General features: G+C 65.4%; 106 protein-coding genes (1 of these 106 running past the window's edge). 41 read left to right on the forward strand and 65 right to left on the reverse strand.

From position 1 onward, the window contains the following. The 3 genes from STE01S_RS05870 to STE01S_RS05880 form a co-directional block, all read left to right on the forward strand. Positions 1 to 4,585, forward strand: a 4,585-nt coding sequence (locus STE01S_RS05870) for an alpha-2-macroglobulin family protein (RefSeq protein WP_062765883.1), incomplete at its 5' end; no start/stop codon positions are given. Positions 4,586 to 4,756: 171 nt separating this feature from the next. Beyond that, a complete protein-coding gene (gene pbpC / locus STE01S_RS05875; protein ID WP_062765886.1) occupies positions 4,757 to 6,886 on the forward strand; it encodes a penicillin-binding protein 1C in 2,130 nt (709 codons plus the stop codon). Between the two features lie 104 nt (positions 6,887 to 6,990). After that, on the forward strand, positions 6,991 to 8,547 hold the full coding sequence (locus STE01S_RS05880) for an amino acid permease (protein ID WP_003041071.1): 1,557 nt from the start codon (positions 6,991 to 6,993) through the stop codon (positions 8,545 to 8,547). Between the two features lie 57 nt (positions 8,548 to 8,604). Here the strand turns inward: STE01S_RS05880 and STE01S_RS05885 are convergent, their stop codons facing one another. The 4 genes from STE01S_RS05885 to STE01S_RS05900 all read right to left on the reverse strand — a co-directional run bounded on the left by STE01S_RS05885 (position 8,605) and on the right by STE01S_RS05900 (position 15,482). Next, entirely contained in the window at positions 8,605 to 9,816 is a 1,212-nt protein-coding gene (locus STE01S_RS05885; protein ID WP_231292860.1) for a multidrug effflux MFS transporter, read from the reverse strand. Between the two features lie 204 nt (positions 9,817 to 10,020). After that, positions 10,021 to 10,323 carry a hypothetical protein gene (locus STE01S_RS05890; RefSeq protein WP_003041076.1) on the reverse strand — a complete coding sequence of 101 codons (303 nt, stop codon included), beginning with the start codon at positions 10,321 to 10,323 and terminating at the stop codon, positions 10,021 to 10,023. Positions 10,324 to 10,348: 25 nt separating this feature from the next. Next, positions 10,349 to 13,234, reverse strand: a complete 2,886-nt coding sequence (locus STE01S_RS05895) for a M16 family metallopeptidase (protein WP_062765889.1) — start codon at positions 13,232 to 13,234, stop codon at positions 10,349 to 10,351. A gap of 94 nt (positions 13,235 to 13,328) precedes the next feature. Continuing rightward, positions 13,329 to 15,482 (reverse strand): acylase, encoded by a 2,154-nt coding sequence (locus STE01S_RS05900; protein ID WP_062765891.1) that lies wholly within the window; start codon positions 15,480 to 15,482, stop codon positions 13,329 to 13,331. A gap of 130 nt (positions 15,483 to 15,612) precedes the next feature. Between STE01S_RS05900 and clpB the strand changes: the two genes are divergently transcribed. Further along, complete coding sequence (clpB, locus tag STE01S_RS05905; protein WP_062765894.1) at positions 15,613 to 18,192, forward strand: ATP-dependent chaperone ClpB; 2,580 nt, start codon at positions 15,613 to 15,615, stop codon at positions 18,190 to 18,192. A gap of 43 nt (positions 18,193 to 18,235) precedes the next feature. Here clpB and STE01S_RS20300 read toward each other — a convergent pair whose 3' ends face one another. The 5 genes from STE01S_RS20300 to STE01S_RS05930 all read right to left on the reverse strand — a co-directional run bounded on the left by STE01S_RS20300 (position 18,236) and on the right by STE01S_RS05930 (position 26,506). After that, the gene (locus STE01S_RS20300; RefSeq protein ID WP_218016975.1) at positions 18,236 to 18,502 is read right to left on the reverse strand and encodes a hypothetical protein; all 267 of its coding nucleotides are present in this window, start codon (positions 18,500 to 18,502) and stop codon (positions 18,236 to 18,238) included. 76 nt (positions 18,503 to 18,578) lie between these two features. Next, a complete protein-coding gene (locus tag STE01S_RS05915) occupies positions 18,579 to 19,994 on the reverse strand; it encodes a putative 2OG-Fe(II) oxygenase (protein ID WP_255265903.1) in 1,416 nt (471 codons plus the stop codon). A 101-nt stretch (positions 19,995 to 20,095) separates the two neighbouring features. After that, on the reverse strand, positions 20,096 to 21,253 hold the full coding sequence (locus STE01S_RS05920; RefSeq protein ID WP_409371970.1) for an aspartyl/asparaginyl beta-hydroxylase domain-containing protein: 1,158 nt from the start codon (positions 21,251 to 21,253) through the stop codon (positions 20,096 to 20,098). Further along, a complete protein-coding gene (locus tag STE01S_RS05925; RefSeq protein ID WP_062765904.1) occupies positions 21,250 to 23,250 on the reverse strand; it encodes a tetratricopeptide repeat-containing sulfotransferase family protein in 2,001 nt (666 codons plus the stop codon). Before STE01S_RS05925 ends, STE01S_RS05920 begins: the two co-directional genes overlap by 4 nt. Positions 23,251 to 23,338: 88 nt before the next feature. Beyond that, positions 23,339 to 26,506, reverse strand: a complete 3,168-nt coding sequence (locus STE01S_RS05930) for a TonB-dependent receptor domain-containing protein (RefSeq protein WP_062765908.1) — start codon at positions 26,504 to 26,506, stop codon at positions 23,339 to 23,341. Positions 26,507 to 27,168: 662 nt separating this feature from the next. Here STE01S_RS05930 and STE01S_RS20305 point away from each other — a divergent pair. Further along, positions 27,169 to 27,696 carry a hypothetical protein gene (locus STE01S_RS20305; protein WP_162928216.1) on the forward strand — a complete coding sequence of 176 codons (528 nt, stop codon included), beginning with the start codon at positions 27,169 to 27,171 and terminating at the stop codon, positions 27,694 to 27,696. Between the two features lie 83 nt (positions 27,697 to 27,779). Here STE01S_RS20305 and STE01S_RS20310 read toward each other — a convergent pair whose 3' ends face one another. The 6 genes from STE01S_RS20310 to xseA all read right to left on the reverse strand — a co-directional run bounded on the left by STE01S_RS20310 (position 27,780) and on the right by xseA (position 34,033). Beyond that, a complete protein-coding gene (locus STE01S_RS20310) occupies positions 27,780 to 28,025 on the reverse strand; it encodes a hypothetical protein (protein WP_162928217.1) in 246 nt (81 codons plus the stop codon). Between the two features lie 72 nt (positions 28,026 to 28,097). Then, positions 28,098 to 30,089: a TonB-dependent receptor domain-containing protein gene (locus STE01S_RS20685; RefSeq protein ID WP_062765913.1), complete on the reverse strand. Its 1,992-nt coding sequence runs from the start codon at positions 30,087 to 30,089 to the stop codon at positions 28,098 to 28,100. A 19-nt stretch (positions 30,090 to 30,108) separates the two neighbouring features. Continuing rightward, on the reverse strand, positions 30,109 to 31,236 hold the full coding sequence (locus STE01S_RS20690) for a TonB-dependent receptor plug domain-containing protein (RefSeq protein ID WP_218016976.1): 1,128 nt from the start codon (positions 31,234 to 31,236) through the stop codon (positions 30,109 to 30,111). A 151-nt stretch (positions 31,237 to 31,387) separates the two neighbouring features. After that, a complete protein-coding gene (locus tag STE01S_RS05950) occupies positions 31,388 to 32,329 on the reverse strand; it encodes a M23 family metallopeptidase (RefSeq protein WP_062765918.1) in 942 nt (313 codons plus the stop codon). Continuing rightward, positions 32,326 to 32,538, reverse strand: a complete 213-nt coding sequence (locus tag STE01S_RS05955) for a DUF2093 domain-containing protein (protein WP_003041102.1) — start codon at positions 32,536 to 32,538, stop codon at positions 32,326 to 32,328. The genes STE01S_RS05950 and STE01S_RS05955 overlap by 4 nt, the downstream gene beginning before the upstream one ends. Positions 32,539 to 32,614: 76 nt before the next feature. Next, a complete protein-coding gene (xseA, locus tag STE01S_RS05960) occupies positions 32,615 to 34,033 on the reverse strand; it encodes an exodeoxyribonuclease VII large subunit (RefSeq protein ID WP_062765921.1) in 1,419 nt (472 codons plus the stop codon). Between xseA and purD the strand changes: the two genes are divergently transcribed. Together purD and STE01S_RS05970 are read left to right on the forward strand one after the other, a co-directional pair. After that, positions 34,032 to 35,309, forward strand: a complete 1,278-nt coding sequence (gene purD / locus STE01S_RS05965; RefSeq protein WP_062765924.1) for a phosphoribosylamine--glycine ligase — start codon at positions 34,032 to 34,034, stop codon at positions 35,307 to 35,309. The two genes, xseA and purD, sit on opposite strands and share 2 nt — an antisense overlap. 59 nt (positions 35,310 to 35,368) lie before the next feature. Next, complete coding sequence (locus tag STE01S_RS05970) at positions 35,369 to 35,998, forward strand: hypothetical protein (protein WP_062765927.1); 630 nt, start codon at positions 35,369 to 35,371, stop codon at positions 35,996 to 35,998. Between the two features lie 21 nt (positions 35,999 to 36,019). Here STE01S_RS05970 and STE01S_RS05975 read toward each other — a convergent pair whose 3' ends face one another. The 9 genes from STE01S_RS05975 to mdh all read right to left on the reverse strand — a co-directional run bounded on the left by STE01S_RS05975 (position 36,020) and on the right by mdh (position 46,033). Next, positions 36,020 to 36,919, reverse strand: a complete 900-nt coding sequence (locus tag STE01S_RS05975) for an alpha/beta fold hydrolase (RefSeq protein ID WP_062765929.1) — start codon at positions 36,917 to 36,919, stop codon at positions 36,020 to 36,022. 55 nt (positions 36,920 to 36,974) lie between these two features. Then, entirely contained in the window at positions 36,975 to 37,223 is a 249-nt protein-coding gene (locus STE01S_RS20315) for a hypothetical protein (protein ID WP_003041116.1), read from the reverse strand. A 96-nt stretch (positions 37,224 to 37,319) separates the two neighbouring features. Next, complete coding sequence (locus STE01S_RS05985; protein WP_003041119.1) at positions 37,320 to 37,943, reverse strand: trimeric intracellular cation channel family protein; 624 nt, start codon at positions 37,941 to 37,943, stop codon at positions 37,320 to 37,322. 139 nt (positions 37,944 to 38,082) lie between these two features. After that, the gene (lpdA, locus tag STE01S_RS05990) at positions 38,083 to 39,495 is read right to left on the reverse strand and encodes a dihydrolipoyl dehydrogenase (protein WP_062765935.1); all 1,413 of its coding nucleotides are present in this window, start codon (positions 39,493 to 39,495) and stop codon (positions 38,083 to 38,085) included. A gap of 40 nt (positions 39,496 to 39,535) precedes the next feature. Further along, on the reverse strand, positions 39,536 to 40,762 hold the full coding sequence (odhB, locus tag STE01S_RS05995) for a 2-oxoglutarate dehydrogenase complex dihydrolipoyllysine-residue succinyltransferase (protein WP_062765938.1): 1,227 nt from the start codon (positions 40,760 to 40,762) through the stop codon (positions 39,536 to 39,538). Positions 40,763 to 40,793: 31 nt separating this feature from the next. Next, complete coding sequence (locus STE01S_RS06000) at positions 40,794 to 43,616, reverse strand: 2-oxoglutarate dehydrogenase E1 component (RefSeq protein ID WP_003041128.1); 2,823 nt, start codon at positions 43,614 to 43,616, stop codon at positions 40,794 to 40,796. Between the two features lie 79 nt (positions 43,617 to 43,695). Continuing rightward, on the reverse strand, positions 43,696 to 43,989 hold the full coding sequence (locus tag STE01S_RS06005; RefSeq protein WP_062765941.1) for a GIY-YIG nuclease family protein: 294 nt from the start codon (positions 43,987 to 43,989) through the stop codon (positions 43,696 to 43,698). 67 nt (positions 43,990 to 44,056) lie between these two features. Next, entirely contained in the window at positions 44,057 to 44,947 is an 891-nt protein-coding gene (sucD, locus tag STE01S_RS06010; RefSeq protein WP_058813024.1) for a succinate--CoA ligase subunit alpha, read from the reverse strand. Between the two features lie 123 nt (positions 44,948 to 45,070). Then, the gene (gene mdh, locus STE01S_RS06015; RefSeq protein ID WP_062765944.1) at positions 45,071 to 46,033 is read right to left on the reverse strand and encodes a malate dehydrogenase; all 963 of its coding nucleotides are present in this window, start codon (positions 46,031 to 46,033) and stop codon (positions 45,071 to 45,073) included. A gap of 355 nt (positions 46,034 to 46,388) precedes the next feature. Between mdh and STE01S_RS06020 the strand changes: the two genes are divergently transcribed. Together STE01S_RS06020 and STE01S_RS06025 are read left to right on the forward strand one after the other, a co-directional pair. Then, positions 46,389 to 46,940 (forward strand): phosphatase PAP2 family protein, encoded by a 552-nt coding sequence (locus tag STE01S_RS06020; protein ID WP_062765946.1) that lies wholly within the window; start codon positions 46,389 to 46,391, stop codon positions 46,938 to 46,940. A 95-nt stretch (positions 46,941 to 47,035) separates the two neighbouring features. Then, the gene (locus STE01S_RS06025) at positions 47,036 to 48,079 is read left to right on the forward strand and encodes a polysaccharide deacetylase family protein (RefSeq protein WP_062765948.1); all 1,044 of its coding nucleotides are present in this window, start codon (positions 47,036 to 47,038) and stop codon (positions 48,077 to 48,079) included. Here the strand turns inward: STE01S_RS06025 and zapE are convergent. The 3 genes from zapE to STE01S_RS06040 are packed head-to-tail and all read right to left on the reverse strand — an operon-like array spanning position 48,050 to position 50,438. Beyond that, positions 48,050 to 49,171, reverse strand: coding sequence for a cell division protein ZapE (gene zapE / locus STE01S_RS06030; RefSeq protein WP_062765951.1), 1,122 nt, complete (start codon positions 49,169 to 49,171; stop codon positions 48,050 to 48,052). The two genes, STE01S_RS06025 and zapE, sit on opposite strands and share 30 nt — an antisense overlap. Beyond that, positions 49,168 to 49,659: a PaaI family thioesterase gene (locus STE01S_RS06035; RefSeq protein WP_058813034.1), complete on the reverse strand. Its 492-nt coding sequence runs from the start codon at positions 49,657 to 49,659 to the stop codon at positions 49,168 to 49,170. Before STE01S_RS06035 ends, zapE begins: the two co-directional genes overlap by 4 nt. Further along, positions 49,656 to 50,438 carry a succinate dehydrogenase iron-sulfur subunit gene (locus STE01S_RS06040; protein WP_062765954.1) on the reverse strand — a complete coding sequence of 261 codons (783 nt, stop codon included), beginning with the start codon at positions 50,436 to 50,438 and terminating at the stop codon, positions 49,656 to 49,658. Before STE01S_RS06040 ends, STE01S_RS06035 begins: the two co-directional genes overlap by 4 nt. Positions 50,439 to 50,564: 126 nt before the next feature. Here STE01S_RS06040 and STE01S_RS06045 point away from each other — a divergent pair, with 126 nt between their 5' ends. After that, positions 50,565 to 51,257, forward strand: a complete 693-nt coding sequence (locus tag STE01S_RS06045) for an HAD-IB family hydrolase (protein ID WP_255265892.1) — start codon at positions 50,565 to 50,567, stop codon at positions 51,255 to 51,257. Here STE01S_RS06045 and STE01S_RS06050 read toward each other — a convergent pair. Both STE01S_RS06050 and STE01S_RS06055 read right to left on the reverse strand, forming a co-directional pair. Further along, positions 51,254 to 52,420, reverse strand: a complete 1,167-nt coding sequence (locus STE01S_RS06050; RefSeq protein WP_062765959.1) for a hypothetical protein — start codon at positions 52,418 to 52,420, stop codon at positions 51,254 to 51,256. The genes STE01S_RS06045 and STE01S_RS06050 overlap by 4 nt on opposite strands. After that, positions 52,417 to 53,826: a lipopolysaccharide biosynthesis protein gene (locus STE01S_RS06055; protein ID WP_062765962.1), complete on the reverse strand. Its 1,410-nt coding sequence runs from the start codon at positions 53,824 to 53,826 to the stop codon at positions 52,417 to 52,419. The genes STE01S_RS06050 and STE01S_RS06055 overlap by 4 nt, the downstream gene beginning before the upstream one ends. 123 nt (positions 53,827 to 53,949) lie before the next feature. Between STE01S_RS06055 and STE01S_RS06060 the strand changes: the two genes are divergently transcribed. Together STE01S_RS06060 and STE01S_RS06065 are read left to right on the forward strand one after the other, a co-directional pair. Continuing rightward, positions 53,950 to 55,035 (forward strand): glycosyltransferase family 2 protein, encoded by a 1,086-nt coding sequence (locus tag STE01S_RS06060; RefSeq protein ID WP_062765965.1) that lies wholly within the window; start codon positions 53,950 to 53,952, stop codon positions 55,033 to 55,035. After that, positions 55,032 to 56,051 carry a glycosyltransferase family 2 protein gene (locus STE01S_RS06065; RefSeq protein WP_062765968.1) on the forward strand — a complete coding sequence of 340 codons (1,020 nt, stop codon included), beginning with the start codon at positions 55,032 to 55,034 and terminating at the stop codon, positions 56,049 to 56,051. Before STE01S_RS06060 ends, STE01S_RS06065 begins: the two co-directional genes overlap by 4 nt. A 10-nt stretch (positions 56,052 to 56,061) precedes the next feature. Here STE01S_RS06065 and STE01S_RS06070 read toward each other — a convergent pair whose 3' ends face one another. Together STE01S_RS06070 and STE01S_RS06075 are read right to left on the reverse strand one after the other, a co-directional pair. Next, positions 56,062 to 56,844, reverse strand: a complete 783-nt coding sequence (locus STE01S_RS06070) for a nucleotidyltransferase family protein (RefSeq protein WP_062765971.1) — start codon at positions 56,842 to 56,844, stop codon at positions 56,062 to 56,064. Then, positions 56,841 to 57,764 carry an alpha/beta hydrolase gene (locus tag STE01S_RS06075; protein ID WP_082813236.1) on the reverse strand — a complete coding sequence of 308 codons (924 nt, stop codon included), beginning with the start codon at positions 57,762 to 57,764 and terminating at the stop codon, positions 56,841 to 56,843. The genes STE01S_RS06070 and STE01S_RS06075 overlap by 4 nt, the downstream gene beginning before the upstream one ends. 136 nt (positions 57,765 to 57,900) lie before the next feature. Here STE01S_RS06075 and STE01S_RS06080 point away from each other — a divergent pair, with 136 nt between their 5' ends. The 4 genes from STE01S_RS06080 to STE01S_RS06095 all read left to right on the forward strand — a co-directional run bounded on the left by STE01S_RS06080 (position 57,901) and on the right by STE01S_RS06095 (position 61,770). Beyond that, positions 57,901 to 58,731 (forward strand): diacylglycerol/lipid kinase family protein, encoded by an 831-nt coding sequence (locus STE01S_RS06080; RefSeq protein WP_062765977.1) that lies wholly within the window; start codon positions 57,901 to 57,903, stop codon positions 58,729 to 58,731. Continuing rightward, positions 58,731 to 59,576 carry a metallophosphoesterase family protein gene (locus STE01S_RS06085; RefSeq protein ID WP_003041171.1) on the forward strand — a complete coding sequence of 282 codons (846 nt, stop codon included), beginning with the start codon at positions 58,731 to 58,733 and terminating at the stop codon, positions 59,574 to 59,576. Before STE01S_RS06080 ends, STE01S_RS06085 begins: the two co-directional genes overlap by 1 nt. Positions 59,577 to 59,638: 62 nt before the next feature. Next, a complete protein-coding gene (locus tag STE01S_RS06090; protein ID WP_255265893.1) occupies positions 59,639 to 60,730 on the forward strand; it encodes a hypothetical protein in 1,092 nt (363 codons plus the stop codon). Then, entirely contained in the window at positions 60,727 to 61,770 is a 1,044-nt protein-coding gene (locus STE01S_RS06095; RefSeq protein ID WP_062765979.1) for a phosphotransferase family protein, read from the forward strand. The genes STE01S_RS06090 and STE01S_RS06095 overlap by 4 nt, the downstream gene beginning before the upstream one ends. Here the strand turns inward: STE01S_RS06095 and STE01S_RS06100 are convergent. From STE01S_RS06100 to STE01S_RS06130, 7 genes are all read right to left on the reverse strand, one after another. Beyond that, on the reverse strand, positions 61,767 to 62,327 hold the full coding sequence (locus tag STE01S_RS06100) for a type 1 glutamine amidotransferase domain-containing protein (protein WP_062765982.1): 561 nt from the start codon (positions 62,325 to 62,327) through the stop codon (positions 61,767 to 61,769). The genes STE01S_RS06095 and STE01S_RS06100 overlap by 4 nt on opposite strands. A 137-nt stretch (positions 62,328 to 62,464) precedes the next feature. After that, positions 62,465 to 63,820, reverse strand: coding sequence for an autotransporter outer membrane beta-barrel domain-containing protein (locus STE01S_RS20750; RefSeq protein ID WP_062765985.1), 1,356 nt, complete (start codon positions 63,818 to 63,820; stop codon positions 62,465 to 62,467). After that, positions 63,768 to 65,951 (reverse strand): serine protease family protein, encoded by a 2,184-nt coding sequence (locus STE01S_RS20755; protein ID WP_062765988.1) that lies wholly within the window; start codon positions 65,949 to 65,951, stop codon positions 63,768 to 63,770. The genes STE01S_RS20750 and STE01S_RS20755 overlap by 53 nt, the downstream gene beginning before the upstream one ends. Before the next feature lie 206 nt (positions 65,952 to 66,157). Continuing rightward, on the reverse strand, positions 66,158 to 66,655 hold the full coding sequence (gene rpsI / locus STE01S_RS06115) for a 30S ribosomal protein S9 (protein ID WP_003041184.1): 498 nt from the start codon (positions 66,653 to 66,655) through the stop codon (positions 66,158 to 66,160). Then, complete coding sequence (gene rplM / locus STE01S_RS06120; RefSeq protein ID WP_003041188.1) at positions 66,655 to 67,134, reverse strand: 50S ribosomal protein L13; 480 nt, start codon at positions 67,132 to 67,134, stop codon at positions 66,655 to 66,657. Before rplM ends, rpsI begins: the two co-directional genes overlap by 1 nt. 178 nt (positions 67,135 to 67,312) lie before the next feature. Next, positions 67,313 to 68,092, reverse strand: a complete 780-nt coding sequence (locus tag STE01S_RS06125; protein ID WP_062765991.1) for a hypothetical protein — start codon at positions 68,090 to 68,092, stop codon at positions 67,313 to 67,315. Beyond that, positions 68,089 to 69,132, reverse strand: coding sequence for a COX15/CtaA family protein (locus STE01S_RS06130; RefSeq protein ID WP_062765994.1), 1,044 nt, complete (start codon positions 69,130 to 69,132; stop codon positions 68,089 to 68,091). The genes STE01S_RS06125 and STE01S_RS06130 overlap by 4 nt, the downstream gene beginning before the upstream one ends. A 98-nt stretch (positions 69,133 to 69,230) precedes the next feature. Between STE01S_RS06130 and STE01S_RS06135 the strand changes: the two genes are divergently transcribed. The 6 genes from STE01S_RS06135 to galU all read left to right on the forward strand — a co-directional run bounded on the left by STE01S_RS06135 (position 69,231) and on the right by galU (position 74,141). Then, positions 69,231 to 70,202, forward strand: coding sequence for a M48 family metallopeptidase (locus STE01S_RS06135; RefSeq protein ID WP_062765997.1), 972 nt, complete (start codon positions 69,231 to 69,233; stop codon positions 70,200 to 70,202). 68 nt (positions 70,203 to 70,270) lie between these two features. After that, on the forward strand, positions 70,271 to 70,804 hold the full coding sequence (gene msrA, locus STE01S_RS06140; RefSeq protein ID WP_058812172.1) for a peptide-methionine (S)-S-oxide reductase MsrA: 534 nt from the start codon (positions 70,271 to 70,273) through the stop codon (positions 70,802 to 70,804). Positions 70,805 to 70,944: 140 nt separating this feature from the next. After that, positions 70,945 to 71,487, forward strand: coding sequence for a YfiR family protein (locus STE01S_RS06145; protein WP_255265894.1), 543 nt, complete (start codon positions 70,945 to 70,947; stop codon positions 71,485 to 71,487). Beyond that, positions 71,484 to 72,692 (forward strand): diguanylate cyclase domain-containing protein, encoded by a 1,209-nt coding sequence (locus tag STE01S_RS06150; protein WP_003041205.1) that lies wholly within the window; start codon positions 71,484 to 71,486, stop codon positions 72,690 to 72,692. Before STE01S_RS06145 ends, STE01S_RS06150 begins: the two co-directional genes overlap by 4 nt. A 20-nt stretch (positions 72,693 to 72,712) precedes the next feature. Continuing rightward, on the forward strand, positions 72,713 to 73,222 hold the full coding sequence (locus STE01S_RS06155; protein WP_062766003.1) for an OmpA family protein: 510 nt from the start codon (positions 72,713 to 72,715) through the stop codon (positions 73,220 to 73,222). Between the two features lie 55 nt (positions 73,223 to 73,277). Continuing rightward, positions 73,278 to 74,141, forward strand: a complete 864-nt coding sequence (gene galU, locus STE01S_RS06160) for a UTP--glucose-1-phosphate uridylyltransferase GalU (RefSeq protein ID WP_003041212.1) — start codon at positions 73,278 to 73,280, stop codon at positions 74,139 to 74,141. 48 nt (positions 74,142 to 74,189) lie between these two features. On the opposite strand, the gene aqpZ is transcribed toward galU, so the two are convergent. Together aqpZ and STE01S_RS06170 are read right to left on the reverse strand one after the other, a co-directional pair. Next, entirely contained in the window at positions 74,190 to 74,915 is a 726-nt protein-coding gene (gene aqpZ / locus STE01S_RS06165; protein ID WP_003041215.1) for an aquaporin Z, read from the reverse strand. A gap of 109 nt (positions 74,916 to 75,024) precedes the next feature. Then, on the reverse strand, positions 75,025 to 76,308 hold the full coding sequence (locus STE01S_RS06170) for a methyl-accepting chemotaxis protein (protein WP_062766006.1): 1,284 nt from the start codon (positions 76,306 to 76,308) through the stop codon (positions 75,025 to 75,027). A gap of 173 nt (positions 76,309 to 76,481) precedes the next feature. Between STE01S_RS06170 and STE01S_RS06175 the strand changes: the two genes are divergently transcribed. After that, positions 76,482 to 76,787, forward strand: a complete 306-nt coding sequence (locus STE01S_RS06175; protein ID WP_058812177.1) for a hypothetical protein — start codon at positions 76,482 to 76,484, stop codon at positions 76,785 to 76,787. 60 nt (positions 76,788 to 76,847) lie between these two features. Here STE01S_RS06175 and soxR read toward each other — a convergent pair whose 3' ends face one another. Next, positions 76,848 to 77,318 (reverse strand): redox-sensitive transcriptional activator SoxR, encoded by a 471-nt coding sequence (soxR, locus tag STE01S_RS06180; protein ID WP_062766008.1) that lies wholly within the window; start codon positions 77,316 to 77,318, stop codon positions 76,848 to 76,850. A gap of 89 nt (positions 77,319 to 77,407) precedes the next feature. Between soxR and STE01S_RS06185 the strand changes: the two genes are divergently transcribed. Continuing rightward, entirely contained in the window at positions 77,408 to 77,803 is a 396-nt protein-coding gene (locus STE01S_RS06185; RefSeq protein WP_062766336.1) for a VOC family protein, read from the forward strand. 62 nt (positions 77,804 to 77,865) lie between these two features. After that, positions 77,866 to 78,330, forward strand: coding sequence for a pyridoxamine 5'-phosphate oxidase family protein (locus tag STE01S_RS06190; RefSeq protein WP_003041229.1), 465 nt, complete (start codon positions 77,866 to 77,868; stop codon positions 78,328 to 78,330). Here STE01S_RS06190 and STE01S_RS06195 read toward each other — a convergent pair. Continuing rightward, the gene (locus STE01S_RS06195) at positions 78,327 to 78,809 is read right to left on the reverse strand and encodes a MarR family winged helix-turn-helix transcriptional regulator (protein ID WP_162928218.1); all 483 of its coding nucleotides are present in this window, start codon (positions 78,807 to 78,809) and stop codon (positions 78,327 to 78,329) included. The genes STE01S_RS06190 and STE01S_RS06195 overlap by 4 nt on opposite strands. Positions 78,810 to 78,859: 50 nt before the next feature. Continuing rightward, positions 78,860 to 79,846, reverse strand: a complete 987-nt coding sequence (locus STE01S_RS06200) for a dipeptide epimerase (protein WP_062766014.1) — start codon at positions 79,844 to 79,846, stop codon at positions 78,860 to 78,862. Between the two features lie 24 nt (positions 79,847 to 79,870). Between STE01S_RS06200 and STE01S_RS06205 the strand changes: the two genes are divergently transcribed. The 3 genes from STE01S_RS06205 to STE01S_RS06215 all read left to right on the forward strand — a co-directional run bounded on the left by STE01S_RS06205 (position 79,871) and on the right by STE01S_RS06215 (position 81,514). Further along, entirely contained in the window at positions 79,871 to 80,266 is a 396-nt protein-coding gene (locus STE01S_RS06205) for a YkvA family protein (RefSeq protein WP_255265895.1), read from the forward strand. A 108-nt stretch (positions 80,267 to 80,374) separates the two neighbouring features. Beyond that, positions 80,375 to 80,938 carry a hypothetical protein gene (locus STE01S_RS06210; protein WP_062766017.1) on the forward strand — a complete coding sequence of 188 codons (564 nt, stop codon included), beginning with the start codon at positions 80,375 to 80,377 and terminating at the stop codon, positions 80,936 to 80,938. Between the two features lie 123 nt (positions 80,939 to 81,061). Next, positions 81,062 to 81,514 carry a Dps family protein gene (locus STE01S_RS06215; RefSeq protein ID WP_003041243.1) on the forward strand — a complete coding sequence of 151 codons (453 nt, stop codon included), beginning with the start codon at positions 81,062 to 81,064 and terminating at the stop codon, positions 81,512 to 81,514. A gap of 78 nt (positions 81,515 to 81,592) precedes the next feature. Here the strand turns inward: STE01S_RS06215 and STE01S_RS20940 are convergent, their stop codons facing one another. Further along, positions 81,593 to 82,390, reverse strand: coding sequence for a cold-shock protein (locus STE01S_RS20940; RefSeq protein WP_062766020.1), 798 nt, complete (start codon positions 82,388 to 82,390; stop codon positions 81,593 to 81,595). Positions 82,391 to 82,650: 260 nt separating this feature from the next. Here STE01S_RS20940 and STE01S_RS06225 point away from each other — a divergent pair, with 260 nt between their 5' ends. From STE01S_RS06225 to STE01S_RS20320, 4 genes are all read left to right on the forward strand, one after another. Further along, positions 82,651 to 83,268, forward strand: a complete 618-nt coding sequence (locus STE01S_RS06225; RefSeq protein ID WP_003041249.1) for a ribonuclease D — start codon at positions 82,651 to 82,653, stop codon at positions 83,266 to 83,268. Between the two features lie 16 nt (positions 83,269 to 83,284). Beyond that, positions 83,285 to 83,923, forward strand: a complete 639-nt coding sequence (locus STE01S_RS06230) for a hypothetical protein (protein WP_003041252.1) — start codon at positions 83,285 to 83,287, stop codon at positions 83,921 to 83,923. Further along, positions 83,920 to 84,498, forward strand: coding sequence for an LptA/OstA family protein (locus STE01S_RS06235; RefSeq protein WP_062766023.1), 579 nt, complete (start codon positions 83,920 to 83,922; stop codon positions 84,496 to 84,498). The genes STE01S_RS06230 and STE01S_RS06235 overlap by 4 nt, the downstream gene beginning before the upstream one ends. A 103-nt stretch (positions 84,499 to 84,601) precedes the next feature. After that, a complete protein-coding gene (locus STE01S_RS20320) occupies positions 84,602 to 84,751 on the forward strand; it encodes a hypothetical protein (RefSeq protein ID WP_156000971.1) in 150 nt (49 codons plus the stop codon). A gap of 48 nt (positions 84,752 to 84,799) precedes the next feature. Here the strand turns inward: STE01S_RS20320 and STE01S_RS06240 are convergent, their stop codons facing one another. Continuing rightward, positions 84,800 to 86,125: a hemolysin family protein gene (locus tag STE01S_RS06240; protein ID WP_062766026.1), complete on the reverse strand. Its 1,326-nt coding sequence runs from the start codon at positions 86,123 to 86,125 to the stop codon at positions 84,800 to 84,802. Positions 86,126 to 86,337: 212 nt separating this feature from the next. Between STE01S_RS06240 and STE01S_RS06245 the strand changes: the two genes are divergently transcribed. Then, on the forward strand, positions 86,338 to 87,027 hold the full coding sequence (locus STE01S_RS06245) for an OmpA family protein (RefSeq protein ID WP_062766029.1): 690 nt from the start codon (positions 86,338 to 86,340) through the stop codon (positions 87,025 to 87,027). 58 nt (positions 87,028 to 87,085) lie between these two features. Here the strand turns inward: STE01S_RS06245 and STE01S_RS06250 are convergent, their stop codons facing one another. Genes STE01S_RS06250 through STE01S_RS06280 form a run of 7 tightly spaced genes read right to left on the reverse strand, consistent with a single transcriptional unit; the run spans position 87,086 to position 93,226 of the window. Next, complete coding sequence (locus STE01S_RS06250; protein WP_062766031.1) at positions 87,086 to 87,715, reverse strand: MarC family protein; 630 nt, start codon at positions 87,713 to 87,715, stop codon at positions 87,086 to 87,088. After that, positions 87,712 to 88,386: a hypothetical protein gene (locus STE01S_RS06255; protein WP_062766034.1), complete on the reverse strand. Its 675-nt coding sequence runs from the start codon at positions 88,384 to 88,386 to the stop codon at positions 87,712 to 87,714. The genes STE01S_RS06250 and STE01S_RS06255 overlap by 4 nt, the downstream gene beginning before the upstream one ends. Continuing rightward, complete coding sequence (gene folD / locus STE01S_RS06260) at positions 88,386 to 89,291, reverse strand: bifunctional methylenetetrahydrofolate dehydrogenase/methenyltetrahydrofolate cyclohydrolase FolD (protein WP_062766037.1); 906 nt, start codon at positions 89,289 to 89,291, stop codon at positions 88,386 to 88,388. The genes STE01S_RS06255 and folD overlap by 1 nt, the downstream gene beginning before the upstream one ends. Continuing rightward, a complete protein-coding gene (locus tag STE01S_RS06265) occupies positions 89,291 to 89,590 on the reverse strand; it encodes a YggT family protein (protein ID WP_003041270.1) in 300 nt (99 codons plus the stop codon). The genes folD and STE01S_RS06265 overlap by 1 nt, the downstream gene beginning before the upstream one ends. Positions 89,591 to 89,635: 45 nt before the next feature. Then, a complete protein-coding gene (argB, locus tag STE01S_RS06270) occupies positions 89,636 to 90,544 on the reverse strand; it encodes an acetylglutamate kinase (RefSeq protein WP_174531827.1) in 909 nt (302 codons plus the stop codon). Continuing rightward, complete coding sequence (locus STE01S_RS06275; RefSeq protein ID WP_003041276.1) at positions 90,541 to 91,218, reverse strand: queuosine precursor transporter; 678 nt, start codon at positions 91,216 to 91,218, stop codon at positions 90,541 to 90,543. The genes argB and STE01S_RS06275 overlap by 4 nt, the downstream gene beginning before the upstream one ends. Before the next feature lie 43 nt (positions 91,219 to 91,261). Further along, positions 91,262 to 93,226: an alpha/beta hydrolase family protein gene (locus STE01S_RS06280; protein ID WP_082813239.1), complete on the reverse strand. Its 1,965-nt coding sequence runs from the start codon at positions 93,224 to 93,226 to the stop codon at positions 91,262 to 91,264. A 157-nt stretch (positions 93,227 to 93,383) separates the two neighbouring features. Between STE01S_RS06280 and STE01S_RS06285 the strand changes: the two genes are divergently transcribed. The 3 genes from STE01S_RS06285 to STE01S_RS06295 all read left to right on the forward strand — a co-directional run bounded on the left by STE01S_RS06285 (position 93,384) and on the right by STE01S_RS06295 (position 95,804). Continuing rightward, entirely contained in the window at positions 93,384 to 94,730 is a 1,347-nt protein-coding gene (locus STE01S_RS06285; protein ID WP_062766043.1) for a NupC/NupG family nucleoside CNT transporter, read from the forward strand. Between the two features lie 130 nt (positions 94,731 to 94,860). Next, the gene (locus STE01S_RS06290) at positions 94,861 to 95,472 is read left to right on the forward strand and encodes a beta/gamma crystallin-related protein (RefSeq protein ID WP_062766046.1); all 612 of its coding nucleotides are present in this window, start codon (positions 94,861 to 94,863) and stop codon (positions 95,470 to 95,472) included. Positions 95,473 to 95,483: 11 nt separating this feature from the next. Further along, positions 95,484 to 95,804: an MliC family protein gene (locus STE01S_RS06295; RefSeq protein ID WP_162928219.1), complete on the forward strand. Its 321-nt coding sequence runs from the start codon at positions 95,484 to 95,486 to the stop codon at positions 95,802 to 95,804. Between the two features lie 19 nt (positions 95,805 to 95,823). Here STE01S_RS06295 and STE01S_RS06300 read toward each other — a convergent pair whose 3' ends face one another. The 8 genes from STE01S_RS06300 to gluQRS all read right to left on the reverse strand — a co-directional run bounded on the left by STE01S_RS06300 (position 95,824) and on the right by gluQRS (position 102,649). Then, a complete protein-coding gene (locus tag STE01S_RS06300) occupies positions 95,824 to 96,966 on the reverse strand; it encodes an epoxide hydrolase family protein (protein ID WP_062766049.1) in 1,143 nt (380 codons plus the stop codon). Positions 96,967 to 97,002: 36 nt separating this feature from the next. Continuing rightward, complete coding sequence (locus STE01S_RS06305) at positions 97,003 to 97,494, reverse strand: hypothetical protein (protein WP_062766052.1); 492 nt, start codon at positions 97,492 to 97,494, stop codon at positions 97,003 to 97,005. 80 nt (positions 97,495 to 97,574) lie between these two features. Beyond that, on the reverse strand, positions 97,575 to 98,441 hold the full coding sequence (locus STE01S_RS06310; RefSeq protein ID WP_062766055.1) for a 3-hydroxyacyl-CoA dehydrogenase NAD-binding domain-containing protein: 867 nt from the start codon (positions 98,439 to 98,441) through the stop codon (positions 97,575 to 97,577). Positions 98,442 to 98,523: 82 nt separating this feature from the next. Then, complete coding sequence (gene egtD, locus STE01S_RS06315; RefSeq protein ID WP_062766058.1) at positions 98,524 to 99,510, reverse strand: L-histidine N(alpha)-methyltransferase; 987 nt, start codon at positions 99,508 to 99,510, stop codon at positions 98,524 to 98,526. 2 nt (positions 99,511 to 99,512) lie between these two features. Next, on the reverse strand, positions 99,513 to 100,835 hold the full coding sequence (gene egtB, locus STE01S_RS06320; RefSeq protein ID WP_062766061.1) for an ergothioneine biosynthesis protein EgtB: 1,323 nt from the start codon (positions 100,833 to 100,835) through the stop codon (positions 99,513 to 99,515). A 106-nt stretch (positions 100,836 to 100,941) separates the two neighbouring features. Continuing rightward, positions 100,942 to 101,523 carry a cob(I)yrinic acid a,c-diamide adenosyltransferase gene (locus STE01S_RS06325; protein ID WP_058812199.1) on the reverse strand — a complete coding sequence of 194 codons (582 nt, stop codon included), beginning with the start codon at positions 101,521 to 101,523 and terminating at the stop codon, positions 100,942 to 100,944. A 31-nt stretch (positions 101,524 to 101,554) separates the two neighbouring features. Then, positions 101,555 to 101,779, reverse strand: coding sequence for an HIG1 domain-containing protein (locus STE01S_RS06330; RefSeq protein WP_003041307.1), 225 nt, complete (start codon positions 101,777 to 101,779; stop codon positions 101,555 to 101,557). Positions 101,780 to 101,788: 9 nt separating this feature from the next. Further along, positions 101,789 to 102,649, reverse strand: coding sequence for a tRNA glutamyl-Q(34) synthetase GluQRS (gene gluQRS, locus STE01S_RS06335; protein WP_062766064.1), 861 nt, complete (start codon positions 102,647 to 102,649; stop codon positions 101,789 to 101,791). A 170-nt stretch (positions 102,650 to 102,819) separates the two neighbouring features. Here gluQRS and STE01S_RS06340 point away from each other — a divergent pair, with 170 nt between their 5' ends. After that, positions 102,820 to 103,386, forward strand: a complete 567-nt coding sequence (locus tag STE01S_RS06340; RefSeq protein ID WP_003041310.1) for an HNH endonuclease — start codon at positions 102,820 to 102,822, stop codon at positions 103,384 to 103,386. Between the two features lie 64 nt (positions 103,387 to 103,450). Further along, positions 103,451 to 103,873: a YbaY family lipoprotein gene (locus tag STE01S_RS06345; protein ID WP_082813240.1), complete on the forward strand. Its 423-nt coding sequence runs from the start codon at positions 103,451 to 103,453 to the stop codon at positions 103,871 to 103,873. A 2-nt stretch (positions 103,874 to 103,875) separates the two neighbouring features. Here the strand turns inward: STE01S_RS06345 and STE01S_RS06350 are convergent, their stop codons facing one another. Then, on the reverse strand, positions 103,876 to 104,430 hold the full coding sequence (locus STE01S_RS06350; protein ID WP_062766067.1) for a hypothetical protein: 555 nt from the start codon (positions 104,428 to 104,430) through the stop codon (positions 103,876 to 103,878). Between the two features lie 109 nt (positions 104,431 to 104,539). Between STE01S_RS06350 and ppc the strand changes: the two genes are divergently transcribed. After that, positions 104,540 to 107,209, forward strand: a complete 2,670-nt coding sequence (ppc, locus tag STE01S_RS06355) for a phosphoenolpyruvate carboxylase (RefSeq protein WP_062766070.1) — start codon at positions 104,540 to 104,542, stop codon at positions 107,207 to 107,209. 124 nt (positions 107,210 to 107,333) lie between these two features. Here ppc and STE01S_RS06360 read toward each other — a convergent pair whose 3' ends face one another. From STE01S_RS06360 to STE01S_RS06375, 4 genes are all read right to left on the reverse strand, one after another. After that, the gene (locus STE01S_RS06360) at positions 107,334 to 107,849 is read right to left on the reverse strand and encodes a hypothetical protein (protein ID WP_062766073.1); all 516 of its coding nucleotides are present in this window, start codon (positions 107,847 to 107,849) and stop codon (positions 107,334 to 107,336) included. Between the two features lie 140 nt (positions 107,850 to 107,989). Beyond that, positions 107,990 to 108,793, reverse strand: a complete 804-nt coding sequence (locus STE01S_RS06365; RefSeq protein WP_003041324.1) for an SDR family oxidoreductase — start codon at positions 108,791 to 108,793, stop codon at positions 107,990 to 107,992. Positions 108,794 to 108,939: 146 nt separating this feature from the next. Then, on the reverse strand, positions 108,940 to 110,058 hold the full coding sequence (locus STE01S_RS06370) for an acyl-CoA dehydrogenase family protein (RefSeq protein ID WP_062766076.1): 1,119 nt from the start codon (positions 110,056 to 110,058) through the stop codon (positions 108,940 to 108,942). 3 nt (positions 110,059 to 110,061) lie between these two features. Continuing rightward, positions 110,062 to 111,243 carry an acyl-CoA dehydrogenase family protein gene (locus tag STE01S_RS06375; RefSeq protein ID WP_062766078.1) on the reverse strand — a complete coding sequence of 394 codons (1,182 nt, stop codon included), beginning with the start codon at positions 111,241 to 111,243 and terminating at the stop codon, positions 110,062 to 110,064. A 172-nt stretch (positions 111,244 to 111,415) separates the two neighbouring features. Between STE01S_RS06375 and STE01S_RS06380 the strand changes: the two genes are divergently transcribed. Together STE01S_RS06380 and STE01S_RS06385 are read left to right on the forward strand one after the other, a co-directional pair. After that, positions 111,416 to 112,273 (forward strand): SDR family NAD(P)-dependent oxidoreductase, encoded by an 858-nt coding sequence (locus STE01S_RS06380; RefSeq protein WP_062766081.1) that lies wholly within the window; start codon positions 111,416 to 111,418, stop codon positions 112,271 to 112,273. After that, positions 112,270 to 113,408 carry the 5' portion of an MFS transporter gene (locus STE01S_RS06385; RefSeq protein ID WP_062766084.1) on the forward strand. Its footprint extends 301 nt past the window's final position, so only the first 1,139 of its 1,440 coding nucleotides appear in the window; the start codon lies at positions 112,270 to 112,272; its stop codon lies off the right edge, out of view. The genes STE01S_RS06380 and STE01S_RS06385 overlap by 4 nt, the downstream gene beginning before the upstream one ends.

The following is a 113,408-nucleotide window of genomic DNA, read 5'->3' on the forward strand; positions in this document are numbered from 1 at the left end:
CGTGGAAGCCTCGCTGGTCCAGCGCGGGCTCAAGATGCCCGCCGCGACCCTGCGCGTCGGCGATGACGACGCCGCGGTCGCACGCTGGCTGAAGCGGGTCGAGGATGCCGGCAAGACCGACTTTCGTGATGAGAAGAACCCGAAGGGCGAGGATATCAGCGTCAATTATACCGGCACGACGTCGGTATTCGATGGCGCGCCCGCAGGCGGCGAGCGGCGCGACCTGCAACTGACCCCGCCGGGTGGTGGCAAGGAGTTCGAGGTCGTCGGTATCCCGCTCGCCGAAAAGGGCTTTCACGTCGTCGAAATCGCCAGCCCCGAACTCGGCGCCGCACTGCTAGGGCGCAAGGCGACCCGCTATGTCGCAACCGCTGCGCTCGTCACCAATATGGCAGTGCATTTCAAATGGGGCCGCGAATCCTCGCTCGCCTGGGTGACCGCACTCGACACCGGCTTGCCCGTGGGCGGCGCCGATGTCCGGATCACCGACAGCTGCACCGGGCGCCTGCTCGCGCGCGGCACCGCCGACAAGGCCGGCCGGCTCGCCTTCCCCACCGGCCTGCCCGAGCCCGAAACCTATTCGAGCTGCGAAGAGGATGCCGACCCCGCGAACAGCGAAGGCCATGCGTTGATGGTGTCCGCGCGATCGGGCGACGATTACAGCTTCACGCTGACCGATTGGGGTGACGGCATCCGTCCCTATGATTTCGACCTGCCCTATGGCTGGTCCGAACGCGACGATCTGTTGCACACCCTGTTCGACCGCTCGCTGGTCAAGGCGGGCGAAACGGTGAACATGAAGCATGTTCTGCGCCGGCAGGTCGGCCAGGGCTTCGCCATCCCCGCGGCGATGACGGGCAAGCTGCGCCTCGTGCATCGCGGTTCGGACACCGAATTCGACATGCCTTTCGCGATCGACGCCAACGGCAGCGGCGAAAATGTCTGGAATGTGCCCGCATCGGCGCCGATGGGCGATTACGACCTCGTCTTCGTCACAAAGGACAAGAAGGGCGAGGAAAAGACGATCTGGTCGTCCGAATCGATCCGCGTCGACGAATATCGCCTGCCGACGATGAAGGCCGCGATCACCGGCCCCAAGGCCGCGTCGGTACGGCCGACGCAGGTGCCGCTCTCGCTGTTCGTCGGCTATCTGTCGGGCGGTCCGGCAGCCAATCTGCCGATCGAGATCCGCACCGATTTCACCCCGCGCTGGTCACCGCCCGAAGACTATCGCGACTGGGATTTCGACGGCAAGCCCGTGAAGGAGGGCATCGTCCAGCTCGACGATAGCGGGGACGAGCCCGAACCCGACATGCCGCTCGCCCGCTCGACGCCGCTCGTCCTCGACGCCAACGGCAGCGCGCAGACCAGCATCACCGTCGATCAGCCGATCGTCGAACCGACGCAGATGGCGGTCGAGATGGACTATGAGGATGCCAATGGCGAAACGCTGACCAGCCGCCGCGGCATCATGCTCTACCCCTCGGCGGTGCGCCTCGGGCTCAAGACCGACGGCTGGCTGATGCGCGACAACGACCTGCGGCTCAAATTCATTGCGCTCGATCTCGACGGCAAGCCGATCTCGGGCCAGCGCATCCAGGTCGCGCTCTACAATCGCGAGATACTGACCGCGCGGCGGCGCCTGATCGGCGGCTTCTATGCCTATGACAACCAGATGCGCACGAGCCGGCTCGGCACCAGTTGCACCGCAACGACCGACAAGCTCGGTCGGGCAAGCTGTGCGATGGCGCCCGGCGTGTCGGGCGAGGTGACGGTGGTCGCAACCACGGTCGATGCCGATGGCAACGAAGCGCGCGCGGTCCGCTCGGTCTGGCTCGCGGGCGATGACGATTGGTGGTTCGGCGGCGACAATGGCGACCGCATGGACGTGATCGCCGAAAAGCCGCGCTATGCCGCTGGCGACACGGCGGTCTTCCAGGTCCGCATGCCCTTCCGCGAGGCCACTGGTCTCGTCACCGTCGAACGCGAAGGCGTGCTGTCGAGCTTCGTCGTGCCGCTGAAGGGCACCGACCCGGTGGTGAAGGTCAAGCTTCCCGCGACCTATGCCCCCGACGTCTATGTTTCGGTGATGGCGGTGCGCGGCCGCGTAACCGGAGGCGAAAGCTGGTTCCGCAAGATGAAGCGCGCCGTCGGCTTCAAGATCGAGAATAGTGAAGGCGCGCCGCCGACCGCGCTCGTCGATCTCGCCAAGCCGAGCTACCGCCTCGGCATCGCGCGGATCAAGGTCGGCTGGGAAGGGCATCAGCTCGGCGTCAAGGTCAAGGCGGACAAGGAGAAATATGCGATCCGCGACAATGCCAAGGTCGCGATCGAGGTGCGTACCCCGAACGGCAAACCCGCGGCGGGCGCCGACGTCGCCTTTGCCGCGGTCGACGAAGCGCTGCTCCAGCTTTCACCGAACAAGAGCTGGGAACTCCTCGATGCGATGATGGGCGAACGCCCGCTCGACGTGCTCACCTCGACCGCGCAGATGCAGGTCGTCGGCAAGCGCCACTATGGCCGCAAGGCGCTGGCGCCCGGCGGCGGCGGGGGCGGCGACCTCAGCGGCCTGACGCGCGAGGATTTTCGTCCCGTGCTGCTGTGGAAGGGCCATGTCGCGCTCGACAGCAAGGGCCGCGCCGTCGTCGACGTACCGCTTTCTGACAATCTTTCGGCCTTCCGCCTCGTCGCCATCGCGACCGACGGCGCCCAATATTTCGGCACCGGCGAAACGAGCGTCCGCACCGTTCAGGATCTGGGGGTCTTTGCCGGCCTGCCCGACCTTGTCCGCACCGGCGATACCTATGATGCGCGGTTCACGCTGCGCAACGGCACCGATCAAGCGATGGAGGTGGTCGCCAATGCCACGCTGTCGCCCGCAATCGCGACCGCGCCGCCGCTCACCGTCACGATCCCGGCGGGCGGTGCGGTGCCGATCAGCTGGTCGATGACCGCGCCCGCCCAGCCCGGCGCGCTGCAATGGACGGTCGAAGCGGTGTCGAAAAATGGCAAGCAGCGCGACCGGCTCGTCTTCGACCAGCAGGTCGAACCCGCGGTGCCGATCGAAACTTGGGCCGCCAGCCTTGTTCGCGTCGGCCCGACCAGCAGCCTGCCGATCGGCGTGCCCGCGGGCGCCCTGCCCGGCGGCTATGTCGATGTCGCCCTGGCGGGAACGCTCGCACCGCCGCTCGCCGGGGTGCGCGATTATATGGCGATCTATCCCTATAATTGCTTCGAACAATCGACCTCGCGTGCGATCGCGCTCGGCGACCTCGGTCGCTGGCAGGCGCTGGCAGGCGCCCTGCCCACCTATCTCGATAAGGATGGGCTGCTGCGCTATTGGCCGAACGACCGGCTCGACGGTTCGGCCGAGCTTACCGCCTATGTCATGGCGGTGACCGCGGCGAACGGCTTTGCGATCCCCGAAGAGCCCAAGGCACGGATGATCAAGGCGCTGCAGGCCGTCGTCGAAGGACGGCTGACGCGCCGCGGCTACGGTCCCTATGATCTGCGCCCGGTCCGCATCGCCGCGCTCGCCGCGCTAGCCCGCAACAATGCCTCGAGCGCGCAGCTCGTCGCCGCGATCGACGTCAAGCCCGTCGATATGGCGACCGGCACGCTTGCCGACTGGCTCGTCGCGATCGAACGGACGCCGGGGGTCCGCGGCGCCGCCGCGCTGCGTACCGCCGCCGAAGCCGAACTGCGCAAGCGGCTCGTCTATGAAGGCACGCGGCTCGACCTCGTCGACGATGCGAAGGCGCCCTGGTGGATGATGACCAGCGGCGATGAAATGGCGATCAAGGCGCTCGAAGCCGTTCTGGGCCGCAAGGGCTGGGAAGAGGATGCGGGCAAGATGATGGTCGGCGTCGCACAGCGCCAGCGGCGCGGCCATTGGGATACGACGCCTGCCAATGCCTGGGGCGCCATTGCGGTCCGCCGCTTCGCCGAGCTCTATCCGGCAAGCGCGATCACCGGCGTGACCCGTATCGCGCTCGGCGGCGGCAGTACGGCGCAGAGCTGGCCGCTTCCCGCCGACGCCGCGCCGCTCAGCCTTCCGCTGGTCAGCGGCGCGATGAGCCTGAAGCAGGAAGGCACCGGCAATCCGTGGGCCACCGTCAGCGTGCGTGCGGCCGTCCCGCTCAAGGAGCCGCTCGACGCCGGCTACCGGATCAAGCGGTCGGTCAGCATCGTCAAGGCGGCGAACAAGGACCGGCTGGCTCGCGGCGACGTGATCAAGGTACGGATCGAAATCGTCGCAAGTGCGGGCCGCACCTGGGTCGTCGTCAACGATCCGGTCCCGCCCGGCGCGACGATCGTCGGCAATCTGGGCGGACAGTCCGAGATGCTCGGTGCCCAAGCAACCGGGTCGAACTGGCAGCCGAGCTATGTCGAGCGGGGCCGCGACAGCTGGCGCGGCTATTATGGCTGGATGCCCGCCGGCACCCATGCGGTGGAATATGTCCTGCGCCTCAACGGCTCGGGCCGCTTCACCCTGCCCCCAACGCGCGTCGAGGCGATGTATTCGCCCGCAATCCGCGGCCAATGGCCGAACGGTACGATGACGGTCGCGGCCGCGGCGCAGTGATGGGTCTGCGGCCCAACATGTTCCTCCCTGTCGCGCAGCGATGGGGCGGTGGCTGCGCGCAGCGCTGACGGAGGGGCTTTTGACGCACCCTTGCGGCCCCTCCACCATCCTTCGGATGGTCCCCCTCCCCATGCCCTTGGCACGGGGAGGATTTTTCAGGCGTTTCGATCGATGACGACAACCCCGAGCCGCCGCTGGTTCGATATGCTGGCGTGGGTGGCGCTCGCCGCGCTCGTCCTCGCCACCGCCGCGCATCTGGTCACGCGCCCGCCAGCGATGCCAGTCTATGATGCGGTGCGCGCTGCATGGAAGCCGAGCGAAGCATGGCTTTACGACCGTGAGGGGCGATTGCTCGACAGCGAACGCGTCAATTTCGAGCGCCGCCGCCTTGCCTGGGTATCGCTGAAGGACATCAGCCCGGCGGTGCGCGGCACGGTGGTCACGGCGGAGGACAAGCGCTTCTGGTCACATGGCGGGGTCGACTGGCTGGCGATAGCGAGTGCCGCGCGCGCGCGCTGGACCGGCGGACGCTCGCGTGGGGCCTCGACGTTGCCGATGCAGCTTGCGGCCTTTCTGGCGCCCGAACTCGCGCAGCCCGGCCAGCGCGGCTGGCTCGCCAAGCTGCGCCAGATGCGCGCGGGACAGGAACTCGCGGCGCATTGGACGCACGACCAGATGCTCGAAGCTTATCTGAACCTCGTCCCGCTCCGCGGCGAAATTCAGGGAATCGGCGCGGGTGCCGAGAATCTGTTTGGCAAGCGTCCGGCCGACATGAACCGAACCGACGCCGCTTTGTTCGCTGGCCTGCTCCCCAATCCGGCGGCAAGTCCCGACGCGCTCGGCGCACGCGCCTGCCGCATCGCGCATGCCGCCGATTGCGGCGCGATCCGCGCCGCGGCAGGCGTGCTGACCTCGGGCGAGCGCGCCGCGCGTTCCGACCCGGCGCTCGCACCGCACCTCGCGGTGCGCCTGCTCGACAAACCGGGCAAGCGCGTGACCTCGACCATCGACCGCGACGTCCAGACCGCCGCGACCGTCGCGATGCGCCGCCAACTCGCCGGGCTCGGTCCCGATCGCGTCCGCGACGGCGCGGTCGTCGTCCTCGACAATGCCACCGGCGAGGTGCTCGCCTATGTCGGCGGCGTCGGCCTTAAGTCCACCGCGGCGCAGGTCGACGGCGCCAATGCGCGGCGGCAGGCGGGTTCGACCCTGAAGCCGCATCTCTATGCGCAGGTGATCGAGCATGGCTGGCTGACCGCCGCTTCGATCCTCGACGACAGTCCGGTTCAGCTCGACACCGCCTCGGGCCTCTATGTTCCCAAAAATTACGACCACAGCTTCAAGGGGCCGGTCAGCGTGCGCAGCGCGCTCGCCTCGTCGCTCAATGTCCCCGCCGTGCGCACGCTGGTCATCGACGATGTGCAGGAGTTTCGCGACCGGCTCTGGGCGCTTGGCTATCACGGGCTGGTCGAGGACGGCGAATATTATGGCTTCAGCCTCGCCCTCGGTTCGGCGGAGGTCAGCCTTGTCGAACAGGCGAATGCCTTTCGCACCCTTGCCAATCTCGGCCGCTGGTCGCCCGTCCACTTCGTGATGGGCGAACCGCACGGCGAGGAACGGCAGATCGTCAATCCGGGGGCTGCCTTCATCGTCGGCGACATATTGGCCGATGCGTCGGCGCGCACCGATGCCTTCGGCGCCGACAGCGCGCTGCGTCTTCCCTTCTGGGCCGCGGCAAAGACCGGCACGTCGAAGGGGATGCGCGACAATTGGTGTATCGGCTTTTCGGATCGCTACACGGTGGCCGTCTGGGTCGGCAATCTCGAGGGCGATTCGATGCGCGCGGTGTCGGGCACGTCGGGCGCGGCGCCGGTCTGGCGCGACGTGATGCTCGCGCTCCACGCGGGCCGGCCGGGCAAACCGCTGGCGATGCCGAGCAATGTGGAGGCGCGGCGGATCAGCCTTCCCGGCACGCGCGAACCGCCGCGACGCGAATATTTTCTGCGCGGCACCGCGCAAAGCGAAATGGCGGCCGCCCCGGCCGCCGCGCGCCGCCCGCGCATCACCAGCCCGGTCAGCGGCAGCGTCTATGCGCTCGATCCCGATATTCCGATCGACCGGCAGCGCATGGCGGTGATCGTCAGCGGCGACGTCGCCGGTTACCGCCTGCTGCTCGACAAGGCGGTGCTCGGCGACGCCGATGCGGGCCAACAGCTTTTGCCGCGCCCCGGAAGCCATATCCTGACCCTCGTCGATCCCGGCGGACGGATGATCGACCGCGTCCGATTCACGGTGCGATAAGGCGGACTGTCACACCTCTGAAATTAAGTTGCGCTGCCGCGAGGAGCGGTTAGTCTGCCCCGCCAGGAGACGGGCCCGTCCGGGGCCCCAAAGGGGATATTTGCATGATATTTGGTCGCGTCAAACCGCTCGACGCCATCTTGGCCACGGCCGAGAAAAAGTCGCTGCACCGAACGCTCGGTGCCTTTCAGCTCACGATGCTCGGCATCGGCGCCATCATCGGGACGGGGATATTCGTCCTGACCGCAGAGGCGGCGCAGAAGGCCGGCCCCGGCATGATGTGGAGCTTCGTGATTGCGGGGCTGGTCTGCGTTGTGGCGGCGCTCTGCTATTCCGAACTCGCATCAATGGTGCCGGTTTCGGGTAGTGCCTACACCTACACTTATGCTGTCATGGGCGAATTGCTTGCCTGGACGGTCGGCTGGGCGCTGATCCTCGAATATGCGGTAGCCGCATCAGCCGTGTCCGTCGGTTGGTCGGGCTATTTCGTGGGGCTCTTATCCAATGCCGGCATAGAATTGCCCATGTCGCTGACCGTCGGCCCCTATGCCGGCGGGATCGTCAACCTCCCGGCGCTGGTTATCGCACTGCTCGTGACGTGGCTGCTGATGATCGGCACGACCGAAAGCGCGCGTGTCAACGCCGTCCTTGTCATCATCAAGGTAACGGCCCTCACGATGTTCATCATTCTCACTCTGCCGATGATGCAGGGGAAGAACTTCGAACCCTTCCTGCCCAATGGCTGGTTCGGTCAGGCTTCCGGGCTTGGCGCCGTGGGCGCAGCCGCTTCGATCTTCTTTGCCTATGTGGGCTTCGACGCCGTTTCGACCGCAGCCGAAGAAACAAAAAACCCGCAGCGCAATGTACCGATCGGCCTGATCGCTTCGCTTGCTATCTGTACGGTGTTCTATCTTGCGGTGGCAGCGGGCGCGATCGGCACCGTTGGCGCTCAGCCGGTTTCGGGCGTCGGAGGCGAAATTCTCGCTCCTGGGTCGAGCGAACTTGCCGCGCGCTGCGCATCGCTCGCCGCCGCCGGCTCCGAACCGCTTGTCTGCTCGCGCGAAGCTCTGGCTCATGTTCTGCGTGAGATCGGCCACCCGGCGCTGGGCAATGCCATCGGCCTCGCCGCTTTCCTTGCGCTGCCATCGGTCATTCTGATCATGCTGTTCGGGCAGACCCGGATCTTCTTCGTGATGGCACGCGACGGCCTTCTGCCTGAAAAGCTCGCCACTATTCACCCCAAGTGGAAAACCCCGCACGTCGTCACGATGATCACGGGGGTTGCCGTCGCCTTCTTCGCCGCCTTCCTGCCCGTCGGCAAGCTTGCCGATATTTCGAACTCCGGCACGTTGTTCGCCTTTTTCATGGTCGCCATCGCGGTCCTGATTCTGCGCGTAAAGGAACCCAACCGGCATCGGCCGTTCCGCACGCCTCTCGTGTGGATCGTGTCGCCGCTCGCCATTTTCGGCACGCTCGGTCTCTACATGAACCTGCCGTTCGACGCGAAGATGGTGCTCCCGGTCTGGGGTGGCGTCGGCTTGGTACTCTATTTCCTCTATGGCTATCGTCGCAGCCACGTCGGCCGCGGGATCGTCGAGGTGCATGAGGACGACGCCGATGCGCCGCCGCCGCCGGTGCCCCCGGCGCCGTCGTTCGACTGACGCGGCATCGACAGGCTAACGGGAAAGGGGGCTTCGGCCCCCTTTCTTTTGCCCGACTTAATAGGGGCTTTTCGGCGCGGTCCCCGGACGCGTGAACAGCTTGCCGCGCTCGGCCCAGAAGACCAGCGCCAGCCCGGCGATGCCCGACACCAGAAAGGCATAGGCAAGCGGCAGGGTCGTACCGTTATAAAGCTGCCCGATCAGCGCGCCCATCACCGCGGCCAAGAGCGTCTTGCAGAAGCTCTGATAGGAGGAGGCGACGCCGGCCATATGGCCGAAATCCTCCATCGCGATCGATCCGAAATTGCTGCCGATGAAGCCGATCAGACCCACGTTGACCATCATCAGCGCGGTGAACATCCACAGCGTCTCGGCGCCGCTCAGCGCAACGACGATCTGCACCGTCGCGGTCGCCATGAAGGCAAAGACCGCGCTCTGCGACACGCGCCGCGCGCCGAAGCGCTCGACAATCGCCGCATTCGAGAAATTGGCGATCGCGATACCGGCGGCAACGCAGGCAAAGACGAGCGGAAACCAACTTTGCGCGCCGAACACCTCGGCGATGATCTGCTCGCTGCTGTTGAGATAGCCATAAAGCGCGCCCTGCATCATCGCCGACGCGATCATATAGCCCGCCGCCCGGCGGTGCCGCGTCACCGTCGCCCAGCCCGCGATCATCGTGCGCGCATCGAGCGGCCGGATATCGTCCGGATCGAGCGTTTCGGGCAGGCGGCGCAGCCAGAGCAGCATCACGACGCCCATCACCGCCAGCACGATAAAAATCGCGCGCCAGTTCGCGACCGCCGTGATGCCGGCGCCCATCGTCGGCGCGATCGCGGGGACGATCATGAACACCAGAAAGATCATCGACAGCCGCTTCGCCATCGCGTCGCCCGAAAAGAGGTCGCGAATGACCGCGACGACGATCACGCCGAGCGCTGCGCTGATCATGCCGTGCCCGAAGCGCAGCGCGAGCAGCAGCGGGAAGCTGTTCGCCAGCCCGCAGCCGATCGAAAAGGCGACATAGGCGAACAGGGCGGGCACAAGCACACCCTTGCGGCCGAAGCGATCGGACAGCGGCCCGTAGAACAGCGAACCGATGCCGATGCCGAGCAAATAGGTCGAAATCACATATTGCCGGTCGTTCGCGACCGCGACCCCCAGCCCCTCGCCAATCGCGGGGAGCGCGGGCAGCATCGAATCGATGGCGAGCGCATTGAGCGCCATGACCATCGCCATCATGAACACCATTTCCCGGTCGCCGGGCATGCGGGACCGCGGGGCGGATTCGGTCATTTTGTGCATTGCGAAAGGCCTATGCGCCTCCGACACGGTTTTGGATAGCCCCGCGCCGCCGAAAAGCTATGCAATGCAGCAACATCGGCGCAGTCGGCGGTCTATGACGCCCCATCTGCCCACAAAAAAAGGGCCGCTCCAACAGAGCGGCCCCTCTCATTTCCGATATCCGGACGATCAGGCCTGACGGGTGCCCGTCATCGCCATCGAACCGAACGGGCCGGCCTTGATCGTGCCGGTCAGCGTGTCGCCGTCGATCGTCGCTTCGCATTCGAGCGTCATCGGCATCGGCACCTTCATGTTCATCGTCCACGTCAGCTTGTTGCCGTCGACCTTGCCATTCTCGACATCGAGCGAGCCCATCGCGCCGGCATTCTGGCCGGTGAAGCTGTCGCCATTGCTGTTCACGGTGAAAACCGACTTCTGGTCGCCCATCGGCGACTTGGTAACGCAGTCATAATTGCCATCGACCTGAGACATCGAAACTCTCCTACTGAAACTAATGTTAGTTAGCGGGCTTCGCTGTTTCCACGGGCAGGCCCAATCCGTCAAGCTGCGGTTTCACCACCGCGGCATCGCCGACGACAACATAGACGAGGTCGCCGGTGCTCAGCTCCTTGCGCGCTGCGGCATCAAGCTCCTCGGCCGTCATCGCCTCATATTTCGCCGGCAGCGTTTCATAATAATTGTCGGGCCGGTGATATTTGGCAATCGCACGCAAGCCGCCGAGCACGTCGCCCGATGTCTCGAAGCTGCCCGGCAGTTCGCGTACGCTGCCGTTCGTCGTGCGTTCCAGCTCTTCGGCGGTTACGCCCTTGTCGCCGATGAACGCGGTCAATTCCTTCTGGAATTCACGGATCGAGTCGCCGGTGCGGTCGGCCTGCACCGGCGCCACCGCCACCCAGGTCACGCGGTCGGCTTCGCCCGAAACGCGCGAGCGCACGCCATAGGACCAGCCCTTGGTCTCGCGCAGGTTCATGTTGAAGCGCGAAAGGAAGCTGCCGCCGAAAATATCGTTCGCCTGGCGCAGAACCTCCAGATCGTCGCCGCCTTTCACGTCGAGCACCTTGCCCGCGATGATGATCGACTGCGGCGACTTGGGCCGATCGACGAGCAGGATGCGCGGCTGCGGCTTGGGAATCGCGATCTCGAAATGCTTTTCGGGTTTCGCGGTCTTCGGCGCCTTCCAGTCGCCGAAAGCGGCGTCGAGCTGCTTCGTGACGTCTTTCAGTGTCGTGTCGCCGACGACGAAGACGCGGGCATTGTCGGGGCGAATCCACGTCTGATGGAATGCCGCGAGCTGGTCGCGCGTCGCGGCTTTGACCGCCGCTTCGTTGCCGAGGCCCGACGGCGGGATGCCATAGGGATGATCGGCGCCGTAAAGCACCGGCATCAGCACGCGGCTGGCGATCGCATTGGGATTGTTGAGTTCGGCGTTCAGGCGGTTGAGCTGCTGCGCGCGCACCCGCTCCAGTTCCTTGCCGTCGAAGGCCGGGTTACGGATATAATCGGCGAGCAGGCCCAGCGACGCGCTGAGGTTCGGCTTGAGCGCGAACAGGCTGAACACCGTTTCGTCGGCGTTCGCCGAGCCGTCGATCTGGGCGCCGAGGCGTTCCTTCGCTTCGGCGAAGGCGATCGAATCTTTGCTCGTCGTGCCTTCGTCCATCAGGCTGAGCATCAACGACTGGGTGCCGAGCGCATTGTGCGGATCGGCGGCATAGCCGGCATCGAAGCTCACCGCGACCTGCACCGTTGGCACCGCGGTCCGGCGCGCGAAGACGACTTCCATTCCGTTCTTCAGCTTGGCGCGTTCGATCGCCGGAAATTCGAGCGCCTTGAGGTCCGTCACCGCAGGAAGCTGCGAACGATCGGCGATCGAGGTCGCCGTCCCGACACCCGTGTCGGGGCCGACATCGCCCAGCGCCGCATTCCAGTAACGGTCGGGCGATACCGCCGCCACCGGCTTGCCGTCGGTGAAGGCGCCGCCGCGATTTTCACCGCCTTCGGTGCGCTCGCCGGGCGAGTAGGTCAGCGAGAAGGCCGGACGCGACATCCATTTGTCGGCCACCGCCTTCGCCTGCTCGGGGGTCACCTTGGCCAGCCGGTCGAGCTCGGTCTTGTAATAGGCGGGATCGTTCGAATAGAGCGCGCCCTCTGCCAGCGTCACCGCCTTGCCGCCGAAGCCGCCGACCGATTCCAGCCCCGAAATCGTGCCGCCGAGATAGCTGGCCGCGGCGCGCTGCAATTCGTCCGCAGTCGGGCCGGTCGCCAGGAAATCGGCGATCTGTGCGTCGAGCTTTTCGCCGACGACCTTCGGATCGACGCCCGGCTTCACGTCGGCCTGAACGATCAGGAAGCCTGCATCCTCCAGCGTTTGTGCGAACGCCGCGACGCTGACCGCGACCGGATCCTTGCGGACGAGCGCGTTGTCGAGCCGCGACGACGACAGCCCGCCGAGCACCGCGGTCGCCATTTGCAGCGGCACCGATTCGGGGTCGTTGAGGCCGGGGATCGCCCACATGCGATAGATGCGCGTGGTCGGGATGAGATCCTTGACCTCCTTGGCGAGCGGCGCGGGGAGCGTCGGAACTGCGGTTTGCGGTGCCTTCACTTCGGGGCCGCGCGGAATGTCGCCGAACCATTCGGCAACCTTGGTCTTTGCGGTGGCAAGGTCGATGTCGCCCGCCAGCACGAGCACGGCATTGTTCGGGCCGTAATTGTCGCTGAACCACTTCTTCACATCGGCAAGGCTCGCCGTGTTGAGGTCGGCCATCGAACCGATAGTGCTGTGATGATAGGGGTGCCCCTTCGGGAAGAGGTTTTCGAAGATTTCGTACCGCAGCAGGCCATAGGGATTATTGTCGCCCTGGCGTTTTTCGTTCTGGACGACGCCGCGCTGGTTATCGAGCTTTTCCTGCGTCACCGCGCCGAGCAGATGGCCCATGCGGTCGCTTTCGAGGAACAGCGCGCGGTCGAGCGCGCCGGTCGGCACCGTTTCGAAATAGTTGGTGCGGTCGGTATTGGTCGTGCCGTTGAAATCGGTCGCGCCGACCTGTTGCAGCGGTTCAAAGAAGTCGCCCGGCGAATTTTCCGAACCGTTGAACATCAGATGTTCGAACAGATGCGCAAAACCCGTCTTGCCCGCGGGTTCGTGCTTCGATCCGACGCGATACCAGACCGACACCGCGACGACCGGCGCCTTGTGATCTTCGTGCACGATCACGCGCAGTCCGTTGTCGAGCGTGAAGCTCTGGTACGGAATATCGACCGCCTTCACCAGTTCGGAAATCGGCGCGGGCTGCGCCTCCTTGGCTTTGGCAAGGGCGGGGCCGGCCGCGACGAGCGACGTCGATACGGCCAGGGCGACGGCAAAGCGATGGAAGCGGGTCATGGATATCCTCTTGAAACCGGGGGCACGAAACGCGCCGGTGACGAGCATGCCGGACGGCACTGTATCAACGGTTTAGGACAGCTCTGCTGCGCTTTCAAGGCCGATAGAATCGCGCTCCGCTCGCGCGAAGCGCCGCCGGATCGAAAAGCACCGGCTTCAACCGATGCGCGACGAACAGAGGCGCCTGGTCGTTGTAATGCGGACTTTCCGGTCGCGTCGTCGCGGCACCGAAGGGCTGCACCGATTCCGAATGGACGCGTCCCGCCTTGTCCCACGTCACGAACATGATGAAGCTGTCGCCGTGCCGCACCTTCAGACGGCCGTCGGGTTCGACGTCCCACAGGGTCGAGGCGCGCACCGTATCGTTGCCGCCATCGAGCGGCAGGTCGACCCGGTGGGCGCCCTCGCCATGGCGCAACCGCAGCACCGTCCCCAGCCCGGGGTCGAGCGTCCCGAAATATGTCTGAAGATGCGCGGCGCTTTCGCGCAGCACCGTCATCGGATCGGGGTCGGCCTTGCGCTGATAATGGCTGCCATTCGCCGGACGCAGAACGAGCAGCGCGAGCGCATCGCCCTGCCCTTTGCCGTCCAGGTTCCAGTCCCACGCGCGCAGCAAATCTTGCGCCGCCGCGATCTGCGCATCGCCCTTGGCATCGAGCGCGAGCAGCCGGTCGATCCAGACCTTGGCATAGCCGCTCTTCGCGTAGGCGGTGTCATATTTGATCGTCTTCAGCCGCGCGGCGTCGATCGGTCCTGGCGCCCCGAACAGGTCGATCAGGCGCACCGCGCGATTGGTCATGTCGTCCTCGATCCCCATCAGCGGCGAAAAGGCGGCCGGATCGAGTTCGCTGCCCGGCCCCGCCGCGACCCACGGCGTATTGTTGGCGTTCATCACAAAACCCGAGCGCGGATTGACCAGCGCTGGCACCCGTTCGAACGGCAATGTCTTGGTCCAGACGTCGGCCGATGTGTCCCCGGGCAGCACGCCGCGCCAGTTGAAACCCGCCGGGCGGTCAGGGAACATCGCGTTGTAGAACAGGCCGATATTGCCCTTGGCATCGGCATAGATGAAGTTGGTCGCCGGAACCCCCTGCCCCGCCATCGCCGCGCGCCATTCGGCGAAATCCTTCGCCTTGTTCAGCCGGTAATATTGGGTGACCATCGCCGACTGGTCCATGCCGGCATAGCGAATGGCAAAGGCACCCTTGGCATTCTTGATCACCGGGCCCTGGACCGATCGCCACACGGTCTGCGGCACCGGCAGCACGAAGGGACCATATTTGACGCGCAGCCACACGCGCCGCTTTTCCAGCGGCAGCCATTTGCCATCGAAGCGATATTTCTCGCCGCTGTCGTCGAGCACCAGCTTGTACACGTCGATCAGGTCTGGCCGGTTCACCGTGTTGGTCCAGCCCAGATATTTATTGTGGCCAAGGAAAGGGTAAGGCGAACCGGGAAAGTTGGCGCCCGCAAAATCCCACCCTTCGCCCGAATGGACGACCAGTTCGTACCAGGCGACCCCGCCGGTCCACGGCTGATGCGAATTGGAAACGAGCCGCGTCGCGCCATCGGGGGCTCGGCCCGGCGCCACCGCCATACCGTTCGACCCATTATGGTCGGGATCGCGGCCGACCGGCGTCAGCTCGCGCGGGACGAGCTTGCCGGCTGCATCGAGCGCCGGACCGCCTTCGCGGAACAATGGCTTGCCTTCGGTCAGGCGCCCCAGCACCGAATCGAGCCCGAAGAAGAAGGGCGAACGCAGCACGAAACCGGCGACCACATCCTCGCCGGTCACCGGGAACAGCCCCGACAGGCGCACCTCGTCGGGGTGCTTGTCGGCATAATGGTTGAGCCCCGCAGCATAGGCGGTGAACAGCGCGCGCACGTCGGCGGGCAGGCGCGGCCAGTCGCGTGCCGCGGTCTTGCGGATATCGAGGAGCTCCGCGACATAATCGATCTTGGCGCCATCGGCACCGAGCAGCGCGCCGGTGCGCCCGCGCGTCATCGCGATCACCTCTTGCAGCGTCGCAAAATCATCCTCCGAATGGGCGTAGGCGACGCCATAGGCGACGTCGGCATCGGTCTTGCCGAAGATATGCGGCACCCCGAACTTGTCGCGCGCGATCTGCACATCGGTCGGCCGGAACGCCGGTGCGGGCGAAGCCTCGGCGGTCAACGGGTCCCACGCCGCAAGACCCACCGCCACCGCGACGAGCAGGAGGACGAGGCCAAGGAAAAATTTACGCATCCGCTTTCCCGCTCTATATACTATGGCGACTGGGCGACCTCATGGCGGAAAATTTGCGGCGCGAAAAGCCATGCTCTTGTGTTGCAAATGGGCAACACTATCTCTGGTGACGAGAAAGGGGCTTATCCACATGAACCTCGAAAAATTTACCGATCGCGCCAAGGGCTTTTTGCAGGCGGCGCAGACGATCGCGATCCGCATGAATCATCAGCGGATCAGTCCCGAGCATATCGCCAAGGCGCTGCTCGAAGACAATGAAGGCATGGCCGCGGGCCTGATCCAGCGCGCGGGCGGCGATGTGCCGCGCGCAGTCGCCGGCATCGACGCGCTGCTCGCCAAGGTTCCCGCCGTGTCGGGATCGGGCGCGCAGGCGACGCCGGGGCTCGACAATGACGCGGTGCGCCTGCTCGATCAGGCCGAACAGGTCGCGACCAAGGCGGGCGACGGCTATGTCACCGTCGAACGGCTGCTGCTCGCGATGGTGCTCGCCTCCTCCACTCCGGTCGGAAAGGCGTTTGCCGACGCGGGCGTGAAGGCCGACGCGCTCAACACTGTCATCAACGAACTGCGCCGCGGCCGCACCGCCGACAGCGCGGGCGCCGAAGACAGTTTCGAAGCGCTCAAGAAATATGCGCGCGACCTCACCGAAGTCGCGCGGGCGGGCAAGCTCGACCCCGTGATCGGCCGCGACGAGGAAATCCGCCGCACCGTGCAGATCCTCGCGCGCCGCACCAAGAACAACCCCGTGCTGATCGGCGAACCCGGCGTCGGCAAAACCGCCATCGCCGAGGGCCTGGCGCTGCGCATCGCCAATGGCGACGTGCCCGACAGCCTGAAGGACCGCCGCCTGCTTGCGCTCGACATGGGCGCGCTGATCGCGGGTGCCAAATATCGCGGCGAATTCGAGGAGCGGCTCAAAGGCGTGCTCGACGAGGTGAAGTCGGCGGAGGGTGAGATCATCCTGTTCATCGACGAGATGCACACGCTCGTCGGCGCAGGCAAGGGCGACGGCGCGATGGACGCGTCCAACCTGCTCAAGCCGGCGCTCGCGCGCGGAGAGCTTCACTGCATCGGCGCGACGACGCTCGACGAATATCGCAAATATGTCGAGAAAGACCCCGCGCTTCAGCGGCGCTTCCAGCCCGTGTTCGTCGGCGAACCGACGGTCGAGGATTCGATCTCGATCCTGCGCGGGCTCAAGGAAAAATACGAGCTGCACCACGGTGTGCGCATCACCGACGGCGCGATCGTCGCCGCGGCGACGCTGTCGAACCGCTATATCTCCGACCGCTTCCTGCCCGACAAGGCGATCGACCTGATGGACGAGGCGGCGAGCCGCATCCGCATGGAGGTCGAATCGAAGCCCGAGGAAATCGAAAATCTCGACCGCCGCATCATCCAGATGAAGATCGAGGAAGCGGCGCTGACCAAGGAGACCGATGCGGCATCGAAAGACCGACTCGCCGCGTTGCAGGCCGAACTTGCCAATCTCGAACAGCAGTCGGCCGAACTGACGCAGAAATGGCAGGCCGAAAAGGACAAGATCCACGCCGAGGCGAAGATCAAGGAAGACCTCGACGCCGCACGCTCGGCGCTCGAACAGGCGCAGCGTGCGGGCGACCTCGGCCGCGCAGGCGAGCTCAGCTACGGCACGATCCCCGCGCTCGAAAAGCGGCTCGAGGAGGCAGAGGCCGCCGCGGGCAATGCGATGCTGCGCGAGGAAGTCACCGCCGACGATATCGCCGCGGTGGTCAGCCGCTGGACCGGCATCCCGGTCGACCGGATGATGGAAGGCGAGCGCGAGAAATTGCTCGGGATGGAAGAGACGCTCGGCAAGCGCGTCATCGGCCAGGACGAAGCCGTGCACGCCGTCTCGACCGCGGTCCGCCGCGCCCGCGCGGGGCTACAGGATCCGAACCGGCCCTTGGGCTCGTTCCTCTTCCTCGGCCCCACGGGAGTCGGCAAGACCGAACTCACCAAGGCGCTCGCACGGTTCCTGTTCGACGACGACAATGCGATGGTCCGCATCGACATGTCCGAATTCATGGAAAAGCACGCCGTGTCGCGCCTGATCGGCGCGCCTCCGGGCTATGTCGGCTATGAGGAAGGCGGGGTGCTGACCGAGGCCGTCCGCCGCCGTCCCTATCAGGTGGTCCTCTTCGACGAGGTCGAAAAGGCGCATGGCGACGTGTTCAACATCCTCTTGCAGGTGCTCGACGACGGGCGGCTGACCGATGGGCAGGGGCGCACGGTCGACTTCACCAACACGCTGATCATCCTGACCTCGAACCTCGGCAGCCAGGCGATCGCGGCGCTGCCCGACGACGCGCCGGTCGAGCAGGCCGAGCCCGCCGTCATGGAGGTGGTGCGCGCGCATTTCCGGCCCGAGTTCCTGAACCGGCTCGACGAGATCGTGCTGTTCCACCGCCTCGCGCAGCAGCATATGGGCGGCATCGTCGACATTCAGGTCGCACGCGTCCAGAAACTGCTCGCCGACCGCAAGGTCACGCTCGACCTCACCGACGCCGCGCGCGCGTGGCTCGGCCGGGTCGGCTACGATCCCGTCTACGGCGCGCGGCCGCTGAAGCGCGCGGTGCAGAAATATCTGCAGGATCCGCTCGCCGACCTGATCCTGAAGGGCGAGGTCAAGGACGGATCGACGGTCAAAGTGGACGAAGGCGACGGCGGCCTTGTCCTGACGCCGGCCTGATCTTGAAGAGGATAGGAGCGTGTACTTTTACAAGCGAGGCATTCTAATTTCCGATAGCGCCTCTCTGGACTTGGGCACGCTCAATATTACCGCGGTTCTCGCGCATTTCTTCGGCCCATTCGGCGCGCGTCTTGCAGACTTTTGTGGCGCGAAGGCGGCTGCCCAGAACTTCCTCTTTACGACAAACGACTTCGTTCGGATCGGCGAGCTTCTTTTTCTTCCCTGCCGGCTCAGCAAAAGCCGGCCCAGGCACCAGCATTGCCCCGCCAATCAGGGCAGTCAACAACAAGGATCGCATTTGGTGCATCACTAAAACCTTCCATGGCGCTCTACATTCAGTCTAAATGTACGACGCTGAAAGGCCAAGTTCTTTAATATCAGGTCGCTCAGCGTGGCGGCGCAACGTCGAACGCCACGGTCAGCCGTTCGCCATCGCTGAATGGTTGCGTGCCGTGCCAAAGCCATGAGGGAAAAAGCACTAGCCGCCCGGGAATCGGCTCAACTAGCTGTGTGGGCGGCATATTCAATCCAAGCGCCGCCTGCGGCTCACCCAGCTTAAACCAGCCAGCGTCGGCGCGATCACCCCGCTGCCGCTTGGGCAATGCAACATACAGTGCTGAGCTGATCCAGCCTTGGGGGTGTACGTGATTGGCGTGAAATCCCCCATGGTGCAATCGCACCGACCAGCTCCCGGCAAATCGGACTCGTCGATCGCGCCGCATTGCAAGTAGTGGATGTTCCGGGTCGGTTTCGGGCAGCGCAGCGATATATGCCTTAACCGCTTCGGTCACCGAAGCACGCAGCGCGCGCGCCATAGGGTCCACGCGACAGAATAGAGGGCCGTCCGTCTGCGTACCGCCGCGTACCGACTGGTCGAGATATTCGCCGCGTGCGATGTGGAGTGACCGCACATACTCTGCCAACTGCGCCAACGGCGGCAGGCGGTCGCTAAGGTCGAAGGCCCTAACCAGCGCAGGATTGCCGGACAGCCAGTCCGCGCGCCGATCGTCGGTCAGGCGCCAAAGCAAGTCTGCATAAGGCCAGATCGCTCCGCGTCGCGCGCCACCGGCTTCGATTTCGGCATCGATGAGCGGGCCTACCTGCGCAAAACGCCGCGTTCGCAATAGATGCCGAACAAACCATATTCGCGTGCTCTGACGCATTGCCTCGCCAGGCAGCGCTTCGAATAGTTGGTCGGCCCGATCGCCGTCTCCACACTCCGCTGCGCAGATCGCCGCATAGTCAGCGATCTCGGGACCGGGAACGCCCGCTGCCTCGGCGCGCAAGATCGCTTCGACGAGCTCCGCATAATTCTCACCCTCCAGATGAAGATTGAAAAGCGCGCGCCAAAGCGGCAGCGACTTGGGCGCCTGCACGAGTGCGCGCTCCAGCGACGCATAGGCTTCCTCCGCGCGCCCCATCAAGGCACGAAGCTGCGCGAGTTGGACGTGCCCGGCAATCCACATCGGGACCTGCATCAAAATGGAATCGAGCGCAGCCTCGGCTTCATTGCCTCGCCCCGTCGCCCAGCGCGCCGCAGCGAGGCCGATCAGGACATCGCTGCTGGGTGGCCCCGATCGTTCGGCAGTCTCGAACAAGGCTACCGCATCGAGCCCGGCCTCATAGGCGACGCGTGCGTGACCATGCGCAATACTGGCATCGCCCGGAGCAAGCCGCACCGCTTCCTCGAAGGCTGCAAGCGCCGCTGCGTGATCATCGAGCCCTCGGTGGAGCAGACCGGTCCATTGCCAGAGCCGGGCACTACCCGACCGGTTCGCGGCCGCCGCCACCAGCGGCAACACCGACTCCTCTTCACCTTCGTCGAGCGCCAGGTTCGCGAGCCCCCCGATCTCGTCGACATCCGCCCGTCCCGAACGGGCCGCCGCGAGGCGTGCCGCGAAATTCACAAGCCTTCTGGCACACGACTGGCATCGCTGCCGATCACGGCAGCCACCGCTTCACGTTCGATCGGCTCAAGATCGGGGTGCCATAGGTCAAAGATCAGCACCACGCGCAGCCGCGCGCTGGGGTTCCGGGCTTCATGCTCGATGGTATCGTCGAACACAAAGGCTTCACCACGCCGCCAGTCGCGCGTCTCGGCACCCACCCGGAACCAGCAACCTTCGGGGACGATCAGCGGCAGGTGGCAGACGAGCCGCGCATTATTGTAGCCAACATGGGGCGGGATCGCCGTGTCCGGCGCCAACAACGAAAACATGACATTCGGCGAAGCACCGGGAATGGCTGGTTGATTCAGCGTTTCGAGCAATGCGAGTGTCCGCGGGCAATGGCGCGCATTTGCGTCCACTCGCCGTCCGCCGCGTAACAAGTGGATCGCCGTCCAGTCGGGATTGTGATTGAGCTCACGCCACTGATCGAGCGGTTGATGCGCGGCATATTGGACATAGGGTACCAGTTCGGCCCGCTCGGCATTCATTACCGCATCCAGCTCGGCAGCGATGGTGTCTGTCGACGCTTCAAGCTTTTCCAGCCACGGGAAAAGCGCACGCGGATGAAATTCCCGCTCGCGCAGCCCCGGGAAATGAAAATGGGTCGGCTGGCTGTGATAAGGCCGCGTCCGACGCAGAGCATTGCTACGAAATCGCTCGATGCGGGCGGCCTCATCGACGTTGGCGCGCGCTTCGATATCGGCCATTCGCACCGCAAGCCCCGCCTCCTTTGCATCGAGCCACGCGGCATGACAGCGTTCGCCCTCGGCCAGCACCGCGACCAACTGCGGCGGCAGCGGGCCGTCAGGCTTTTGCGCGATCGCATGCCCCCAGGCCTCCCCCGCGTTCGGGTCGCCCATCCGCTCGAGCAAGCTCGCGCGCAGCATCAGCGCGGTGAAGTCGAGTGGCGCGAGCGCAAGCGCACGATGCACCGCCTCGAGCGCCATGCGCGGCCGGCCGCACGCCCGATAAACGCCGGCAAGCCGCAGCATCACCGACGGATCCTCACTGCCCTTCGCGGCTTCCTCGAACAGAGCGGCGGCGCGAGCGAAATCCTGCGCAGCGAGCGCGCGATCTGCTTCGGCGAGCAATGCTCCCCGCTCCGCGGTCACAGGCGGTATCCGAATTTTTCCACCCAGGGCCTCATGACCGGGAATATCGGTTCGAGGTGCTGGCGATAGCCCTCCCACCGCCCCGCAGCACGCTTGTAGATCGGTTCGACGACCTGCGCATAGCTCGCCGTGGTTATCAACCCGCGCGCCTTCGCGGTCTTGCGATGGTCGAGCGCTTCATCGCGCCACGAGAGGCCCAGGAAATCGAACAGGGGCCGCACTTCGGCCTCCACATCCTCGACCAGCCGCTCATAGACGATGGTATGGACCTTGAGCCCGAACAGCTCGCGCGCGCGTTCCCAGTGTCGGAAGGTCAGATCGTAGAATTCCGCGGCATCCTCCAACCGCAAAAAGTTCGACATCGCATCGTTGAGGCGAAAGTTGCTCATGAAGCAACTCAGCAACACATCGCACGGATGACGGAGCGCAAGGATGAAACGCGCGTTCGGGAAGAGCCGCTGAATCAGAACCGCCTTCGACAGGAAGAGCGGCGACTTGTCGATCAGCATCCGGTCGGGCGCGAGCGGCTTCGGCGCAACCTTCGCGACTTCGTCGAAATAGAAGCGGCGCGTTTCGGCAACCGCTGCCGCGTCGAGCCCCGGAATCGCCGTCATTCCGCCGATGCGCTCGTCGCAATTGTTGAGCGGCGGCTGCTCTTCGAGCACCACCGTATCGGGATGCCCCATCAGGATCGTGTCGAGCAAGGTCGTCCCTGATCGCGGAAAGCCGACGAGAAATACGGGGTCGCGCGTCGCATCGATCTCGATTTTCGGCCAGCGCGCCACCCATTCGGATGTCAGAATCGCGATCTCCTGACGCAGATTCTCCCGCATCCCAGCCGCGCGTTCAAGCGGTCGGGTCGGCGATGCTTCGTGCAAGAGGTTCGTTGCGCTAAACGCTTCGAACGCTTCGTCGATACGACCGAGCCGATCGAGGATATGACCGCGCATATGCGTCGCACGTTCGGCTTCCACTTCAGGAGGGACCAAATTCAGATTCGCCAGCGCCTCTTCGAACCGTTTCTGACGGCGCAGTTCATAGGTGCGTATAAAAGCGATTGCGCCCTCATCCACCCCATGGGATTCAGCGAGCGCGATCAGCGGCGCAAATTCTTCCTCACGATTGCTATGCTCAAATTGTACCGCAAGGCCGAGATAAGCGTCAGCCATAGACGGATCGAGGATCGTCGCTCGGCGAAAGGCCTGCTCAGCGTCCTCTGACCGATTGGAGAGGCCACATTCGATTCCGAACTTCAGCTGCAGATTGGCATTGTCCGGATCGCGCGCAATCGCATCCTCAATCGCAGACATGGCCTTCCGCTGGCGCCCCTCCTTCTTATACTGCACATAAAGCTCATGGAGCGCGCGAGCATCTTCGGGAAACTCCTCGGCGGTCCGCTTCAGCAGCGCCTCGGCCTCATCGCCGCGCGCTACACTGCGAAGCGCCACCGCAAGGTTAAGGCGGGTCGGCGGCGCAAGCGGTTCGAGCGCCATCGCCCTCTCAAGCGCGGCGACGCTGCCTTCGACGTCACCGGTCGCCGAACGCGCATTGCCAAGATTGTTCCAGCTTTCGAAATCGGCCGGATCGCGCGCAACGACATGCTCATAGGCAGCGACCGCCTCGTCGAAGCGTTCAAGCGATTGAGCCACGAATCCACGATAGCGCGCAATCCGCAAAGTGGTATCGGCACGGGCAAGGTCCAGTGTCGCGACATCCAGCGCTTCGATCAGATCGCCCTTGTCGATCAGTACCGCGATCAGGTTACAGGCGATCGTGGTGTCCGACCTGCGTGCATCGTGCGCGCTGCGCAAGTGCCGCGCCGCCGCATCCAGATCGTTCGCGCGAGCCTGCAACATGCCAAGGAAGGCGTTGAGCGCGACTGTGTCACCGCCCGCATCGAGCGCGCTCTCGGCAAGCTGACGTGCCCGCGCGACGTCGCCGGACTGCGCAGCACCGACGGCCTGGCGTAGCACGTCAGCGGTTTGGGAATCGAGCATCGAGAATCCATGATTGAAGAAGGCCGAACGAAAAAGGGCGGCCGGTCTCGCGACCCGCCGCCCTCTATCATAGGCCGATATGCGGAACTTAGAAGTCCAGCGTCACGCCAGCGAAGATGTAACGGCCCAGCGCGTCATAGGCGGCCGGATAGGTATTGCCGTTACACGGACCGGTCGGACACAGGTTCGACCCGTCGCGGTTGGCGTTACCGGAGGTAACCAGTGGCGGCTGTTTGTCGAACAGGTTGTTGACGCCCAGACGGAACGTATAATTGTCCGACACGGCGAACGTGGTCGCAAGATCGAAGTAGCTATACGCCTTCAGGTGCAGGCCCGGATCGAAGTTGAAATCGCCGTGAAGCGACTGGCTCTTATCCAGCGTTTCAGCCTTCACCTTGCCGATATAACGCCACTGCAGCGAGATACCCACGCCGTTCGGCATGTTGAACGACGTGCGCAGCTTGTGGCGCCACTTCGGAAGCATCGAGCCACCCGCCGTGGTGCCACCCGACGAACAGACCGGACCATAAAGGCCGGCGCAGTCGTAGGGCTGAGTGATGCCGTTATCGACAGCATATTTGTCGAGGTAGGTGCCGACGAAGCTCATCGACAGCGTACCGGCATTGCCGATCTCGTGGCTATAGGCGCTGTTGATCTCGAGACCGCGGGTGCGGACCTTGCCGAGGTTCGACGGGATATTGTCGACATAGCCACCCGGCGTCAGCCAAAGCGAACCAGCCGCGTCGCGATGAACAAGGCTGCACGAGTAGGGCGTAAAGGTCGCGGTGGCATTGAGCGTACAATCCTTCAGGATTGCATCCTGCGCCGGCGGCTGAATCGCGTCTTTCAACTTGATATCGAACCAGTCTACCGTCAGCGAGAAGCGCGGCAGGAAGCTCGGCTGCAGAACGACACCGAAGGTCTTCGTCGTCGCGGTTTCGGGCTTCAGGTCGGGGTTGCCGCCAAGCAGGCCGTTATACTGGCCAGCCGGGTTCTCGGCCGTGGCCTGACCCACGACAAAGCCTTGGGCAAGACAGCCATAATCATTGGCCGTGATCGGATCGCCCGAACAGGGATCACTCGCACCATTCAATCCGACGGTCGGTGTCGCAAACAGTTCCTGGATGTTCGGCGCACGAACCGCCCGGTTGTACTGGCCACGGAACCGGACGTCGCGGATCGGTGCGAATTCGAGCTGCAGCTTGTACGTGTCGGTATCATATTTGCGGTTAGCACTCGTCTGGTACCAGGACTTGCGATAGCCGCCGTTGAAGCTCAGGTCATAGATGAAGCTGTCATGGACAATCGGCACCTGCGCTTCGGCGAAGAATTCATAGACCCGGAAGCTGCCCGCGAGCGGAAGCGTTGCGCCGCCCTGCCCGGTGAGGTCACCGGTCGAGAAAGCATTGTCGGTCTTGAGATCGAGCGATTCCTTGCGCCATTCGAAACCGAGGTTCACGCCGATGCCATCGTCGGCCCAAGGCGACTTGATGCCATATTCGCCGAGCTGACCGGTAAACGAGGCATTGGCAACCTGTTCCGACGTATAACCCTTTTGGAAACCCACCGCCGACAGATAGGCGACCGACTCGGGGCTGGCACCACCGGCGCCGTTGAAGATGTTGTAGGGAACGCACGTCGGATCACTGCCGTCGATGACCGAGCGGCAGACCGGGTCGAATTCCGGCGTGCGCGGATCGTCGATCACGTTGAGCGCGCGGCCAAGGCGCGCCACCGAGAATTCATTCGAATAGACCTGGCTATAATTCGAACGACCATATTGGTAATAGGCGTCGTAGGACCAGGCTTGCCAAGATCGCCCTTCGAACCCGATCACGGTGCGGAAGTTGGTGTGCTGCAGATCGCTCTGGCGGGGACCGCCTTCGACGTTGCGGCGCAGAACCTGCATGAACGCCTGATTGTAGGTGTTGCCGAGCGAGTCGGTAAATACCAGCGCCGGATCGCCCGGATTGGGGTTGTAGGCCGCACCGATCGCAGTCGGGAAGGTACCGAGATAACCGTTGATCAGGTTGTAATAGTCAGTGCTGCCGGCAGGACCGCAGATCACGTCCTTTTGTGCCTGAGACATCAGTGCGTTGTCGCAGTTGACGGTCAACGTGTTGCCGAAGTTACCCGACGGCGCGATCTGGGCCACCGTACGGTCGTCCATGAACATGAATTCGAGATACGGCTTGATCGACTCGTTGATCTCGTAGTTCGCGAACAGACCTGCCGTATAGCGTTCGTCGGGGCGCTGGTAATGGTTGGTCGGCGCGAAGTTATAACGCGTCGTGCTGCTCGAAAGCCCCCCGTTCGGCTCGAAGGCAAAAGCCGTCGAGGTGAATTTTCCGGGGATTACGACTCCGTCATCGTCCAGTTTCGGGACGAAGACGAGCGCGGTGCCTTTTGCGTTGGTGAGCGAGCCGCCGCAAATCGGAGCGCCACCACCCGAGTTCTGGATCGTGCAGGCGCTGTAATCGCGGCGCGACTGGAGAATGGCGTTAGCCTTGCGATACCCGGCATAGGCAACGATATGGCCGCGACCGTCGTCGAACGCCGTGCCAAACGTCGCGGTGACGTCGACCGTGCCGCCGTCAACTACGCTGCCGTCGGGGTAGCCGAAACCCCGCGCCGCAAGCGGACCACGGATCAGATCGTTGCGGTTATTGTGCTGATAGACGCTATACTGGCCGTCGAGACGGAAACCGGTGAAGTCGGTGTCCATCACGAAGTTGACGACACCCGCAACAGCGTCAGCACCGTAGGTCGCCGAAGCGCCGCCGGTGAGAACCTGGACGTTCTTGAGCAGCGCGGCGGGGATCATGTTGATGTCGGCGGCCGAGCCGCTGTTCGGGCTCGGGTCGCCCGGCAGCAGGCGGCGGCCATTGACGAGCGCGAGCGTACGCGTGGTGCCGAGGCCGCGAAGGTCGACCGAAGCCGTGCCGTCCGCGCCGTTGGCAGCGGTCGACGACTGGCTGGCGAAGACCGAAGGCAGCGAGTTCAGCATGTCCTCGACGCGGGTCGTGCCCTGCAGCTTGATATCTTCGCTGCTCACGACCGTGATCGGAGCGGCCGATTCCAGATTGGCCTGGGGAATACGCGTACCGGTAACGATGATCTCTTGGCCGGCGTTAGCCGCGTCATCGCTGCCCTGGGCGTCCTGCGCCATGGCGGGCGATGCAGCAGCGAGCAGGCCAATGCCGAGTACGAACGGCGCAGCGCCGAGCTTCAGCTTCGAATAATGGGTGGTTTTCACAGCGCAGTTCCTTGCTACTGATGATGATATACCCGAGCCCCTGTCGCGAAACGACCTACGCCAACGCTCAAGACGCCCTGATAGCGTGCGGGATGATCCTTCATTCATGTCGAGTAAAGTTGATTTGCAGGGTGCGTAGCGGTTTCGTTGGCGATTGTGACGAATTTGCAACAAACCGAAATCGCGACGAAATAGATGCTGCCCACGCAGCACCTAGCGCCGGCATATAATATCGAATGATAGCATCCACCCTTTGCGGCGGAGATCCAAAATCCTTTGCCGAACAATCCGGATGATGTTGCGGAACCAGGGCCAAGTGCGGCGGGGCGGCCTCGGAGACGATCAACAATTGTGCCAGCTGTGCCAGCGCGAGCGGTTCACCTACGCTACACCGTCTTGTCGGTCCGGGATTTTGGACGTGAAGACGCGATATACCGAACTGTACCCGCGGTGCGAGCACCCAACCGGCGGAACTCTCTCATCAGAAGTCCGCCCAGAACGCGATATATTCCGGAGAGCGACCCGGACCGGAGAGGTCTTGACCAGCACAAGGCAAGGTTCGATTGTTCGTCTGCTTGACCGATGCCATAGCCTTGATACGATAATGATGAGAGGTCGCCTCGGTCCGGGTCGTCCATCGCTTTGACGGAGGGGTTGCAGGCATGATGAAATCGGTCGCGCTGGTTGGTGGCTTGATCGGCGCCTGGAATCTATGCTCCTCCACGGCGGTGCATGCTCAGGATCTGGCGAACGACGTGGTGCGATGTGGCGCGATCGCCGACGATGCGCCCCGCCTGCGCTGTTTCGATGGGCTGATTCCGGAAGCGCGGAAAAGTGAAGAGCAACGGCGCGCCGAGGCGGAAGAAAAGAACAAGAGGGACTTCGGCCTGACCGCCACCCAACGTAGCGAGCAGATAAGTCGCGAACATCCCGACAAGGAAGAACGGAAGCGCGTCGTACAGCAGGAACATCTGCAAGTAGAGGCGACTATTACCGATTTTTCCACTGGCCAGTACGGAACGATATTTGCCTTGGACAATGGTCAAGTGTGGCAGACAACATCATCCAGTGGAATGACCACAGTGCCGCGTGTTGGACAGAAGGTTACTGTTCGATCGGGACCGCTCGGCGGATACCGCTTGCTACTGGAAGGCAAGACCCGCGAGCTAGGGGTCAAGCGGGTAAAATAGAGCCCGCACGACGCCGAATATGTCTATTTCCAGCCGGAAACCGAGCGGGGATAATGCGCTTGCGCGATGTGCGGTTCGCGCAGTCAGCAGGTTTCGCCGCCGCAGTGACTATTGCGATTTCGGTTGGCCATCGCTTCGCGCGCCGCAGCCTCCTGCTGCGCCCATTCCGCATTGGTCTTGCAGACCTTCTTCGGGATACGCGACCCTACTTCCCTGATGACACGGCACTTAAGCGCCTCTGAATCCTTTGCCGGAGACGACTCCTGCTTGGCATAGGCAATAGCGGGCACCGAGAGGGATAGCGTGATGGATAATAAGATACAACGCATGGGAAAGCCTTAAAAAAGGGGGAGGCAGAGATTTCTCCCTGCCTCCCTTATTATCCGTTATTTCCGCTTCGATTAGAAGTGGAAACGGACACCGGCGTAATAACGACGACCGAAGATGTCATAGACATCGGCGGCAGTGTCAGAACCGGTTACGTTGAACGTCGTGTTCGTCAGGATATTCGGTGCCTTCTTATCCAGAAGGTTGTCCACGCCGAGATAGAATTCAAACTTTTCCACCGGCGTGAAGCTGACCTGGGTGTCCAGATAGAACTGGGCCGGAACCGAGACGCACCGCGGCGAACCGTCGCCGAAGAATGCGCACCAGCTAACATCGTCTTCATACGACTTGCCGATGAAGGTGCCGGTGAACGACCATTTGAACTTGTCGGTCGAATATCCGAGCGTTCCGGTGAAACGATCAGCAGCCGTACCGATTTCCCCATCGGCCCGATCGACGGTCGCGCCGGGAAGCGGCGTGTAGTCGTTCTGGAACAGATGGTTGTACGAAAGGTTGAAGCTCACACGACCGTCGGTGTTGAAGAAGTTGACCGGCGTGTACCAGTTGACCGTAACATCGAGACCCTGAGTCTTAAGGCTCGCGGCGTTGACCGCCAGGTCGTTGATGAATTCGATCGAACCGGCGCTGTTGGTGGCCGTGTTGGTCGGGCGACGGATCACCAGGTCACACAGCGGGGTATTGCCCTCATTATAGCACTGATCAAGGATCGTCCCGCGACCGACGGTCGCGATGATGTTGTTGATCTTGATGTTATAATAATCGACCGACAGCGTCAGATTGCGCAGCGCGTTGACCGAACGCGGGTTGATCACCGCCCCGAGCGTCCACGAATCCGCCTTTTCTTCCTTCAGGTTCGGGTTGCCGCCATTGAAGCCGCTGATTCCCTGAATATCGGGCTGCGTGAGCGTGAAGGTGCCGTTGGCGGCAATATTGGCTGCCACACCTGCGTCTGCACGACAGTTGTCGCCGAGCGCACCACCACCGGTTGCACCGATGCCGACGCACGGATCCTGAAGACCCGACGGGAAGGTCTGCGACAGGCCCGAGTAGAGCTCACCGATGTTCGGCGCACGAACCGCACGCGCCCACGTGCCGCGGAAGCGCAGACCGTCGAACGGTTCCCACGTACCCTGAGCACTGTAGCTGTAGATCGTACCAACCGTCGAATAATCCGCAACGCGGAACGCACCGCCAACTTCGAGGAGCTGGAAGAAGGGCTTGTCGCGCAGGATCGGAAGCTTCACCTCGGCATAGCCTTCCAGGACATCGAACTGGCCGCTCGTGTCGGGCAGCAGGTTGCCGCCGTTCAGACCCTGATTGGTGAGGGCGTCGTTATCTTCGACGCTTTCTTCCTTGCGATATTCGAAACCGAGCGCAACGCCGAGCGGACCGCCGGGAAGTTCAAACAGCGAACCGCTGATGTTGCCCTGAACGACCTGCTGCTTGATGTCGGTTTGGAGCGACTGCTGGGCGGCGATATACTTGATCGCATCCTGGGTGATCGCACCCTTGCCGAAGATGTTGATCGGCACACAGCCGTTCGCGCGCGCTTCGGCGTTGACGCAAACAACGTCGGTCGTAAGACCATTGCCATTGACGTCGTCGACGTCCGTCATCGCCGCAAGCGCATTGCGGAAATTGGTGACGTTGACCTGACCATTCGACACCTGGTTTTCGGTCACCTGGCCGTAGTTGTAGCTCAGGTCCCAGTTGAACCGCTCGCCCAGCGTACCTTCGAAACCTACGACGAAGCGCAGGAAATCGCGGGTCGTCTGACCGTTGCGCGTGCCGAACTCGCTAAGACGGCGCGTGAAGCCGATGTCGCGCAGACCGTCACCGTCCGTATCGGTCGCTTGCGCAGCAATCGCGCCGGGGACGATCGGATTGACGGCAATGGTGGTCGTGCCGTCGGGTGCAATGATGTAATTTTCGATCGGCATGACGCCCGAAGCCGGATAAATGCCGGTCGTACCGTCCGAGGCAAGCGCAAACGGTTCGATAATGCGCGACGACTGCGTCTTGTTGTACGTGCCTTCGAAGAACAACGAGATGTTGTCGGTGACATCATAGTGTATAGCGCTTCACCGGCACGGCGAGCGTCCGGTAATATTGGCGGTTGAAGCCGTTCGGTCCAACACCGGTGCCAATGTCGGGAACGACAACATTGCCATCGTCGTCGAGAACTTCGCTTTTACACGCCGGCCCGTTCGTGGTGAAGCAGGGCTGCAACTGGCCGGTCGGGCTATAGGTAAAGCTGTAGTCGCCCGCGTAGAAACGGCCCTGCTCCGAGTAGCTCGAGTAGTAAGGTTCGTATGGGGTACCATAATCGGCGAGGTCGCCGGTCAGCGCCGCCAAGTCACTGTCGTCGGTGAAGGTGTTCTTGCGCTGACGCGACAGCAGCCCACGCTCGTTCGAATAGCCAAGGTGAACCATGATGTTGCCGCGACCGTCGTCGAAGTTCGCACCCATGGTGAGGTTGGCCTGGTACCGAATATCGTCACCACGCTCCGTCACGCCATATTGCGCATTACCTTCCAGACCCTGGAAGTCCTTCTTGTAAACGAAGTTGACCACGCCGGCGACGGCATCCGAACCGTAAAGCGACGAAGCGCCACCGGTCAGCACGTCGACGCGTTCGATGAACTGGGTCGGGATGACGTTAAGGTCAACGGTCGAGCTGCCGCTCAAGCTGGAAACAACGCGGCGGCCATTGACCAGAACCAGCGTGCGGTTCGAGCCGAGGTCGCGAAGATCGATCGTCGCCACGCCGGTACCCGACGTCAGGAATGCCGAATTGGTACGGCTGAGCGCAGGCGTACCGAACGCGGGATTCTTGAGCAGGATTTCCTGAATGTTGGTAACACCGGACTGCTGAATAGCTTCGCTATTGACAATCTGGATCGGCGCATTCGATTCGGCCTGCGGGCTCGCGATGCGCGAACCGGTGACGATGATGGCCTCGCCCGGCGCGGCTTCTTCGTCGGCCTGCACGTCCTGTGCGACGGCGGGAGCCGAAATCAGCGCCACACCCAAAACGATGGGGGCAACGCCAATTTTCAGCTTCGAAAAATTGGTTTTCTTCACAGTGCAGTCCCTTGCTACTGGTGGCTGAAATACCTGAATGAATTGCGCGCGCAGACTGAATCGCCCGCTGCACCAGACACCCCGATATGCTGCGGGATGGTCGTTCATTCATGTTGAGTAAAGGAAATTTCCGCCGCAAAGCTCGGTTTGAGCGGTGATTGTGACGAATTTGCAACAACCCCGAGCGCCGCCGATATTGATCGAACAAACCGCGACTTGTTCACGTAATTTTCTTACGCAGACTTTAAAAACTCCTCGATTATCGCGCCATCGGTCCCGCAAGCGTACCCGGGTCAAGGCGCGCGTCGCGCCACTTCAATCCCCAATGCATATGCGGTCCCGTCGCCCGGCCGGTCGCGCCCACCGTACCGAGCTGTTGCCCTTGCGTCACATGGTCGCCGACCTTCACATCGAGGCGCTGGCAGTGAAGAAAAGCGCTGGTCAGCCCCATGCCGTGATCGACGATCAGCAAATTCCCTTCCAGCGTGAAGGGCGCATCGGCCGCGAGCACGACGACCCCGTCGGCGGGCGCGAAAAAGGGCGTGCCTGCCGGCACGGCGATATCGGTGCCGCTGTGATAGCTGCCCGGCTTGCCCTGATAGACGCGCTGCGAACCGAAGAAGCCCGACAGCCGCCCCGTCGCGGGCCAGCGAAATTGCTGCCGCCAGCCGTCCGATTCGACATGGCGCGCGCGCGCCGCGGCGATCTGCGCCAGTTCGGCGGGGCGGCGGCGTTCGAACTCGGCATCGCTCGATGCGCTGCCGCGATAGGGCGCGTTGATATTTTCGATCCGCCAATTCCCCGCCGCAATGCTCAGCGTCCGCGCGACCGTGCGCCCGTCGGAAAGGGTCGCTACCAGTTGCTGGCTCGCCGGCGCATCGCGATCGAAGGCGATCAGGAAAGCGCCATCGCCTGCGACCGGAACGGGTGCGCCGTCGAGCGTCAACGTGCGCGTTCCGCCCGGCACCTGGCCGATCAGCGTCCCGCCCTGGATCATGCTGCCGCGAAAGGCGAAACCGGCGGGACCGGGAAGCGGCTTCGGGACCGGCGGTGCGTTCGGCACCGAAGGCGCGACGGCCGCGGGCGCCGCTGCTGCCTTGGGCGCCGGGGGACTGTCGGCCACGGCGGGTACGCAGCCTGCGGCCGCAATGGCCAAGGTCAGCGAAGCAATCGCTCGGGGCGCTGCCCCGCGCGCGGTCATGCGCCGCGCGCCGCGTCCAGTGCGGCCTGCACCGAAATCGCCGCGGTCGCATAGGGCTCCTGCCGCGCGACCGACCAATAGCGCAGCTCGTCGAGCCCGATCGGCACCCCGCTCACCGCGCACAGCACATGGTCGCCCGGCGACAGAATGCGAAATCCGTTCGGGCCATATTGCAGGCGGGCAAGGCGGTTGCGGCTGGCGATCAACATGGCGGGGTCCATCAAATTATCCAAGATATCGGGGTCAATATAGCGACCTGCGCGCGTTCGGCCACCCCTGCGACGCTCAGAACAGCTCGCCCTGTCCCCGCCCCGGCGCGGCGGGAGGCTTGCGCGCGGGCTTTGGCGCCGGCGCAGGGGGCGGCGGCGCATCGCCGTCCGTCACCGTCACCGGCACCTTGCCATCGGCGAAGGCAAGCCGCAGATGGCCTGCGCCACGGGCACGCGCCGCGCTCGGCACGATCGCCCCGTCGGCATCGCGCACCATCGCATAGCCGCGGGCGAGCAGCGCGCGCGGGTCGAGCGAGGTCAGCAGCCGCGCAAGCCCCGCCAGCTTGGCGCGATCGCGATCCCAGGCGCGCGCCAGCAGCGCCGGACGCAGCGCCGCGCCGCGCGTCGCCAACCGCTCGCCGGCGATCGCGAGCCGGTGGCGCTGACTGCGGTCGAGCCGGTCGGCGGCGTCGTCGAGCCGCTGGCGCTGGGGGGCATAGAGCGCCTCGCGCTTCGGCAGGTGCCGCGCGAGCGCGGTCAGCCGTTCGCCCGCGAGCGTGCGGTGGCGCGTTGCCGCGCCCGTCATCCGGCTGCGCCACGTCGCAAGCTGCGCGATCAGTTCGGCGCGCACTGGCACCGCCATTTCGGCGGCTGCGGTCGGCGTAGGCGCGCGCATGTCGGCGGCATAATCGGCCAGCGTCACATCGGTTTCGTGGCCGACCGCGCTGATCGTCGGGATGCGGCAATCGGCGATCGCGCGCACCACGATCTCTTCGTTGAATGCCCATAAATCCTCGATCGAACCGCCGCCGCGCGCGACGATGACAAGGTCGGGGCGCGGCACCGGTCCGCCGGGCGCGAGCGCATCGAAACCGCGCACCGCATTCGCAACCTGCGCCGCCGCGCCATCGCCCTGCACCAGCACAGGCCACACGATCACCCGCGTCGGGCAGCGATCGGCGAGGCGGTGGAGAATGTCGCGAATCACCGCCCCGGTCGGCGAGGTGACGACGCCGATGACGCGCGGCAAATAGGGCAAGGACCGCTTGCGTTCGCGGTCGAACAGCCCTTCGGCGCCAAGCCGCGCTTTCAGCTTTTCGAACAACAGCATCAACGCGCCTTCGCCCGCGACCTCCAGGCTTTCGACGACGAGCTGATATTTGGAGCGGCCGGGATAGGTGGTGAGCTTGCCCGTCGCGATCACCTCGATGCCATCTTCGGGCCGGAAGGCGAGGCGCGCCGCCTGCCCCTTCCACATCACCATGTCGATCAGCGCATTGTCGTCCTTGAGCGCGGCGTAGAAATGCCCTGATGCCGCACGCTTCGCGCCCGACAGTTCGCCGCGCACGCGAACGCGCGCAAAGCCGTCCTCGACCGTGCGCTTGATTGCGGCCGACAATTGCGTGACCGACAGTGCGGGTGCATTGTCGCCCGCCGTCGCCTCGGCTAACAGCCGCGCTTCGGTGCCATCGTCGGACGGAAAAGGGACGCTCATGAATATCCTGCTGGTCGGATCTGGGGGGCGCGAACATGCGCTGAGCTGGCAACTGGCACAATCGCCGAGTTGCGCCAAGCTCTATGCGGCACCCGGAAACCCCGGGATCGAAGTCTATGCCGAATGTGTGCCGATCGCCGCCGACGATGTCGACGGGCTCGTCGCCTTCGTGCGCACCCATGCGATCGATTTCGTCGTCGTCGGCCCCGAAGCGCCGCTCGTCGCCGGATTGGGCGACCGGCTGCGCGCGATCGACATTCCGGTCTTCGGCCCGTCCGCCGCGGCCGCGCAGCTCGAAGGATCGAAGGGCTTTACCAAGGATCTGTGCGCGCGCGCCGCGATTCCAACCGGCGGCTATGTGCGCTGCGCCAGCGCCGAAGCCGCACTGGCCGCGCTCGCCGATTTCGCCATCCCCGTCGTCATCAAGGCCGACGGGCTCGCCGCGGGCAAGGGCGTGATCATCGCCGAGACGCGCGCCGAGGCCGAAGCCGCGATCGCCGACATGTTCGCGGGCGCCTTTGGCGGCGCGGGCGCTGAGGTGGTGATCGAGGAATTTATGACCGGCGAGGAGGCAAGCTTCTTCGCGCTGTCCGACGGCACCAATGTCATCGCCTTCGGCAGCGCGCAGGATCACAAGCGCGTCGGCGACGGCGACACCGGCCCCAACACCGGCGGCATGGGCGCCTACAGCCCGGCGCCCGTGCTGACCAAGGAGCTTGAGGCAGAGGTGATGGACCGGATCATCCGTCCCACCGTGGCCACGCTCGCTGCCGAAGGCACGCCCTATGTCGGGGTGCTGTTCGCCGGGCTGATGCTGACCGGTGAAGGGCCGAAGCTGATCGAATATAATTGCCGTTTCGGCGATCCCGAATGTCAGGTGCTGATGATGCGTCTGACCGGCGATTTTGCCGCGCTGCTTCATGCCGCCGCAACCGGGCGGCTGGCCGACGTGCCCGCGCCGACCTTTACCGGCGGCTATGCGCTGACCGTCGTGATGGCGGCGAACGGCTATCCGGGCACCCCCGAAAAGGGCGGCGCAATCCGCAACATCGCCGCGGCCGAAGCGGGCGGCGTGCGCGTCTTCCATGCCGGGACCGCGCGCGCCGACGGCGCGATCGTCGCCGCGGGGGGACGCGTGCTCAACGTCACCGCGACGGGCAAGAGCGTCACCGAGGCGCAGACGCGCGCCTATGCCGCGGTCGACAAGCTCGATTTCGCGAGCGGCTTCTGCCGCCGCGATATCGGCTGGCGCGAAGTCGCGCGCGAGGCGCACTGAGCCGCGCTGGACGCGCCACCCCCGTCGGCCTAGGCTGACGGCGAAACAGGGAGATCATCATGACGTGGCTTCAGGAAAATTGGATCATCGCGGTCGTCGGACTGGTTGTCGCGGTGGTCCTGCTGTGGTGGTTGTTCGGCCGCAAGCGCCCCGACGAAGCAGCGCCGCCCGCGGCGATGCCGGCCGAGCCGAAGAAGCCGCTCGAAGCGGCGAAGCCCGACATCGTCAAAGCCGAACCAGCGCGTTTCAAACCAAAGGAAGCCGCGCCCGCGTCGTTGCCTCCGGTGCCGGCTGCACCGCCCACAGCCTCCGATATTCCGGCGGAACCCACCGTCCCGCCCGCGCCCGTCGCGCAAGCGCCCGAGCCCGAACCGGCCGCGCCTCCACCGGTCGCCCCTGCCCCGCCGGCAGAAGCCGCTCCCGCCCCTGCCGCCGCCAAAGCCGACAATCTGCAATTGCTGAAAGGCGTCGGGCCGAAAATGGCGACGCTGCTCGGCGGTCTGGGCGTGACCAGCTTTGCGCAGATCGCCGCCTGGACCGACGCCGATATCGCCGCGATCGATCCGCAGCTCGGCGCGTTTCAGGGCCGCATCGCCCGCGACAATATCGTCGACCAGGCCGGCTATCTGGCGAAGGGCGACAAAGCGGGGTTCGAGGCGAAATATGGTGCCCTCGGCGGCGAGCTATAAGGCGAAAAGCCGCCCTATAGCTCAGGCCGCGGCAACCGCCCCGGCGTGACCGGCAATCGCATCGGCCAGCGTATCGACCAATCCCAGCGGCAAATCATGCCCCATGCCGGGGATGGTGAGCAATCGGGCGCCCGGAATATTGTCTGCGGTATCGCGCCCGCCCGCCAGCGGCACCAGCGGATCGCCCTCGCCATGGATCACCAGCGTCGGCGCGCTGATCGACTTCAGCATCGGCCGCCGGTCGCCATCGGCGACGATCGCCGCCATCTGGCGTGCGACGCCCTGCGGATACCAGCCACGTTCGAAATCGCTGCGCACGCGCCGCTGCAACCGCTCCTCGTCGGGCGGGTAGCCGGGGCTGCCGATCACCTTGGCGGCGCGCACCGAATAGGCGATCAGATCTTCGGGATCGCCGCTCATCGGCCGGCTGGTCAGCACCTGCATCGCTTCCTTCTGCGCGCGCGGCAGGCGGGGGTTGCCGGTCGTCGACATCACCGACGTCAGCGACAGCACGCGGTCCGGATAGCGCGCGGCGATATGCTGCGAAATCATCCCGCCCATCGACACGCCGACGATATGCGCCCGCGCGATGCCCAGATGGTCAAGCAAGGCCACGCCGTCGGCCGCCATGTCGGCGAGCGTGTAAGCGCTCCGCACCGGCAGGCGCAGCAGCGACTTCACGAACATCCATTTGAGATTGGGGACACCGGCCGCGTCGAAGCGCGTCGACAGGCCGACGTCGCGGTTGTCGTACCGGATGGTCCGAAAACCGCGCGCGTTCAGCGCGTCGACAAATTCGTCGGGCCACAGCGTCAGCTGTCCGCCCAGCCCCATCACCAGCAGAATCACCGGCGCATCGCGTGGCCCCTTGTCTTCGAAGGTGATGCTGATCCCGTTTACCGCTGCCTGCTCTGTCGTCATGCCGTCGCCGCTCCCCGATGGTCAAACCGCCACTGTGCCGCTGCGCGCGGCGCGGTCAAGAGGGCGCCCGTCGGCGAAAGCGAAACCGGGCCGGCTTCGTCGGAACCGCGCCACGCCGGATGCGCCAGCCGGCGCGCGCGCGCGACAGAAGGACGCGCCGCGCCGCATGCGCGCAAAACGGCAGCGCAAAGATCACCAGCGACAGGCCGATGATCCATCGTCCGGTGTGCGCCGTGTCGTGACACGCGTCCACGCAGTCGGACGCCGCCACCCCGGCGCCGAAATGAATCAGCAATGTCTTCAAGGTCGAAACTGGTCCCCACGACGCGCCTCTCCGCGCGTCACCGGATCCTTTACAGGATCAGCGTTAAGCGAGCGTTGCGGCTCCCACTGCCGCTATTTACCGCGATTCCGGGCGCCCCCTATACGTCGGAAGCGCCAAAGACCAGCGAATTGCTGCGCCGCGCAGGACGAAACCCGACGCGGCCCCCGCGACAGCGGCGACCGAGGTTGCGACGCCGAGCCAGGTCAGGACCAGAAACAGCCCGGAGGCGAGCGCCGCCGCGGTGACATAGATTTCGGGCCGCATGATGATCGACGGCACCCCGGCCAATATATCGCGGATCGTCCCGCCGACGCAGCCGGTGATGACGCCCATCATCAGCGCGGGAACCGGCGCCACGCCCCAGGCGAGGGCCTTGGCCGTCCCGAACACCGCATAAGCGGCGAGCCCGACCGCATCGGCCCATTCCAGAAGCTGCCCCTGCCACCAGCGTTCGGGAGTCACCCACACGACCAGCGCAATCGCGATGCACACCGCGCCGATCGCGCCGTCCTGAACCCAGAAGACCGGCGCGCCGATCAGCAGGTCGCGCACGCTACCCCCGCCGACCCCGGTGACGAGCGCAAAGAAGCTCGCCGTCACCAGCGTCTGGCGCAGGCGCACCGCCATCAACGCGCCCGACAGCGCGAAGACCGCGATGCCGGTCAGATCGAGAAGGCGAACGAGCGTCTGGGTGTCCATGGATCGGCGATGCTTCTTCGTCCCGCAGGCCGGCACCGGTGCCGGCAACCGCTTCGTCATGCGATCATCGGCGGCGCGGCGCAACGGAAATGGGGCGACGTCGCCGCCGCCCCATGCCCTACCCCAGTGGACGGGTAACTCAGATGTGGATCGGCTTTCCGGTCACCGCCATCGCGGCTTCCTTGATTGCCTCGCTGTGCGTCGGGTGCGCGTGGCAGGTGTAGGCGATGTCTTCGGACGTCGCGCCGAATTCCATCGCCTGCGCCGCCTGCGCGATCATCGTGCCCGCCGGCACTGCGATGATCCAGACGCCCAGGACGCGGTCGCTCTTGGCATCGGCGATCACCTTCACAAAGCCGTCGGGTTCGTGGTTGGTCTTCGCACGGCTGTTCGCGAGCATCGGGAATTTGCCGACCTTGACGTCGCCCTTTTCCCCACCAGCCTTCTCGACAGCCTGCTCTTCGGTCAGGCCGACGCCGGCGATTTCGGGCCAAGTGTAGACCACCGACGGGATGACGTCGTGGTTCACGATGCCGGTCAGCCCCGCGATATTTTCAGCGCAGGCGATGCCTTCATCCTCGGCCTTGTGCGCGAGCATCGGGCCGGGAACGACGTCGCCGATCGCCCAGATGCCGTCGACGGCGGTGCGGAAATCATGATCGGTCTCGATCTGACCGCGCTGGTTCGTGGTCAACCCCGCCTTGTCGAGCGCGAGGCCGCCGGTGTTCGGACGGCGACCGATCGAAACGAGGACGACATCGGCTTCGAGCGTTTCGGCGTCGCCTCCCGCGGCGGGCTCGAGCGTCAGCACGGCCTTCTTGCCCTTCACTTCGGCCCCGGTGACCTTGGTCTTGAGCTTGAAGTCCATGCCCTGCTTCTTGAAGATCTTGTTCGCTTCCTTGCGAACGTCGCCGTCCATCCCGGGCAGGATCTGGTCGAGAAACTCGACCACGGTGACTTTCGCGCCAAGCCGGCGCCAGACGCTACCGAGTTCGAGCCCGATCACGCCGCCGCCGATCACGACCATATGACCGGGTACCTTCGCAAGCTCGAGCGCACCGGTCGAATCGACGATCACGCCCTTGTCGTTGTCGACTTCGACGCCCGGAAGCGGAGTCACCGACGATCCGGTGGCGATGATGATGTTCTTGGCGCGATAGGCCTTGCCCGCAACCTCGACGCTGTCCTTGCCGGTGAACTGCGCATAGCCCTTCAGCCAGTCGACCTTGTTCTTCTTGAACAGGAATTCGATGCCGCCGGTCAGGCCCTTGACCGCATCCTTGCGCTGGCCGTGCATCGCGGGGAGGTCGAGCTCGGGCTTCACCTTGATGCCCATCGCCGCCATCGCGCCGCCCGCCGCCGCCTCGAAATATTCCGACGCGTGCAGCATCGCCTTCGACGGGATGCAGCCGACGTTGAGGCAGGTGCCGCCCAGCGTTTCGCGCCCTTCGGCGCACGCGGTCTTGAGCCCGAGCTGCGCCGCGCGGATCGCCGCGACATAACCGCCGGGACCGGCACCGATGACAAGGACGTCGTAGTCGTAATCAGCCATTTGTTGTTCCTTTACCCCTCGGGGGATGGGGAGAAATCTCTTAGAGGTCGATCAAAAGCCGCGTCGGATCCTCGATCGCTTCCTTGATCGTTTTCAGGAAGGTCACCGCCTCGCGGCCGTCGACCAGCCGGTGGTCATAGCTCAGCGCCAGATACATCATCGGACGGATCACGACCTGACCGTTGATCGCGACCGGGCGGTCCTCGATGCGATGGAGGCCCAGCACGGCCGATTGCGGCGGATTGATGATCGGGGTCGACATCAGCGAGCCGAACACGCCGCCGTTCGAGATGGTGAAGGTGCCGCCGCTCATGTCGTCCATCGTCAGCGTGCCTTCCTTGGCGCGCTTGCCGAAATCGCCGATCGTCTTTTCGATGCCGGCGAAGGACAGGCTTTCGGCGTTGCGGATCACCGGCACGACAAGCCCGCTCGGACCGCTGACCGCGACCGAGATGTCCATATAATTATTATAGACGATCTCGTCGCCGTCGATACGGCCGTTGACCGCGGGAATGTCCTTGAGCGCAAGGCAGGCGGCCTTGGTAAAGAAGCCCATGAAGCCCAGGCGCACGCCATGCTTCTTTTCAAACAGATCCTTGTAGCGGCCGCGCGCCTCGATCACCGCCGTCATGTCGACGTCGTTGAACGTGGTGAGCATCGCCGCCGTATCCTGCGCCGATTTCAGGCGGCGGGCGATCGTCTGCCGCAGGCGGGTCATCTTGACCCGCTCTTCCTGACGGCCCGGCGCACCCGTTGCAGCGGGCGCGGCGGCAGGTGCCGGGGCAGCCGCGGGCGCAGGCGCCGCGTCGGGGGCGGCTTCGGCGGCCGCGAGCACATCTTCCTTGGTCAGGCGGCCGTCCTTGCCGGTGCCCTTGATCTTGCTCGGATCGAGGCCGTGCTCGAGGACGAGGCGGCGTACCGCGGGCGACAGGGTGACGACGGCATCCTCGCCGCCGGTCGCTGCGGGAGCGGGCGCCGCCGCTTCGGCCTTCGCCGCGGGCGCAGGCGCGGGGGCGGCGGCCTTGCCGTCGCCGGCCTCGATCGTCGCGATCACCGCGCCGACATTGACGGTATCGCCGACGGCGACGACCTGTTGCCCCATCACGCCGGCGACGGGCGACGGCACTTCGACCGCGACCTTGTCGGTTTCGAGGCTGGCAATCGGCTCGTCGAGCGCGACGGCTTCGCCGGGCTGCTTCAGCCACTCGCCGATCGTCGCTTCGGTCACGCTTTCACCCAGCGTCGGGACTTTGACTTCGGTGCTCATTGATGCAGTTCCTTAGGGCTTAAGCTCTGGCTCAGGCTTTATTCTTATTGCGACGGATTTCGGCGCGGACATTGAGGCCCAGCGCGTCGGCGACGAGCGCCGCCTGCTCGGTCTGGTGGCGGCTCATCAGGCCGGTGGCGGGCGAAGCCGCAGCGGCCCGGCCGGCGTAACGGGCGCGCATGCCCTTGTGGCCAGCGTCGATCAGCGATTCCTCGATCAGCGGCTCGACGAAGAACCAGGCGCCGTTGTTGCGCGGCTCTTCCTGCGCCCAAACGACCTCTTCCAGATTCTTCATCTTCTTCAGGCGGATGGCCAGCGCCTCGCCCGGGAAGGGATAAATCTGTTCGATGCGGATCACCGTCGTGTCGTCGAGCCCGGCGGCGTCGCGCGCCTCCATCAGGTCGTAACCGACCTTGCCCGAACACAGGACGACACGCTTGACCTTCGCATCTTCCGGCGGGGTGCGGTCCGACATGATGCGGCGGAAATGCGCTTCGCCGATGAAGTCCGAGCGCTGCGACACGGCCAGCTTGTGGCGAAGCAGCGACTTGGGCGTCATGATGATGAGCGGCTTGCGGAAGGGGCGCAGCATCTGGCGGCGCAGGACGTGGAAATAGTTCGACGGGGTCGAAATATTGCACACCTGGATGTTGTCGCCGGCGCAAAGCTGAAGGAAGCGTTCGAGACGCGCCGAGCTATGCTCGGGCCCCTGCCCTTCATAGCCGTGCGGCAGCAGCAGGACGAGGCCGTTGGCGCGCAGCCATTTGGCTTCGCCCGCCGCGATGAACTGGTCGATCATGATCTGCGCGCCGTTGGCGAAGTCGCCGAACTGCGCCTCCCACAGCACGAGGCTCTTCGGATCGGCCATCGCATAGCCATATTCGAAGCCGAGCACGCCATATTCGGACAGCGGGCTGTCGAGCACCTCGAACCGGCCGTGCGGCACGGTGGTCAGCGGGATATATTTATGCTCGTCCTTCTGGTCGACCCAGACGGCGTGACGCTGGCTGAACGTCCCGCGCCCCGAATCCTGACCCGAGAGGCGTACCTGATAGCCTTCGCTGAGCAGCGTGCCGAAGGCGAGGCTTTCGGCGGTGGCCCAATCGAACACCTCGGCATCGTCCTTGTTCGCGAACATCGCGGCGCGGGCGTCGATCACGCGGCGCAGCGTCTTGTGCACCTCCAGATCGTCGGGGATCGTCGTCATCGTGCGGCCGATGGCGTCGAACAGCTTTTCCGATACGCCCGTCGAAATGTTGCGCCGGGCATTTTCGGGATCGGCGGGCGCGTGCAGGCCCGACCAGCGGCCGGCGAACCAGTCGGCCTTGTTCGACTTGTAGGTCTTCGATGCTTCGAATTCATCTTCGAGCCGCGCGACGAACTCGGCGCGGTGCGCTTCGGCATCGCCAGCCGAAACGACGCCCTCTGCCTCCAGCCGCGTGGCATAGAGGTCCGACACTGGCGGATGCTTGCGGATGATCGCGTACATCAGCGGCTGGGTAAAGCTCGGTTCGTCGCCTTCATTGTGGCCGAAGCGGCGATAGCACCACATGTCGATGACGATGTCGCGCTTGAACTGCTGGCGGAAGTCGATCGCCAGCTTGCACGCGAAGGTCACGGCTTCGGGATCGTCGCCGTTGACGTGCAGGATCGGCGCCATCACGCCCTTTGCCACGTCGGACGGATAGGGCGACGAGCGTGCGAACTGCGGGCTGGTCGTGAAGCCGATCTGGTTGTTGACGATGAAGTGAATGCAGCCGCCAGTATTGTAGCCGCGAATGCCCGAAAAGCCGAGGCATTCCCACACGATCCCCTGCCCCGCAAAGGCGGCGTCGCCGTGGATCAGCACCGGCAGCACCTGGCTATGTTCGGCCAGATCGTCGCGCATCACCTGCTGCGCGCGCACCTTGCCCAGCACGACGGGGTCGACCGCTTCGAGGTGCGACGGGTTCGGGACCAGCGACATATGGACCGACACGCCGTCGAACTCGCGGTCGGTCGACGTGCCCAGGTGATATTTGACGTCGCCCGAACCGCCGACATCCTCGGGGTTCGCGGTGCCGCCCTGAAATTCGTGGAAGATGACCTTGTACGGCTTGGCCAGCACATTGGCGAGGACGTTCAGGCGGCCGCGATGGGCCATGCCATAGACGATTTCCTTCACCCCATATTGGCCGCCATATTTGATGATCGCCTCGAGTGCAGGGATCATCGATTCGCCGCCGTCGAGCCCGAAACGCTTTGTGCCGACATATTTGCGCGCGAGGAATTTCTCCCATTCCTCGGCCTCGATCACCTTGTTGAGGATCGCCTTCTTGCCGTTGGCGGTGAAGTCGATCGACTTGTCGGCGCCTTCCATCCGCTCCTGGAGGAAGCGGCGCTCCTCGACATCGGCGATGTGCATATATTCAAGGCCGACGTGCCCGCAGTAATTGGCCTGCAGGATCGACACCACCTCGCGAATCGTCGCCTTCTCGAGCCCCAATGTGCCGCCGAGGAAAATCGGTCGGTCCTGGTCCGCCCCGATGAAGCCGTGATATTCGGGCGTCAGATCGGCCGGCAATTCGCGGTGGGTCAGGCCCAGCGGATCGAGCGTCGCGGCAAGGTGCCCGCGCACGCGATAGGTGCGGATCAGCATCATCGCGCGGATCGAATCGTCGGCCGCCCGTTCGACCTCGGCGTTCGAGAGCGGGGCCCCCGCCTTCGCCGCGGCCGCCTTGACCGCGACCTGCATCTGCTGCGGGTCGAGCGCGGCGGTCAGATCATCGCTGTCGATCAGCGGCCAGTTCTTCGGCGCCCAGCTCGGGCCGGCCTGGACTTCATCGACGTCGAAGCTTTGTCGTTCGAGGTTCATATCTCTAACCTATCCGTGCCCCTGCGAAGGCAGGGGCCCATCTCCTGGGGGTGCTATATGGTGCCGATCCGGGCGATCTTCATCGCCCTTGAATCTCGAACCACAAATCCCGCCAATCGGGATTTGCTTCCTCGATCATCCGCACTTTCCAACTTCGTTTCCATCGCTTGATCTGCAACTCGCGCAAGCGCGCCTCCCGCAAATCCGCATGCACTTCAAACCATACCAGCCGCACGCAGCCATGAGTCTTTGTGAAGCCTTCAACCACCATCTCGCGGTGCTGGTAAACACGCTGCACCAGTTTCGATGTCGATCCGGTATAAATGGTGCCGTTCTTGCGGTTCGCCATCATATAGACCGCGCCGCTCTTCATTCATCGCCCGGTCGGGTGATGGGCCCCTGCCTTCGCAGGGGCACGGGCGAAGAGCGGCGCACAATAATCAGACGCGTTCCTTCAGCACTTCGGCAAGCGTCGTGCCGAGTTCCGACGGGCTGGCCGACACGGTGATGCCGGCGGCTTCCATCGCCGCAATCTTGCTTTCGGCATCGCCCTTGCCGCCCGACACGATCGCGCCGGCGTGGCCCATGCGGCGGCCCGGCGGCGCGGTGCGGCCCGCGATGAAACCGACCATCGGCTTCTTGCGGCCGCGCTTGGCTTCGTCGATCAGAAACTGCGCCGCCTGCTCCTCGGCATCGCCGCCGATTTCGCCGATCATGATGATCGACTTGGTCGCTTCGTCGGCAAGGAAGAGTTCGAGCACGTCGATGAAGTTGGTGCCGTTGACAGGGTCGCCGCCGATACCGACCGCGGTGGTCTGGCCCAGGCCGGCGTTGGTGGTCTGGAACACCGCTTCATAGGTCAGCGTGCCCGAGCGCGAGACGACGCCGACGCTGCCCTTTTTGAAGATGCTGCCCGGCATGATGCCGATCTTGCATTCGTCGGGGGTCAGCACGCCGGGGCAGTTCGGGCCGATCAGCCGCGACTTCGAACCCGACAGCGCGCGCTTCACCTTGACCATGTCGAGCACCGGAATGCCTTCGGTGATCGCAACGATCAGCTCGATCTCGGCATCGATCGCCTCGAGGATCGAATCGGCCGCGAACGGCGGCGGCACATAGATGACCGACGCACTCGCCCCGGTCGTCGCCTTCGCTTCGGCGACGGTGTCGAACATCGGCAGACCGATGTGCGTCGTGCCGCCCTTGCCCGGCGTCACGCCGCCGACCATCTGCGTGCCATAGGCGAGCGCCTGTTCGGTGTGGAAGGTGCCAGTCGCACCGGTCATCCCTTGCGTGATGACCTTGGTATTCTTGTCGATGAGGATGCTCATACGTTTTGTTCCATTCTCTGTGCCCCTGCGAAGGCAGGGGCCCATCTCCAGATTTTCAACTCACCGACGGCCCTATCATTCGAGCGCGGGTGATGGGCCCCTGCCTTCGCAGGGGCACCGCAATCATGCCAGGCTGGGATCCAGATTCTTGCACGCGTCGAGCAGTTCCTTGACCGCATCGACCGACACTTGCAGGCCCGCCTTGTCTTCGGCATCGAGTTCGATCTCGACGATCTTTTCGACGCCGCCCGCACCGATCATCACCGGCACGCCGACATACAGGCCATCGACGCCATACTGGCCATCGACATAGGCAGCGCAGGGCAGGATGCGCTTCTGGTCTCCCAGATAGGCTTCGGCCATCGCGATGCCCGAGGCTGCGGGAGCGTAGAAGGCCGAACCGGTGCCGAGCAGCGCGACGATTTCGCCGCCGCCGCCGCGGGTGCGCTTGACGATCGCGTCGATCTTGTCCTGGCTCGACAGGCCCATCTTGACGAGGTCGGGAACGGGGATGCCGTTGACCGTCGAGTAACGGACGACGGGAACCATCGTGTCGCCGTGGCCGCCGAGGACGAAGGTGTTCACATCCTTCACCGACACGTCGAATTCGTCGGCGATGAAGTGGCTGAAGCGCGCCGAGTCGAGCACGCCCGCCATGCCGACGACCTTGTTGTGCGGCAGACCCGAAAATTCGCGCAGCGCCCAGACCATTGCGTCGAGCGGGTTGGTGATGCAGATGACGAAAGCGTCGGGGGCGTTCGCCTTGATGCCTTCGCCAACGGCCTTCATGACCTTCAAATTGATGCCGAGCAAATCGTCGCGGCTCATGCCCGGCTTACGGGCGACACCGGCGGTGACGATGATGACGTCGGCGCCTGCAATGTCCTTATAGTCGTTCGAGCCGGTGATCTTCGCGTCGAAGCCGGCGATCGGGCCGACCTGCGACAGGTCGAGCGCCTTGCCCTGCGGCACGCCTTCGACCACGTCGAACAGGACGACGTCGCCCAGTTCCTTCTGCGCGGCGAGCAGCGCCAGCGTCCCGCCGATATTCCCGGCTCCGATCAAAGCGATCTTCTTGCGTCCCATGGCGCGCGGCACTCCCTTCCTGGCAAAGCCCGGCAGTGATTTCCAGATCGGCGGGGCCACGGGCCAAAGCCGCCTGCCAATCCCAAAGACTCGCGACGCCCTACGCCGATTCCGTTAACGAAACAACCGCGAAAAGGACGAAAAACCGCGTTTTTATGCAAATAGTTCGCAATAGCGTTATTGCAAGATCAGGCCTGATTCAGAACCGAAGCGCGAGCGATCCTAAGCGATTCATACCGGCCGCGTGAACATCGCTTGCGCCGGTCGGCCACAGGCGTAAGACAGGCGGTGGCGATCTTGGGGCGTCGCCAGGCGGGGCCGTGTGCCCTGCGCCCGCAAAAGGATCGACGCCACCATGACCAAGAGAGCTTTTATCCCTGCGCTGTCCTGCGCCATCCTCCTGACCGCCGCCACAACGCCGCTCGCCCATGCTGGCGAAAAGACATGGAACGATGCGGGATCGATCACGCGCGACGCCCTGGTGATCGCCGCATTCGGGGTTCCGCTTGCCCAGAGCGACTGGGACGGCACGCTGCAAGCCGGCGGCAGCCTCGTCGCTGCCGCCGGCGTAACCGCCGGTCTGAAGCAGGTCTTTCCCGAGCGACGCCCCGACGGAAGCGACAACAAGGGCTTCCCCTCGGGCCATACATCGGTTTCCTTCGCGGCGGCGGCGACGCTGCAAAACCGTTATGGCTGGAAAGTGGGTCTCCCCGCACAGGCGCTTGCCGCCTTCGTCGGATTGAGCCGGGTCGAAGCCCGAAAACATCATGTCCATGACGTGCTGGTCGGCGCCGCGATCGGCGAGGCATCGGGCTTTCTGATCACGCGCCGCGCAAGCGACCGGGTTCAGGTCTTTCCGTGGGCCGATGCCGGGGGCGGCGGCGTCGCGATGACGATGCGCTTCTGAAAGGTCGGCCTGAACGATCGGCCTGAACGATCGCTGCGGGGGAGCCGCAGCGGCCGCTTAACGCTTCGTTACGCCGCTGCTGATAGCGCGGGCGAGTGACGCGCGCGATCATCAGCTTCGATACCGAATTGTCCGCCGGGCTCCATCGCCGCGGCGCATGCGCGCGCACCAATTTCGAAAGCTCGATCCTCGGGCGCTGCCGCGACGGCGATTTCGGCATCCATTTCCAGATGGACATGCTCGACCGTTTCGGCCTGAAAGGCGTCTATTTCGTCGACCCCATGCCCGCACTTGTCCACGGCCCCGGGATTGTCGATGCGATCGTCGGCCCGATCCTGGCGCGCGGCCATGAAGTGCAACTCCATCTCCACACCGAATGGCTGGAATTTGCGCGGTTCAATCCGGTCGGCAAGCTGCGCGGCCGCAATATCGGCGATTTCCCTTTCGCAGCGCAAAAGAAACTGATCGCCCTCGCCCGCGACATATTGATGGGCGCCGGAGCGCCCCAACCGACCGCCTTCCGCGCCGGTAATTTCGGCGCCAACGACGACACGCTGCGCGTCCTCGCCGCGCTGGGCTTCCGCTTCGACAGCAGCTTCAACGCCGCCTGGCAGGGACTGGGATGCGACATCACGCTCGATCCGGCCAATCTGGGCATGCGTGTCCATCATGGCATTTGCGAAGTGCCGGTCAGCGGCCTGCGCGACCGCGCGAACAGCTTTCGTCCTGCGCAGCTGTGCGCCATGTCCGAAGAGGAAATGCGCGACGCGCTCGATCATTCGGCGGCGAGCGGCGCGATCCAGTTTTCGGCCTTCAGCCACAGTTTCGAATTGCTTAGCCGCGACCGTCAGGTTCCGAACGGGCTCGCAATCGCGCGGATGGAGGCGCTGTGCCGGGCAGTCGCCGACGATCCGCGAGTCAGCAGCGGGGGCTTTGCAACCCTGCCCGCGCCGCCGACCCGCCCCGGCCGCATCCCGGCCGCTGCTCCCAAGCCGCTCCGCACGCTGCGGCGCGTCGCAGAGCAGACGGTCGGACATATCGCGCACGAAATCCGCTATGTCCGCGATGTCGTCGCCCTGACGATCAACTCGTCACGGTGGGGCAAAGTGCTATGCGGCGTCATCCTGGCCGTGGCCTAGCGCCAGATATTCGCCGGACTGCATTTCGGCGAGGCGGCTCGCGGTGCGCTCGAACTCGAAGGCGCCATCGCCGGCCACATAGAGCGCATCGGGCTCGGCCGCAGCGCTGGCGAGCAGCTTGACCTTATATTCGTAGAGCGCGTCGACCAGTGTCACGAAGCGCGCGGCCTCGTTGCGGTTCTCGGGCCCCATCCGCGGGATGCCGACGATGATTACCGTGTGAAAATGCCGCGCGACGGCCAGATAGTCCGATGCGCCGCGCGCCTCCGCGCACAGGCGCTTGAACGAAAAGACCGCCACGCCCTTCAGCGCCTTGGGTACATGTAGCGTCCGCCCGCCGCCGACGTCCAGATTGAGCGAGGGCACATGCGCGCGGTCCTCGGGCGGATAATCGGTCAGGCGAAAGAAGGCCGCCGACAGCGCCTCGGTCGCCGCCGCGTCGGCTGGCACGAACCAGCGCTTGCCGTCGCCGAGCCGGTGGCGCCGGTAATCGGTCGGGCCGTTAAGGCCCATCACATCGAGCCGTTCCTCGATCAGTGCAATAAAGGGCAGGAAATGCTCGCGGTTGAGGCCGTCCTTGTAGAGATCCGCGGGCGGACGGTTCGACGTCGCGACCACCGTCACCCCGTGCGCGATCAACGCGGTGAACAGGCGCGAGAGGATCATCGCATCGGCGCTATTGTTCACCACCATTTCGTCGAAGGCGAGGCAGCGGACATTTTCGACCAGAGAGGCCGCAACCTGCGGGATCGGATCGCCGCTCTCGCTCTTGCGCACCTCGCGCATCCGCGCGTGGACGTCGAGCATGAAGGCGTGGAAATGGACGCGCCTTTTGCGCTGGATGGCCAGATGGTCGTAAAACAGGTCCATCAGCATCGACTTGCCGCGGCCGACGGCGCCCCACAGATAGACGCCGCGCGGCGCGTCGGGTTTGCGCCCGGCGATCCGCCACAGGATGCTGCCGCGCGGCGGCGCCGCCTGCAGATCGGATTGCAGCGCGGCGAGGCGTGCTGCCGCCGCCCGCTGTTCGGCGTCGGGCTTCAGCTCGCCCGCAGCGACCAGCGCGTCATAGGCGGCAAGCAATCCTGTCACTTGCGGCTTGCCTTGCGGATCGTCCCCGCAAAGCTCAGCACGATATGCTCGTCGTCCGGCCCCTGAACGACCAGCCCGCGCAGGAAGATCAGCCGCCCCGTCTCGCGCACTTGCTCGACCACCGCATCGAGCGGTTCGTCGAGACGGCCGCCGCCGACGAACTGCGTCGACAAATCGAGCGTCACCGAATGGCCCGCCTCGAGCGATCCGAACTGGTGCGAAGCGGCGAAGAGAGCAATGTCGACCAGCGCCAGCGTTACTGCGCCATGGACATTGTCGCCCAGATTGCTGTGTTTGCGCGTCGGCAGCATCCGCACGCGGGCGCGCGGCCGACCGTCCTCGGTCGGGCTTTCGAGGCGCACCGACAGCGGTTCGATAAAGGCGTTGAACCGGCTCGCGTCCTTGAGGTTCCAGCTGATCCAGCCGCCCTCCAGCGCCTCGGCACTGAAATGATCCGCGCGCTTGGGGTCCTCTATTCCGTCGTTCACACCTGCCGCTCGGCCTCGAGCTTCTTGATCTCGGCGATCGCGCGTGCGGGGCTCAGCCCCTTGGGGCACGCGTTGGCACAGTTCATGATCGTGTGGCAGCGATAGAGGCGGAACGGATCTTCGAGATCGTCGAGCCGTTCGCCGGTATATTCGTCGCGGCTGTCGGCGAGCCAGCGATAGGCCTGAAGCAGGATCGCGGGCCCAAGGAACTTGTCGCTGTTCCACCAGTAGCTGGGGCAGCTCGTCGAACAGCAGGCGCACAGGATGCACTCGTAAAGGCCGTCGAGCTTCTCGCGCTCTTCAGGCGACTGGAGCCGCTCCTTGCCGCTGGGCGTCGTCGACTTGGTCTTCAGCCACGGCTCGATCGAGGCATATTGCGCATAGAAATGGGTGAAATCGGGGACGAGGTCCTTGATGACCTCCATATGCGGCAGCGGCGTGATCTGGATGTCGCCCTTCATATCCTCGATCGCGGTGGTGCAGGCGAGGCCATTCTTGCCGTTCATGTTCATCGAACAGCTGCCGCAAATGCCTTCGCGGCACGAACGGCGGAAGGTCAGCGTCGAATCCTGCTCGCTCTTCATCTTGATGAGGGCATCGAGCACCATCGGGCCGCATTTGTCGGTGTCGATCTCGAACGTGTCGAAATGCGGGTTCTGGCCGCTGTCGGGATTGTAGCGATAGACCTTGAATTTTTTGACGTTGCTCGCGCCCTCGGCCTTGTGGACCGTGCCGCCCTTCTGGACGCGGCTGTTCTTGGGCAGACGAAATTCGGCCATATCGCGGGCTCCCTATGCAATCGCGGGCTGCGTAGCCCCATTGAACCGCCGCGACAAGAGGGTGTGCGGCGGCGCACGCGCGAAAGCGGTGGCGGCACGCCAAGCGAGCGGCTAGGCCGGGCGGCGATGAGCGACGCCGCCGCCCCCTTTCGCCTTGCCGTCTATGATCTCGATCGCACCGTGCTGCGGACGCCGACGTTCACGCTCTTCCTTCTGTGGGCGGCCGCGCGCAGCGCGCCATGGCGCCTTCTGCTGGCGCCCGTTTTCCTCGGGCTGCTCGCGGGGCATGCGCTCGGCCTCTACAGCCGCGATGCGTTGAAGCCCGCGGCGATCGGATTGATGCTCGGGCGGCGGGTGCCGGCGGAGCGAATGGCGCACCTGGCTGCGGACTTTGCCGCCTGGCGCGTTCCCGCCGACGTTCAACCGGGGGCCAGAGCGGCGATCGCCCGCGACCGCGCCGCCGGCTACCATCTGCTGCTGGCAACCGCGGCCCCCGAATTCTACGCCGCCGCCCTGGCCGAGGCGATGGGCTTCGATGCCTGCATCGCCACCCGGCATCGGCGCGCCGCCGACGGAAGCTGGCTCGCGGCGCTCGACGGCACCAATTGCTATGGGCCGGAAAAGGCGCGCCGCGTCGCCGAATGGCTCGCTGCCGACCCGCAACGCGCCGCGCATCATATGCGGGCCTATTCGGACCATGCGAGCGACGCACCGCTGTTCGCGCTCGCCGACGAGGCCTTTGCGATCGGACGTCGCGGCCGCATTGCCAAAGCGGCACGCGACAACGGCTGGACGCTGACGGATTTCGGGACGGGCTAGCGCCCCTCGACGAAGGCCTCCAGCGCCGCGGCGCCGCGCGCAACCGACGTCTCGCCCGCCCGGTGGTCCATCGTGTAGGCGAACAGCCGATCCTGCTCGGCGCGGTGCAGCGCGGCACTTTCGCGCCAGTGCGGAATCCGCTCGGCAAGCTCAGCAGGGCCGTACAAGACCTCCCCGTTGCGCCAGAATTCATAGCGCTCGGCCACGCCGTCGGCGGGCTTGCCGTTCGGATCGAGAAAATAACAGGCGCCGCGGTGCAGCAGAAACTCGTAAACCTGACTGCTCACATCGCCGATGTAGACGTCGGCCGCCATCGTGTAGCTCATGTCGAAGAGATTGGGGCCGTCGACGTCGATCAGGATATTGTCGGCGGCGCGGAAGCGGTCGGCGATGTCCGGCCGGAGCTTGGCGGTCCGATATTCGAGCGAATAGTGCAGCCGCTTGCGGAACAGCATCACATGCGGCGCGACGATCAGATTATAGTCGCGATGCGCGAGGAAAAAATCCATCACCGCCTCGCCCATGCCGTACCAGGACGACAGGTGCGGATCGAAGTGCGGATTATAGAGAAAGACCGGGCGATCATTGTCGAAGAAGCGCTTGCGCACCGCCGGATCGATCGTGTCGAACTTGGGATAACCGATGACGCGGCACTGGTCGGCGGTGGTGATGCCGTGACGCACCATCTCGTCAACCAGCTTCGGTCCGCTGAGCAGCATGAGGTCGAACTGCGCGAGTTCGGGATGATAGGCGACATTCCGGTCGCCCGACCCGTGCGGCACATAGGCAAAGCGCGGCCCCGCCGCCCCCAATCGGCGCCGGACGCGCAGACAGGTGCGTTCGGTCGATACCACCAGGTCGACACTGCGAAACAGATCGAGATGCCGGTATAGACGCGCGACGCGCAGCACCGGCGCCACCTTGTTGATCGGCGCCAGCAGCCGCTGTTGCGCCGTCGGCAGGTCGAGCATCCGCCATTCAATACGGTCGTGCGCCGCCGCCGGAATGATCTCTGCCACCTTGTGCCGGATCGCCTCGACGCCGCAGGCGACGACGACCTGAACCGTCGGCGCGTGCAGCGCGAGTTCGCCCGCTATGCCTGCGATATGCGCCGCCTGATGCGCCGCATCATGGTTGAACAGGAACAAGATACGCTTCGTCATGACGGCATCCGGCTTTCGCGAAGGATCAGGAAGCTGGCGCCGAACAGCAGCAGCAAGGTCACGGTTTCGGCCAGCACCTTGGACCATGCGGCGCCGATCGCGCCCATCGTCGGCAGCATCAGATAGATGGCGGCGATCAGCGTGGCCGTGCCCGCCAGCCTGATACCGATGATCAGGCGCGATCGTCCGGCCGCCATCAGCATCGGTTCGCAGCTGACCGTCGCCATTTGCAGGCAGGCCGCGAGGCCGAGAACGAGCAGGAACGGATAGGCGCCCAGAAACGCCGGACCCGACATGAGCAGCAACAGCGGCTTGCCGAGTAGCACGATCGCCGGCGCGAGCAAAAGGAACAGGCCGAGCGCGATCAGCGTCAACCGGACATAGAGCGACGCCACGCCGCGCAGCCCCTGCTTGACGTAGATATTCGTCATCTCGGTGTAACTGGCGAGGCCGATGAAGCCGGCCATGATCGTGATCGACTGGGTCAATTGATGCGCAAGGCGATAGATGCCCGCTTCGGTGGCGCCCGCGAACGAGCCGACCAGCAAGACCGGCAGTTGCTGCGCCACCGTATAGGCCATGGTTCCGAAATTGGATGCGACCATCAATTCGGGAAGACCCTTGTTCTCGCGCCACACGCGCCACCAATGCCGGCCGTCGGGTCGGCCATAAGCGCGGCGGCACGACCGGTTGGCGAGCCACCAGAAGACGAGCGTGCTCGCCATCTCCGAACCCGCCCACACGATCAGGAAAATCTCGAGCGACGGGTGCGTGAAAAAGGCGACAACGGCCCCCAAAGTCTTCAGTGTGGGCACCACCGCTTCGGCGAGGAAGGTTTGCGAAAATTCGGAGTGAAGCCGCAATATTCCGCGCGGCACATTGCGGATCGACAGCATGAACAGCACGACATAGGCGAATGCCGTCCAGACGAGCTCGGCCGGCATGCCCAGCAACCCCCGCCCCAGCCAGAGGATCAGCGCCGCCGCGCCAATGCCGAGCAGCGCCATCGCCAGATCGACCGCGGTGCAAAAGCGGATGAGGCGCGTCAGGGCCGGATGATCGCCGCTGTGGATATGTTCCTGGCCATATTTGACCAGCACCTGCCAGATGTTGAAATTGAGGATCGCCTGCAGCACCAGCGTCGAACTGAGGATCAGGGCAAAGGAGCCATAGGCAGCCGGCCCCAGGCCGCGCGTGACGATCGCAAGGTAGAAGAGGCTGAGGATCGCGCCATAACCCTTGCCCCCGAGAATCCAGCTCAGGTGGGTCATGATGCGCCGGAAAGGCCCCTGGTCGCCCGTGTCGGCAGCCGGCGCGCCGAGGCGCCGCACCGCCGCAATACCCTTATCGATCCAGGTCCGATAGAAGAGTGGCCGGCGGTCGGCCGGGGGCGGAGCGGGTTCCATGCGCGCGGCCTATATCGCCTTTGGCGTCGTTTTCCATCCATTTGCACAGCCAAATCGACGGAAAACGACTTCCCTTTCGCTCCGCTGATCTAGTAACGCGGGGCGGGGCAGAGGCGTTCGGGAATGGAAACGGGAATGCGCGTGGGTCTGTCCGCACAGATCGAAGGGGGAACCGCAGGCGGTGCGCCATGCAGCGAGCGCCCGTGGCTGAGCATCCTGATCCCCGTCTATAATGTCGAGCCTTATCTGCGCGATTGCCTGGCGTCGCTGTTGCCGCAGCTCCCGCCGGTTGGGGTGGAGGTGATCCTGCTCGACGACGCTTCGACCGATGGCTCGCTCGGGCTGTGTAGCGAGATCTGCCCGCAGTCGCACCCGCAAGTCCGGCTGATGCGCCATCCCAGCAACGCCGGATTGAGCGCGGCGCGCAATACGATGCTCGATGCGGCGCGGGGCGATTATATCTGGTTCGTCGATTCCGACGATGAAGTCATGCCGGGCGCGATCGCCAGGCTCCGGGCTATTATCGACCGCGAAGCGCCCGATCTTGTCCTTTGCGATTACGAGCGCGGCGGCCGGCATCTGAGCAGTTTCGCCGGCCCGTCCGGTCGGCCCAGCGCCGATCGGGAGGCATTGCTGCAAGGCGTTTTTGCGCGGCGGCGGCTGCATAGCTGGAGCAAGATCGCGCGCCGGTCGCTCTGGAGCGACGACCTGCGTTTCCCCGCCGGACGATGCTTCGAAGATATCGCGACGACGCCGTGGCTGCTGCTTCGTGCCCGCACCCATTATCACGCAGCCGAGGCCTGGGTGCGCTATCGCGACCGTCCCGACAGCATCATGGGGGCGCTGCGCCGGTCGCGGGGACGCTTCGACGATTGCCGGAACGACGATCTGGCAATGAGCCTGGCCGGCTTCGACGCAGCGACGCGCGACGCGCTCCCCGCCATGAGCGACGTCACCCGACACCATATCGCGCATTTCTGGGCGAAGGAGTTCACCAAAATCTGCTGGCGGCTGCTGTCGAGCAGCGCCTTTCGCATGCCCTGGCGCGACCTGCGCCGCAAGCTCGCCCGCTACCGCGGCATGATGGACGCGGAATCGCCGATCGCTTTTGCGACGCTCGCGCGCCTTTACCGAAGCCGCGGGCGCTTGCCGCGCGCGGTGATACTATCCGCCTGCCTGTGGTTGGCACAAGCGGACGATGCCGGGTGAACGACGACGCGGCGGACGGCAAAGGGCCGTGGCTCAGCATTCTCATGCCAGTCTTCAACGTCGCGCCCTATCTGGCCGAGACGCTTGCCTCGATCGCCGCGCAGCTTCCGGCGGCGGGAGTGGAACTGCTGCTTCTTGACGATTGGTCGACCGACGGATCGGACGCGATCGGCGCGCGGATCTGCGCAGAGATCGGACCCGCGGCAAGCTTACATCGGCAGGCGGAAAACGGCGGCGTCGCCGCGGCGCGCAATCGCCTGCTCGACTTGGCGAAGGGCGATTATGTCTGGTTTATCGATGCCGACGACCTGCTGCTTCCCGGCGCGATCGCCGCGCTGCACGCGATCGTCATGCGCGATGCACCCGATCTGGTCCTTTGCGATTATCGCAAGCGGGGCCGCGACGAGGCGGCTTTCACGGGACCTGCGCGCCGCATCGTGACCGACCGCGAAGCGTTGCTTCATGGCCTGTTCGCGCGCCGCCGGATGCATTTGTGGACCAAGATCGCGCGCCGCAACCTATGGCATGATCTGCGCTTTCCGCCCCTCGCCTGCTTTGAGGATATGGCCGTCGTACCGCATCTGTTCTTGACGGTGCGCAGTCATTATTACGAGCCCGCGCCGTGGATCGACTACCGTGTGCGAGAGGGCAGCCTGACCGGGCTCGCGACCCGCACGGCAGGACATTTCGACACGGCTGGCAATGACGCGCTGACAGCGGTCCTGGCGGACATCATGGCGGCGGTGACGGCCGGTCTGCCCGCCATGCACGATGACATGCGCTACTGCCTCGCCCAATTTTGCGCGAAGGAATATACGAAAATCGGCTGGCGTCTCGTCAGCACGCGCGCCGGCCGGATGCCGTGGCAGGCGCTGCGCCGCGAGCTGCGACGCTACCGCGATCTCACCGAGGCGGCGTCGCCGCTGCCTTTTGCGGCGCTGCTCCGCACGCACCGACAGCATCGAAAATTCGGGCGCTGGTTCGTTCTGGCGCTTTTTGTGCGTCTGGCAGCTTAGGAGCCCGGCCCTAGCCACGCTGGGCCAGAATGCGCTCGATCAGCGTCACGTCCGACGGCTTGTCGGCGTCGATACAGGCTTCGGCGTCGGACATCGGCACCACGCGCGCGGCGAGGCCGAAGCGGCGCCCGGCGCGGGCGACGCCGCCCTGGATCGTGAACAGCCGCAGCAAAGCCCCCGCGAGCAGCCACGGTCCGAAGGCGGCAACGATCTTCAGCCCCTTCTTGCGGTCGCGTTCGATCCGTCCCCAAAAGTCGAGCAGCGGCAGCACGCGCTGCCCGCGCAGGCGAAAGAGATTGGCGCCCGACCACCAGCCGCGACGAAATTTGAGCCAGGTCCGCCGCGATTCGGGGTAGCGCGCGAGCAGCACGCGCCGCTCGACCATCGCAACTGCGACATCGCTGCCCGCTGCGCCGGCGAGGAATTCGGCGATCATCGCGGGCGTCAGCAGCACATTGTCGGCCGTCGTCACCAGCACCGGCGCGTCGCCTTCGGGCAGTGCAGCAGCGAGCGAAGCGCTGATCCCCTGTCCCGAATCGGCAAAGTGCAGGTCGGGCACGGCCGCCAACATGGGCTCGCGCGCCAGTTCGGCGCTGTTCTGCGCAAGCACCCGGATCGCGCCCACCTCGGGCGCGGCACGCAGCGCGGCGATGACATGGACAAGCATCGGCCGTCCGCCGACCGGCAGCAGCGCCTTGGTCGATACGCCGCTGCCGGTCAGCAGCGGGTCGGGACCGGGGCGGCTTCCGGCGAGGACGATGGCAGAGATCGGACCGGGCGTCGGAGCTGTCATGGCGCCCCCGCCGCAGGCGCGACCCGGCGCGCCGTCACGCCGCGCAGAAAGTCGGTGGCCTCGTCGAGCACCGGCCCTTTCGCGCGAAAGGGGGCCGCAAGCGCCATGACGATGCCGGTGTGGCCCATGCCCGGATAGACGCGCAGCGTCGCCGATCCGCCCAGCCGCTCGATCGCCGCGGCGAGGTTCTGGCTGTTGCGCGGGCGCACCGTCTCGTCCTCGTCGCCGCTCGCCAGCCATAGCGGCGGCGCATCGCCGCGCGCATAGTGGATCGGCTGCGTCTTTTCGGGCGGGCCCACCTTGCCCATCGCACGGTCGGCCATGCCGCCCTTTTCGAACGGCAGGAAATCATAGGGACCCGCGAGGCCCGCAACGCCGCGGATCACCGACGCGTCGCTCTTGGCCGCGCGCATCCATACCGGATCGAGCGCGAGCATCACCGCATTATAGGCACCCGCCGAATGGCCCATCAGCGCGATGCGATCGGGATCGCCGCCCAGTTCGCCGACGTGGCGGTGGGTCCACGCGACCGCCGCCGCGGCGTCCTCCAGAAAGTCGGGCCAATGCGCCTTGGGGACCAGCCGGTAATCGGGGATCACGACGACGAAGCCCTGGTTGGCCAGCGCCCGGCCGGCGAAGCCGTAGCTTTGCCGTTCACCGCTGCCCCAGCCGCCGCCATAGAAGAAGACCACGACCGGCAGCCGGTCGCCCGCCTGCGCCTGTTCGGGCACCCAGATATCGAGCGATTGCCGCACGCCGCGGCCATGGGGCTGGTCCGCAAGGAGCAGGCGCGCGCCCTTGCCGCTGCCGAGCAGCTTGTCGGCAAGGTCGAGCGACTTGGCACCGCCCGCAACGATCGCCCTGGCTCCGCCGCCGAACAGCAGCACGAGCAAGCCGATGAGAAGAAGGAATTTGATCAACCGCCGCTGTTCCCTGACCGTCCGATCCGCCATGCCTCACCCCGCGACCCGGCCCGTCTCCGCGCCCTACAGCCGTCGGCGAGCGCGAACAAGCGCCGTGCGCGTTACCTTTTCGCGCGTCGTGCGTTGGGCGGGCATGACCAGCCCCTTTTCGCGCCCCGCCCTGATCTGCAACGACCGGAGCGGCAGCTATGACGAGAGCATCCACCGCCAATTGATCGACGCGTGCGCAGCCGCCGGCGCGTCCGTTGCGGAAAGCTTCATCCTGCCGAAGGACGATCTGCCCGACGCCGCCGCGCTGCGCGCAAGCGCCATCGATCTGCTGATCGTGTGGACCGGCGACGGGACGATCAACGCCGCAGCGACCGGTTGCGAAGGCTGGCACGGCCCACTGTTGCCGCTGCCCGGTGGCACGCTGAACCTCCTGTCGAAACATTTGCATGGCGACCATCCGGCCCCCGCCATTCTGGAGCGCGCGCTGGTGAGCGGCGGGCGGCGCGCCCCGGTCCCGACCATCCGGTCGGCGGCGCGCGAAGCGTTCATCACAGTCGTCGCGGGGCCGGCGACACGCTGGGCCGAGGTCCGCGAAACGATGCGCAGCCAGGGGCTGATCGAAGCGAGCCGCGAAGCGCCCGATGCGCTCGAGGAAATGCTCAACGCCCCCGGGGTGCAGGTCGCGGGATCGGGCGCCGCCTATCCGGCGATCATCCTGACCCCGACCCGTGACGGCATTACCGCCGACGGCATAGTGGCGGACGCCACGGGCGATGTGCTGCGCCACGGGCTCGCATGGCTCGGCGGCGATTTTCGCGATGGTCCGCACGAGCGCGTCGCGACCGCGGAAACAATCATTCTCGAAAGCGATCGCATCATCGCGCTCGAATATGACGGCGAACTGGCCGAAATCCCCTCGCCCGCCCGCTTTTCGATCGGGCAGAGCGCGCTCGACTTCATCGCGACCGCCTGATGCGCCTGTTCCACATCAGCGACCTGCACTTCGGGCTCGAAGATCGCGACGCGCTCGCCTGGTTCCGCGAATGCGTTCGCCGCGAACAGCCCGACGCGGTGTTGATAACCGGCGATCTGACGATGCGGGCGCGGAGCCGCGAATTCGCCGCCGCGTGCGATTGGATCATGGCGCTCGACCTGCCTGTGACGGTCGAAGTCGGCAACCACGACCTGCCTTATTTCAACCCGGTCGCGCGGTTCCTGCACCCTTATCGCCGGATTCGGCGGATCGAGGCGCTGGTCGAACGCGAGCTCGACTTTCGCAATCTGGCCGTCGTTCCGCTGAAGACCACGGCGCGGGCGCAATGGCGGCTCGACTGGTCGAAAGGCTGGGTGACGCGCAAGGCGCTCGCCCGCACACTCGCGGCGATCGACGCCCTGCCGCGCGGGACGCAGGTGCTGGTGACGGCGCACCACCCGCTCGTCGAAGCGGGGACCAAGGGGCGCGCGCTGACCCGTGGCGGTGCGGCGGCGCTTGCCGCCCTCGCCGATCGCGGCGTCGCCGCCGTGCTGACCGGGCATGTCCATGACGCCTTCGATCTGATCGCCGACACCCCCGCGGGGCCCATCCGCATGATCGGTGCCGGCACCCTGTCGCGCCGGATCCGGTCGACGCCGCCGAGCTTCAACGAATTGCGTATTCGCGGCGGGGAGATTTCGGTCCGCGTCCGCAATCTGGCGCGGGTCCCGACGCCCGACATGCTGATCGACGCCATACCGCCCGACGCGCGGCCGCCACGCGAACCCGGCGAGCCCATTGCACCCGTCGGCGCGGTGCCGCCGACCGATCCGCCCGTCCATTGACGCATCGGGATTGACGCAGTGCCGCGTCCCGTTAGGTTGCACAAAAAAACGGGATGAGGATCATGCTGACAAAAGGCGACGATTATCCGTTGCACCAGACCAGCGAGCCGATTGCGTTCGCCGGGACCGACCGCAACTTCTACGACCGCTATTTCTTCAACGGCTACAGCGCGGACGGCAGCGTCTTTTTCGCCGCCGCGATGGGGTTTTACCCCCAGCTCGGCATCGTCGATGCCAGCTTTTGCGTGATCGCCGAGGGGGTGCAGCATAATCTGCGCGCCAGCCGTCGTTCGGGCGGCGAACGGCTCGACCTGTCGGTCGGCCCCATCGCCATCGCGATCGACGAACCGCTGCAAAAAGTGACGCTGCGGATCGCCGCCGGCGATGGACCGCTGGCCGCCGAACTGACGTTCACCGGACGGCATTTTCCGATCGAGGAGCCGCGCTTCATCCGCCGCAACGGCACGCGTCTGTTCATGGACTATACGCGGATGACGCAGAACGGCCGCTGGTCGGGATGGCTTTCGGTTGACGGCGCGCGCACCGATCTTGGCGCGGGGTGGACGGGTACCCGCGACCGGAGCTGGGGGGTGCGGCCGGTCGGTGCCGCCGAACCGCAGCCGCCGCCGGAGGGCAATTTCAACCAGTTCTTCTGGCTCTGGACGCCCTGCAATTTCGACGCCGCATCGCTCTTCTTCCACAGCAATGACGATGGTGTCGGCGCGCCATGGAACCGGCGCGGCGTGATCAGCGGCGACGACGGGACCGAACGCCATTTCGATGCGCCCGGCTTTGCTATCGACTGGCAGAGCGGGACGCGCCGGATCGCGCAAATGACCGCCGATCTCGGCGGCGGCCGCGCCCTGACCCTGACCCCGGCGGGTCCGGTGTTCGCCATGAGCGGGCTCGGCTACACGCATCCCGTCTGGGGCCACGGGCTCGATCATGGCGCCGAGCTTGCCGTCGCGCATGACCGGCTGACCGAGGCCGAGCGCGGCTGGGGCAATCCGCTGGCGATGCACATCCAGGCTTTCGTGACTGCGGAACTGATCGATGGCGGACGGTCCCACCACGGCGTCGGGGTGCTCGAACAATTGTTCGTCGGACCGCACAGCCCGACCGGATTGACCGGCCTGATGGATCCCGCTGCATGAGCTTTCCGACCGCGCCGCAGGCGATGACGGCCGACTGGATCGCCGACAAGCTGGGTCAGCCCAAGGGCGCGCTCAAAGGCTTTAGCGCTGCCGCCATCGGCACCGGGCAGATGTGCGACAGCTTCCGCCTCACACTCGATTGGGCGGACGGCACCGGGCTGCCCCCAACGATCGTCGCAAAATGCCCGAGCCATGACGAGGCAAGCCGCAATATCGCGGCGCTCACCGCCACCTATGTCAAGGAGGTGAGCTGGTATCGCGAACTGGCAGCGGGCAGCGGCGTCGCGGCGCCGCACTGCTACCATGCCGATATTGCGGACAATGACGTCGACTTCATCCTGCTCCTCTCCGACCTCGCGCCGGCACGGCAGGGCGACCAGCTCGCCGGCCTCGGTCTTGCCGGGCTCGCGCCGTGCATCGACGCCGCGGCGGGGCTGCACGCGCTGTTATGGAACGACGCCCGCGCGGACGCGCTGCCATGGCTGAACCGCGACACGAGCCAACTCGTCCGCGCGCTGTTTCCCGGACTCTTTGAGGGGTTTCGCGAGCGATACGCGGGTCGGCTCGACCGCGACGCGCTCGATCTCGGCGCCGGGATCGTCGATCGTCTCGACGCCTATCTGACGCGCACGCCGGCCGCGCGCACGATCGTTCACGGCGACTTGCGCATCGACAATATCCTCTTCGCCCCCGATGGAGCGCGTTGCTGGCTGGTCGACTGGCAGACATTGGGCCGTGGCAGCGGCGCGACCGACATCGCCTATCTGGTGGGGACGAGCATCGCCGATCCCGCCGAACGCGCGGCCGCCGATCGCGCCGCCTTCGACGCCTGGATCTCTGCGCTGCGCGCGCGCGGCGTGGAACCCGACGAGGCGGGATTGTGGGACGATTATCGCGTCGGCGCGCTGAGCGGATATTTCATGGCGGTGTTCGCATCGATGAATGTCGAGCGCACCGAACGCGGCGACGAAATGTTCGCGGTGATGGCCGAGCGCCCCGCGCGGCAGGCGATCGCGCTCGGCAGCCTCGACCTTCTCTAGGTGGCGACGCGGCTGTCGACCACCGCTTCGACGATCGCAGCACAAAAGGCGTCGAGGTCGTCGGGGCAGCGGCTCGTGATGATCCCGCGATCGACGACCACGGCTTCGTCGAGCAGCCTTGCACCGGCATTGCCGATGTCGGTGCGGATCGACTTGTAACCGGTCATCCGACGACCTTCGGCCAGTCCGGCCTCTATCAGAAGCCATGGCGCATGGCAGATGGCGGCGATCGGCTTACCCGCCTTGGCGAAGGCGCGGATCAGGTCGATCGCCGCGTCCTCTACGCGCAGCAGATCGGGATTGATCTGCCCGCCCGGGAGCACCAGCGCGTCATAATCTTCGACATCGACGTCCTTGATCAGACGATCGACCGCGACCTTGTTGCCCCAGTCGCTGCCATCCCAGCCGCGAATTTCGTCCGTCCGCAGCGACGCGATGCTTACGTCGGCGCCCGCGTCCTCAAGCTGTTTCAACGGCACTTCGAGTTCGGACTGTTCGAAACCATCGGTCGCCATGATCAATATCTGGCGACCGGTAAGCGATGCGGCGTTCGGCATGGGCTTTCTCCTTCGATGCTGTGCCAAGCCAACGCGCCGCCATCGCCCGATGTTGCAGTCGGCGCTTAGAAAGCACCACGCAAAAAGGGCGGCCCGTCGCCGGACCGCCCCCTCTGCATCGCTGACGTGGGTGCGCGTCAAAAGTGGAAAGTCACCGAACCGCGATAGCTCTGGTTCGACACGTCCTTGCGACCGATCGTCGTGTCGGCGCCGATCGAGAGGTCGACATTGCCGGTCGACAGCGTCAGCCCGGCGCCGACTTCGGCCCAATCCTTGTCGGTACCCGCCAAACCGAAGATAGCATTGGGGCCTAGCCCGCCGACGAAATTCGCTCCGAAAGCCGCCGGCGCATCCTTGAATTCATGCACATAATCGGCGTTTAGATAAGGCTGAATCCTGCTGCCGGCCTTACCCGACAGGGCGAGCCCGGCGCGCGCCTGCACGCTGTCCACGCTGTCGCGATCATAGACGAGCGCCGGAACACCGCCCGTTTCCTTATATTTGGAGAAGCCGATATGCGTGGCGCGTAGCGCCGCGCGCGGACCGACTTCCATCGAACCGGCATCGAACATCTTTGCCAGGCTGACCTCGCCCGACACGACAAGCGAACTGTCTTCGCCGGTCAGCGTATAAGGCGTGCCGACCAGATCGGCGATGCGCGTGGTCTTCGATCCGAAGGCACCGGCGCTCGCCTGCGCGGCAAGCTCGACACCGCCGGCGAAGCGGGTCTTGCCGTAGAGCGTACCCTGGACCAGCGTGCCCTTCGCCGACTGGCCGGCGACCGCGGTGTTACCCTTGACGTCGGTGTAACTGAGCGAGAAGCCGACCAGACTGCCGTCGCCGACCGCCTTTTCAACGCCGCCCGCAAGGTAGAAGCCGTCGAATTGATCGCGGCCGGCCGCCGGAACCGCCGTAGCCATCGCACGGCTGTCGCCGTCCAGATAACCGCCGGCAAGGAAGCCGCTCATGTCGTCGGGCAGCTTGCCCTGTTCGACCGTCATCGGCGCCGAATCGCTGCGCACCGCAGCGCTGTCGGCACCCGCCGCTGTCATGTTGAGCGCAGCAAGCTGCATGGGTCGGCCGATATAGGCCAGCGTTCCACCCATGCTGGCTTCATCGAGCCGCTGGAGCCGGTCGCGGGTAAAGCGCGCCATATTGTCGACGGCGACGGTCGCAAGCGAACCGCGCAACGTTTCGGTCCGCGGCGCCCAGCTGTCGAGCGTCGCCTGGATCGTCGCTGCGCTTTGCATGTCGAGCGGGCCGTAAAGTCCCGAAAGAGCTGCCGCACCGCGCGAATTGTCGAGCAGTTGCGCATAAGCCTGCTGAACGGGCGACGCGCCGCTGACCACATCTTCGTAGAGACCGGCGTCGATCGCCACCGTGACCGACGCGGGACCGTAAGTCAGCGTGGGCGTCAGGATTGCGGAAATATTGGCGACATTATCGAATGTCCCTGTAATTCCGCCTTCCGCGGTCAGGAAGACATATTCCATCGCCCGCCTTGACCGAATAGCCGCTGGCCGGCGAGAAAACCACCGAACCGCCAAGGTCGGCCGTGCCGAGCGACGTGCCGTTCGCGACAACCGACAGCAGATCGGACGTGCCGTCACCCAGATTGACGAACAACTGACTGCCCGATGCAAGCACCAGATTGCCCCCGACGGTCAGCGTCCCGACGGTCGTGGTCGTGCCGGGTGCGATCTGGCCGGTGACGCTGGTCAGATAGGGCGCATTGATCCGCCCCGAACCGAGCAGGCCGCCGCCCATCAGGCTATAGTCGCCGATCGTCGTCAACGTGCCGTCGACCTGATTGAGCCCTGCAAATTGCGTCGTGTTCATCAGCGTGGTGAGCGATGCGCCGCTTGCGATGACCAAACCCGCGTCGGCAGTCCCGATGGTCAGACGGTCGATGGTGATATCGGCGCCCGAGAGCGTCGTCGTTCCCGCTGCTGCCAGCGTCACGTCGAAATAGCGCGCCGCGGTGCCCGCGGTGTTGTCGGGGTCCGAATTGTCGGGCACGAAACCGGTCGCGCCCGGCAGTCCGTTGGCCAGCGTGGCGGACGGCAGAACCGTCCCCGTCCCATCGGCCTGCGCTTCGGGTGCAATGCCGTCGATGAACCCGCCGGCGGCCGTGACCTGCCCCTGACCGGCGTTATTGCCAGCCGTCCCGATCGGATCGCCCGTCACCGTTTCGACGCCCGTCGAGGTGTCGTAACAGTCGCTGAGGTCTGTCGTCTGGTAACAGATCTGACCGAAGTCCCCGTCGGTCCCGAAAATCTGCTCACCCGGCGTCGTCGGAATGCCGTTAACGGGCTGACCGCCGGACAGGATCATATAGGCGGGGTCGAGCGTCGAAACCCAATGATTGGCATCGGTCCACTGTCCGTTTCCGGTTTTCGTCCCGACATAGTGATAGGGATTGTTTTCCGCGATCCAGTCCCAATAGAGGTAGAGCGGCTGATAAAAGCTGACGGCGCCATAGCTATAGGGCGCCTGACCGTTAAAGAAACGCGAATAGCCGCCCGACAGCACGCCGATCACCAACTGCTTCGAGAAATTCTGCAGAATCAGCGGCCCGCCCGAATCGCCGGGGGCCGTGATGCCTTCGGTCGGCGTGCCGTCCTCTGCGGTGCGCGCATTGTCACGGAACGCGTTGAAATCGAACACGCTCGCGCCCGAAAAGCCGCGACGCGGATCGTCGAAGTCGAGGAAATAGAGATTCTGGGTCAACCCATTGGGGGCTCCGCCGAACAAAAAGCCTTCGAAGGTTTCGAGGTCGGTCAGGGCGCCGAGGATGTTTTCGGCGGCGCGGCGACGGAAATCGGAACCGCCCGTCTGGCCGGTTTCGCCCGTTCCGACGCTGCCGTACCCGTAGATGCCGACATTATAGCCGGTCCCGTCCGCCGTGACGTCGGTTGCGGGCAGCGGCGAGAAGAGCAGCGCCCAGGTGGGAACATCGGCCGCCGGCGTGTCGAGCGTTGCGAGCGCGACGTCGCCATAGAGGAAACTCTGCGCATCCGGCTCGAGCGAATAGGGATTATAGGCGACATGGTTGACGTTGTAGAAGGATTGCGCGGTATTCGTTTCATACTGCCCCGTGCCGTCGGCACCGCCGAACAGCCAACGGATCAATTCGTCAGTTTCCCCCGGCGCGTTGGCGCGCAGGTTGTTTTCGAAGCCGAAGCCGATGGGGATTCCGCCCGTCGCCGCGCCATAGTCGGTACCGGGCGCCTCATTGACGCAGTGCGCGGCAAAAATCACGGTGCGCGGATTGATGAGGGTGCCGGTGCACAGGCCGACGAAGCCGCCGCCCTGATCGATGATCATCTGGCCGATCCCCGTCACATTGTTCGGATCGCGCGCACTCACCGTCGTTCCGGGGTTGGCGATCAGGATGTCGGGCTCGGGCGAAACCTTGACAGTGTAGGCACCCGCCTGGGTGATGTTCAGGCCGCTGTCTTGCGATTCGGGCGCGACGGCATCGATAAAGCCGGTACCGGCCACCGGAACCGCGCTTGCTTCGACCTGTGCCGAAACGGGTGCAGCCTGAAAAATGCCGGCAGCGCAGACGGACGCGAGAAGCATACCGCGGCGCGCGCGCCGCGAGATCGGATAAGATTGCATTTTCTACCCCCTGATTCATCGTCATCCGATCCGGGTCGGGATCGAATGGCATGGAGGCAGAATAACCGCCGTCGCAAATATGGCAATGTTTGTTTACCGGGCTTTAGCCATATCGGAGGCAGTCCCCGGCCAAGGCGAGCACTATGCAAAAAGGGCGGCCCGTCGCCGGACCGCCCTCCTTTTCTCCGCCCGTCGGCGGAAGAAACTTAGCGCTTCGAGAACTGGAAGCTGCGGCGGGCCTTCGCCTTGCCGTACTTCTTGCGCTCGACCGCGCGGCTGTCGCGGGTCAGGAAGCCGGCCGCCTTGACCGTGCCGCGAAGCGCCGGTTCGAAGCGGGTCAGCGCCTGCGCGATGCCGTGCAGAACGGCACCTGCCTGGCCCGACAGGCCGCCGCCCTTGACGGTCGCGACGACGTCATACTGGCCGGCGCGTTCGGTCAGGCCGAAGGGCTGGTTGATGACGAGGCGCAGCGTCGGGCGCGCGAAATAGACTTCCTGGTCGCGGCCGTTGACGGTGATCTTGCCCGTGCCGGGCTTGACCCACACGCGGGCGACGGCGTCCTTGCGGCGACCGGTCGCATAGGCGCGGCCCTGCTTGTCGACCTGCTTTTCGCGGAGCGGAGCCGTCGGAGCGGCCGGAGCGACGGTGCCTTCGACGGCGCCGGCGAGATCCTTGAGATCGGTCATGGTCTGTTCGTCAGCCATTATGCACCCACCTTGTTCTTGCGGTTCATCGACGCGACGTCGATCACTTCGGGGCTCTGCCCTTCGTGCGGATGTTCGCTGCCGGCGAAAATGCGCAGGTTGCGCATCTGCTGGCGGCCGAGCGGGCCGCGCGGGATCATGCGTTCGATGGCCTTTTCGAGCACGCGCTCGGGGAAGCGGCCTTCCAGAACCTTCTGGGCGGTGACTTCCTTGATGCCGCCGGCATAGCCGGTGTGCTTGTAATAGACCTTGTCGGACAGCTTCTTGCCGGTGAACTTCACCTTTTCGGCGTTGATGACGATGACATTGTCGCCGCAATCGACGTGGGGGGTAAAGCTCGGCTTGTGCTTGCCGCGCAGGATATTGGCGATGATCGAAGCGACGCGGCCAACAACCAGGCCGTCGGCGTCGATCAGCACCCATTTCTTTTCGACCGTACCGGCATTCGCCGACTGGGTCGTCTTGGTCAGCGCCTTCATGGCACGCTCCTTGACAGAGATGGACGGGAGCGACCGGCCGGACGGCCCGCCACCCCGAAAACAAACCGCGCCGCCCGACCCCAAGGGGACTCAAGCAGCGCTTCGACGCGGGCCAATGGCGGTAGACAGACCGAAAGTCAAGCTGAGAGCGGCTTTGCTGACGGGTATTATGATACCATCACCCGGGATCGCTCAGTTCGAGCGCCCGGATCCGCTCCTCGACCAGCTTGCGATCGGCGGCGTTTCCGGTCGCCAGGAAGCTCTGGCGGCGCTCCTCGGCGAGCAGCCCGGTCGCCAGATCGATCGTCCAGCGCGTATCGACCTCGATCGGCTGCGCCACGCCGGCGGCGGGCGGCTCGCTCGCCGATATGGTGCGCCGACCGGCGACGGTGACGGTCATGATCGGACCGTCGGCGCCGTTCGGGATCGCGCCGTTCGCGGGCACGACGAGGGCGCGGATGTCGGCACTCGCCAGCTTGTCGCGCTCGGCTGGCGGCAAGGCGGCGATGATCTGCGCGGCCTGCTTCGCCTCGGGCCGGTCCGACGACGCCGCAAGCGCCTGCGCCCGGTCGACGACGCGGCGCCACAGCCCGTCGGGGTCGACCATATCGACCGAACTGCCGTCGGCGGGGACGAAATAGGTCAGCGTCTCGCCGATCAGCGGGTCGATCATCAGCCGCAGCGCGCGCGCGACTTCGGGATGCGCATCCGACTCGACGCGGTCGATCCGCGCCAGCAACTGATAACCGCGCCCGACGCGCTGCCACCGCAAATCATAAACGAGCGCAAAGCTGGTGAAGCTGCCGTCGCGGCTCAACCGCCGCGTTGCGACGCGATAGGTGAGCGGACGATCGAGCGGCGGTGCGAACGCCAACGCGGCAACCTGCTGCGTTTCCGAAGGGACCGGAGGCTCCGGCGCCTGCGCCGCAAGCAGCAACAGGGCGCCGAGGACGATCATGCCGCTGCGCGACCGAGCCGGTGGAGCGCGGCGGCAGTCGTCGCGACGAGAATGGCGCCCGTCACCTGGTGCAACACCGCAATCCACATCGATACGCCGGTCACGACCGTCAGAATGCCGAGCGTCATCTGCGCCGCGACGACCAGCAGCAGCAGACCGGCCTCGCGCCGAGCCCCTTGCCGGGCGAGCGAGCGCGCCAGCAACAGCAACGCGCCCGCCGCGACCCACGACCACCAGCGATGGAGGAAATGGATGAGGAAGGGATCGTTGGTGACGGCGAGCCAGGTGCCGCCCGACCAGTCGATGCCTTCGGGAACGAAATGATCGTTCATCAGCGGCCAGGTACTGGCGACATAGCCCGCATTGAGCCCGGCAACCCACGCGCCGAGCAGGAGCTGGACGATCAGAATCGCAATGACTGCAATCGCCGCGCCCGTCAGGCGCGCCGGGCGCGCACCGGGATCGCGCGCCAGCAGCGCAAGGTCGCGCGCCGTCCAGACGAGCCCCGCGAGCAGGAACAGCGCGGTCAGGAGGTGCGTCGCCAGTCGGAAATGGCTGACATCGGTGCGATATTCGAGTCCCGACGCGACCATCCACCAACCGATCGCGCCCTGCAGCCCGACGAGCGCGGCGAGCGCGAACAGCCTCCAACCATAGCCCGCCGGAATCGCGCGGCGCCACGCATACCAGGCAAGCGGCACCAGCAAAGCCATGCCGACCAGACGGCCTAGGATCCGGTGCAGCCACTCCCAGAAGAAAATGCCCTTGAAGGCCGCGAGCGACATGCCGAGGTTGATCTCCTTATATTCGGGGATCTGCTTGTATTTTTCGAACTCGGCCTGCCATCCGGCCTCGGTCAGCGGCGGCAGCACGCCCGATACGGGCTTCCATTCGGTGATCGACAGCCCCGATTCGGTCAGCCGGGTGATGCCGCCGACGGCGACGACCATGATGACGAGGATGGCGACGGCCCACAGCCAGCGCGCAAGCGCGGCGGGGCGGGGATGGAGCGGCCGGGCCGATGACGAAGCGTTCAACATCGCCCCGCCCTATCGGCGCTTGCCGGGCGATAGGCAAGAGGCGCCGACACCCCGCGAAATTCATGGCTCCGACAGAAAGGCGCTGATAAGTCGGCGCCATGCTGCGCCTGTCCGCCGCCCTTCTGCTTGCCATCGCCGCCCCCGCCGCCGCGATGGCCGAGCCCTCTCCCTATCCGGCGCTCGCCGCGCTCGAGGCGCGCGTCGCGACCATCGGCTACCGCCTGACGACGGGCAATGCGCCATGGTGCGCGCGGGTCCAGCCGCAGTTCGGCTGGCTGTGGGGCGATCCGCGGCTCTATTCCGACGCGCAGCGCCCGGCGGCCGAGGCCGCCTACGGCGCCGCAAACACCGACACGCCGTTCCTCGCTGCGGTCGCCGCAGGCTCGCCCGCCGCCGCCGCCGGGCTCCATGCGGGGAGCCTGGTGCAAGGCCTGGCCGGTTCGCCGCCCCCGCAGGGCGCGGGCAGCGACGCCTACGCCCGCATCGCCGCGCTCGAAACGCTGTTTGCGGGCTTGCCGAGCGACCGGCCCGCCATGCTCGACACCGGCAAGACCCCGGTGCGGATCGCACCGGTGGTCGGCTGCGCGACCGATTTCCGCGTCGATGCCCGCGACCGCCCCGACGGAGCCGCCGACGGCCGGCTCGTCGTCATTTCCGCAGGGCTGGCGCAATTCGCAAAGGATGACGCCGAGCTGGCGGCGGCCATCGCGCACGAACTCGCGCATAATATTCTCGGGCACCGCGCCCGGCTCGACGCCGCGGGGGTCGATCGCGGACTATTGCAGCAGTTCGGCCGCAATGCCCGGCTCTTCAAACAGACCGAGATCGAAGCCGATCGCCTGTCGCCCTGGCTGATGGCGAATGCCGGCTATGACCCGCGCGCAGCAGTCCGCTTCTGGACCGCTTTCGGCCAACGTGCCGGCCGTCCGCTGCTTCAGGCGGGAACTCACCCCCGATGGCAGGACCGCGCCGCCTCGATCGAAAGGGAGGTTCGGGCGATCGACGCGCAGCGCGCGGCGGCGCAGCCGCTCGCGCCGCCGCTCATCGGCGCGCCGCCGCCCTTGGAATAAAGGGCGGTCGATCCTATCTGGGCGTCTCCCACCCCATGCAAGGCCCACCCCATCAAAGGATCGACGCGATGACAGAGACCGCCATTTTTGCCGGAGGCTGCTTCTGGTGCACCGAAGCGGTATTCAAATCGCTGGCGGGGGTCGAAAGCGTCGAAAGCGGCTATATCGGCGGGTCGGTCGCCAATCCGACCTACAAGCAGGTGTGCAGCGGCGATACGGGGCATGCCGAGGCGATCCGCATCGGATATGATCCTGCGGCCATTTCCTACGCCGATCTGCTCGACGTGTTCTTCGCGACGCACGATCCGACGCAGCTCAATCGCCAGGGCAACGACATCGGCACCCAGTATCGCAGCGCCATCTTTCCGCTCGACGAAACGCAGGCGGCCGCCGCCGAGGCCGCAATCGCGCGCGCACAGCCCGACTGGCCCGCGCCGATCGTGACCCGCATCGAACCGGCGTCGACCTGGTATCCCGCCGAGGATTATCATCAGGACTATTGGGACGGCGAAGGCCAGCGCAATCCCTATTGCATGGCCGTGATCCCACCCAAGCTCGCAAAGCTGCGCAAGGGGTTTTCGGAGCGGCTGCGCGAGGCCTGAACCCGTCGAAAAGCCGGCGGCCGACTGTTGCAATATGGCCGCATGGCGTCACTTTTCCTTGACTTAGCGGCGCTTTTCTCTAGCGGACGCCGCCTCGCGGGGGCAGGATCACCCCCATCCGAGGTGGGGACCGCTACAGCGTGCTGATACCATTGCTCCTGATCGGCTCGTCGATGACGGCGCCGCAGCTCGCCATGCAGGCGGCGGCGCAAACTGTCGTGGACGATAGCCCGGGCGGCATGGCGCTGGCGGTCAACCGCATGCTCGGCGGTATCGTGACCTATGCGACATGGCCGAACGAGGCGCCGGGCGCGCCGCGCACCATGTGCGTCATCGGCACGCCGCGCCTGACCGAACGTCCGGCGCCCGACCTGCCCGGCCGCGGATCGGTGAGCGTCCGGCGCATCAGCGCCGCAGCAGCAATCGGCGGAGCGGGCTGTCATATGCTCTATCTCGGGCAGATGCCCGTGGCGGACCGGCAACGCCTGATCGGCTGGGTGCACGGAAAGGCGATCCTGACCGTCACCGACGATGACAGCAACTGCAACCTCGGCGCGATGTTCTGCCTGAACGCGCAGGGCCAGCGGCTCAGCTTTTCGGTCAATCTCGATTCGATCGGCCGCGGGTCGGTGCGCGTCGATCCGCGCGTGCTCAAGATTGGCAGCGACGGAGGACCGCGATGACGCCGTCCCCTGCCCCCGAACGCAGCGGCGCGCGCACGACCCTGCAAAAGCTGCTGTCGCGCTTTCACTTCGGGGTCACGCTACTCGCGGTCGCGCTGTCGGGGATCACGATCCTGCTCGCCGGGATCACGACGCTGCGCGGCTATGCCGACCGCAATATGGAGCTGGCGGCGCAGGTCGCGGCCTACGGCGTCGAACCCGCGCTCGTCTTCAACGATCCGCAGGCGGCGCGCGAGGGGCTGCAGCCGCTCACCAGGATACCCGGCATCGCGCGCTTGCGCGTGCTCGACGACAAGGGACGGCTGCTCACCGAATGGGTGTCGCCGCACGGCGATGCGATGCCGATGCTGACGGGCTTTTTCTTTCCGCGGCCCTTTGCGACCACCGTCCAGCGCAACGGGTCGGTGATCGGGACGATCGAGGTGTGGGGCGACAGTTCGACGCTGACCCATTATGTACGGCTTGGCCTGCTCGCCGGCCTCGCCTGCCTGCTCATTACCGCGATCGGCACGGTCATCCTCGCCCGGCGCTTCGAATATGAGCTGGTCAAGCCGCTCGGCGAGATTGCAACCGTCGCGCACGACGTCCGGCTGCACCGCCGCTTCGACAAGCGGGTGCAGGGGCTTGGCATTGCCGAACTCGACCGGCTCGGCGGCGACATCAACGCGCTGCTCGACGAGCTGCAGGGCTGGCAGGGGCATATGGAAAGCGAAAAGGCGCTGCTCGCCCACCGCGCCTCCCACGATCCGCTCACCGCGCTGCCCAACCGCGCGGCGTTCGACGAAGCGCTGGCGGCGCGGCTGGCTGCGGGTGCCGCCCGCTTTGCGCTGCTGTTCATCGATGCCGATAATTTCAAGGCGGTGAATGACGGCTTTGGTCACGCCGCCGGCGACGCGGTGCTTGTGGCGCTGTCGCAGCGGATCAAGGCACTGCTTCACCCGGGCGATTTCGCCGCGCGCATCGGCGGCGACGAATTCGTGATGATCGTCGATCCGGCCGGACATGACGCACAACCCGACTCGCTCGCCGAGCGCCTTCGCGCGGCCATCGCCGATCCGATCACGCTGCCCGGCGGCGACAGCTACCGCCTGTCGGTCAGTATCGGGGTTGCCGTGCATCCTGCCGACGGCACCGATCCCACCGCGCTGCTGACCGCGGCCGACGCCGCCATGTATGCCGACAAGCTCGGCAAGCTTTCGAAATGACGACCCCCCGGAGACCTGCAATGACCCATGCCGCCCCCCGCCACCTTCGCACCCTGTTCGCGCTGGCCGTCGCCGCATTGCTCGCAGCGTGCCAGAGCATGCCGGCGCCAAAGGGCTTCAACGCCGCACAGATCGCGGTGCTGAAGGAAGAAGGCTTCATCCCCGCCCCCGCGGCCACCGACGAAAGCTGGCAGCTCACGATGGCCGATCGCCTGCTGTTCGCGACCAACGAAAGCGCGATCCAGCCCGAACAGACCGAACGCCTCGGCACGCTTGCCCGGCGCCTGATCGCGGTCGGCATCCCCAGCGCGCGTGTCGAAGGTCACACCGATTCGACGGGCGCTCCCGACTATAACCAGAAGCTCTCCGAAGCCCGGGCCCAGGCCGTTGCCGCGCCGCTGATCGCGGGGGGAATGCAATTCGCCCCCGGCCAGATTATCGGGCGCGGCGAAACCATGCCGCTGTCGCCGAACGACACGTCCGAAGGCCGGCAGGACAATCGCCGCGTCGTCATCATCGTGACGCCCTGAACCGCCATCGGTCCGTGCCTTTCCACACCGCGCGATCCCCGCTAAGAGCCCGGCCATGAAACCGATCCGCAAAGCCGTCTTTCCTGTCGCCGGCCTCGGCACCCGCTTCCTGCCCGCGACCAAGGCGATCCCCAAGGAAATGCTGCCCGTCGTCGACCGGCCGCTGATCCAATATGCGGTCGACGAGGCGCGCGAGGCGGGGATCGAGCAGATGATCTTCGTCACCGGCCGCGGCAAGAGCGCGATCGAGGATCATTTCGATATCGCCTTCGAACTCGAACGCACGATGTCCGAACGCGGCAAGGATTTGTCGGTGCTGGAACCCACGCGGCTCGGTCCCGGCAATTGCGCCTATGTCCGCCAGCAGGAGCCGATGGGGCTGGGCCATGCGATCTGGTGCGCGCGCGACATCGTCGGCGACGAACCCTTCGCGATCTTCCTGCCCGACGAATTCATGCACGGCAGCCCCGGCTGCATGAAGCAGATGGTCGATGCCTATCACAAGGTCGGCGGCAATCTGATCTCGGTGCTCGAAGTGCCGCACGAACAGGTGTCGAGCTATGGCGTGATCGCGCCGGGCCGCGCCGAGGGCGCCCTGACCGAGGTGCGCGGCCTTGTCGAAAAGCCCGCGATCGACGACGCCCCGTCGAACCTTATCATCTCGGGCCGCTATATCCTTCAGCCCGACGTCATGCGCGTGCTTGAAAGCCAGGAAAAGGGCGCAGGCGGCGAAATCCAGCTCACCGACGCCATGGCGACGATGATCGGGCGGCAGCCCTTTCACGCGGTCACCTTCGACGGCGCCCGCTACGACTGCGGATCGAAGGCCGGCTATATTCAGGCCAATCTGGCGATCGCGCTCGAACGCCCCGACATGGCGGCCGATGTGCGCGCCTTCGCTCTCGATCTGCTCAAATAGGAAGCGCAGGGCGGAAACCGGCGGGGACGCGCCCCGCCGGTCCGTTCGTCATTCGCCCTCGATATCGGGCTTGGGAAAGCGATCGGCGCCCAGCGTCTTGTAGAGCCAGCCCCCGGCAAGCCCGCCGGCGAGCGGTGCGAGCCAGAACAGCCAGAGCTGCTGAAGCGCCAGCCCGCCGACGACGAGCGCAGGGCCGGTGCTGCGCGCCGGATTGACCGAGGTATTGGTCACCGGGATCGAGATGAGGTGGATGAGCGTGAGCGCGAGGCCGATGGCAAGCGGCGCGAAGCCCGCGGGCGCGCGGCCATCGGTCGATCCCATAATGACCCACAGGAAACCCGCGGTCAGCACCACCTCGATAATCAGCGCCGACCAGATGTCATAATGGCCGGGCGAGCCGTCGCCGAAACCGTTGGCGGCGAGGCCCTTGGTCGCAAGATCGAAATCGGGATTTCCGCTCGCGATATAATAGAGAAGAAAAGCGGCAACGATCGCGCCCAGCACCTGCGCGACGACATAGAGCGGAATGTCGCGCGACTGGAAGCGGCCGCCGGCCCACAGGCCGACCGTGACCGCGGGGTTGAGATGACAGCCCGAGATATGGCCGATGGCATAGGCCATGGTGACGACCGTCAGGCCGAAGGCGAGCGCAACGCCGAGCAATCCGATGCCGACATCGGGAAAGGCCGCCGCCAGAACCGCGCTACCGCAACCACCGAAGACAAGCCAGAATGTGCCGATAAACTCGGCCAGACCCTTTTGCATATTGGTCATATGGACCCTCCCTCCCGCCCGGGGCCGGAAGCGCCGCGGGCGCGGGAGCAACCTATCACAGCAGCGCCCCCCGGCAAGTCTTTGTAAACCATATGTCCCGCGGCGGGATTCAGGCGGCCGCGACGGTCTCGACGAACTGGCTCGCGCGCTGATGCAGCGATCGCGCCGCACGCGTCAGCCCCGACGACAATTCGCCGAGCGCCACCGCCTCCTGTCCGACCGCCGCGGCGCCGCGGCCGATCTGATGGACGCGCGTGTCGATCTCCTTGCCCGCAGCAACCGCCTGCTCGACATAGCTTGCGATCAACAGGGTCGTCGCGCTCTGGCCGTCGACCGCCGTATCGACGGCATCCGAAAAGGCGTTGTTCGCCTCGATCGCGCGTTCGACCTCGGCAAAGCCTTCGGCAACCTGCCCGACGATTTCGCGAATATGGTCGATGAAGGGCGAAATGTCGCTGGCCGCGGCACGGGTCTGCGCCGCGAGATTCTTCACTTCCTGGGCAACGACGGCAAAGCCGCGCCCGGCCTCCCCCGCGCGCGCCGCCTCGATCCCGGCATTGAGCGCCAGCATGTTGGTGCGGCTCGCCATGTCGATGATGAGGCGCAACATATGCTCGATCGACTGGCTCGCCTCGCGCAGCGCGGTCGCCCGCTCGCTCGCCGACCGGACGCGCGCATGGGCGTCCCGCCGGACGTTGCGCGCCCGGGTGCCGTCGGCGACGATGCGCGCCATGCTGGCGGCGAGCCCCCGCCCCCGATCGCCAAGCTCCTGAAGCCCCGCGAGCGTCTGGGCGGTTGCGCCCGCGACCGACACCGCGTCGCGCCCCGTCGCGTCGGCGCGCATCCCCAGCCCCTGCGCCACCGCCTCCGCCTCGCGCGCCATCTCGGCGAGCGTCGCGGTCAGCGCGCTGATATCCTGTTCGAAGCGGCGCCCGCTTGCTTCGACCGTCGCGGCGCGCGCGCTGCGCTCCTGTGCCACCTCGATCTCGCGCAACATCGCCAGCTTCGACAATTGCGCCGCGTCGAGCGTTTCGACGAAGCGCCCGCGATCGACAAGCACGAGTTCCTGCGCCGCCGACTGCGCCGCGATCCGCAGCAGCGCGGCGGTACTCTCGCCGACGTCGGCGATCTGGCACGGATCGATGAGCGAGGCGATCGATCCCCCGATCGACGGGTTTTGCATCAGCGAAAACCAATAGGGACAAAAGAGCAGCTCGCGCACCCGCTGTTCGCGCACGATCCCGACCGGCTGCCCCGCCGCGTCGACGATCGTCAGGACGCGCAACTGCGGCTGCGCCCGGAAAATGTCGATCACCGCCGACAGATGCGCATCGTGCGCGATCGCCATCGAATGTCCGGTCGCGGGGGCCAATAGCGGATCGGGGGGCGTCATCTGTCTCTCTTGACTGCAAAGCGATGCAGGGCGACCTAGGCCAAGAGAGTAAATGTGAATTTAACCATTTGTTTCAGTGATATGACAGAAGCGCCGAAAGGCTGCACCTTTGGCCGCAAGCCGCTGGCCATCGCTGCGGCAATGTGCAACGCCGGATGCCAAGGAGAAGGACGATGCGGATATGGTTCGGGGCGATGCTGGCGCTGCCCCTGCTGGCGGGCTGTGTAAGCACCGTGAAATCGGTCGTCACCGCGCCGGTGAAGGCCGCGGGACAGGTCGTCGACTGGTCAACCACCAGCCAGGACGAGGCCGACCGCAACCGCGGCCGGGCGATGCGCGAACGCGAGGAGAGGCTGGGCAAGCTTTCGCGCCAGCGCGACAAGGCGGCCGACAAATGCGAGCGCGGCGATCATGAGCAATGCCGCCGCGCCGAAGTGCTGAACCATGAAATCGAAGCGGTGATGGCCGAACCGATGTAGCCCCGGCGCGACCCGGTCGCCTCCATTGCAACAGCCGAATAATCCCCACTTCCTTGCGCGCTATCGCGCTTCGGCAATGTCGCCCGATCGGTCGCCCAGCAGATAGCGCGGCCCGGCGCCGCGCTGCGCCGCCTTGTCGCGCGCGTTATAGAGTCCGCATTTCTTGAGGCTCAGGCAACCGCAACCGATGCAGCCGTCCAGCAGATCGCGCGTCCGTTCGAGCGCCGCGATCTGCCCGTCGATCCGCGCGCGCAGGCCGGTGCTGATCCGGCGCCAGTCGGCGGCATTGGGGGTACGTTCCGAAGGGAGGCGTACGAGTTCCGCCGCGATCTCGTCGAGGCTGAGCCCCATCTGCTGCGCGATCAGGATAAACGACACGCGCCGCGTGTCCGCACGCAGAAAGCGCCGTTGCCCGCCCGCCGTGCGCAGCGACGCGATCAGCCCCTTCGCTTCGTAGAAACGGATCGCCGACACCGCGACGCCGGTTCGCGCGGCAAGCTCGCCGATGGGCAGAAGGTCGGTACGGTGCACGAAAGCTCCCTTCGCATAATATGCTTGATCTAAAGCTTGGTTGAGCTTTCATATCGGTGTGCGTCAACCCGAATCAGGAGTTTCAGCCCGTGACGCATCCCTTTATCGAACATGTGAATCTGACCGTCAGCGACCCCGAACGCAGCGCCGCGCTGATGGCGCGGATCTTCGGCTGGCACGAACGCTGGCGTGGGCCGGCGCGCGACGGCGGCATGTCGATCCACGTCGGATCGGATGAGGCCTATGTCGCACTCTACACCGGCCCCGAGGGCCTGCATGCGAACTCGCATTTCGCGAAAGGCGAACCGCTCAACCATGTCGGCATCCAGGTCGACGATCTCGATGCGATCGAGGCGAAAGTGGTCGATGCCGGTTTGCGCCCCTTCAACCACGGCGATTATGAACCCGGCCGCCGCTTCTATTTCTTCGACCCGGACGGCATCGAATATGAGGTGGTGAGCTACGCCGCGCGGCCCGCGCGCTGAAGCGCGCAACATCGGGGCGGCTCCGCGCGTTAGCATGGCACAAGCAGAAAGGAGCCTCCCCGATGAGCAAGGACATCAAACAGCGTTTCTGGAAGGAACTGGCCGACAATCCCTATCTGATGGTCGCGCTCGACGCCGGTCACGCCCATGCGATCCCGATGACGGCGCAGCTCGACAAGGACAATGACGGCTATTTCCATTTTTTCCATGCCAAGAGTGGCCGTCTCGCCGCCGGCGGGCGCGCGATGGCGCAATATGTCGCCAAGGGCCATGACCTGTTCGCATGCGTCTCCGGTACGCTGACCCCGGTGACCGACCGTGCGACGATCGACAAATATTGGTCGAAGCCGGTCGAAGCCTGGTACGAAGGCGGCAAGGACGACCCGGACCTGCTGATGCTGCGCTTCGATCTCGACGATGCCGAAATCTGGACCGCAGAGGCCGGGATCAAGGGTCTGTTCCGCCTGATGACCGGATCGACGGTAAAGGAAGGCGAACTCGGCAGCCATGCCGAGGTGGCGCTCTAGGACGAAACCGCCTCGCGCTCGCGGGCCTCGATCCCCATCTCGACCAGCGCATAGAGGACGCGCCGCGCCGCGGCGATGTCCTCGGCGCCGACCCGCGCCGCGAGCTTCGCGTCGATGGCATCGCGCGCCTTGCCCTGGATCTTCGCTGCCTCCGCTCCCCGCTCGGTCAGGCGCACGACCAGCCGGCGCCGGTCGGCGGGATCGACCTGCCGCTCCAGATAGCCGCGCATGACGAGCGTATCGACAAGCTGCCCCGCCGCCTGCTTCGATATGCGCAGATCGCGGATCAGATTCGCCAGCGGCACCTCCTCCGCCCCCAGCGCGAGGCCGCCGATCACATAGAGGCCATTGGCAGGAATGTCGTCAAATCCGGCGCGATCCAGCGCCCGCCGCATCGCTCCGCCATAGATGGTGCGCGCATGGCGCAGAAGGGCGGGCATAACGATCTCGCGGTGGCGGGCGGCGTCCGAATTGCTCATTCGGCGAATATTTCCCGCTTCGGCCATTTAGTCAATATGATTTACTATCATTAAATTGGACTAATTTCGCCATTGGCGAAGCTGAAGCCATCGGCGCGATCGCGCGCCAGCAAGGCGGGGCCGTCGAGGTCGACCCATCGCGCCCGCTGCGCGAGCAGAAACGCCGGCGCAATCGCCAGGCTTGTCGACAGCATGCAGCCGACCATGATGCTCAGACCCGCCGCGTCGGCGGCATCGGCCAGCTTGAGTGCCTCGGTCAGCCCGCCCGCCTTGTCGAGCTTGATGTTCACGCCGTCGTAAAAGGCCCCGATGCGCGGCACATCGGCAGCGACATGGCAGCTTTCATCGGCGATGAACGGCAGGGGGGCATAAATGCCGTCGAGCAGCACGTCGGTGCCGACCGGCACCGGTTGCTCGATCATTTCGACTCCGAGCTCGGCGAGCGCCTCGGCCTCGGCAAGCAGGTCGAGCGCGCCCCAGCTCTCGTTCGCATCGACGATCAGGCGGGCGCCGGGCGCCGCCCCGCGCACCGCAGCAACGCGCGCGCGATCTTCGGCGTCGCCGGCCAGCTTGATCTTGAACAGGCGATAGCCCGCCATCACCGCTTCCTCGGTTCGCGCCGCCATCGTGCCGGGTCCGCCGAGCGAAATGGTGAAGGCGGTGACGCGCGGCGCCGGCGCTTCGCAACCGGCAAGCTGCCACAGCGGCGCCCCGCGCTGGCGCGCTTCGAGATCCCACAGCGCACAGTCGATCGCGTTGCGCGCCGCACCCGCCCCCATCAATTCCTGCACCGCTGCCCGCGCGGCCGCCGCGCCCAGCCCCGCGAGATGCGGCATGACGCGCAGCAGGGCGTCGCGGCAGCCGGCCGCATCTTCGCCCTGATAGTAGATCGGCGTTCCCTCGCCGCGCCCGGCGACGCCGTCCTCCTCGACTTCGGCGACGACGACATCGACATGGTCGCTTGCACCGCGGCTGATGACGAATTCGCCCGCGACGGGCCACCGCTCGACGCGTGCGCTTTTCAGTTGGATAGCCATGCAGGAAGACTAATGTGCGGCGCGATGACGGGCAAATCCCTTTCCGAACGCATTGGCGATCTGGGTCACCGACTCGCCGTCGAGGCGCACGCCGCGTGGCTTGCCGCGCGGGACCCGCGGACGCCGCTGATTGCCAGGCTGCTGGCGGTCGCCGTCGCCGCCTATGCGCTGTCGCCGATCGATCTGATACCCGATTTCGTCCCTGTACTCGGCTGGCTCGACGATCTGCTGATCGTCCCAGCGGGTCTGTGGCTGGTCCGACAGATGATCCCCGATCCGCTGTGGAGCGAATTGCATGCAGCGGCGGAGCTTGCGAGCGAGCGCCCTTCGAGCCGCGCGGGCATGGCCTTCATCCTTCTGTTGTGGGCAGGGCTGCTCTACCTCGTCTATTGGGCGGTTCGGACCTCGCCTTGGCATTGACGGGCGGGATTCGAAACGGGGAAGCGGCGGGCTTGCGCGTCCTCCCCGCCATGCCATGCTTCTGCCGCCCCGTTTCTTCGCCGCCAAAGCTGGAGTAGGCTGGTCGTCATGGATGCCATCATGCTTGCCCTCGTCGCAGTATTGCTTGCCAATGCCGATGGCCGAACCGGACGTTTGCTGTCGCAGGTGCTGGCGGCGCGCGGGGATCGCCGCGCCGTCGTCGCGATTGCCTTTGCCGCCTTTGTGGCCAATGCGACCATCGCGGCGGTCGCGGGGACGGCAGCAAACCGGGTGATCGGTCAGGGTATCGTGGCGCTGCTGCTCGCCTTCGCGTTGCTCGGTGCGGCGGTCGCGCTCGTCTGGCGGGGGCGCCTCGGCCCGGCGGTCCAGAGTCTGGAGGAAGCTCCGTTGCCCTCGCTCGCGGCACGGCTGTTTCTGGCTCAACTCGGCGACCGCAGCCATTTCCTGATCGGCGCGCTGGCGGCGACGAGTGGCGCCGGGCTGTGGGCGGCCGCGGGGGGGCTGATCGGCTGGACGCTTTCGCTGGTCCCGTTCCTCGCCTTCGGCGCCGCGCTCGCCGATCAGGCCGCGGCACGGATCGCCCGGTTGATGAGCGCCGCGATTCTCGCGCTATGGGGCCTCAACACCGCGATGCGCGCCTTCGGTCTCTGATAGAAAATCCGATTACGGCGCCCAATAATCGATTTTATCGATCACAGCATCGAACAGGCTTCATGGGCAACTTTGCCGCTGCGGCACTATATTGGCCAGGAAGCAGAAAAAGGAGGCTTGCCCATGTCCAACAAGAATCAGCCTGCCGTTGCGGATGCGCTGAACGCGCTGCTCGCCGACAGTTTCGCGCTCTATCTGAAGACCAAAAATTATCATTGGCACGTCAAGGGGCCCAGTTTTCGCAGCCTGCACCTTCTGTTCGACGAGCAGGCGGCCCAGATCCTCGCGACGACCGACCTGATCGCCGAGCGTGTGCGCAAGAATGGCGCGGCGACGCTCCGCTCAATCGGCGACATCAGCCGTCACCAGTCGATCAAGGACGACGACGCAGCGAGCGTCGATGCCGAAACGATGGTGCGCAACCTTGCCGCCGATAACGAGACACTGCTCGCGCAGCTCAAGGACGCCAAGACGGCGGCCGAAGCCGATGGCGACATTGCGACGAGCGGCCTGGTCGATGGCTGGGCGGACGAAACGCAGCAGCGTATCTGGTTCCTCAAGTCCACCCTCGCCTGAGGGGCTGCGCAGACCACCGCTAACGAAAAAGGGCGGCCCTTTGCGGGGCCGCCCTTCGTTCATCCGGTGGACGCCGAATCAGTCCTGCGTCGGCTGGAGGTTCACCGCGGCGAATTTGCCGCGATCATCGACTTCGATGTCGAAAGCGACGCGGTCGCCTTCTTCGAGGCCCGCCATGCCGGCGCGCTGCACCGCGCTGATGGGGACGAAGGCATCCGCCTGTCCGTCATCGCGCGCGATGAAGCCGAAACCCTTGGTCGTGTTGAAGAATTTCACCGTGCCCGACGTGCGTTCGCCGGTCAGCTGACGCCGGCCGCGCGCACCGCCCGCAGCGGGACGATCCTCGCGCGGACGCGGGGCGAAGTCCTCGACAGGCATCGGTTCGCCTTCGATCTTGAGATCGATGGCCGACACCTTGCCGTTGCGTTCGACGAGCGTGAAACCGAGCGGCTGGCCCGATGCGAGGCCCTGCAGCCCCGCCTGTTCGACCGCGCTGATGTGCACGAACACGTCTTCGCCGCCATCGTCGCGCGCGATGAAGCCAAAGCCCTTCGAGGGGTTGAAGAATTTCACCTGGCCCTGGCCTTCGCCGACGACCTGTGCCGGCATGCCGCCGCGGGCACCGCCGCCGCCACCGCCAAAGCCGCCGCGACCGCCGCCGGCGAAGCCGCCGCGATCGCCACCGCCGAAACCACCACCACGATCGCCACCGGCACGATCGCCGCCACCGAAGCCGCCGCGATCACCGAAACCACCGCGGTCGCCACCGCCAAAGCCGCCGCCGCCATAAGGTGCCGGTTCGAAACTGTCGAAATTGCCGAAGTCGTCGCGCTTGCCGCGTCCGCGATGGCCACGGCGATCCTTGTTGAAACTCATTGCTTAGTAGTCGCTTTCGGTCGTCCACACCCGATTGAACCGGCTCCTTGCGCCGGACGGGGACGCAGTTCACCATGGGCACAGACTCGCCCCGTGCCGCTAACGGCGCAATATATAACCTATATGAACGGCATCTGCGAACAGAAAATTCAAAGCCGCGATCGGCGGATTTCCAAGCTTTGCCGTAGCGCTGGCGCCGAGGGGCGGCGCCGCGAAAACCAGTCATTGAGCGGCGCCGCCGCTTCGCCTAAGGCAAGTCGATGACCGTATATTTCCACGAAGAAGATCTGCCGGAAGGCGCGATCGGCCCCGGCCCCGTCGCGATCGACACCGAAACCATGGGCCTCAACCCGCTGCGCGACCGGCTGTGCCTTGTCCAGATCAGCGACGGCAAGGGCGACGAGCATCTGGTGCGATTCGGCCCGGGCAGCCGCTACGACGCGCCGGTTCTCAAGGCGATCCTCACTGATCCTGACCGGCTGAAACTGTTCCATTTCGCCCGTTTCGATATTGCCGCGATGCAGCAGGCGCTCGGCGTCGTCACCGCCCCCGTCTATTGCACCAAGATCGCGTCGAAGCTGGTGCGCACCTACACCGACCGTCATGGCCTCAAGGAACTGGTCCGCGAACTGCTGGGACAGGATGTGTCGAAGCAGCAGCAGTCGAGCGACTGGGGTGCCGCCGAACTGAGCGAGGCGCAGCGCGACTATGCCGCGAGCGATGTCCGCTTTCTGCACGCAATGAAGGAGGTGCTCGACGCCCGCCTCGCGCGCGAGGGGCGCACCGAACTCGCACAATCCTGCTTCGATTTCCTCCCGACGCGCGCCGCGCTCGACCTCGCCGGATGGCCCGAGGTCGACATCTTCGCGCATAGCTGACGGGGAGCCGCCGCGGGTGTCCGAACGCGCCGAAATCGACCGTACGATGCGCCGCCTGTGGGCGGCCAGCGGGTCGCGCCACGACCGCGTGGTGCGCATTTTGCGCTACGGCCTGCCGCTGGTTATTGGCGTTGTTGCGGCAGTGCTCGTCTTTTCGCCATTCACCCAGCGCAGCGAGGTCAGCTTCCTGCTCGCCAAGGACAAGGTCGAAGTGGCGAAGGAGCGGATGAAGGTCGTACGCGCCGAATATCGCGGCCAGGATACCAAAGGCCAGCCCTTTGCGCTCATCGCGGATAGCGCGGTGCAGAAAAGCTCGGCCGAACCGATCGTGCGGATGAACGGACTGTCCGGGGCAATCAAACTGGCCGACGGCCCGGCGACGATCGCCGCCGCGAACGGACAATATGACATGGACAGCGAAAAGGTGACCGTGCCGGGACTGGTCCAGGTCAAGGGCGCCGACGGCTATCGCATCGATGCGAACAATGTCGCCATCGACCTCAAGAATCGCAGCCTTGTCGGTACCGGCGGCGTTAATGGCGCGTTGAACATCGGCAATTTTTCCGCCAACGAACTGACCGCCGACCTCGACCAGCGGATCGTCCGCCTGTCGGGGAACGCCCATCTTCGGATCAACCAGGGAGCGCTCAAATGAAGGGGCTTTGGACCGTGAAGAGCCTGACGCTGGCCGGCGCCAGCTTCGTGCTGACCAGCCTGGCGATTCTGGCGGGCGGACATGGCGGCGGCGCGGCCTATGCGCAGGCGCTGGCAAATCACAACAGCAACGCCCCCGTCGATTTCGACGCGGGCAGCATCGAGGTGCAGGATCGCGCCGACCGCGTCGTACTGGCGGGCGGCGTGCGCGTAACGCAGGCGGGGCTGACCGTGGTCGCACCGCGCATGACCGTTGCCTATACCCGCGCCGGCAACACCGACGTCAACCGGCTCGACGCGACGGGCGGCGTCGCCGTCACCAAGGGCAATGAAACGGCGAAGGGCAATGTCGCGATCTACGATCTCGACCGGCGGCTGATCACGATGGTCGGCAATGTCCAGTTGACGCAGGGCGCGAACCGCCTGTCGGGCGGGCGGCTTGTGATCGACCTCAACAGTGGCCGCGCGACGGTCGACGGTCGCGGCGCTGCCCGCGGCCCCGACGGCAATCCGGTCACCGACGGTTCGGGCGGCCGCGTCAAAGGCACCTTCAGCGTACCACAAAGAAACCAGTAACGCTGTCCGTTAAGCGTCGCGCAAGCCGCGCACGCAAGGATGGTTTCGGGGACCAGACCCATTGCGGTGCCGGGGGGCGGCCGCGCGATCAAGGCGTGTTCCGATGCGTTATGCCCCCCTGCTCCCCGTCCGCCGCCCGATGTTCGGACGGCGCCACGCGACGCCCGAAACCGAGCCGGTCCGTCCGACCCGCGAGGAGCGAAAACTCGCGGAAGCGGTGATGCATCATGTCGGACCGACGCGACCCCGATAAACGGCCAGTTGCCATTTCAGCCCCGGCCGTTGCGACCGCGAGCCCCGATCAATCGCCCTCGGCTTCGACCTTGGGCTTGCGCACTTCGCTGACCAGCAGCTTGTCGATCTTGCGGCCATCCATATCGACGATCTCGAACCTCCAGCCGCGGTCGGTGAACGCCTCCCCTTCCTCGGGCAGATGCTTGAGGATAGCAAGCGCGTGGCCCGCGGCGGTCGCATAGTCGCGGTCGTCGTCGAGTTCGATCCCAAGCCGCTCGGCCATCTGGTCGGCGGGCATCGACCCGGCGATCAGCAGGCTGCCATCCTCGCGCTCGACGACGAAGGGTTCGCTGCCGATATCCTGATCGGACGCGAACTCACCCGCGATCGCGGACATCAGGTCGGCGGGCGTCACCAGTCCATCGAAATGGCCATATTCGTCGTGAACGAGCAGCATCGGCACTTCGGCAAGGCGCAACGCCGCAAGCGCGTCCATCGCATCGATCTGGTCGTGGATGACCGCGGCGCGGCGCATCAGCCGCTCAAGATCCATCGGATCGCCGCGGAACAGCGCCGCCGCGATATCGCGCGCCTGGACCACGCCGACGATATCGTCGACCGACCCGCGCGCGACCGGCAGACGGCTGTGCGGCGTTTCGAGCAGCTTGTCGCGCACGCCCTTCGCGTCGAGCGTGATGTCGATCCAGTCGACATCCTTGCGCGGCGTCATCACCTCGCGCACCGGCCGGTCGGCAAGCCGCACGACGCCCGAGATGATCGCGCGTTCGCTTTCCTCGATCACGCCCGATTTCGACGCCTCGGCGACGATCAGATGCAGTTCCTCGGCGGTCACCTGATCGTCCGATTCGCGCTTGAGACCGAGCAGCCGGAACACCAGACCCGAACTGTTGTTGAGCAACCAGACCAGCGGAGCCGCAATGCGCGCAAGCCAGAACATCATTGGCGCGACGAAGATCGCAATCCGTTCGGGTGCGCGCAGCGCAAATTGTTTGGGGACAAGCTCGCCCGCGATCAGCGAGGCATAAGTCGTAAGCGCGATGACGAGGGCGAACGCCACCGTGCGTGCGGTGTCGGCATCAAGGCCGGTCCATGCCTGCAACCGTTCGGCGACGGGCTGGCCCAGGCTGGCCCCCGAATAGGCGCCCGTCAGCACGCCGATCAGCGTGATACCGACCTGCACCGTCGACAGAAAGCGGCCGGGGTCGGAGGCAAGCTGACGCGCAATCCTTGCCCCACTGCTGCCGCGCTTCTCGGCGGCCTGCAACCGCGGGTCGCGCGCCGAAACGATCGCGAGTTCGGACATGGCGAAAACGCCGTTGAGCAGGATAAGGATCAGGATGATCGCCACATCCGACCAGGGAAAAGGGGTCATTGGGCGGTCGTACGGCGCTGGCGCGCCCGGCCCCTGTCAGCTTCGGTCATGCCGGTCCTATAGGCCAAAGCCGCGGTGCTGCACAATGGTGACGACATCGGCACGCTCAGCCAGCGTTCAGCATGAATGACGGAACGGAAAGCGCGATCATATGTTATCCTTGTGGTCGTGGCATCGCATGGACCGGCGATGCCCAAAAAAGGGAGCCAGAAATGAACAAGAGGACGATCAAGCTCGCGGCCGTCGCCAGCCTTGGCGCGCTCACGCTGACCGGTTGCGTCACCGACCCCGAAACGGGCAAGCAGCGCATCTCCAAGGCCGCGATCGGCGGCATCGGCGGCGCGCTCGGCGGCTATCTGCTCGGCGATCTCGTCGGCGGACGCAACGACCGGACCGAAAAGATCCTCGGCGCGGGCATCGGCGCCGTCGCCGGCGCGGGCGTCGGCTATTATATGGATCAGCAGGAAAAGAAACTGCGCGAACGCACCGCAGGCACCGGCATCGATGTCGAACGCCAGGGCGACCAGCTCGTGCTCAACATGCCCGGCGATGTGACATTCGACCTCAACAGCGCGGTCGTGAAGTCGCAGTTCCGTGGCGCGCTCGACAGCGTCGCCTCGACCCTGTCGGAATATCCGAGCACCTATATCGACGTTTACGGCCACACCGATTCGCAGGGCAGCGAAACCTATAATCAGGGGCTGTCCGAACGGCGCGCGGCGTCGGTCGCAGACTATCTGGTGGGCCGCGGCGTAAACCGCGCGCGCATGGCGACAATGGGCTATGGCGAAACGCAGCTCAAATGCGCGCCCGAACGCACGCAGGCCGACTATCAGTGCAACCGCCGCGTCGAAATCCGCATCGCGCCGGTGACGCAGGCGGACGTGGCCGCCGCACAATAAAGTCCATTCCCGTGGACAATGGAAAGGGCGTCGCCGGCAGGTGGCGCCCTTTTCCTTGTCAGGCGAGGCTCGAGAAGCTCGCTTTCAGCCCGTCGATGACGAACTGCGCCGCGAGCGCCGCGAGCAGCACGCCGAGCAGGCGGGTGATGACGGCCTCGCCCTTGTTGCCGATCAAGCGCATGAACGGCCCGGCGAGCAGCAGCGCCGCGAGCGTCAGCAGCAGCACAAGCAGCAGCGCGCCGAAAATCACCAGCGCGCGGTCAAGCCCGCTGTTCTGCGACACCAGCAGCATCACCGACGCGATCGATCCCGGCCCCGCGAGCATCGGCATCGCCATCGGAAACACCGACACATCTTCGACCTCGGGCGTCGCCATCAGCTTTTCGGCGCGCTGTTCGCGGCGCTCGGTGCGCTTTTCGAACACCATATCGATCGCGATGATGAACAGCATGACCCCGCCCGCGATACGGAAACTGTCGAGATCGATGTGCAGGAAGCTGAGCAGCGCCTCGCCGAACATCGCGAAGAAGATCAGGATGAAACCGGCAATCAACGTCGCGCGGATCGCCATCGACCGCCGCTGCACCGCGCTCGCCCCCGTCGTCAGGCTGGCGTAGATCGGCGCGCAGCCGGGCGGATCAATGACGACAAAAAGCGTCACGAAGGCCGAGATGAAAAGGTCGATCATGGCTGTTTCGGCGCCGCGATGCGATCATCGATAACGGTCGTCATTTCATGCCCGTCCCACAGCCGCACGGTGATGCTGCGCGATCCGTCGGGGCGCACGACCGAAGTCCAGTTCAACGTCTGGTCGCGCGACATGCCGACCATCATATCGTCGCCCTCCGCAGCGGCGGTTACCGTGGCGCCCGGCTTGCCGGTGCAGGTCGCCTGCTTCGATTCGATGAAGTCGGGCGCTGCGCGCGGGGTCGCAAGCGCATCGCCCGAATCGAGCAGCCAGCGCATGTCGCCCTTCATCGGATCGCGCGACCACACGGTGGTGAAGAATCCCTGCGCCGGACCCTTCTGCCATGCGCCCGTCGTCACGCCGTTGTTGCCGTCACAGCTTACGAACACCTTGTGCGGTTGCCAGCGCACCGCCTCGGCCGGATCCTTCTGCGCCTTCAGCCAGTCGCGGGCGTTGACCCGCTGCGGCACGAACATCACCGCGTCGGGCGCCGCGGTTTCGCGAAAGGCCGTCCATTGCCCCTTTTCCTGCGCCAGCCGCGCGAAGGCGATTTCCGCCGCGATAAAGCCGCTCGGATTCGCCGAAAGCGGGCGCTTGCGTGCCTCGGGCCCCTGCGGCGCGCAACCGGCGAGCGTCGTCAGCACAAGCCCGGCAAGGAGCAGTCGGCGCATCAGAAACCCTCCGGATCGGCGAGGCCGGCGCGGCGGTGCGCGGCGACCAGCGTGTTGCGCAGCAGGCAGGCAATCGTCATCGGGCCGACGCCGCCGGGCACCGGGGTGATCGCGCCCGCCACCCCCGCCGCCCTGGCGTAATCGACGTCACCGACGAGCCGCCCCTTGGTCGCGCCCGCTTCGGGCGGCAGGCGATTGATGCCGACGTCGATGACCACCGCGCCGGGCTTGATCCAGTCGCCCTTGACCATTTCGGGCCGGCCGACCGCCGCCACGACGATATCGGCGCGGCGGACCAGATCGGGCAGATCGCGGGTGCGGCTGTGCGCCATGGTCACGGTGCAATTGGCGCCAAGCAGCAGCGCGGCCATCGGCTTGCCGACCAGAATCGAGCGGCCGATCACCACCGCATCCTTGCCGCCAAGATCGCCGAGCACATCCTGCAACAGCAACAGACAGCCATAGGGGGTGCAAGGCACCATGCCCGGGATGCCGAGCGCGAGCCGTCCGGCGCTGACCGGGGTCAGCCCGTCGACGTCCTTTTCGGGATCGATCGTCGCCACCGCGCGCTGCTCGTCGAGATGGGCGGGCAGCGGAAGCTGGAGCAGGATGCCGTCGACCGCAGGATCGTCGTTGAGCGATGCGAGCAGCGCCTCGACCTCTTCCTGGTTCGCGGTCGCGGGCAGGCGATGTTCGAAACTCGCCATGCCGGCGGCGACCGTCGCCTTGCCCTTGGAGCCGACATAGACAGCGCTCGCCGGATCGTCGCCGACCAGCACGACCGCCAGCCCCGGCACGCGCCCGGTCGCGGCTTCGAACGCCGGGACGGCGCCGGCAATGCGTGCGCGCAGCCCGGCGGCGAACGCCTTGCCGTCGATGATGCGCGCTTCGGTCGCGACGGACATCAGGCCATTCCGCTCGAATAGGCGAGGCGCGCGAGATAGCCCAGCACCGGCCCTTGAATGATGATGATCAGGATCAGCACCAGCATCGGCGTCAGGTCGAGCCCGCCGAAATCGGGCATGATCCGCCGGAACGGCCGATAGAGCGGCTCGGTGATGCGATCGAGCATCATCCACAGCTGCGCCACGAAGTCATTGTGGGTGTTGATGACGTTGAAGGCGATCAGCCACGACATCACCGCCTGCGCGATGATGAACCACCACAGGACCGTCAGGATGATGTCGACGATCTGGATGAGCATGAGAAGCAAGGCGGGTCTCCGTAAAGGGGGGTCTTGCAGGCCCTCTTAGCGGTGAATGAGCGTGCCTGCACCCCTTGCGGTGAAAATTTCGAGGAGCATCGCATGCGGCACCCGGCCGTCGAGGATAACCGCGGCATCGACCCCCGCATCGACCGCCGCGACGCAGGTTTCGACCTTCGGAATCATGCCGCCGGTGATCGTCCCGTCGGCCTTCAGCGCGTCGATCGCGGGGCGGTCGAGGTCGGTCAGCAGAGCCCCCGACTTGTCGAGCACTCCGGCCACGTCGGTCAGCAGGAAGAAACGCCGCGCGCCAAGCGCGCCGGCGATCGCCCCGGCCATGGTGTCGGCGTTGATATTATAGGTCGCGCCATCGGCGCCGAGCGCGACAGGGGCGACGATCGGGATGAAATTGTCGGCCGCCAGCCGTTGCAGGATCGTCGGGTCGACCGCGACGGGTTCGCCGACGAAGCCCAGGTCGACGTGGCGTTCGATCCCCGAATTGGGATCGGGCTCGGTGCGGTGGACCTTTTCGGCCAGCACCAGATTGGCGTCCTTGCCCGACAGGCCGATCGCGCGGCCGCCAAGCCCGGCGAGCCATCCGACGATTTCCTTGTTGATTTTGCCCGCCAGGACCATTTCGGCGACCTCTGCGGTCGCGGCGTCGGTAACGCGCAGCCCGCCGACGAACTGCGATTCGATGCCGAGCTGCTTGAGCATCGCGCCGATCTGCGGTCCGCCGCCATGGACGACGACGGGATTGATCCCTACCGCCTTCAGCAGCACCACATCCTCGGCAAAGTCGCGCTGCGCCTCGGGATCGCCCATCGCGTGGCCGCCGTATTTGATGACGAAGGTTTCGCCCGCATAGCGTTGCAGATAGGGCAGCGCCTCGACGAGCGTTTCGGCCTTGGTCAGCAGATCGGGCATGGTCGTGGGATCGGTCATCGTCATCATTCCGCGGTCTTCGCGTCGAGGCTGCGGCCGAGCGCGACGAGGCCGGTGATCACCGCCGGGATGACGACAATCGACAGCGCGACCTTCGCCAGCATCTGTCCCGCCATCAGATTGGCGATCGGGAAAACGCCGTAAAAGGCGATGGTGACGAACAGCAGCGTGTCGACGATCTGGCTGAGCGCGCTGGCGACTGCGCCGCGGATCGCGAGCCAGGTCGACCCCGTCCCCGCGCCTTCACGGCCGCGCAGTTTGGAAAAGATAGTGACGTTCAGGAACTGCGACGTGCCATAGGCGACGATGCCCGCCGCCATCAGGCGCGGCGTTTGTCCCAATATCATCTCGAACGACGCCAGCCGGGCCGGGTCCATCTCGGGCGCGGCGGGGACGAAATAGACGAGCGAGGTCAGCATGATCGACAGGATCAGCGGCACGAAACCCCACAGCACCAGCCGGTTCGCGGTCGCCTGTCCGTGCAATTCGGACACGGTGCTCGACAGCGCGACGAGGATCAGGAATGGAAAAATCCCAGCCTCGACCGCAAGACCGGCGCCCAGCGCGACCTGCTTGTTCCCGAGCACGCCGGCGAGCACGACCATGCCGCCATAGATGATCGTGAACAGGAAAAGCGAAGGGGTGATCGTGCGCGGCAGCGCGGTCGAAGTCGGTTCGGTCATCGGCGCCCGATAGTCGCTTTTGCGACGCGTGGAAAGATGCCGGTCAATCGGCGGGATTATACTTGGCGAGGAAGGATTCGATCGATTGCAGCAATAGCAGCCGGTCGGCCTCGCGCCTGAAATAATGATCGGCGAGCGGCAGCGAGACGAAGTCCACCGTCTTCCCCGCCTTGGTCATTGCCGCATACATGCGCGCCGACTGGCTATGATCGACCGTCACATCCTTCTTGCCGTGAATCAGCAGCAGCGGCACCTTGATCCGGTCGATGGCGTTGATCGGCGACACCGCCGCGAAGTCGGGGGTCATGCGCTTCCACTGCGTCCGGTACAGATTGGCGCGCAGCGTGCCGCCGAAATCATTGACCTCGCGCCGCAGATTGGCGACCCCGGCGATCGAGATCGCGCAGCGATACTGGTCGGGATCCTTGGCGATTCCCCACATCGCCGCATAGCCGCCATAAGAGGCGCCGACGATGCACACGCGCTTGGGGTCGGCGATCTTTTCGGCGACCGCCCAGCGCACGCCGTCGGTCACATCATCCTGCATCGCAAAGCCGAGTTGCCCCTCGCCGGCCTTTTCGAACTCGGCACCATAGCCCGTCGAGCCGCGGAAATTGGGCTGCAATACCGCATAGCCGCGTTCGGCGAGGAACTGCGCCCAATAATCGTAGGTCAGCTCGTCCTGGCCCCACGGTCCGCCGTGCGGCAGCACGATGAACGGCAGGTTGGTTGCCGCTCGGCCCCGCGGCATCGTCAGCACGCCCTCGATCTCCAGCCCGTCGCGCGCCTTGTACCGGACGAGCTTCGCGCGCGAGAGGCGCTTCGCCCCGATCTGTTCGTTCATTGCCGCAAGACGCGACAAATCGCCGGTCGTCGAATCATAATAATAGAGCAGCCCCGGATTGTCGGGGGTGCTGATCCGCACGAGCATCTTGGTCAGGTCGCGGCTATAGCTGTCGATCCGGACGCGCGCCGCGCGGGCCGTCGCGTCCAGCGTATCCTGATGCGCTGCCATCGCCGGGTCGAGCCAGCGCACCGGCTTCAGATCGTCGGCGACGTGAACGCCGAGTAGCTTCGATCCGTCGGGCGCGCGAATGGCGCCTGATATGTCGCCCGCGTCGGGTGCAACGACCGTGCGGACTTCGGCACCGGTAGCAAGATTGACCTCGGCAATCGCGGTCTTGCCATCGTCCCGGTCCTTGTAAACCAACCCGTTGTCGGTGCCGTCGACGAAGAGGATCGGCACCGTCAGCCGCTCGTCATCGCGTAGCGAAGCGCGCTCGATCGACCGGAAAGCCCCTTCTCCGGCGCTACGATAGAGCAGCGTGGCCCGGGTCGTATCGTCGCGATAGCCGATGCCGTAGCGCACCCGGCCGAGATGGTCGGCGCCCCATTCCATAACCCCGGTGCGCGACCGCAGTTCGGTCTTCTTGCGCCCCGTCTTCACATCGATGCGGTATACGGCGGGCCAGAAATCGGCGTTGTCATATATCGAGTCCTGACCCGCGACCAGAATTTCGCTGCTGCCGTCTTTGGGCAGCCAGACGACATCGGACGCATTCTGGCCCTTGAGATCCCATAGTAGCCGCGTGATCTTGCCCGAGGTCCGGTCGATGGCGATGATGCGGGTAACGTACCAATTGTCGGCCTCCACCGCCATCAACGCCCGCAGGCCGACGAGCAGATGATCGTCGTTGACCCAGGTCAGCCAATCGATTTCGGTCTGGTCGGGAACCGCAATGATGACCGATTTGCTCTGATCGCCCAGCACGGGAAGGATGCCGATCCGCTGTTCCCCACGGACCGCGAACAGGCCCGCCATATGCGTTCCGTCGGGCGATAATTCGGTATTTTCCGCAAAGGGAAGCTGCGCAAAGGCGGCCGTGGGCAATGGCGGAGCGGGGGTCGATGCGGTCGTCGCGGGCGCCTGCGCCGCCGCGGGCACGGCCGCCTGCACCAGCGCGCATATCGCCAAAATTACATGTCCCGCAACGCCAGTCCGCATCATATTCCCCCTGTTTCAGCGCTGCCTATCAAGCCGTCACGGAGCCGCCAAGCGGGATCGCTGCCGTTATGGATGACTGCAATGCTCCGCCGCCCCCCTTGCCCGATCCGCAAAGCCCGCTAGACAGGCGCAATAAACTTGCGGGGGACGCAAAACACTTATGGGACATCTTATCGGCCTGCTCGGCATCGTTGCATTGCTTGCGATTGCCGTGCTGTTTTCATCGAACCGTCGCTGGATTCGCCTGCGCGTCGTCGTGCCGGCCTTTCTGTTGCAGGCCGGGTTCGCGCTGCTGGTGATCGGTACGCCGTGGGGCCGCGCGATCATTCAGGCGATGTCGACCGGCGTCGCCAATCTTCTGGGTTATGCCAAGGCGGGGACCGACTTCATTTTCGGCCCGCTCGCCGGACCCGAAATGGGCGGTCACAGCTTTGCGATCGCCGCGCTGCCGGTGATCATCTTCTTCGCCTCGCTCATCTCGATCCTCTATTATCTCGGCATCATGCAGTTCGTGATCAAATGGGTCGGCGGGGCGATCCAGAAGATTACGGGAATTACCAAGGTCGAAAGCCTGGGCGCCGCGGCGAATATCTTCGTCGGCCAGAGCGAGAGCCCGCTCGTCATCCGTCCCTATCTCGCCGGTCTTACCCCGTCGCAGCTCTTTACGGTTATGACGGTCGGCATGGCCGGAGTCGCGGGGACCATCCTCGGCGCCTATGCGAGCATGATCGGCGAACAGCTGCTGCCCTATCTGCTCGCCGCCAGTTTCATGTCGGCGCCGGGCGGCATCCTGATGGCCAAGATCATGATGCCCGACGACCCCAAGGATCTGGGTATCGAACCCGTCATCATGCCAGAGGCAAGCCATGACGAGGAAAAGCCGGCGAACATCATCATGGCAGCGGCGCAGGGCGCGCAGACCGGCGTCAAGCTGGCGGTCGCGGTTGGCGCGATGGTGCTGGCCTTCGTCGCGCTCGTCGCGCTCGCCAACGGGCTGCTCGCCGGGATCGGCGGCTGGTTCGGCTATCCCGATCTGTCGTTCCAGGCGGTGATCGGCGCGATCTTCCGCCCGGTGATGTGGCTGATGGGCGTGCCGTGGGACGAAAGCGCCGCGGTCGGCGGCCTGTTCGGTACCAAAGTCGTGCTCAACGAATTCGTCGCCTTCATCGACCTCGGCAAAATCCAGGGGGGGATGTCGATGGTGTCGGTTGCGATCGCGACCTTTGCGCTGTGCGGCTTCGCCAATTTCAGCTCGATCGCGATCCAGATGGCGGTGACTGGCGGTCTCGCCCCCAATCAACGGCCGATGATCGCCAGGCTGGGGCTGAAGGCACTGCTTGCGGGCAGCCTGTCGAACCTGATGTCGGCGGCGCTCGCCGGCCTTATGCTCAGTTTCACCGCGCCGATCGCCACACCGCCGCCCCCGGCTGCCGCGCCGGTTGCGGCGGCGCCGCTTCCCGGAGCGCCGCCCGCTGCCGCCGATACCGCCGCGACGAAGGCGCCCTGACCCGGCGCCATGGTCGCGCCGCGCAAGGCGCGACCATGGCGGGATAATTTGCAAGTCCCCCTGTTGTGGCGTAGTTTCGGCCCCGGAAAAACGAATCCCGGGTCGCGTTTGCCAAACAGGGAGGTTGTTGATGAAATCCATCCATCGCTGGTCGCTCTTCGCCGCTGCCGCCGCATCGCTCGGCGGTGGCTTCCTTGCCGCGTCGCAGGCGCAATCGCCCGAAGACAGGATGATGCGTCCGCCCGAGGCGACCATCTATCGCGACGCCGCCTACAAGGGGCCGGCGGTGTTCATTGGCGAAGCGAAGCCCGATCTGGGCCTGTCGTGGCCGGTCAATTCGATCCGCGTGACCAGCGGTCGCTGGGAACTGTGCGAAAAGACGCGCTATCGCGGCAATTGCCGGACGGTCGAACGCGACACGCCGATGTTGGGCAATATCCTGCGCGGCATCAAGATCCAGTCGATCCGCCCCGTCGGATCGGGCGGCGGCTGGAATCCTGGCCCGGTCGCCAACGATCAGGTTGCGCGCGGCAATTTCGCCGAATTCCATACCCAGCCCGCCACCGCAAATTATCGCGTTCTCGCGTGCCAGAGTGGATCGGCGACCACCGCCTGCGCGGCGCGGACCGCCGACACATGGTGCCGCTCGATCGGCTGGAACGGATCGGCCCGCGAACATATGGAGACGGTTTCGGGCCGCATTTATCTGGCCGACGTGCTGTGCGTCCGTTCGGGCTATTGAGGGGAATGGAGATGATCCGAATCGCGAAGCTGGCCGCCGCGGGCGCGGCCATTCTTGTCGTTGCGGGCTGTGCCTCCTACCCGCAAAACACCGGCACGCTTTACGAATGCAATCGCGGCACGCGGTTGCAGGTCGATTATGTCGCCAACGGCGCAATCGTCCGCGTCGACGGCCGCCGCAGCATGGTGCTCAAGGCCGCGCCGACCAACATGGGGCAGGCCTATGAAAACAAGAGCGGCGCGCGGCTGTACCGCAACGGCAACGAGGTGACATGGAACACCGCCGCCCGCACCGCGCCCGAAAGCTGCCGCCCCGTCAATCGGCCGATGTAGACGGGGCGAAAGCGACGCATCACAGCGTCATTTGCGCCAGCGCCGCCCGGACTTCGCGCGCAAAAAGCTCGGGCTGCTCCCACGCCGCGAAATGGCCGCCGCGATCGACCTCGTTCCAATAGACGATGTTGCGATAGCGCTTTTCGGCCCAGCGGCGCGACAGGCGCATGATCTCGTTCGGGAACAGGCTGCCGCCGGTCGGCACGTCGATCTCGCCCGCCGCGAAGCTGCGGAAACTGTGCCAATAGAGCCGCGCCGACGACGCGGCGCTGGCGGTAAACCAATAGAGGCTGACGGTGTCGAGCATCGCATCCTTCGACAGCGCGCGTTCGGGATGGCCACCGACCGACTGCCCGCCCGGCTGATGCCCGCAATCGGTCCAGCCGTGGAATTTCTCGACGATCCAGCACATCTGCCCGACCGGTGAATCGGTGAGCGCATAGCCGATGGTCTGTGGCCGCGTCGCCTGCTGCGTCGAATAGCCGTTATCCTTTGCCTGATACCAGCCGAAACGCGCGAGATAGAGTTTTTCGGCGTCGGTGAGATCGGCCATCAGCGCCGGGTCGGGCTGGCCGACGATCATGTTGACATGGATGCCCGCGCAATGGTCGCCATGGTTCATCCCGATGGCGCAGGTAACCGCGCTGCCCCAGTCGCCGCCCTGCGCGAAATAGCGATCATAACCGAGCGCGCGCATCAGCGCGTCCCAGCCCGCGGCGATATGTTCGACGCTCCATTTCGCGGCCGCGGGCTTGCCCGAAAAGCCGTAACCCGGCAGCGACGGGATCACGAGATGATAGTCGGCCGACAGCGGCGCGATCACGTCGAGAAATTCGAGCACCGACCCCGGCCAACCGTGCGTCAGCACCAGCGGCCGCGCCGCCGGATTGTCCGAGCGGATATGAAGGAAATGGATGTCGAGGCCATCGACCGTGGCCAGAAAATTGGGCAGCGCGTTGAGCCGCGCCTCGACCGTGCGCCAGTCATAGCCCTCGCGCCAATAGGCCGCGAGTTCCTGCGCATAGGCGAGCGGGACGCCCTGGTCCCAATCGTCGACGGTCTCCTTTTCGGGCCAGCGCGTGCGCGCCAGCCGGTCTTTCAGATCATCGATCGCTGCCTGCGGAACCTCGGCGCGGAACGCGCGGATATTTTCGACCTTCATTCAGTCTCTCCCCCACCTGACTGCTTCGGCTTTGTGTCAGGGCCGCGCCGGCGCCTTGCAACCGCGCTGCAACCCGACGCCCTTCAGGAAGCCGCGACGCACCGAGCCGGCATAGACCGCCTCTGCATAGCGCCGACGTTCCGCGTTGGCACCCGTGACCTCGCCGATCAGGCTACGAAAGGGAATGATGGACCCGGCGACGGTGCCCGCGACACGGCCGACGGTTTCCTCGCGCTTTTTCGCCGCACTCTTGTCGGCGGGTTCGTTGACGTCGGGGCCGAGCACGTCGTTCAGTTCGCTGACCTCCCGGATGATCGCCGAACATTTGCGCAAGCCCGCCAGCGAATAGGGGTCGTCCTGGATCGCCTTCAGCTTGTCGGGCACTTCCTTGCCGTCGAAGGGCTCGGTCACGCTGTTCGCGGTCGATTTCAGCGTCGAATCCTCGGGCGCGCCTTCCTGCGCCTGCACCGTAGGATTGACCGATAGCGCGGCGATAATCGCCAGCGGCAGCCATGTTTTCCGTATCATCCCTGTCCTCCTGTTGCCCGCAGGCGCCTGCACCGGCGCCAGCGGGATAACGAACGAGGACCGATTCGGCTCCCGCCGGATCAGCGCGTGGGAACGGGCGCCTCGCCGGTCCAGTCGTAGAAGCCGCGTCCGGCCTTTTTGCCGACCCAGCCCGCCTCGACATATTGGACGAGCAGCGGCGCCGGACGGAATTTGGGATCGCCGGTGCCGCTGTGCAGCACGCGGATAATTTCAAGGCAGGTATCGAGCCCGATGAAATCGGCGAGGGTGATCGGCCCCATCGGGTGATTGAGGCCGAGCCGGCATCCGGTGTCGATGTCCTGCATCGTCGCCACCCCTTCGCCGAGCGCGAACACCGCTTCGTTGATCAGGGGCATCAGCACGCGGTTGACGATGAAGCCCGGCGCGTCGTTGGCATGGACGATTTCCTTGCCGAGTCCGCGGCCGAAGGCTTCGACGCTGGCAAGCGTCGTGTCGCTGGTCGCAAGGCCGCGGATCAGTTCGATCAGGCCCATGACCGGCACCGGATTGAAGAAATGGACGCCGATGAAGCGCGCCGGATCGGGGGCCGCCTGCGCCAGTCGGGTGATCGGAATCGAGCTGGTGTTCGAGGCGAGGATGGCGCTGTCCGAAAGATGCGCGCCGACGCTGGCGAAGATCGCGCGCTTGATCTCCTCGCGCTCGGTCGCGGCCTCGATCACCAGCGCAGCCGGGGCGAAGGCGGCGTGGTCGGCGACGGGGGTGATCCGGCCAAGCAGCGCGTCGGCATCGCCCTGCGTCATCTTGTCCTTGGCGACCAAGCGCCCGAGCGCCTTGGCGATCCCCGCCTTGCCGGCTTCGGCGCGGGCGATGTCGATGTCCGACAGAAGCACCTCGTGACCGGCGCCTGCCGATACCTGCGCGATCCCCGCGCCCATTTGCCCTGCCCCGATAACGCCGACGATCATGATATGCCCTTTCGCTGGAAATCGCAGCTCTGCCCCTAGGGACTGGGCAAGCGTCGTCAAGGCCGAGAGTCGGGCTGGCGCGTCAGGGCGCGGCGCGCACCTCGGTCGCTTCGGCGAGGATCAGCGCGAAGGCGGGATCGACATCGTCCCACACCGCGATCGGCGTCCAGCCGCCGGCGCGGAGGAGCAGGCTGGCGTCGCGGGGGCCATATTTATGGCTGTTCTCGCTGTGGATCGTTTCGCCCTTCGCCATGGTATAGGAGCGGCCATCGACCGTGAAGTCGAGGTCGCACGCCGCGACCAGATGCATTTCGATGCGCGCATGAACATCGTTCCAGCAGGCGCGATGGTCGAAATTGGCAACGGGAATCGTGCCGTCCAGTTCGCGGTTGATCCGTTCGAGCAGATTGAGGTTGAACGCCGCGGTGACGCCAGCCGAATCGTCATAGGCGCGTTCGAGGGTGCCGATATCCTTGATCCGGTCGACCCCGATCAGCATCAGCGCGCCGTCGCCGAGCGCGCTGCGCCAATGGCGGAGCAGATCGACCGCGCTGCGCGCCACCATATTGCCAATCGTCGAGCCCGGAAAGAAGCCGAGTTTGGCAAGGCCGCAAATCTCGCGCGGGAGCGCCACCGGCTGGGTGAAGTCGGCCTCGACCGGATAGACCGGAAGGTCGGGAAAGCGTGCCGAGAGGGCGGCCGCGCTGTCGCGCAGAAAATCGCCCGAAATATCCACCGGCACATAGGCGCCGGGGGCAATGGCATCGAGCAGCAGCGGCGTCTTCGTCGAGCTGCCCGATCCCAGCTCGACCACCGCGCGGCCCGGCCCGATCGCCGCCGCCAGTTCGCGCGCATGGCGCGTGAGCAGCGCCACCTCGCTGCGCGTCGGATAATATTCGGGCAGCCCGGTAATATCCTCGAACAACGCCGATCCGGTCGCGTCATAGAACCAGCGCGCCGGAATCGCCTTTTGCGCCTGCGACAATCCCGCATGAACGTCGGCGCGAAAGGCGATATCGACGCCGCTGTCATCGGCATCGACCTGCCGCAATTGGCGAACAACGCCCATGATCACAAATCCTTGGCAAGGCGCAGGCCAGTGAACTGCCAGCGCTGGTGGGGGTAGAAGAAATTGCGGTAGGAGGCGCGAACATGGCCGCGCGGGGTCGCACAGCTGCCACCGCGCAGCACGAACTGGCCGCTCATGAACTTGCCGTTATACTCGCCGACCGCGCCCGGCGCGGCGCGAAAACCGGGATAGGGGCGATAGGCGCTGCCGGTCCATTCCCAGACGCCGCCGAACATCCCCGCAAGCGCAGCGCCGTCCGATGCGGCGCCGTCCGCCGCCGCCGGATGCACCGGGCCGGCGGCATCGAGCTGCTGCCCCGCGCGCGGATCATATCCCGCCGCCGCCGCTTCCCATTCAAATTCGGTCGGCAGCCGCGCCCCGGCCCAGCTGGCGAAGGCGTCGGCTTCGAAAAAGCTGATGTGCGTCACGGGAGCGGCGGGATCGATCGCCTGCCATCCGGCAAGGGTGAACTGGCGATCGCCCTCCCAATAGGCGGGGGCGTCGATGCCTTCTGCCTGGACCCATGCCCAGCCGTCGCTGAGCCACAGCGACGGGGTGCAATAGCCGCCGTCGGCGATGAAGTCGCGCCATTCGCCGTTCGTTACCGGTCGATTGGCGAGCGCATGCGGCGCAAGAAGCGCCGAAAAGCGCGGAAGTTCACAGTCGAATGCGAAACCCTCGCCCTCATGCCCCACGGCAACGATCCCTTCCGTTCCCGCGATCCAGCGCAGCGGCCCCGCCGCGGCGGACGGTGGCGAAGAATCGGCGGAAAACTGCGCAACTTCATTCGCGATTGCACTGTCGGAAGCGTCCCAGACGGCGGGGCCGAGCGGGTTCTGCGCGAACAGATGCTTGATGTCGGTGAGCAGCAATTCCTGATGCTGCTGTTCATGATGGATGCCAAGCTCGACGAGCGCGCGTGCGGCCGGCGACAGCGTCGGCAGCGCCTTCACGATGGCCGCATCGACATGCCCGCGCCAATCGCGCACCGCATCGAGCGACGGCCGCGTCAGCAGGCCGCGGCGCGGGCGCGCGTGGCGCGGCCCCTCTGCCTCATAATAGCTGTTGAACAGATAGGCGAAGCGGTCATCGAACAGCGAATAGCCGGGGCAATGATCGCGCAGGACGAAGGTTTCGAAAAACCAGCTCGTATGGGCGAGATGCCATTTAGCGGGCGATGCGTCGGGCATCGACTGCACGCTGGCGTCGGCGTCGGACAGGCGCGCGACAAGGTCGAGCGAGAGCTGCCGCGTCGCAGTGAAGCGCCGGGTCAGGTCGTCCGCCAAAGGAGCGGTCGCGGGCGAAGCATCGGTTCGGCTGGCCATGGTTTGACAATCCCCCGAAGAGCGATTCGGTTTCGTCGCCTGCCCCAATATGGTTACAGGACGGAGAATTGTCTAGAACAAAAGAAGAACAATATGGCGATCGGTCCTAGCGCGTCGCGCCGGGTTTCCACAGGATGTCACCGCCCGCCGCGGCGTTGAGGTGGCGCGTCGCGACGAACAGATGGTCGGACAGGCGGTTAAGATAGGCCAGCGCCAGCGGGTTGAGCGGCCGCGTCGCCGACGCCGCGACCGCCGCACGTTCGGCGCGGCGCGCGATCGCGCGCGCGAGGTGGAGGCGCGCCGCGGCTTCGGTGCCGCCGGGCAGGATGAAGCTGGACAGCGGCGCGAGCCTGTCGTTCATCGCGTCGATCTCTGCCTCCAGCCGCGCGATCTGGCTCGCGACGATGCGCAGCGCCATTTCGTGCGGGCCGAAGCCATGCTGCGGATCGGCAGGCGTCGCGAGATCGGCGCCAAGGTCGAACAATTCGTTCTGGATGCGCGCGAACATCGCCGCTGCCTCGCCGCCCGCGGGCAGCGCCGCGACCGCGATACCGAGGGCGCTGTTCGCCTCGTCGACGTCGCCGATCGCTTCCATCAGCGCGTCGGACTTGGCGATGCGCGACCCGTCGACGAGGCCCGTCGTGCCGTCATCGCCGGTGCGCGTATAGATTTTGTTGAGCTTGACCATAAGCGAGGGGCTGCGGGCGGACGCGCCGCGATCAGCTGCCCGCGGCGAGAAGGCCGATCAGCACGATCAGGATGATCGTCACCGCCTGCCACTTCACGCGCGCCATCATCATCCGGTTCTGCATGAGCTGATTTTCATGCTCATTGCCCTCCATCGCGGCGCGGTGACCCTGCGCGAAATAGAAGAGCCCGCGCGCGAGCGCGAAGAGGACGAGGCCGGCCGACGCAACGACCGCAAGGATGAGAAGCACCTGCATGTCTTCTATTTAGGGCATTTGCAGCGAATATCCAGCCGGAAGCCGCCCGGCGCGCAAATCGTCGGCCAGCGCGCGCCCGTCCGCGCCCGTAGCGCGCAGCGCGGCAAGCGCCGCCGCGCCGTCGCGCTTGGCGAGCCGCTTGCCGTCGGCGCCGCAGACAAGCGCATGGTGGCGGTAGACCGGCGTCGCAAAACCAAGCAGCGCCTGAAGCAGCCGGTGGACGTCGGTCGAGGCGATCAGATCGGCGCCGCGAACCACCAACGTCACCCCCATCGCGGCATCGTCGATCGTGCTCGCGAGATGATAGCTGGCGGGGGCATCCTTGCGCGCGAGGACGACGTCGCCATGCGCGGCGGGATCGGCGGCGCGCGGCCCCCGCCCCTCCTCCTCCCAGACGAGCGGCCCCGCAATCGCGACCGCGCTTGCCATGTCGAGCCGCCAGCAATGCGCCTCCTGCGCCAATCGCCGTTCGCGCTCGGCCGCGCCGAGGTGGCGGCAGGTGCCGGGATAGAGCGGCGCGCCGTCCGCCGGTGCGCCGTGCGGCGCCGCGAGGCTGGCGGCAATATCGGCGCGGGTGCAGAAGCAGGGGTAGACGAGCCCGCGGGCACGAAGACCGGCAAGCGCGGCGGCATAATCGCCCAGATGCTGCGACTGGCGAACCGGCGCGCCGTCGAAAGTCAGGCCCAGCCACTCGAGATCGGCGAGCGCAGCGCCGACAAACGCCTCGCGCGAGCGGCTGCCGTCGATGTCGTCGATGCGGAGGTGGAACGCGCCGCCCGCGGCGCGCGCGGCATCATGCGCCAGGATCGCACTGAACGCGTGGCCAAGGTGCAGTTCGCCGGTCGGGCTGGGGGCGAAGCGGGTCAGCATGGCGTGGCGGCCGAATCCATATGCTGTGGAGCTCTCAATCCATCCATTCCATATATTGCGACACATCCCCCCTTGACGCCAGATTCTGATGCGTCATGTAATGATGGTGTCACGCGAGGAAGGCAGTGGCGCGCCATCCCGAGCAGCATAGGGGGCAGCGTTACCAAGCCATGTTCCATCCCGATCTTGCCCGGCATCCCGATAATTGTCCGGCTCTCGTCCTCAATGCAGATTATACGCCGCTGAGTTATTACCCGCTGAGCCTGTGGCCGTGGCAGACCGCGGTCAAGGCGGTATTCCTCGACCGCGTCACGATCGTCGAGAATTACGAGCGCGAAATCCATTCGCCGACGCGGACGATGCCGATCCCCAGCGTCATCGCGCTGCGGCAATATGTGAAACCGTCGCAATATCCCGCCTTCACGCGCTTCAACCTGTTCCTGCGCGATCGCTTCGCCTGCCAATATTGCGGGTCGGGCAAGGATCTGACCTTCGACCATGTCGTGCCGCGGCGGCTGGGCGGGCGGACGAGCTGGGAAAATGTCACCACCGCCTGTGCGCCGTGCAATCTGCGCAAGGGCGGGCGAACGCCGGCGCAGGCGCATATGCCGCTGCACCAGAAGCCGTGGCGCCCGACGAGCTGGCAGCTTCAGGACAATGGCCGCGCTTTTCCGCCGGGCTATCTGCACGAAAGCTGGATCGACTGGCTTTACTGGGATGTCGAACTGGAGGGCTGACAGGCCCGGTTCAGCCGGAGGGTGCCAGACGGTCGCCAAATATTTGGTCAACAGGAGTATCGTCATGAACCGCGCCGTCGCTTCGCTCGCCATCGGCCTCGCCGCCCTCCCGCTCGCCGCCTGCGCAAGCTTCGCGCCGGCCGAGCGGCCCGTGTCGGTGACCGGCGCGATCACCTATCGCGAGCGCATGGCGCTGCCGCCGACGGCGCAGGTCGAGGTGACGCTGGCCGACGTCAGCCTGATGGATGCGCCCGCGTCGGTGATCGCACGCCAGAGCTTCACCGCCGACGGCCGGCAGGTGCCCTTCGCCTTTTCACTGACCGTCGACCAGCGCCGGCTCGACCCGCGCCACAGCTATGCCGTGGCGGCGCGGATCACCGATGCGTCGGGCAAGCTGATGTTCATCACCGACACGCGCAACAGCGTGACCTTCGACGGTGCGCCGCGGATCGACCTGGGCACGCTGGTGATGGTGAAGACGCGCTGACTTCAGCCGTCACAGTTGAGGTCTGTGCGCACGCCCATTTCATGCAGCATCTTTTCGACTCTCGGAAAGTCGAACTGCCATTCGTCATGGGAATCGGTCCGGCGAAGCGCGGGGGTCATGTCGATACCTTGGCAGCAGTAGCAGACTTGAATCTCGCCGAGCTGACGCCCCGATCCGTCATAATAGCGAAAGAAGTGATGCGGAATAAAGCAAGCCGCATGGACCCGCTCAGCCCATTCCTTCTTTGTCAGACGGTAAAGAAATACCGATCCGTCGAGGGTATCCCGTTGCGCCTTTGTCAGGCGAATGCCTTCGGGTCGCGACGTCCAATTCCCCATCTTTTCCTGATCGTCATAAGATAGATCTTCAACGAACAGGCGGACTTCGGAGGCTTGCGGCCACGGCCTGACCGGCGTGGCTCCAGCCAAAGGCTTGGAGGGCGGTGATAGAATATACTCGTCGACCGATACCTCCGATCCCATGGCCAGCGACAAAGCAACGCCCACGGACAGGAGCAGTGCCGTCCAGACGGCGATCATGGCGCTTTGTTGCTTCATATGATTTCCCTCAGCCCAACCCATTTCAATAGCTTTAACAGACACGCAATAAAGGCATAGCTATGCGTCGCTTGACCCGGCGCCTGTTGCGGTGCAGCAAGCTGAGTCCATGGGCCCTCCAATCCAGATCTCGCAGAATCCCGACATTCGCTATCTCGGGCGGATCCTCGGCGACGTCATTCGCGCCTATGGCGGCGAAAAGCTGTTCCGGCAGACCGAATATATCCGGTCGTCGAGCGTCGACCGGCATCGCGGCATCGCGGGCGCCGAGACGATCGATCCGGGGCTGGAGGCGCTGAGCCTCGACGATACCATCGCCTTCGTGCGCGGTTTCATGCTGTTTTCGATGCTCGCCAATCTGGCCGAAGACCGGCAGGGCGTCGCCGCCGAGCCCGAGGCGACGGTGGCGGCAGCGCTGGCGCGGCTGAAGCAGGACGGCATCGATGGCGATGCGGTCGCGGCGCTGCTCGACGCCGCGCTGGTCGCGCCGGTGCTCACCGCGCACCCGACCGAGGTGCGCCGCAAGTCGATGCTCGACCACAAGAACCGCATCGCCGAGCTGATGCGGCTGCGCGATGCCGGCGTCGAGGAAACCGCAGAGGGCGATGTCGTCGAGGAGGCAATCCGCCGCCAGATCGTGCTGCTGTGGCAGACGCGGCCGCTGCGCACCGAAAAATTGTTCGTCGCCGACGAGATCGACAATGCGCTGACCTATTTGCGCGACGTGTTCGTGCCCGTGATCCCCAAGCTTTATGCGCGCTGGGAACAGGAGCTGGGCGCGCGCCCGGCAAGTTTCCTGCGCGTCGGGAGCTGGATCGGCGGCGACCGTGACGGCAATCCCTTCGTCACCGCCGAGACGCTGCATATGGCGACGAGCCGCAACGCCGCCGCGGTGCTCGGCCATTATATCGACGCGGTGCATGCACTGGGCGCCGAACTGTCGGTGTCGTCGTCGCTCGCGACGGTCCCCGAAGCGGTCGAGGCGCTGGCCGCGGCGAGCGGCGATACCGCGCCGAGCCGCAGCGACGAGCCCTATCGCCGCGCCCTGTCGGGCATTTATGCCCGGCTGTGCGCAACCTATGCCGGCATCGTCGGGCGCGCGCCGCCGCGGCCGTCGGCGCTGGCCGGCGACGCCTATGCCGCCCCCGCCGAATTCCGCCGCGACCTCGTCACGATCGCTGCCGGCCTGTCGGCGAGCGGCGAGGGCCAGCTCGGCGGCATCGGCGCGCTCGGCCGGTTGATCCGCGCGGTCGAGGTCTTCGGTTTCCACCTTGCGACGCTCGACATGCGGCAGAACAGCGCGGTGCACGAACGCGTGCTCGCCGAGTTGCTCGCGGTCGCGGGGGTCGAAGGCGATTATCTCGGCCTGGGCGAAGAGGCGCGCGTCGACCTGCTGCGCCGCGAACTGGCGACCAACCGCCCGCTTGCCGCGCCGTGGCATCAGTGGAGCGAGGAGACCGCCGGCGAACTCGCGATCGTCCACGCCGCCGCCGCGATCCGCGCCAAGCTGGGCGCCGAGGCGATCGTCCAGTGGATCATCAGCAAGGCCGAAAGCCTGTCCGACCTGCTCGAGGTCCATGTCCTCGCCCGCGAAGCCGGACTGTGGTCGGCCGAGGCGCAGGACAATCTGATGGTCGTGCCGCTGTTCGAAACCATCGCCGACCTCGATGATGCGCCGGGGATCATGGCCGCCTATTTCGCGCTGCCCGAGATTGCACCGCATGTCGTCGCGCGCGGGCATCAGGAAGTGATGATCGGCTATTCGGATTCGAACAAGGATGGCGGCTATCTGACCTCGACCTGGGGGCTCTATCAGGCATCGGAAGCGTTGACCCCGGTGTTCGAGGCCGCCGATACCGCGATGCAGCTTTTCCACGGTCGCGGCGGTGCGGTCGGGCGCGGCGGCGGCAGTGCCTTTGCCGCGATTCGCGCGCAGCCCGCGGGGACGGTGCAGGGCCGCATTCGCATCACCGAACAGGGCGAAGTGATCGCGGCCAAATATGGCACTGCCGACAGCGCCGCGACCAATCTGGAGGCGATGGTATCGGCAAGCCTGCTCGCCAGCCTCGAGCCCGAGGCGATGAGCGCGGACGACGCCGGGCGCTTTGCGGGCGCAATGACCGCGCTGTCGAACGACGCCTTTGCCGCCTATCGCGGGCTCGTTTACGACACGCCCGCCTTCAAGGACTTCTTCCGTGCAATGACGCCGATCGCCGAGATCGCGACGCTGAAGATCGGATCGCGGCCGTCGAGCCGCACCAAATCGACCGCGATCGAGGATCTGCGCGCGATTCCCTGGGTGTTCAGCTGGGCGCAGGCGCGCACCATGCTGCCCGGCTGGTACGGCACCGGTGAAGCCTTTGCGGCGTTCGCGGACCAGGCGCTGCTCGCCGATATGGCGCAAAGCTGGCCCTTCTTTGGCGCGCTGCTGGGCAATATGGAAATGGTGCTGGCGAAATCGGACATCGGCATCGCCGCGCGCTATGCCGAACTGGCCGGGCATGTGGGCGGGCATGCGGCGATCTTTTCGCGCATCCGCGACGGCTGGCACCGCGCCCACGACGGGCTTTTGACGATCACCGGCCAGTCGCGGCTGCTCGAGAATAATCCGGCGCTCGAGGCATCGATCCGCCTGCGCCTCCCCTATATCGAGCCGCTCAACCTGCTGCAGATCGAATTGATGAAGCGCCACCGCGCGGGCGAAACCGACCCCCGCATCGCCGAGGGCATCCAGTTGACCATCAACGCGATCGCGACCGCGCTGCGCAACAGCGGGTAGGCTAGCAGATTCGTCATCCCGGCGAAGGCCGGGATCTCAACTTCGCGTCATTTCGCGCCGTCGAGACCCCGGCCTTCGCCGGGGTGACGATTAAAGGAAAGCCGCGATTGAAACAGGATTCCGCTCAGCTCTTGACGATCCGCACCTCGCCCTTGCTCGTCTCGCCCGCGGGTTCGAAGCTGATCGTGAAATCGGCGCCGTCCTTGTCGGTCCCGCGCAGCGTGTCGCCGGCGCGCTGGACCTGGATATTCTTCTTCGCAAATTCGCCGGCCATCCAGTCGGCCGCCTTGGCGGGCGCGGCGGGCGAGGTGAAGCCGAGGCGCACCGTCGCCTTGTCGGCGCCGCCCTTGTCGCTCGCATTGACATCGATGCTTGCGATCTTGCTGCCCGGATAGAGCTTCACCCCGTCGATGTCGAAATCGCTATCGACGTCGATATTGGCGAAATCGGGGAGTTTGAAGCTCATCGAACCGTGATCGCCGTCGATGCTGACCTTGCCGCCATCCTTGCCGGCGGTGATCCGGACATTGCCGCCGTCGCCATCGGCATTCACCGTGACTTCGGCCTTATCGCTCTTGTCTTCGGCGTGCCCGCAGGCGCCGAGCAACAGCATCGGGGGAATCAGGAAGGCGAAACGCATGGACTGTCTCCTTGGTGCATTATTTGAATAATACACCTGCGCGCGCGGCGAGTCAATTTCCCGTCGGCTCGCCATGACGCGGTTACGGTTCGACAGGGATACAAACCGGATCAAGTCCGGGGTGGCCGGCAAGAAGCGACCTAAGCGTCGATGCTGGTCTTGAGGTCGCCATGGACGAGACCGCCGTCGACCGCGATCGTTTCGCCGACGACATAATCGCCCGCCTTCGATGCGAGAAAGATCGCTGCGCCGGCCATATCCTCGGGCACGCCGATGCGCTTGGTCGGGATACTCTTGGCAACCGCGTCGCCATGGTCGCGCGCCGCCTTGTTCATGTCCGACTGGAAGGCGCCGGGTGCGATTGCGGTGACGAGGATATTGTCCTGCACCAGCCGCGCCGCCATCCGCTTGGTCAGATAGAGGATCGCCGCCTTCGACGCGTGATAGCTGTAGGTTTCCCACGGGTTGAGGCGCATGCCGTCGATCGACCCGATGTTGATGACCTTTGCCGGCTGTGCGGGCGTGCCCGCCGCCTTCAGCAGATTGTGCAGCGCCTGGGTCAGGAAGAAGGGCGATTTGACGTTGATGTCCATCACCTTGTCCCAGCCGGCTTCGGGGAAATTCTCGAAGGGTTCGCCCCAGGCGGCGCCCGCATTGTTGACGAGGATGTCGAGCTTTTCCTCGCGTGCTTCGAGTTCCTTGGCGAGCGCGCGGCAGCCTTCGACGGTCGAAAGATCGACGGGCAGGCCGATGACCTTGCCCGGATAGCGCGTTTCGAAATCGGCGACGGCTTCCTCGATCTGCGCGGTCTTGCGCGCCGAGATATAAACGCGCGCGCAGCCGGCGGCGAGATAGCCTTCGACGATCATCTTGCCGATGCCGCGCGAACCGCCGGTGACGAGCGCGATGCGGCCGTTGAGGCCGAACATATCATTGAGGTTCATGGTTTTTCTCCGATTATCCCCCTCCCGCAAGCGGGAGGGGCTAGGGGTGGGCCAGCGACGGTGCGGTTACCCACCCCGCTGCGACTAGCGAGCAGGCTCGCAAGTCTCGCTGCCCCTCCCGCGCGCGGGAGGGGGTTTGGGTCGTCTCAGTATCCGTTCATCCGGGCGACCTGGTCGATATGGTAATGCACATCGCCCATGAATTCGGCGAGCGCGCGGTCGCGTTTCATGTAGAGGCCGATGTCATATTCGTCGGTCATGCCGATGCCGCCGTGCATCTGAACGCCTTCGCGCACCGCGAGGTTGGCGGCGCGGCCGGCCTTGGCCTTGGCGACCGAGACCATCAGCTTCGCGCCTTCGCTGCCCTCGTCGAGGAGCTGCTGCGCCTTCATCACCGTGGCGCGCGCGACTTCCATCTCGCCATAGAGATGCGCGGCGCGGTGCTGGAGCGCCTGAAACTCGCCGATCAGCTTGCCGAACTGCTTGCGTTCCTTGAGGTAATTGACGGTCATGTCCATCGCGCCCTGGCCGACGCCCACCATTTCTGCGGCAGCGCCGGTGCGGGTGGCGGCCAGCAGCACGTCGAGGATGTCGCCGCCGGCATCGACTTCGCCGATCACTGCGTCGGCATCGACCTCGACGCCGTCGAGGGTGACATGGCTTGCAAGCGAGGAGTCGACGAGGCGGCGCGGATCAGCGGTCAGCCCCTTTGCATCCTTCGGCACCGCGAACAGGGTGATACCGCCGTCGGTTTTCGCCGCGACGATGCTCATGTCGGCGACATGGCCGTGGAGGACGAAGCTTTTCTTGCCGTCCAATCGAAAGCCGTTTCCGGCGCGTGTCGCGGTGGTGGCGATGCGGTCGGGGCGGTGCTTGGCACCCTCGTCGATCGCGAGTGCGACGATCGCCTCGCCGCCGGCGATGGCGGGGAGCCAGCGGCCCGCCTGCGTGCCGCCCGCCTTCGCCAGCGCGGCGACCGCGCCGACGCTGGTCGCGAGGAAGGGCGACGGGGTCAGGTTGCGGCCGATTTCCTCGAGCACGATGCCCGCTTCCATATGCCCCATGCCGAGCCCGCCATGCGCCTCCGGCACCAGCATGCCGGGCAGGCCCATTTCGGTGAACTGCGCCCACAGGTCGCGCGAGAAGCCGGTGGCGTCGGCCTCGTCGCGCAGCTTGCGGAGGTGCGAGACGGGGGCCTGTTCGGCCACGAAGGGCGCGACGCTGTCCTTGAGCATCGCCTGATCGTCATTGTGATACAAGGGCATGGGTCAGGCTCCGGGCAAATCGAGGATACGCTTGGCGATGACGTTGAGCATCACTTCGCTCGTGCCGCCTTCGATCGAATTGGCCTTGGTGCGCAGCCACGCGCGCGGGCGGGCGCCGCCCTTCGTTTCGGGGCTGTCCCATTCGAGCGCTTCGCTGCCACCGCCCGACATGACGAGTTCGTGGCGGCGCTTGTTGAGCTCGGTCCCGACATATTTCATCATGTTCGACGAGGCGGGGTGCGCGCGGCCGGTCTTCCACATGTCCATGAAGCGTTCGCCCATCGCGCGATAGGCAAAGACATCGACGTCGAACGCCGCCATTTCGGCGCGCAGGATCGGATCGTCGAGTTCGCCATGGTCGTTCTTGCCGATCGCCTTGGCAAAGGTGCCGCCGATGCTGACCATATCGCCGCCGGCACCGCCGCCCGAGATCATCTCGCGTTCGTGGCCGAGGAGATATTTGGCGACGTCCCAGCCGCGGTTAATCTCGCCGACGAACTGCGTCTTGGGCACTTCGACATCGTCGAAGAAGGTTTCGCAGAAGGGCGAATTGCCCGAAATCAGCAGGATCGGCTTGGTCGTGACGCCCTTGCTCTCCATGTCGAAGAGCATGAAGGTGATGCCCTGATATTTGTTCGCCTTGTCGGTGCGGACGAGGCAGAAGATCCAGTCGGCCTTGTCGGCATAGCTGGTCCAGATCTTCGATCCGTTGACGACCCAGTGATCGCCGTTGTCCTCGCCCAAGGTCTGCAGGGAGACGAGGTCGCTGCCCGAGCCGGGTTCCGAATAGCCCTGGCACCAGCGGATTTCACCGCGCGCGATCTGGTTCAGATAATGGACCTTCTGCTCTTCGGTCCCGAATTTGAGCAGCGCGGGGCCAAGCATCCAGATGCCGAAGCTGTCGAGCGGCGAGCGCGCGTTGATGCGCTTCATTTCCTGTTTCAGGATCTTGGTCTGTTCGGGAGTCAGCCCGGCGCCGCCATATTCCTTCGGCCAATCGGGAACGGTGTAGCCCTTTGCGGCGCAGGCTTCGAGCCATTGTTTCTGGGCGTCATTCTTGAAAACCCATTTGCGGCCGCCCCAGCACACATCGCCCTCGTCGCGGACGGGTTCGCGCATTTCGGGGGGACAATTGGCTTCCAGCCAGGCGCGCACTTCGGCGCGAAAAGCGTCCTGATCGCTCATCTTTCGGGCTCCTCTTCTGGCGCGCAAACTAAGGGGAGTCGCCCGGTTTACGCAAGCGTCAACTTGGCTGCGCCGCGCTGCCGTTACGGCGCCGTAGCGTCCGATTGCGGGCCGTTGACGCGCCCTCCCATGCGCCTAAGCTAAGTGGCAAAAGAAAACGGGAGAGCAGGAAATGCGATTCGCAGGCAAGGTCGCCGTCGTCACCGGCGCAGCATCGGGTATCGGCAAGGCGGCCGTTCTGAAACTCGCGGGCGAAGGCGCCCATGTTTTCGCCGCCGACATCGACGAGGCGGGCGGTCAGGCGCTTGCCGCGGCGTCGAACGGCCGGATCGAATTCATACGGTGCGACGTCACCGTCGCGTCGGATATCGAAGCGCTGATGGACGAGGCCGCGAAGCGCGGCGGCGGCATCGACATCGTGTTCAACAATGCTGCCGCAGGCGGCGACCGCGCCCCGATCGACGAAATCACGCCCGACGGATGGGACTGGACGATGAACCTCGTCCTCAAATCGGTCGCGATGGGCATCCGCTATGCCGCGCCCCATATGAAGGGCCGCAAAGGCGCCGCGATCGTCAACACTGCGAGCGTCGCGGCGCTCGGCGCCGGCTATTCGCCGACCGCCTATGCCGTCGCCAAGGCGGGCGTGCTGCATCTGACCAAGGTCGCGGCGACCGATCTTGCCCAATATGGCATCCGCGTGAACGCGATCTGCCCCGGCTTCATCAACACCAATATCTTCACCACCTCGCTCGAGGTGCCCGACGAAAGCAAGGATGCGGCCAAGGCGGTGATTGCCGAAATGAGCGCGCATGCGCAGCCGGTCGCGCGCGGCGGTCAGCCCGACGATATCGCGAACGCCGTCGCCTATCTGGCGAGCGAGGAGGCGAGCTTCATGACCGGCACGCATATGCTGGTCGATGGCGGCCTGACGATCGGCCAGCGCCACGCCTGGGATCCCGAAGCGCCGGGCCTGTTCGACGCCCTGATAGCCATGGAGGATGCGGCCAAGGCCGGAGCCGCCGCGTGACCGCCGAGACCCCGGCGCAGGCGCGCCTGCCGCTCGGGCTCAAATTATTCCACGGCCTCGGCAGTGTTGCCTATGGGGTCAAGGACAACGGCTTTTCGACCTTCCTGCTGATCTTCTACAGCCAGGTGGTCGGGCTCGATGCGAGCCTTGTTTCGCTGGCGCTGATGTTCGCGCTGCTCGCCGATGCCTTCGTCGATCCGCTGATCGGCTATTTTTCGGACCGCACCTATACGCGCTGGGGCCGCCGCCATCCGTGGCTCTATCTCGCGCCGCTGCCGCTCGGGCTCGCATGGATGCTGCTGTGGTCGCCGCCCGACGATCATACGCATATCTTTGCCTATCTCGTCGTCGTCGCGGTGCTCGTGCGCACGCTGGTATCGTGCTGCGAAGTGCCGTCGCAATCGCTCGTCGCCGAACTGACAAGCGATTATGACGAGCGCACCGCGCTGGTCCGATTCCGCTTCCTCTTCGCCTGGGGCGGCGGGCTGCTCGTCTTCTTCCTCGCCAACACGGTCTTCCTGCGCCCCGACGCGACGCACAAGTTCGGGCAGCTCAATCCTGCGGGCTACTGGCTCTACGGCCTGTGCGGGGCGATCATCATGGCGGTGACGGTTTTCATCTCCGCGCTCGGCCAGCATCGGCGCATAGCGCATCTGCCCGCGACGAAGCCCGAACCCGGAACGCCCCGGCGCGCCTTTGCCGAGATTTGGGAATCGCTGCGCCACCCGGCGGCGCTGATCCTGCTCGGCGCCTCGCTGATCGCGATTTCGAGCACGCAGATGACCTTCACCATCTCGAACTTCCTCTATCTTTATGTCTGGCGCTTTTCCGATGGCGCGTTCGCGGCATTGCCGTGGCTGCTGATGGTCAGCGTCCTGCTGTCCTTCGTGTTTGTGCAGCCACTCCACCACCGGTTCGGCAAGAAACGCGTCGCGGTGGTCTGCGGGATCATCAGCACGATGTTCTGGGTGGCGCCGTTCGGCCTGTTCCTTTCGGGCCATTGGCCGGGAACCGGCTCCGCCTTTTCGAGCAATCTGCTGATGGGCTTCATCCTCGTTTCCAACGTCAACGCGGTGATGGTGATGATCTCCGCACAGTCGATGCTCGCCGACGTCGTCGAAGCGTCGCAGGTCGA

It is taken from the genome of Sphingopyxis terrae subsp. terrae NBRC 15098 (assembly GCF_001598815.1).
GTDB classification, from domain to species: Bacteria; Pseudomonadota; Alphaproteobacteria; order Sphingomonadales; family Sphingomonadaceae; genus Sphingopyxis; species Sphingopyxis terrae.

Bases quoted from the DNA above. Each gene is read 5' to 3' on its own strand.
- STE01S_RS20750 (WP_062765985.1), bottom strand. From the start codon at position 63,820: ATGGAATATGTCTTCCTGACCGCGGAAGGCGGAATTACAGGGACATTC.
- STE01S_RS06255 (WP_062766034.1), bottom strand. From the start codon at position 88,386: ATGCGCCGACTGCTCCTTGCCGGGCTTGTGCTGACGACGCTCGCCGGT.
- STE01S_RS06365 (WP_003041324.1), bottom strand. From the start codon at position 108,793: ATGAACCTCAATGATATGTTCGGCCTCAACGGCCGCATCGCGCTCGTC.
- argB (WP_174531827.1), bottom strand. From the start codon at position 90,544: ATGATGACGATGACCGATCCCACGACCATGCCCGATCTGCTGACCAAG.
- STE01S_RS06095 (WP_062765979.1), top strand. From the start codon at position 60,727: ATGAGCTTTCCGACCGCGCCGCAGGCGATGACGGCCGACTGGATCGCC.
- STE01S_RS06330 (WP_003041307.1), bottom strand. From the start codon at position 101,779: ATGCAGGTGCTTCTCATCCTTGCGGTCGTTGCGTCGGCCGGCCTCGTC.
- STE01S_RS20940 (WP_062766020.1), bottom strand. From the start codon at position 82,390: ATGAGTTTCAACAAGGATCGCCGTGGCCATCGCGGACGCGGCAAGCGC.
- STE01S_RS20320 (WP_156000971.1), top strand. From the start codon at position 84,602: ATGCGTTATGCCCCCCTGCTCCCCGTCCGCCGCCCGATGTTCGGACGG.
- STE01S_RS06100 (WP_062765982.1), bottom strand. From the start codon at position 62,327: ATGCCGAACGCCGCATCGCTTACCGGTCGCCAGATATTGATCATGGCG.
- msrA (WP_058812172.1), top strand. From the start codon at position 70,271: ATGACAGAGACCGCCATTTTTGCCGGAGGCTGCTTCTGGTGCACCGAA.
- STE01S_RS05970 (WP_062765927.1), top strand. From the start codon at position 35,369: ATGACGTGGCTTCAGGAAAATTGGATCATCGCGGTCGTCGGACTGGTT.
- rpsI (WP_003041184.1), bottom strand. From the start codon at position 66,655: ATGGCTGACGAACAGACCATGACCGATCTCAAGGATCTCGCCGGCGCC.
- egtB (WP_062766061.1), bottom strand. From the start codon at position 100,835: ATGGCCAGCCGAACCGATGCTTCGCCCGCGACCGCTCCTTTGGCGGAC.
- clpB (WP_062765894.1), top strand. From the start codon at position 15,613: ATGAACCTCGAAAAATTTACCGATCGCGCCAAGGGCTTTTTGCAGGCG.
- folD (WP_062766037.1), bottom strand. From the start codon at position 89,291: ATGTCCGTCGCGACCGAAGCGCGCATCATCGACGGCAAGGCGTTCGCC.
- egtD (WP_062766058.1), bottom strand. From the start codon at position 99,510: ATGGGCGTTGTTCGCCAATTGCGGCAGGTCGATGCCGATGACAGCGGC.
- STE01S_RS05985 (WP_003041119.1), bottom strand. From the start codon at position 37,943: ATGGACACCCAGACGCTCGTTCGCCTTCTCGATCTGACCGGCATCGCG.
- STE01S_RS06130 (WP_062765994.1), bottom strand. From the start codon at position 69,132: ATGTTGAACGCTTCGTCATCGGCCCGGCCGCTCCATCCCCGCCCCGCC.
- STE01S_RS06265 (WP_003041270.1), bottom strand. From the start codon at position 89,590: ATGCTCATCCAGATCGTCGACATCATCCTGACGGTCCTGTGGTGGTTC.
- STE01S_RS06040 (WP_062765954.1), bottom strand. From the start codon at position 50,438: ATGGCCGAATTTCGTCTGCCCAAGAACAGCCGCGTCCAGAAGGGCGGC.
- STE01S_RS06085 (WP_003041171.1), top strand. From the start codon at position 58,731: ATGCGCCTGTTCCACATCAGCGACCTGCACTTCGGGCTCGAAGATCGC.
- STE01S_RS05895 (WP_062765889.1), bottom strand. From the start codon at position 13,234: ATGACCCGCTTCCATCGCTTTGCCGTCGCCCTGGCCGTATCGACGTCG.
- STE01S_RS05885 (WP_231292860.1), bottom strand. From the start codon at position 9,816: ATGCCCGGCGACCGGGAAATGGTGTTCATGATGGCGATGGTCATGGCG.
- STE01S_RS06155 (WP_062766003.1), top strand. From the start codon at position 72,713: ATGACCCATGCCGCCCCCCGCCACCTTCGCACCCTGTTCGCGCTGGCC.
- STE01S_RS06340 (WP_003041310.1), top strand. From the start codon at position 102,820: ATGTTCCATCCCGATCTTGCCCGGCATCCCGATAATTGTCCGGCTCTC.
- STE01S_RS06280 (WP_082813239.1), bottom strand. From the start codon at position 93,226: ATGATGCGGACTGGCGTTGCGGGACATGTAATTTTGGCGATATGCGCG.
- STE01S_RS06045 (WP_255265892.1), top strand. From the start codon at position 50,565: ATGAGCGACGCCGCCGCCCCCTTTCGCCTTGCCGTCTATGATCTCGAT.
- STE01S_RS06310 (WP_062766055.1), bottom strand. From the start codon at position 98,441: ATGATCGTCGGCGTTATCGGGGCAGGGCAAATGGGCGCGGGGATCGCG.
- STE01S_RS06170 (WP_062766006.1), bottom strand. From the start codon at position 76,308: ATGACGCCCCCCGATCCGCTATTGGCCCCCGCGACCGGACATTCGATG.
- STE01S_RS05925 (WP_062765904.1), bottom strand. From the start codon at position 23,250: ATGCTCGATTCCCAAACCGCTGACGTGCTACGCCAGGCCGTCGGTGCT.
- STE01S_RS06175 (WP_058812177.1), top strand. From the start codon at position 76,482: ATGCGGATATGGTTCGGGGCGATGCTGGCGCTGCCCCTGCTGGCGGGC.
- STE01S_RS06225 (WP_003041249.1), top strand. From the start codon at position 82,651: ATGACCGTATATTTCCACGAAGAAGATCTGCCGGAAGGCGCGATCGGC.
- STE01S_RS06150 (WP_003041205.1), top strand. From the start codon at position 71,484: ATGACGCCGTCCCCTGCCCCCGAACGCAGCGGCGCGCGCACGACCCTG.
- STE01S_RS06380 (WP_062766081.1), top strand. From the start codon at position 111,416: ATGCGATTCGCAGGCAAGGTCGCCGTCGTCACCGGCGCAGCATCGGGT.
- STE01S_RS06000 (WP_003041128.1), bottom strand. From the start codon at position 43,616: ATGAACCTCGAACGACAAAGCTTCGACGTCGATGAAGTCCAGGCCGGC.
- STE01S_RS06090 (WP_255265893.1), top strand. From the start codon at position 59,639: ATGCTGACAAAAGGCGACGATTATCCGTTGCACCAGACCAGCGAGCCG.
- STE01S_RS06210 (WP_062766017.1), top strand. From the start codon at position 80,375: ATGGATGCCATCATGCTTGCCCTCGTCGCAGTATTGCTTGCCAATGCC.
- pbpC (WP_062765886.1), top strand. From the start codon at position 4,757: ATGACGACAACCCCGAGCCGCCGCTGGTTCGATATGCTGGCGTGGGTG.
- xseA (WP_062765921.1), bottom strand. From the start codon at position 34,033: ATGAGCGTCCCTTTTCCGTCCGACGATGGCACCGAAGCGCGGCTGTTA.
- STE01S_RS06060 (WP_062765965.1), top strand. From the start codon at position 53,950: ATGGAAACGGGAATGCGCGTGGGTCTGTCCGCACAGATCGAAGGGGGA.
- rplM (WP_003041188.1), bottom strand. From the start codon at position 67,134: ATGAAGGCGCTGACCAAGACGACCCAGTCGGCGAATGCCGGTACGGTC.
- STE01S_RS05900 (WP_062765891.1), bottom strand. From the start codon at position 15,482: ATGCGTAAATTTTTCCTTGGCCTCGTCCTCCTGCTCGTCGCGGTGGCG.
- STE01S_RS06350 (WP_062766067.1), bottom strand. From the start codon at position 104,430: ATGAAGCAACAAAGCGCCATGATCGCCGTCTGGACGGCACTGCTCCTG.
- STE01S_RS06290 (WP_062766046.1), top strand. From the start codon at position 94,861: ATGAAATCCATCCATCGCTGGTCGCTCTTCGCCGCTGCCGCCGCATCG.
- STE01S_RS06275 (WP_003041276.1), bottom strand. From the start codon at position 91,218: ATGACCGAACCGACTTCGACCGCGCTGCCGCGCACGATCACCCCTTCG.
- STE01S_RS06300 (WP_062766049.1), bottom strand. From the start codon at position 96,966: ATGAAGGTCGAAAATATCCGCGCGTTCCGCGCCGAGGTTCCGCAGGCA.
- STE01S_RS06245 (WP_062766029.1), top strand. From the start codon at position 86,338: ATGAACAAGAGGACGATCAAGCTCGCGGCCGTCGCCAGCCTTGGCGCG.
- STE01S_RS20305 (WP_162928216.1), top strand. From the start codon at position 27,169: ATGATGAAATCGGTCGCGCTGGTTGGTGGCTTGATCGGCGCCTGGAAT.
- STE01S_RS05975 (WP_062765929.1), bottom strand. From the start codon at position 36,919: ATGACGACAGAGCAGGCAGCGGTAAACGGGATCAGCATCACCTTCGAA.
- STE01S_RS06305 (WP_062766052.1), bottom strand. From the start codon at position 97,494: ATGATACGGAAAACATGGCTGCCGCTGGCGATTATCGCCGCGCTATCG.
- sucD (WP_058813024.1), bottom strand. From the start codon at position 44,947: ATGAGCATCCTCATCGACAAGAATACCAAGGTCATCACGCAAGGGATG.
- STE01S_RS06235 (WP_062766023.1), top strand. From the start codon at position 83,920: ATGAAGGGGCTTTGGACCGTGAAGAGCCTGACGCTGGCCGGCGCCAGC.
- STE01S_RS06295 (WP_162928219.1), top strand. From the start codon at position 95,484: ATGATCCGAATCGCGAAGCTGGCCGCCGCGGGCGCGGCCATTCTTGTC.
- STE01S_RS06190 (WP_003041229.1), top strand. From the start codon at position 77,866: ATGAGCAAGGACATCAAACAGCGTTTCTGGAAGGAACTGGCCGACAAT.
- STE01S_RS06005 (WP_062765941.1), bottom strand. From the start codon at position 43,989: ATGAAGAGCGGCGCGGTCTATATGATGGCGAACCGCAAGAACGGCACC.
- STE01S_RS06070 (WP_062765971.1), bottom strand. From the start codon at position 56,844: ATGACAGCTCCGACGCCCGGTCCGATCTCTGCCATCGTCCTCGCCGGA.
- STE01S_RS06360 (WP_062766073.1), bottom strand. From the start codon at position 107,849: ATGCGTTTCGCCTTCCTGATTCCCCCGATGCTGTTGCTCGGCGCCTGC.
- STE01S_RS05950 (WP_062765918.1), bottom strand. From the start codon at position 32,329: ATGACCGCGCGCGGGGCAGCGCCCCGAGCGATTGCTTCGCTGACCTTG.
- STE01S_RS06285 (WP_062766043.1), top strand. From the start codon at position 93,384: ATGGGACATCTTATCGGCCTGCTCGGCATCGTTGCATTGCTTGCGATT.
- STE01S_RS20690 (WP_218016976.1), bottom strand. From the start codon at position 31,236: ATGAACGACCATCCCGCAGCATATCGGGGTGTCTGGTGCAGCGGGCGA.
- STE01S_RS06375 (WP_062766078.1), bottom strand. From the start codon at position 111,243: ATGAGCGATCAGGACGCTTTTCGCGCCGAAGTGCGCGCCTGGCTGGAA.
- STE01S_RS06345 (WP_082813240.1), top strand. From the start codon at position 103,451: ATGAACCGCGCCGTCGCTTCGCTCGCCATCGGCCTCGCCGCCCTCCCG.
- STE01S_RS05955 (WP_003041102.1), bottom strand. From the start codon at position 32,538: ATGTTGATCGCCAGCCGCAACCGCCTTGCCCGCCTGCAATATGGCCCG.
- STE01S_RS06195 (WP_162928218.1), bottom strand. From the start codon at position 78,809: ATGAGCAATTCGGACGCCGCCCGCCACCGCGAGATCGTTATGCCCGCC.
- gluQRS (WP_062766064.1), bottom strand. From the start codon at position 102,649: ATGCTGACCCGCTTCGCCCCCAGCCCGACCGGCGAACTGCACCTTGGC.
- galU (WP_003041212.1), top strand. From the start codon at position 73,278: ATGAAACCGATCCGCAAAGCCGTCTTTCCTGTCGCCGGCCTCGGCACC.
- STE01S_RS06200 (WP_062766014.1), bottom strand. From the start codon at position 79,846: ATGGCTATCCAACTGAAAAGCGCACGCGTCGAGCGGTGGCCCGTCGCG.
- mdh (WP_062765944.1), bottom strand. From the start codon at position 46,033: ATGGGACGCAAGAAGATCGCTTTGATCGGAGCCGGGAATATCGGCGGG.
- STE01S_RS06050 (WP_062765959.1), bottom strand. From the start codon at position 52,420: ATGACGAAGCGTATCTTGTTCCTGTTCAACCATGATGCGGCGCATCAG.
- STE01S_RS06055 (WP_062765962.1), bottom strand. From the start codon at position 53,826: ATGGAACCCGCTCCGCCCCCGGCCGACCGCCGGCCACTCTTCTATCGG.
- STE01S_RS06215 (WP_003041243.1), top strand. From the start codon at position 81,062: ATGTCCAACAAGAATCAGCCTGCCGTTGCGGATGCGCTGAACGCGCTG.
- purD (WP_062765924.1), top strand. From the start codon at position 34,032: ATGAATATCCTGCTGGTCGGATCTGGGGGGCGCGAACATGCGCTGAGC.
- STE01S_RS06135 (WP_062765997.1), top strand. From the start codon at position 69,231: ATGCTGCGCCTGTCCGCCGCCCTTCTGCTTGCCATCGCCGCCCCCGCC.
- STE01S_RS06125 (WP_062765991.1), bottom strand. From the start codon at position 68,092: ATGATCGTCCTCGGCGCCCTGTTGCTGCTTGCGGCGCAGGCGCCGGAG.
- STE01S_RS06250 (WP_062766031.1), bottom strand. From the start codon at position 87,715: ATGATCGACCTTTTCATCTCGGCCTTCGTGACGCTTTTTGTCGTCATT.
- STE01S_RS05880 (WP_003041071.1), top strand. From the start codon at position 6,991: ATGATATTTGGTCGCGTCAAACCGCTCGACGCCATCTTGGCCACGGCC.
- STE01S_RS06080 (WP_062765977.1), top strand. From the start codon at position 57,901: ATGACCAGCCCCTTTTCGCGCCCCGCCCTGATCTGCAACGACCGGAGC.
- STE01S_RS06205 (WP_255265895.1), top strand. From the start codon at position 79,871: ATGACGGGCAAATCCCTTTCCGAACGCATTGGCGATCTGGGTCACCGA.
- STE01S_RS05890 (WP_003041076.1), bottom strand. From the start codon at position 10,323: ATGTCTCAGGTCGATGGCAATTATGACTGCGTTACCAAGTCGCCGATG.
- STE01S_RS06020 (WP_062765946.1), top strand. From the start codon at position 46,389: ATGACCAAGAGAGCTTTTATCCCTGCGCTGTCCTGCGCCATCCTCCTG.
- lpdA (WP_062765935.1), bottom strand. From the start codon at position 39,495: ATGGCTGATTACGACTACGACGTCCTTGTCATCGGTGCCGGTCCCGGC.
- STE01S_RS20755 (WP_062765988.1), bottom strand. From the start codon at position 65,951: ATGCAATCTTATCCGATCTCGCGGCGCGCGCGCCGCGGTATGCTTCTC.
- ppc (WP_062766070.1), top strand. From the start codon at position 104,540: ATGGGCCCTCCAATCCAGATCTCGCAGAATCCCGACATTCGCTATCTC.
- STE01S_RS06240 (WP_062766026.1), bottom strand. From the start codon at position 86,125: ATGACCCCTTTTCCCTGGTCGGATGTGGCGATCATCCTGATCCTTATC.
- STE01S_RS06370 (WP_062766076.1), bottom strand. From the start codon at position 110,058: ATGCCCTTGTATCACAATGACGATCAGGCGATGCTCAAGGACAGCGTC.
- aqpZ (WP_003041215.1), bottom strand. From the start codon at position 74,915: ATGACCAATATGCAAAAGGGTCTGGCCGAGTTTATCGGCACATTCTGG.
- odhB (WP_062765938.1), bottom strand. From the start codon at position 40,762: ATGAGCACCGAAGTCAAAGTCCCGACGCTGGGTGAAAGCGTGACCGAA.
- STE01S_RS06325 (WP_058812199.1), bottom strand. From the start codon at position 101,523: ATGGTCAAGCTCAACAAAATCTATACGCGCACCGGCGATGACGGCACG.
- STE01S_RS20310 (WP_162928217.1), bottom strand. From the start codon at position 28,025: ATGCGTTGTATCTTATTATCCATCACGCTATCCCTCTCGGTGCCCGCT.